We start from the raw sequence: 115,343 nt of genomic DNA on the forward strand, positions 1-115,343 counted from the left end.
GCCGCGCATGACGCGCCGCCTGGCCGGTATCGGCAAACGCGTAGGCGCCCGACGGGTCGTAATCCTCGATGGCCAAGGCGTGGCCGGAAGCCTGCAGCGGCAGCTGTTCGGCAATTGACCGTACGGTTTTGTAGTCGTCCCCCAGCACCGTCATTCGATCCGCGCCAATCCTGCGCTGCAGCCCGATCCCCTGCACGCTGTCGCGCCGCTCGGTGCCGTCGCTGCGGTGATAGCGCAGTCCGCCATCGCTGGCCGAGGTGATGTCTTCCGGTTGGCCGGCACTGTCGGCAAACAGCACCAGCCGATGGCCTGCCGCGGCCTCGGCGTCTTCTTCCAGGCGCCAGCCCAGCCCTTCCTCGGCCAGCAGGCGCTGGATGAACGCGGCATCGGTTTCGCGGTACTGCACGCAATAGCTGCGGATCCGCGACTGGGCCAGGAACGGACCGACATTTTCATCCATCTGCCAGGCCGACAGCGGGGCATAGTCGGCGAACACCGTCTCTGCGATTTTGATCACGCTGCGGTTCTGGAATACCCGGCTATGCAGTCCTTGAGTCATCAACCAGGTCCATGGCACCAGGGTCAGCCGATAGCGCGCCAGACCACCATCAGCGCCCAGGCAGGCAGCCTCGCGCACCAGGCCGCTGCGGCCCGCAGTGCCTCCATCCGCCAGACGGGTATGCAGTGTGGCCGGCTGGCCCAGCCAGTCATCGAGTGGCAGGTCCGCCCGGGTGGACAGCACGTCCACCGTCCACTGGAACTCGCCGGCCAGCTGCTCATGGCCGGCCCAGCGTTCGACAATCAGCGGTGTGTCGGCGTCCGCAAGCTCCAACCGGTACAACCGGTTGGCGTCGTCAACACCGACAAGCGCGGCAAGCTGCGCCGCCGCACCAGATGCTCCATGCATGGTGTGCTCCCTGGCCCGAGGCCATCCTTGCTCAGGATAATGCCACCGGCAGGCACCGCGTCAAGCTGCCGGCGTGCCGGCCGGGCGCTCAGTCGGATTGCCACCACATCAGGAACTCGTGCCACAGGCGCTTGAAGAATCCGGCGCGCTCCACCGTTTCCAGCGCCACCAGCTCCCGCTCGGCGACCACTTCGCCATCCAGCTCCACCCGCACCTTGCCCATTACCTGGCCTTCCTCGACCGGGGCCACGAGGGTCTGCGGCACGTCCATCGACGGCTGCAGCTGGTCGTACTTGCCACGCCCGGTGCTCACCAGCAGCGGCTCCGCCAGGCCAAGGCGCACCTCGTTGGCGCGACCCTTCCACACCTTCTGGGTGGTCAGCGCTTCGCCGGCGTCGTACAGGCGGTGGGTCTCGAAGAAGCGGAAGCCCCAGTTGAGCAGGGCCATCGAATCATTGGCGCGCTGGTTCTCGCTGGTCGAGCCCAGGACAACCGAAATCAGGCGCTGGTCGCCGCGCTGGGCCGAAGCCATCAGGCAGTAGCCGGCGCCGGAATGGTGGCCGGTCTTGATCCCGTCCACGCTGTCATCGCGCCACAGCAACACGTTGCGGTTGCGCTGGGTGATCGGCCCGACGGTGAACTCGCGGATCTTGTTGTGCGCGTAGATTTCGGGATATTCGCCGATGACCGCCCGGCCCAGCACGGCCAGGTCGCGCGCGGTGGAATAGTGGTTTTCCTCGCTCAGGCCGTGGGAGTTGACGAAGTGGCTGCCGGTCATGCCCAGCCGCTGCGCATGTGCATTCATCAGCGAAGCAAAGGCCTCCTCGGTGCCGGCCACGTGCTCGGCCAGGGCGATCGATGCGTCGTTGCCCGACTGCACCGCCATGCCGATCTCCATGTCCAGCAGACGTGCGGTCTGATTGACCTCGAAACCGCTGAAGCTGCCGCCGGTGGCGGCGCCGCCCTTGCGCCAGGCGTTCTCGGTCATCATCACCTGGTCGTCTTCGGAGATGCGTCCTGCCGCCAGCTCCGAGGCGATCACGTAGCTGGTCATCACCTTGGTGATGCTGGCCGGCTCGAGCCGCTCGTCGTAGTTCTCGCCGGCCAGGATCTGCCCGGTCTCATGGTCCATCAGCACCCAGGCGGTCCCGGTGATCGACGGCGGGGGCGGGGTGGCCACCTCCGGCATGGCCGGCGCCGGAGCGGGCTGGGGCTGCGGACTCTGCGCCAGCGCCAGTCCGATTGCGGACACGGACAGGGCCACCATGGCGGTGGCGGCGAGGCGGGCGAATCGGGACTTCATCAACGGGCTGGCTCCTTGGACGCCACACCGGGACGCGGCGGACATTCGGACTGGAAAATCTGGGGAAAGGACAAGCGGACGCTCAGGACAAGTTTAATCCCGAACCACCTGGGGCTGCCCGAACCCAAGACCACTGAAGCGGGCGCTGAGTTCCGGCACCAGGGCCGCGGTGACCGGGCCCACGTGCAACCGCCACATTGCCCGGCCGCCACTGGAACCATCCACCAGTCGGGCTCCGGCAATGCCGGCACCCAGCAGGGTATCCAGCGCGCGCTCGGCATTGGCCCGGGCACCAAAGGCGGCCACCTGGAGGGTCACGCCGTCGTCCATTGCAGGCGGGGCCGGCTCGGGTTGCCCAGCAGCCCCCGCCGTCTGCACAGGTGCGGCCACGGCGGGCGAGGTGTCGGCTGCAGCCACCGCGGCCACTGCGCGCAGATCAATCTGCCGCTCCTCCAGCCAGGCATCGAAATCATCGGCGGTCATCACCCGTCCGCCCTGCATCATGTTGAAGCGGCGCTCGTGGGCGTATGCGGGGTCCGCCCCCTCGGCGATTTCCGGAACCGCCGCAGCGACGGCGGGTGCAGCCACAGCCGGGGCGGCCGACACGGAGGCGGTTGCTGGCTGAAGCACGCTGGCCTCAACCGTGGCCACCGGGAGCGCATCCACCAGTACATCAATTGCGCTGGGTGCTGCCGGCTCCACCGCGGCCGGGGGCTGCGCGGAAGGCGAAGCCGCCGCCACTGCGCCGTGCACATGGCGCGCATCTTCCCCCGGGCTGAGCGCACGCACCTCCACCTGGCCCGTGCCCTGGCGGTGCATGTCCAGCTTGACCGCCGCCGCCCAGCTCAGATCGACCACGCGCCCCTCATGGAAGGGTCCGCGATCATTCACCCGCACCACCACCGAACGACCGTTGTCCAGGTTGGTCACCCGGGCAAAGCTCGGCAGCGGCAGTGATTTGTGCGCGGCGGTAAAGGCGTACATGTCATACACCTCCATGTTGGAGGTCCGGCGGCCGTGGAACTTGTTGCCGTAGTAGGAGGCAATGCCCTGCTCGGCGAACCCGGCCGGCTCATCCTGCACCGTGTAACGCTTGCCCAGCACGGTATAGGGCGAGCGGTTGCCGTAGCGCGAGCGGGGCTCGTCAACGACCTCGGGCTCGGGAATGGCGTCTACATCGGGGATGTAGTCCGGCGCGGTATCGCGGATGTGCGGCGCATACAGACCGCCGGAAACGTAGTCACCGCGCTTGGAAAGATCTTCCTGCGCGGCAGGATATGGCGAGCGACGCGGCGGCTGGCTGCCATCCGTGCTGCCGGCTGCGGGTTCACCCACGCCATCCCCGGCCGGAGGTGGCTGCGGCTTCTTCGGCGCCCCGCTGCAGGCGGCCAGTGCAAGCGCGACAGCGGCAGCCGCAATCCGCCTCATCGCCCGGCGCCACCCGACCCTGCAGCAATTTCCTGCGCCAGCTGATGCACCGCCATGGCGTACATCGGCGAGCGGTTGTAGCGGGTGATCACGAAGAAATTCCTGTAGCCCAGCCAGTATTCCGGCCCGGCACTGCCTTCAAACGACAGCAGCGTGGCGCCCTCGGCCAGCGGCTCGCCCGGGCGCGGTTCATAGCCACGCTCGGCCAGCATCGCCAGCGGGTACACCGGCTCCAAGTTGTCGGGCTTGAATTCATCGGCGCCCGGAGCGCGCGTCGCCCGCGCTACCACCGGCGCGTCGCGCTCCCAGCCGTGGACCACGAAATAGTTCGCGATCGAGGCGAACACGTCGTCGAGGTTGTCGATCAGGTTGCGGTGCCCATCACCATCACCGTCCTTGGCCCACAGCCGATAGCTGGAAGGCATGAACTGCCCCAGGCCCATCGCACCCGCATAGCTGCCGCGCAGCGCCAGGACATCCAGCTGCGGCTCCTCGCGCTCAAGCGCGAACAGATGCCCCAGCTCGGCGGCGAAGAACGGCGCGCGCGGGGCATGGTCGAAGGCCAGGGTGTAGATCGCATCCAGGATGCGGTGGTTGCCAGTGAAACCGCCGTAGCTGGTCTCCACGCCGATGATCGCCACGATGTACTCGGCCGGCACGCCCGACTCGGCAGCCACCCGGTCCAGGGCCGCGCGATGGGTGGCGTAGAAGCTCCGGCCGCCGCGGATGCGCGCATCATTGAGGAAAATCGGCCGGTATTCGGCCCAGGTGCGGGTCCGCTCGGCGGGCCGTGACATCGCATCCAGGATGCTCTGGCGTACCTGCGCCTGGGCCAGCACCGTGCGCACCCGTGCGGCATCCGCGCCGTGGGTGCGCACCGCGTAATCAATGAAGTTGTCCACCCGCTGCTGGCGCGGAATGGAAGGATCGGTCACCCCGGTCGGCGCCTCGGGGCGCTGCTCCGGTGGCGGCGGCACCGGGGCCAGCAGCTGTGGCTCGGCCGGCTCCACGATGGGTTCCGGCAACGGCTCAGGCACCGGTTCCCGGGCCTCTGCGGCAGGCGGTGGAAGAGGGGCAGGCGCATCCGTCGCACAGGCGGCGAATGCGAGCACGATCAGGCACGGGGCCAGGCGGAGAACAGTGCGCGGATTCATCGGTGGCGAGGTTAGCATGCCGGGGCGAGGGTGCACGCCCCTGCGGTCCACCGTTCAGCCCCGGTCAGCCACGCGCCGGCCGGTGCCTGCCGATCGACATCACCACGCCCATGCCGGCCAGCAGCGACACCGCCGCCGTACCGCCGTAGCTGAGCAGCGGCATCGGCACGCCCACCACCGGCAGCAAGCCCGACACCATGCCGCCGTTGACCAGGACATAGACGAACATCGCCAGTCCCAGGGAGCCCGCCAGCAGGCGCGAATAGCCCTCTCGAGCCTCGCTGGCGATCCACAGGCAGCGCCCGATCACGAACAGATAAAGCGACAGGGTCACCACCACCCCGATCCACCCGAACTCCTCGGCGAGCACGGCGAAAATGAAGTCGGTGGTGTGCTCGGGCACGAAATCCAGGTGCGACTGGGTGCCTTCACCCCAGCCCTGCCCGGCCATGCCGCCCGAGCCGATGGCGATCTTTGACTGGATGATGTTCCAACCGGCGCCAAGCGGGTCGCGCTCAGGATCCAGGAACGTGAGCAGACGGTCCTTCTGGTAAGGCTGCAGCAGCCAGAGCCACGCCATCGGGGCAACTGCCGCCACCGCGCCCGCCACCGCCGCGAACCACCACCACGACAGTCCTGCCAGATACAGCACGAACAGTCCGCTCACCGCCACCAGCACGGCCGTACCCAGGTCCGGCTGCAGCATGATCAGCCCGGTCGGCAGGCCGATGATCGCCAGGCACACCAGCACCGCCCACGGCCGCGGCGGCGGACCTACCTGGTTCATGTACCAGGCCGCCATCATCGGCAGGCTCAGCTTCATCAGCTCGGCAGGCTGGAAGTAGAACAGCCCCAGGTTGATCCAGTGCTGGCCGTGACGCCCCGTGCCGATGAACAGCACCAGCACCAGTGGCACCAGCGACAATCCATAGGCCAGCGGTGCGACCGCCCGCAGCCGCAGCGGAGTCAGCCGCGACAACGCCCACATGGCCCCCAGCCCGGCGCCATATCGCAGCGCCTGGGCGGTGACCATCCGTGAATCCTGGCCGCTGGCGCTGTGCAGCACTGCCAGACCGATCACCATCAGGGCGGCCAGCGCGCCCAGCAGCGGCCAGTCGATGGTGCGGGTGAAACGCAGCCACAGGTCCAGCAGCCAGTGCACGATCACCCTCATGGCTGCGCGCCCGCATCGACAGGCGCGCCGTCTTCCGGCACGCTTTCCTCCACCAGCCAGGCGTCGAAGATCTGGCGGGCGATCGGGGCGGCGGTGACCCCGCCGTAACCGCCGTGTTCAACGATCACCGCAACCGCAATGGTCGGATTGTCGGCCGGCGCATAGCCCAGGAAGAGCGCCTGGTGACGCAGGTGATAGGGCAGGCTGCGCGGATCCACGCCGGCATTGCCGCGCCGGCCCACGCGCTGGGCGGTGCCGGTCTTGCCGGCCATCCGATATTCAGCGCCACGGGCCATGGCCGTCGCCGTGCCACGCCCGTGGATGGTGTTTTCCATGCCTTCCTGCACCGCCCGCAGATGCGCGGGCCGATCGGTGATGCCCGGGGCTGGGCGTCGGGCAGGCTCGGACCATGGCCGGTCATAGCCATCGCGGCGCGCGGCCAGCAGGCTCAGCGGATGCAGATCGCCGCCGTTGGCGATGGCCGCAGTGCCACGCGCCAGCTGCAGCGCGGTGGCGATCCAGTAGCCCTGGCCGATACCGGCGATCACGGTCTCGCCCGGATACCAGGGCTCGCTGCTGTGCCCGGCCTTCCACTCCCGGGAAGGCACCACGCCGGCGTTCTCTCCCACCAGCTCGATCCCGGTGGGTTCACCAAAGCCGTAGCGCTGCATGAAGCTGGCGAAGCGGTCGATCCCCATCTCGTAGGCCAGCTGGTAGTAGTAGTAGTTGATCGAGCGCGAGAGCGAATCGCGCAGATCCACCCAGCCCCCACCGCGCCCCGCATCGCGATAGCCACGGCTCTGGCCGGGGATGAAGAACTCGCCGGTGGAAAACACCCGCGTTTCCGGGGTGCGCAACCCGCTGTCCACACCGGCCAAGGCCACGAACGGCTTGATGGTGGAGCCCGGCGGTCCGCCGCCAAGCACGTTGCGGTTGAACAGCGGCCGTGCCGGATCATCCATCAGCTGGCGGTAGTCGGCGTGGGAAATTCCGTTGACGAACAGGTTCGCGTCGAAGCTGGGCAGGCTGACCATGCCCAGCACCTCGCCAGTGGCCGGCTCCACCGCAACCGCCGAGCCATGCAGCTCACCGAAGGCCTCCACCATCGCCCGCTGCAGGTCCACATCCACACTCAGGCGCAGATCGGCACCGGCTTCGGCCGGCAATCGACCCAGAGTGCGCAGCGCGCGCCCTTCCACGTTGGTCTCCACCCGCTCATAGCCCACCTGCCCGCGCAGCGCCTCATCGAACGAGCGCTCGATGCCGGTCCGGCCGGTGTACGGATACAGCAGGTGGGAGCTGCCATAGCGCTCCACATCACTCTCGTCGGTGCGCCCCACGTAGCCGACCACGTGGGCGAACAGCGCGCCGTGCGGGTAGCGGCGATTGAGATAGGGCACCACGTCGACGCCCGGGAACCGCCAGCGATCCACCGCGAACCGGGCCGCCTCTTCCTCGCTCACGCGCATTTTCAGGGTGAGCGGGTGAAACCCCCGGCGCGCCCGGCGCTGGGCGCGAAAGCGCTCCACATCATCCGGCTCCAGCGCGAAGATCTGCGACAGCCCGACGATCAGGTCGTCCGTGCCGGCTGCGTCCTCCGGAGTCACGTCCAGCCGGTACGCAGGCACATTGTCGGCCAGCACCCGGCCCTGGCGGTCGTAGATCAGCCCGCGCCCGGGCACCACCGGCCTGGGGGTGATGCGATTGGCCTCCGACTGGCGGGCGAATTCGCTGTACTGCACCACCTGCAGGCGAAAATACCAGCCGGCCAGCACCGCCAGCACCAGCGCTACGCCGATGAAGCCGATGAGCGCGCGAATCCGGAACTGCGCCGCCTCGGCAGCGGCATTGCGCAATTTTTCCCTGCTCCGGAACACCATGGCCTACCGCGTCCGCGGCCGGAACCGCAGCGCGTCCATCACCAGGCACAGCGGCACCCACAGCAACAGGCCCAGCGCAGGCGCCAGCCAGTACATCCAGGGCAGCTGGGCCACGCCCAGCGCCAGGTGCACGGCCGCGCTCACCACCCGGTCGTTCAGCAACAGGCCGCCGATGGCCAATGCCTGCTGGGCCAACGGGAAGAAGCGCAGCTGGCTGCGAAAGCGCTGCAGGATGAATGCCATCACCGTCAGCCGCAGCGCCTGCTCGCCGAGAATGCTGCCGAAAGCCAGGTCGGCGATCAGCCCCATGGAAAACGCGAAGCCAAGGCCCACGCGCTCGTTGTCTTCAAGCACCCAGTAGGCCACCACCAGGGCCAGCCAGTACGGCCGCAGCGGCTGCAGCCCGTCCGGCAGGGGCACCAGCCCCAGCAGCAGGGCCAGCACCACGCTGACCGGCAATACCCAGGAACTCGGCCTGCGCTTCACCGCGTCGTCTCCGTGTCCGCGGCGCCGGAGGCGTCGCCGGATCCAGTCGTGGTCGCTGGCGTACCGGGCTCTCCGGCGTCGCCGCCGGCCGCATCGGCCGCTTCCATGTCGTCCACGCTCCGGGGATCCGCGGCCGGCGGAAGTTCGACTTCGCGCAGCAGCAGCACGTCGCGACCGCGGTCGATCTGCGCTGCAGGCTGAACTTCGCCGACCAGGAACGCGCGGCTGTCATCAGGAGCCAGCGAGGTGATCGTGCCGACCGGGAAGCCGGCCGGGAAGCGCCCGCCCATGCCCGAGGTGACCAGCTCATCGCCCACTTCAACATCGCTGGACAGCGGCACGTTCGGCAGCCGCAACAGATCACTGCGGCCCTGCCCGTACGCCAGCAGGCGCACGCCGGTGCGCGCCACCAGCACGGGCACGGCATGGTCCACGTCGGTCGCCAGCAGGACCGTCGCGGTGGACGGGGTGGTCTGGATGACCTGCCCCACCACACCGCCAGCGTCGATCACGGTCTGGCCCTCGCGCACGCCGTCGCGGGTTCCGGCCCGCAGCATCAGCCGTTGCCGGGTCGGGTCAAGATCAATGTTCAGGATCGGGGCCAGCTGCACGTCCAGCCCGCCGCTGCCAGCGGCCCCCAGCAGTTCCCGCAGCCGCACGTTCTCCGCAGCCGCCGCCTGGATCCTGGCCAGTCTGGCGTTGACCACCAGCAGCTCGTTGCGCAGGCGGTGGTTGTCCTCACTCAGCAGGGCGCGGGTCACCGCGTCTTCGCGCACGCTGCGGCCCAGCCGCGACGGCAGTCCGGCCAGCCACCACACCGGCTGCATGGCCACGCTGGCGTGGGCGCGGACCTGGTCCAGCCAGCCCCCGCGGTGATCGGCCACGATCAGCGCCACCGACACCGCCAGGAAGGCCAACAGGCGCAGCGTGCCGGAGACATCACCGGGCCGGGGAGCGGCGGAACTGGCGAGAGAAGGCACGCTGAAGCCGTCGGTTCACAAAAAGGGGATCAAGGGGTCAGTGCCGCGGCACTGTGGCCCGCGACAGCGGGCAACTATCTCACGACCGGCGCAACGCCGCGGCCGGCGCCTGCCCTGCCGCCCCCTGACGGCAGGTACGCCCGCACCGGACTCAGTCGGAAGAGAAAAACTCGTTGCCGTGCATGTCCAGCAGTTCCAGCGCGCGTCCGCCACCGCGAGCCACGCAGGTCAGCGGGTCCTCGGCGACCTGCACGTGCAACCCGGTTTCCTGGCTCAGCAGCTTGTCCAGGTCCTTCAGCAGGGCGCCGCCACCGGTGAGCACGATGCCGCGCTCGGCCACGTCGGCGCTCAGCTCCGGCGGGGTCTGCTCCAACGCCTGGCGCACGGCCTCGACGATGCCGGCCAGCGGCTCGCGCAGCGCGTCCAGCACCTCGCTGGCCTTGATGGTGATCACCTTCGGCACGCCCTCGGCCAGGTGGCGGCCGGAGATCTCGGTTTCGAGGTTCTCCTCCTGCGGGCAGGCGCAGCCGATTTCCAGCTTGATCCGCTCCGCGGTGGCATCGCCAATCAGCATGCCGTGGTTGCGGCGCACGTAGTTGATGATCGACTCGTCGAAACGGTCGCCACCCACCCTGGCCGACTGCGAATACACCACGCCGTTAAGTGCGATCACTGCGACCTCGGTGGTGCCGCCGCCAACGTCCACCACCATCGAGCCGCGGGCCTCGGTCACCGGCATCCCGGCGCCGATCGCGGCGGCCATGGGCTCTTCGATCAGCGAAACGTCGCGGGCACCGGCCTCCAGGGCCGAATCCTTGATCGCGCGCTTTTCCACCTGGGTGGAGCCGGCCGGCACGCAGATCAGCACCCGCGGGCTGGGCCGGAGGAAACGGCTCTTGTGCACCTTGCGGATGAAATGCTTGAGCATTTCCTCGGTGTAGGTGAAGTCAGCGATCACCCCGTCCTTCATCGGCCGGTGGGTGGTGATGTTGCCCGGGGTGCGGCCAAGCATCTGCTTGGCTTCCGCGCCGACCGCGGCGACGGTCTTCTGGCCGCCGCTGCCCTGGCGGACTGCGACCACGGACGGCTCGTTGAGCACGATGCCCTGGCCGCGGACGAAAATGAGGGTGTTGGCCGTGCCCAGGTCAATGGACAGGTCGTTGGAGAACATGCCGCGGAACTTCTTGAACATCGGGCGTAGGGTCCGTGCAGGGCGCACGCGCCGGGGCGCGGTACGCGGAAAAACAATAGGGGGATCGGCGGGGGCCGGAGGGGCGGACAAGCGTAACAAAATCGCGACCCCGCGAGGTTATCCGACTATCACGAATCCGGTCTCCAGGCCCCGCCCCGGCGCGATTTCCAGGCGCTTTTGCCAACCGTCCCGGGCCCGGCGGCCGCCTTCCCGACTGGCCTCCGCGCAGCCGGACCGTTAATCTAGCGCCCTTTGTGCACTCAAGAGCCTTTCGCGATGTCGGTCCTGATCTGCGGTTCCCTTGCCTACGACACCATCATGGTGTTCCCGGACCAGTTCAAGAACCACATCCTGCCGGACAAGGTCCATATCCTGAACGTTTCATTCAACGTGCCGCAGATGCGGCGCGAGTTCGGGGGCTGTGCCGGCAACATCGCCTACAACCTGAAGATGCTGGGCGGCGAGCCGGTGCCGATGGCGACCGTGGGCGTGGATTTCGCGCCGTACCGGCAGTGGTTTGACGACAACGCGATCCGCCTGGACCAGGTGAAGGTGCTGGAGGGCATGTTCACGCCCCAGGCCTTCATTACCACCGACCTGGACAACAACCAGATCACCGCCTTCCACCCGGGCGCAATGATGCGCAGCCACGAGAACCATGTGAAGCACGTGCGCGGGGTGGAATTCGGCATCGTCAGCCCGGACGGGCGCGAAGGCATGCTGCAGAACGCGCGCGAATTCGCCGAGGCCGGGATTCCGTTCATCTTCGACCCGGGCCAGGCCATGCCGCTGTTCAACGGCGAAGAGCTGCGCGAGTTCATCGACCTGGCGGACTACATCGCCGTCAATGACTACGAGTCCAACCTGCTGCAGGAACGCACCGGGCTGAACGAAGAGCAGATTGCCAGCCGGGTGAAGGCCTACGTGGCTACCCGCGGCCCCAAGGGTGCCTGCATCCGCGCCGACGGCAAGACCTACGAAGCCCCTCCGGCGCGCGAACGCAAGGTGACCGACCCGACCGGCTGCGGTGACGCCTTCCGCGCCGGCCTGATCCACGGGATCATCCGCGGCCACGACTGGGAAACCATCGGCCGGATGGGCAACCTGATGGGCGCGCTGAAGGTGGAGCACCACGGCACCCAGAACCAGCGCTTCAGCTACGAAGAATTCGCGGCGCAGTTCCGCGAGCAGTTCGGGTACGAACTGGGGTGAGTCCGCCCCGCCCTCCGGTCCGCACTCGCGACCTGACCGAGGGCCCGATTGGCCGCACCCTGCTGCTGTTCGCACTGCCGATTCTCGGCGCCAACGTGCTGCAGTCGTTGAACGGCTCGGTCAACGCATTCTGGATCGGACGGTTCCTTGGCGAGGCGGCGCTGACGGCGATCACCAACGCCAACAACGTGCTGTTTTTCCTGCTGGGCGCGGTGTTTGGCCTCGGCATGGCGGCGACCATCCTGGTAGCGCAGGCCAGCGGGCGGCGCGATACGGCTGAAGCACGCCGGGTAATCGGAACCGCAGCCACGTTCTTCATTGCACTGTCGCTGGTCGTCGCGCTGGCCGGGCTGCCACTCTCGCGCCAGCTGCTGCAGTGGATGGGCACGCCTGCCGAGGCCCTGCCGCACGCGGATGGCTACCTGAAGGTGATCTTCCTGGCGGTGCCATTTTTGTACATGTTCACCTTCCTTTCGGCGGTGCTGCGCGGCGCCGGCGATGCGCGCACGCCGTTCCGGTTCCTGATGCTGGTCGTGGCGCTGGACGTGGTGCTGGTGCCGCTGTTGGTGTTCGGCGTGGGCCCGCTGCCGGCACTGGGCATGACCGGCGCGGCGGTGGCCACGGTGATTGCCAACGCCGTCAGCCTGACCGCGATGCTGCTGTGGCTTCGCCATCGCCGCCATCCGCTGTGGATCAGCCGCCACGAGCGGCACCTGTTCAAACCGGACTGGACCCTGGTGCGCACGCTGGTGTTCAAGGGCGTTCCGATGGGCGCACAGATGGTGGTGATCTCGCTGGCGATGATCGCGATGATGACCATGATCAACCAGCACGGCACCACCGTTACCGGCGCATATGGCGCGGTGCTGCAACTGTGGACCTATGTGCAGATGCCGGCCATGGCCATCGGCGCGGCATGCTCGTCGATGGCGGCGCAGAACGTGGGCGCCGGGCAGTGGGGGCGGGTGGACGCCACCGCGCGCACCGGCCTGGGCTTCAACCTGCTGCTCACCGGCACGCTGATCGCCGCGCTGCTGCTGCTCGACCGCTGGATCCTGGCCGCGTTCCTGCCCGAGGGCAGCGCATCGCTGGAGCTGGGCCGGCAGATCAACCGCATCGGGATCTGGTCGTTCCTGTTCTTCGGTGCCACCTATGTGCTGTTCGGCGTGGTCCGCTCCACCGCCGCGGTGATCCCGCCGCTGCTGATGCTGGGACTGGCGCTGTGGGGCGTGCGCGTGCCGTTCGCCAACTGGCTGCAGCCTTCGCTCGGCGTTGATGCAATCTGGTGGAGCTTTCCGGTCAGCGCGGTGGCCGCGATGCTGTTGGCGCTGGCCTACTACCGCTTCGGCCGCTGGCGCCAGGCCACCATGCTGCCGCCAGAGGAAGAGCTGCCGATCCCGGCGGACATCCCCGCGCAGCCGCCCGCCCCCGTGGCCGCACCCTGCCCGCGCAGCGAGCCGGCATGATCTCGGTCTACCAGGCGGCGCACGGGTTCGACGCGTATCTGGTGCGGGATCTGTTGGAGCAGGCCGGCATCCCGGCCCAGGTGCGCGGCGAGTACCTGCAGGGCGCGCTGGGGGAAGTGCCGGCCAGCGGGATGGTCACGGTGTGGGTGGCCGGGGCACACGCCACCCAGGCACGCGAGCTGGTCCTGGACTGGGAGCAGTCAACGCCAGATGGACCGGTGGAGGTGGAGATCGGCGACCAGGCGCAACCTGTCCTCCGGCCCGCCCGCCGCGGCAGCCGCGCCACCGCCCTGATCGCGGCAGCACTGCTGCTGCCGGTCCTGTGGTGGGCGCTGACCCGCCTGCTCGCCTAGTCCGGCCGCACTCGCCGGCCAGTCAGTCCCAGGGCACCCTTGCGCGGTCGAGGCCCGCCACTTCAAATTCAGCGGTGCGGGCGCCATCCGGCTGCACCGGAAACTCGATCACCAGCTGCTGCGCACCATCGATGGCCCGCCACAGCGCGCGGTTGTCATCGATGAACATCGCAATCGCCTCGTCGGTATCCGGACGGTTGGCGGCCATGCGCCGCGGCTCGCCATCGTCGATGGTCACGGTGACCCGGCAGGCGCGGTAACAGGCGCGGGCAAAGTCGCCGCCCGGCAGCACCAGGTAGCTGCTGCGGCCCCAGTCCGGATGGTCGCGGAAGATCAGCTGCACCTGGCCGCGAGCGCCGCCGATCTCCGCGGGCTCCTTCGAACGGATCTGCGCCGAGCGCTGCTGTCCGCCTTTCACTTCCTGCACGTTGTAGGTCCACAGCCGCGCGGTGCGGTCGGCCTCGCGGATGGCGTCGGCCTTGTCCTTGACCTCATCGAACTGCCCGCCTACGCGCTGTGCGGCTTCGGTGTCCGGCCAGCGCGCCAGCAGCACATCGGCGTGGGCCTTGGCCAGCGCCCAGTTTTCGTCCGACACCGCCGTATTGAAGCCGGCCTCTGCCTCGGTGGCCTCACGCTCGCTCACCGCGGCCTGGGCCTCGGCGCGCGCCTGCGCTTCGGCCTCGGGATCGCCACAGGCGGCCAACGCCACCGCGGCTGCCAGCATCAGGGCAAGACGTGCGCCCGCCCTCATGACGGATCCACCGCCTCGTCAGCCGTATCGCCTTGCACGCCGTCCTGCAAGCCTTCCAGCACCGGCGACACCGGTGCGGGCGCCGCATCGCCTGCCGGCTGCGCGCGGGCGATGACCTGCTCCACCGAAGCCGTGGTGATCGGGTGGTAGCCCGGGCGGGCGCGTTCCAGCACGTCCTTTGCCAGGGCCAGGCCCTCGGGCGTCTGCACCAGCGCCTCGTACACCGGCATCACCAGCTTGCGCCGGCCGATGCGCTCCAGGAACGCCTCCATTTGCGACTGCGCAATCGCGTAGCCACTGCGCACCGCCAGCGGGAACCAGCGCATGGCGATCTCGCCGTTGGGGGTGTCGCTGAACATGTAGGCGGTATCGAGCTGCGCCATCTGCTCCAGGCTCAGCGTGTCCGGCATGCCTTCCAGAAAGTGGATCCATTCCTGGGTGCTCCACTCCAGGGTCAGCTGCGGCGGCGGCAGCTGGTCGCTGCCGCGCCATGCCAAGCGTGCGGAATCCACCAGGCCCAGGCGCGGCGACAGCACCTGCGGCGCCGACATCGGAATGCCCGGCTGGTACAGCCATTCGTTAAGTTCTGTCTCACTGACCGCGGTCGGGTTCTGCGATACCAGCTCCGCCTTGAGGTACTCCACGAACTGGGGGGTGGTCATGCTCTGGAACGCGAAGTGGTCGAAGTACTGGCGCAGGAAGGCGTCCAGGGTCTCGCGGCCGAAGCGCTCCTCCAGGAACTGCAGGAACCACGCGCCCTTGTCATAGGCCACCGAGCTGAAGGTGTCCTCCGGGTCTGCGGCATCGTCCGGCTGCACGGCCAGCACCTGCAGACCGGGGCGCACGCCCTCGATCTCCTGTTCCAGTCCGCGGCGCGAGATCACCCACTCCATGTCGGCGAACTCTTTGCCGTAGATCTCCTCGACGATGCGGTTCTCCACGTACGAGGTGAAACCCTCGTTGAGCCACATGTCCTTCCAGCTGGCGTTGGTCACCAGGTTGCCCGACCAGCTGTGGGCCAGCTCATGCGCAATCAGCGACACCAGCGACTTGTCGCCCACGATCACCGTCGGGGTGATGAACGACAGGCGCGGGTTTTCCATACCTCCGTAAGGGAAGGACGGCGGCAGGATCAGCAGATCGTAGCGGCCCCAGCGGTAGTCGCCGTACAGCGATTCCGCGGTCTGGACCATCTTTTCGGTGTCTTCGAACTCGGCCACCGCCGCGTCCACCGTGGCCGGCTCGGCCCACACGCCGACACGTTCGGAGATCGGCTTGAACACCAGGTCGCCGGCGGCAATCGCCATCAGGTAGGACGGGATCTTCTGCGGCATGGTGAAGTGGTATTCACCGTCGCGCCCGGCGTCCGGATCGTTGTCGGCGCTCATCAGCACCATCACGTCCGGGCGGGTGGTGATGCGCGCGCTGTAGGTGTAACGCACGCTGGGCGTGTCCTGCAGCGGCACCCAGCTGCGGGCGTGGATGGCCTGCGACTGGCTGAACATGAAGGGCAGCTCGCCGCCCTCGGTCATGGACGGCTCCAGCCACTGCAGGCCGGAGGCTTCCGGGGCCGTGCGGTAGGTCACGCGGACCCGTTCCGGGCGCTCCGGGGTCTGCACGATGAGCCGGCTGCCGAACACCGGATCCTCGTCGTCCAGGGTGAATTCGAGCGGCTGCCAGCCGCTGCCCGCCTCGCCTTCCACCTGCTCAATGGTCAGATCGCGGGTGTCGAGCAGCAGCTCGGTCGCCTCACCGTCCTTCCATTCCAAGGTGTAGCTGGCGGTACCGGCGAGGGTGCGGGTGTCGAAATCCAGCGCCAGATCCAGCGCCAGGTCTTCAATCACCACCTTGTGCGGCTCGGCGTAGGAATGCTCGTCGCGGTCGATGGTGGTCACGGCGGCCTCCGGTCGTGGCGCCGGAGTGGCGGTCTCCGGGGTTGGCTCGCGCTGGCAGCCCACGGCGAGCAGGGCGAACAGGGGCAACGCCATCAGGGGGGTCAGGCGGGATCGGATCAGGGGAAAACGCATGGCAGGGCCAGTCCTCGGAGGATCGGAACTCCCAAGTCTACCGCCGCTCAGGAGGTGTCATGCACCCCTGTGCGGAACTCTCGGCGCCATGGATGGCGCCGCGAAGCCTCCATGGATGGATTTACGGCGTGTTCCGCACAGGGGCGCTGCACCGGCCTGCCCGCGTTGCCAACGGTCAGACCTTGTAGCCGTCGTGGATGGCGACGATGCCGGCCGACAGGTTGCGGTAGCCGCAGCGCGCGAAGCCGGCCGCTTCCATCATCGCCTTCAGCTCTTCCTGCGGCGGATGCTGGCGGATCGATTCGGCCAGGTACTGGTAGCTGTCGGCGTCGCTGGCAAACAGCCTGCCCAGCCGCGGCAGCACCTTGAAGGAATGGAAGTCGTAGATCGGCTTGAACCAGTCCACGGTGACCTCGGAAAATTCCAGCACCCGGGCCTGGCCGCCCACTTTCAGCACCCGGTACATCTCGCGCAGGGCAGCGTCCTTGTCGGTCACGTTGCGCAGGCCGAAGGCGATCGTGACGAGGTCAAAGCTTGCATCCGGGAACGGCAGCGCCTGGGCGTTGCACTGCACATGCTTGAAGCCACGCACCTGCCCGCGGTCGGTCATGCGATCGCGGCCCACGCGCAGCATCTCGCCGTTGATATCGCCCAGCACCACCTCGCCGTCCTCGCCCAGGCGCGGACGCAGCAGCGCGGCGATATCGCCCGTGCCGCCCGCCAGGTCCAGCACCCGGTCGCCAGGCTTCACCAGCGCGGTAGCGGTGAAATAGCGCTTCCAGATCCGGTGGATGCCCAGGCTCATCAGGTCGTTCATCAGGTCGTAGCTACCTGCGACCGAGGAAAACACCTGGCCAACGAGTTTCTGCTTCTCGCCCACCGGCACGTCGCGGAAGCCGAAGTGGGTGGTACCGGATTTGTCGGATGCGCTCATGCGGGGAATTATCGCACCCTCCGGGGTGACGGTGCCGCCGTGGCTGCCTATCCTCGGTCATCCTTCATCTGGAACCGGCCATGACCACGCCCAATTACCGGCCCGACTACCGCGCCCTGCTTGAAACCGCCGTTGCCGAGGCCCGCGCGGGCCTGGCCGAGGGCGGCATCCCGATCGGCGCCGCCCTGTTCCACCGCGACGGCACCCTGCTCGGCCGCGGCCGCAACCGCCGGGTGCAGGAGAACGACCCCTCGGTGCACGGCGAGACCGACGCTTTCCGCAAGGCCGGCCGCCAGCGCAGCTACCGCGACACCATCATGGTCACCACCCTCTCGCCGTGCTGGTACTGCAGCGGCCTGGTGCGCCAGTTCGGCATCGGCACCGTGGTGATGGGCGATACGGTCAATTTCCACGGCGGCCATGACTGGCTGCGCGAGCACGGGGTGGAAGTGATCGATCTCGACGACGCCGGCTGCATCCGCATGATGGCCGACTGGATCGCCGCCAATCCCGGTGTGTGGAACGAGGACATCGGCGTCGACTGAGCGGCCGCGCTGGAACGCAACGGACTGCCAGCGCAACGCGGCGTCCACCCGCGACGGTGCATCCTTGGGCGACGCAACCTGAGGAGATCGGCCATGGGCCTGTTGATCGACGGCCGCTGGGTCGACCAGTGGTATGACACCTCCAGCACGGGCGGGCGCTTCGTTCGCACCGATGCCCAGTTCCGCAACTGGATCACCTCCGACGGCAGCGCCGGCCCCAGCGGCGAGGGTGGCTTCAAGGCCGAAGCCGGCCGCTACAGGTTGTACGTGTGCCTGGCCTGTCCCTGGGCCCACCGCACGCTGATCTTCCGTACCCTGAAGGGACTGGAAGAGATGATCCCGGTGTTCGTGGTCAACCCGTACATGGCCGAAAAGGGCTGGACGTTCGAACCCGGAGACGGCGTGGTCCCCGACCCGGACGGCGCGCGCTACATGTACGAGGTTTACCAGCGGGCGCAGTCCGATTACAGCGGCCGGGTCACCGTGCCGGTGTTGTGGGACACGCAGCGCAACACCATCGTCAACAACGAGTCCGGTGAGATCATCCGCATCCTCAACTCGGCCTTCGACGACGTGGGTGCAAAACCGGGCGACTACGCGCCGCAGGAACTGCTCGCCGACATCGACGCGATCAACCAGCGGGTCTATGACGCCATCAACAACGGCGTGTACAAGGCCGGCTTCGCCACCGAACAGGACGTGTACGAGGAGGAAGTGACGAAGCTGTTCGAGGCGCTGGATGAAATGGACGGACGCCTGGCCGAACGCCGCTACCTGCTCGGCCAGCGCATCACCGAGGCCGACTGGAGGCTGTTCACCACCCTGCTGCGTTTCGATCCGGTGTATCACGGCCACTTCAAGTGCAACCTGCGCCGCATTGCCGACTACCCGAACCTGTCCGGCTACCTGCGCGAGCTGTACCAGTGGCCGGGTGTGGCCGCGACGGTCAACTTCGACCACATCAAGCAGCACTACTACCGCAGCCACGACACCATCAACCCGAACGGCATCGTGCCGCTGGGGCCGATCGAGGATCTGGATGCCGCGCACGGCCGCGGGCACCTGCCGGCCGATCCGGCACCGTAACCGGCGTGCCGCTCAGGCCCCTGGCTGCGGCGCTCGCGCGCGCAGCAACCATGAGGCCGCCGCCACGCCCGCCAGGCCGATCAGCGCGCCCGGCACCACGCCCAGTGCCAGCGCCGCACCCAGTCCGCCGAACAGGGCAATGCCGCCAGCAATGATCGCCGCGTCGCCACCGGCCTGCTCCACATCGCGTCGGCGGCGCATCTCGAAGCCCACCACCAGCGCCATCACCGGGGCCACCACCAGCGCGCAGAGGCCGATCCACAGCAGCCGACCCAGCCAGAACCCCGGCTGGCCCGGATCACCCGCATCGATCGGCGCGCCCAGGCGCTCGCCCAGCCACGCCGCCGGCAGCTCGGCCAGCTTGTGCCACAGATACAGCGGCATCCCCAGCGCACCCAGCACCGCCACCACCCGCGCCACCGGGTGCCGGGCCAGGAACCGACGAGCCGGCGCTTCGAACAACAGCACCAGGCCCACCTGTACCCACATCACCCCGATCAGGGCCAGGGTGGGCGGCAGCATGTTGTTGCCGGCCAGCTCCACGCCGACCATTGCCACCGGATAGCCGCTGGCGATCGCCGCAGCGAGCCATGCCACGCCAAGCAGCAGCCAGGCAGCACCGGCACGCGCGCCGGCAAAGCGGCCCTGCTTCCAGGCAACGCCCAGCTGCTGGGGCAGCAGCCACACCGCAAGCATGTTGATCCAGCCGATGCCGGGCGCGCTTTCGCGCACGCGTGCGCCAAGTTCAAGCAGATCGGCAGGTGCGCGTATGCCGGCACGAACCAGGTCCGCCACCGCCGCCAGGGCCACCAGCCCGGCCACCGCACCCAGTCCGAACCTCCGATCGGCCCGCACCGCCAGCGGCAACAGCGCCTGCACAGCCAGCAGCATCAGCAGGAACCACAGGTGGATGGTGAGCGAGGTATTGAATGTTTCCAGCAGCCGCCCGCCGGTGAACAGCGCCATCAGCGCAAGCGCGGCGAGCACGGCGAGATAGGTCACCGTGGGCCGGGCCAGCCCAAGCGCACGCCCTGCCCACCAGCTCCGCTGCGACCCGCCATCGTCCAGTCGCCGCAGCACACCCGGCGTGCTGACCGCGGCCGACACGAAGACGAACAGCGGCACCACCTGCACCAGCCAGGTGATCGCTCCGGCCGCATCCCAGATGCCAAGCAGGTGGTCGGTGCCGGCAAGTCGGCCCTGCTCCATCCGTGGCAGCGTCGCGATCCAGTGGCCGAACACGACCACCAGCAGCGCACCTGCACGCAGGGCATCGGGATACCGGTCGCGTTCGCTCATGCGCGGATCATACCCAAGGCACTTGCGCAGGCCCGGGGCACGCATCTGCAGCGGCCACTGTCGTTTGTTACCCTGACTGAGGACTGCCGCGCCGAGCCGCTCAAGACGGGGTGCGCCCTGGCAGTCCCTTCGCTGGTCGGGGACACCTTCTTTACTTCGCGGCTCTGTCGCGGGCACTCGTTCGCCCGCGCTCCTGCCCACCCGGCCCCAAAAATCGATTTCCAGGCGGCAATTCCGCAGGGCACCCGTGCCCCGCGACTGGCGTCCTCAACTGTGGAGATTTCTATGGAAGCACTTGCGCACGCCTATCAGCCGGGCCAGACCGGGGAAGAAGCAGACACCGCCGCACACTTCTCCCCGCGTCAGTTCAAGGTCTATACCCATCGCCAGCTTGAGAGCATCAAGCAGGTCCAGGCGCTGCCGGAGGCGATGCGGTTCGAGATGAAGGTCGTCAGCCAGGTGCTGCCGTTCCGGGTCAACGACTATGTGCTCGAGGAACTGATCGACTGGAGCAACGTGCCCGATGATCCGATCTTCCGTCTGGTGTTCCCGCAGCGCGGAATGCTGCTGCCGGAGCACTTCGACGAAGTGGCCGCGCTCGTTCGCAATGAGGCCACCAGCGCGGAGATGGCGCCGGTGATCAAGCGGGTGCGCGATGCGCTCAACCCCCATCCGGCCGGCCAGATGGACCTCAACCTGCCCATGCTCGACGGCGAGCCGCTGCCCGGCATGCAGCACAAGTACCGCGAGACGGTGCTGTTCTTCCCCAGCCAGGGGCAGGTGTGCCACAGCTACTGCACCTTCTGCTTCCGCTGGGCGCAGTTCGTGGGTGACAAGGAGCTGCGCTTTGCCTCCAACGAGGCAGACCAGCTGCACGCCTACCTTGCCGCCCACCCGGAGGTCAGCGACCTGCTGATGACCGGCGGCGACCCCATGGTGATGAAGGCCCGGCACCTGCGCAATTACCTCGAAGGCCTGATGAAGCCCGAGCTGGCGCACGTCACCAATATCCGCATCGGCTCGAAGAGCCTGACCTTCTGGCCGTACCGGTTCGTGACCGATCCGGACGCGGACGAGGTGCTGGCGCTGCTGCGCGAGCTGGTGGAAGCCGGCAAGCACGTGGCCTTCATGGCCCACTTCAACCACTGGCGCGAGATGGAAACGCCGATCTGCCGCGAGGCCATCCGCCGCATCCGCGCCACCGGCGCGCAGATCCGCACCCAGGCGCCGCTGCTGCACCACATCAACGACGATGTCGATGTCTGGACGCGGATGTGGAGTACCCAGGTGCAGCTGGGCATGGTGCCGTACTACATGTTCGTGGAGCGCGACACCGGCGCGCGCCATTATTTCGAGGTGCCGCTGGTCAAGGCCTGGGAGATCTACCGCGAGGCCATGCAGCGCGTATCCGGCCTGGCCCGCACTGCGCGCGGCCCGTCGATGTCGGCGGACCCGGGCAAGGTTGAGATCCAGGGCGTGACCGAGATCAACGGTGAGAAGGTGTTCGTGTTGCGCCTGATCCAGGGACGCAACCCGGACTGGGTGCAGCGCCCGTTCTTCGCCAAGTACGACGAAACCGCCACCTGGCTGCCGGACCTGAAGCCCGCGCTGGGCGCGGAGAAGTTCTTCTACGAAGAAGAGTTCTCCGACATGAAGGAAGAAAAGCTGGCCCTGATCTAGCCGGCAATCGATCTGTAGGAGCGCGCCACGCGCGCGAAACCGCGTGAATCGAAGCATCGCCGACCGGCTTCGGTTACCGCGTCGTAAACGAAGCCGCGTTCCGGCGCCAAGTGTCACGCGGCTTCGCGCGCATGGCCGCGCTCCTACGAGGAAATCCGCGGCCTTGACCTTCCCATAGTGGGAAGGTCTATGCTGCCGGCATGACACAAGAAAAGATCAGCTTTCCCGTCCAGGGCATGAACTGCGGGTCCTGCGTGGGCCGGATCGAGGCCGCGCTGGGCAAGGTGGACGGCGTGGCCAGCGTGGCGGCGAACCTCGCCGCCGGGCGCGTCACCGTGCAGGCCGCGGCGGGACGCACGCTGGACCACGGCACCCTGGTGGAAGCACTGGAAAAAGCCGGCTACCCCGTCCCTGCCACGTCCACCACGCTGGTCATCGAGGGCATGCACTGCGGCTCCTGCGTGGGCAACATCGAGCGCGCCCTGCTGGCCGTCCCCGGCGTTGAAGAAGCCAGCGTCAACCTTGCCACCGAGCGGGCCACGGTCCGCGGCACTGCGGCGGGGCAAGCGGTGCTGGCGGCAGTGGCACAGGCCGGCTACGGCGCCCGGGTCGTGGATGCCCTTGCGTCCGCTGACAACGACGAAGCGGCGATCCGCCAGGACGCCGAGCGCACCAGTTTGCGCCGGGACCTGCTGGTGGCCATCGCCCTGGCCCTGCCGGTGTTCATCCTGGAAATGGGCTCGCACCTGTTGCCGCCGATGCACGACTGGGTGGTGCGCAACGTGGGCCTGCAGAACAGCTGGTACTTCCAGTTCGTGCTGACCTCGCTGGTGCTGGCCTGGCCGGGCCGGCGCTTCTATACGGCCGGCATCCCGGCCCTGCTGCGGCTGGCACCGGACATGAACTCGCTGGTCGCGGTCGGGACCCTGGCGGCCTGGGGCTACTCGGTGGTGGCCACCTTCCTGCCGGACGTCCTGCCCGAAGGCACCGTCAACGTGTACTACGAAGCCGCCGCGGTGATCGTGGCGCTGATCCTGCTTGGCCGCTGGCTGGAGGCGCGGGCCAAGGGCCGCACCTCCGAGGCAATCAAGCGTCTGGTCGGGCTGCAGCCGCGGCAGGCGCGAGTCTCGCGCGATGGCCAGATCGTGGAGATCCCGATCGACGAAGTGGCAGACGGTGACCTGGTGCACGTACGCCCCGGCGAGCGCGTACCGGTAGACGGAGAGGTGGTCGAGGGCACCAGCTGGATCGACGAATCCATGGTGACCGGTGAACCGGTCCCGGTGGAGAAATCACCCGGCAGCAGCGTGGTGGGCGGCACCGTCAACCAGAAGGGCGCGCTGGTGCTGCGGGCCACCGCGGTGGGCGGCAAGACCGTGCTGGCGCAGATCATCCGCATGGTCCAGGAAGCGCAGGGCGCCAAGCTGCCGATCCAGGCCGCGGTGGACCGGATCACCCTGTGGTTCGTACCCGCGGTCATGGCCGCGGCCGTGCTGACATTCCTGATCTGGCTGGCGTTTGGGCCCTCTCCGGCGCTGACCTTTGCCGTGGTCAACGCGGTGGCGGTGCTGATCATCGCCTGTCCCTGCGCCATGGGTCTGGCCACCCCGACTTCGATCATGGTCGGCACCGGCCGCGGCGCCGAGCTGGGCGTGCTGTTCCGCAACGGCCAGGCGCTGCAGCTGCTGCGCGAGGCGCGGGTGGTGGCGGTGGACAAGACCGGCACGCTGACCGAGGGGCGCCCGTCGCTGACCGACCTGGAGCTGGCCGAGGGCTTCGCGCGCGAAGAGGTGCTGCGTCTGGTGGCGGCGGTGGAGTCGCGTTCGGAGCATCCGATTGCGCGGGCCATCGTGGACGCTGCCGCGGAGGAAGGGATTCAGATGCCCGACCCGGAGGAGTTCGAGTCAATCACCGGCATGGGCGTGCGCGCCAGCGTCGATGGCCGCTCGGTGGAAGTGGGCGCCGACCGGCACATGCGCTCGCTGGGCCTTGCTGTGGACACCTTCGCCGCGGTCGCCGAGCGCCTGGGCAGCGAAGGAAAGTCGCCGATGTACGCAGCGATCGATGGCCGTCTGGCCGCAATCCTCGCCGTCGCCGATCCGGTCAAGACCGATACCGCCGGCGCCATCGACGCCCTGCACGCGCTCGGCATCAAGGTGGCCATGGTCACTGGCGACAACGCCCGCACCGCGCGCGCGATCGCCGATCGACTCGGGATCGACGAGGTTGTGGCCGAGGTCTTGCCCGACGGCAAGGTGGACGCGGTGCGCAAGCTGCGCGAGCAGCACGGCCGACTGGCCTTTGTCGGCGACGGCATCAACGATGCCCCGGCACTGGCCGAGGCCGACGTGGGCATTGCCATCGGCACCGGCACCGATATCGCCATCGAGGCCGCCGACGTGGTGCTGATGTCCGGCAGCCTGCAGGGCGTGCCCAATGCCATCGCCCTGTCGCAGGCCACGATCCGCAACATCCGCCAGAACCTGTTCTGGGCCTTCGCCTACAACGTGGCCCTGATCCCGGTGGCGGCCGGCGTGCTGTATCCGGCCTTCGGGATCCTGCTTTCGCCCATGTTCGCGGCCGGCGCGATGGCGCTGTCCAGCGTGTTCGTGGTCACCAACGCGCTGCGGCTGCGCGGCTTCCAGCCGGCGGCGCCCGCCACGGCGGCGAGCGCGCGATGAACATCGGCGAAGCGTCCAGCGCCTCCGGCGTCTCGGCCAAGATGATCCGCTACTACGAACAGGCCGGACTGATCCCGGCGGCCAGCCGCAGCGCCTCCGGCTACCGCATCTACGACGATGCCGACGTGCACCGCCTGCGCTTCATCCGCCGCGCCCGCGACCTTGGCTTTTCAGTCGCCGAGATCGGCGAGCTGCTGGACCTGTGGAACGACCGCTCGCGCCGCAGCGCCGACGTCAAACGCCTGGCCAGGACCCACATCGCCGACCTGCAGGAGCGCATCGCCAAACTGCAGCAGATGGCCGACACCCTGCAGACCCTCGCCGACTGCTGTGCCGGCGACGACCGGCCGGACTGTCCGATCCTGGAAGGCCTGCAAGAGAGCGGCGCGGCGCGCGCATAGCGCAGCGGCGAATGCCTGGTCCTACGGCCCCGCCACGCGCAGGGCCAGCACGCTTGTCTCCACTTCTTCCTTGCCACCAAAACGCTTGGTGGCCACGTGCTCCATGTGCTGCACCACGCCGGTGAACGGGTCGATGCGGTAAGTGACCGTGGTACTGAAGCTGGCATCACGGCCCAGCGCCTCCAGCTCCCGGTCAATCAGCTCGTCGGCACCTTCATGGCCGTCCACAACGCCGCCGATCAGGTGCCGCGCCGCAGCGCCGATTACAGACCAGGTGGCTTCCGGATCCGGCACGATGGTCCACACCAGCTCGTAGTGCCCGGGCACCTGCTGGGAAGCGCGCAGCAGCATGGTGTAGTTCATGGGAATGGTCTCACCGCCGAACGGGCTGGCACCTTCGTCCTGGTAGGCATACTCCCGGTCCAGCTGCAGGCCTCCGCCTGCCGGAAAGTTGTACGCCACCAGCAGTTCGGCCAGCTGGCCCTCCAGCACCTGGGGAGCGGTCAATGCGTCAAGCATTGACTCCATCCCCGCCATCCCGGCCGACACTTCATCGACCACGTTGCCTTCCATCAGCGCAGCGCCGAGGTTGGTGAACATCCCGCGCATGGTTTCCCGATACAGCGGCTGGATCTGTTCCAGGTTGGCGATCGCGGTGTAATGGCCCTCGTCATCCAGCTCCACTTCCAGCACGATCCCGTCGAACGCGCGGATCGCATTGGAGAGGACCTCCTCCAACTCCGCCGGGGCCCCCTCCACGTCAACGCTGGTCTGGCTGGACATCCAGCGCTGCAGGTAGCCGTCGGCATCTGCGTCGCCGTCCAGCCAGATACGGGTCAGGCCGCTGGAACGGATCTCCACGCGTCCCGCATCACTGGCGTTGACCGAGGCATGGCTGCTGTCATACAGCAGGGAGCCACCCGGCAGCGGCGCCATCGGCCATGCAATCCGCTCCTCTTCCCAGCTGCCACCATTGCGATGAAAGTCCATCGCCCGGGTGAACGAATCCACCAGTCCCTCCCAGATGCCCAGGTGGGTGCGCAACTGGCTGGCGTGATCGGCGTGGGTCATTTCCACGTCCATCAACAGGAACGGATCGCTTTCCGCGTCCAGAAAGCTGCGCCCATAGCGATAGTCGCGGTTGAAGTCATTGACCATGTCCGCGGTGGCACCGTCCGCAAGGTCCAGCCCAAGGCGGAACTGCAACGCCTCGCAGGCGCCGTCCTCGCAGTCGTAGAAATAGATGCGGTAGCCCAGCTCCCCCACCCCGGTGAGGATCAGCGGATCCCCCACGCCATCCTGGTCCAGCTCCGCGCTGTGCCCCACCTCTTCCAGCAGGGTCATCACCTCTGGGCCGGTGACCGGCCCGCCCCCGGCGACAGCCACCGACAGCGGCGCAAACAGCGCCAACAATGCCGCGTACTTCATCCACTCCCCCTGTGCCCGCCCGCAGGCGGAAGCGACTGGGCCCGTATGCGGGCGGGCCCTGCCCCGGGTCAGGCCGGCCTCCGGCCTACCCGCACTTGCTGTAGCCGCAATTCAGACACGTGGCGCAGCCATCCATGATCACGATGGCCTTGGTGCTGCACTTGTGGCACATGGTGGCCGAGGGCGGGAAGCTGGTGCCGTCGCCGGTGACTGCAATGTCCTCACCGGCGCCGTCCCGGCCCTGCTCGCCCAGCAGGTCGCCTACCGGGCCGGCGTCTTCGGCGCGGCTGGTGGCGTCAGCGTTTTTTTTTGAGCGGTCCTCGTACTGGCGCCGCTTCTCGGCGATCAGCGCGCGCTGCTCGTCGCTCATGTCCGGATCGTGCAGCAGGCCGATGCTCTTCAGGTGCTCTTCAACGATGTAGCCCAGCTCGGCCACCAGCGAGGGCATGTACACGCCGCCGGCCTTGAAGTAGCCGCCACTGGGGTCGAACACAGCCTTCATTTCCTCCACCAGGAAGGTCACGTCGCCGCCCTTGCGGAACACGGCGCTCATGATCCGGGTCAGCGCCACGATCCACTGGAAGTGCTCCATGGACTTGGAGTTGATGAAGATCTCGAACGGGCGGCGCTGCTCGTGCTCGGTGCCGGCGTTGAGCACGATGTCGTTGATGGTCACGTACATGGCGTGCTCCACCAGCGGCGACTTGATCTTGTAGGTGGAGCCGATCAGCACGTCGGGGCGCTCGATGCGCTCGTGCATCTGGATCACTTCGGCAGCCCGCGGCGCCTTGCTTTCGGCTGCCGGCGCGGACACGGGTTCCTTTTTGTCATCCGGGGTGACAACGGAGTATCCGGTGATCTTCTTCTCGATCCTGAGGGTCATTTGCGGGTCTCTCGGTAATGCGTTGCGTCGTTGGGTCCGGCCTGGCTGGCCGCGCTGCGGGAGGCGGCCAGGTCAGAACTTGCCGTAATAGCCTTCCTTCAGGGCGTCGAACAGGTTGGCCGCGGTATGGGTCTCCCCGTCGTAATCGATCTCCTGATTGCCCTTGGCCTCCACTACCTGGCCGTCCTCCAGCTCGAAGCGATAGGTGGTGTTCTCCAGGTCCTTCTCCTTGACCAGCACGCCCTGGAAAGCGGCCGGGTTGAAGCGGAAGGTGGTGCAGCCCTTCAGGCCCTGGCGGTGGGCATAGGTGTAGATGTCCTTGAAGTCCTCAAACGGATAGTCCGTGGGCACGTTGGCGGTCTTGGAGATCGAAGAGTCCACCCACTTCTGCGCCGCGGCCTGCACGTCCACATGCTCCTTGGGCGTGATGTCGTCGGCGGAGATGAAGTAGTCCGGCAGCTGCGCTTCCGGATCCTCGGAGTACGGCATCGCCTTGGGGCTGATCAGCTCGCGATAGGCCAGCAGTTCGAAGGAGAACACGTCCACCTTTTCCTTCGACTTCTTGCCTTCGCGGATCACGTTGCGGCTGTAGTGGTGCGCGAACGAAGGCTCGATGCCGTTGGAGGCGTTGTTGGCCAGGCTCAGCGAGATCGTGCCGGTCGGCGCGATCGAGCTGTGGTGGGTGAAGCGCGCGCCGGCTTCGGCCAGCTCCTCCACCAGCTCAGGGGCCACCGTGGCCACCTTCTGCATGTAGCGCGAGTAGCGGGCATGCAGCACCTTGCCGGAAATCTCCTGGCCGACCTTCCAGCCGTCCTTCTTCATCTCCGGGCGCTTGCGCAGCATTCCGGCGGTCACGGTGAAGCGCTCTTCCATGATCGGCGCGGGGCCTTTTTCCTTTGCCAGCGCCAGGCCGGTTTCCCAGCCGGCAACGGCCATGTCACGGGCCACGCGCTCGGTGAACTCGCAGCTTTCCTTCGAGCCGTACTTCATCCGCAGCATGGTCACCGTGCTGCCCAGGCCGAGGAAGCCCATGCCGTGGCGACGCTTGCGCATGATCTCGGCGCGCTGCTGCTCCAGCGGCAGGCCGTTGATCTCCACCACGTTGTCGAGCATGCGGGTGAACACGTGCACCACTTCGCGGTACTCGTCCCAGTCGAATTCCGCCCGGTCGGTGAACGGATTGCTTACGAACTTGGTGAGGTTGATCGAACCCAGCAGGCAGGCACCGTAAGCCGGCAGCGGCTGCTCGCCGCAGGGGTTGGTGGCGCGGATGTCCTCGCACCACCAGTTGTTGTTCATCTCATTGACGCGGTCGATCAGGATGAAGCCCGGCTCGGCGTAGTCATAGGTGGACGCCATGATCATGTCCCACAGGTGCCGGGCCTTGACCTTGCCGTAGATCTTGCATGCCACCAGGCCGTCATCGCGGACGATGTAGCCCTCGTGCTGCGGCCAGTCACGCCAGACCACCTGCTCCGGATCCTTCAAGTCCAGGTCGTCGACTTCCTTCTTGCTGACCGGGAACACCAGCGGCCAGTCGGCGTCGGTGTCCACCGCCTCCATGAAACCATCGGTGATCAGCAGCGACAGGTTGAACTGGCGCAGGCGCCCGTCCTCGCGCTTGGCGCGGATGAAGTCGCGCACGTCGGGATGCGACACGTCGAAGGTGCCCATCTGCGCACCGCGACGGCCACCGGCCGAGGAGACGGTGAAGCACATCTTGTCGTAGATATCCATGAACGACATCGGACCCGAGGTGTAGGCTCCCGCACCCGCAACAAACGCCCCGCGCGGGCGCAGGGTGCTGAACTCGTAGCCGATGCCGCAGCCGGCCTTCAGGGTCAGGCCCGCTTCGTGGACCTTTTCCAGGATGTCGTCCATCGAGTCGCCGATGGTGCCGGACACGGTGCAGTTGATGGTGCTGGTGGCGGGCTTGTGCTCCAGCGCACCGGCGTTGGAGGTGATGCGACCGGCAGGGATGGCCCCGCGGCGCAGCGCCCACAGAAAGCGCTCGTACCAGTAGCTGCGCTTCTCGGCATCGCCCTCGGCATCGGCCAGGGCGCGGGCCACGCGCTGCCAGGTTCCGTCGATGTCGGCATCCAGGGCTTCACCCTGCTTGGTCATCAGGCGGTATTTCTTGTCCCAGATGTCCAGCGATGCGGGCTGCATCGGGATCTCCAGCGCCTTGCGCTTGGGTACCGCCTCCAGGCGAACCGTGCTCATGCTGTGTTGTCTCCTGTTCTCCGGCCCGGAGCTGTCCGGACACGCGTTGTTCTGTAGGGCCGCCGCCGGCCTGTTGGCGCCGACGGCAATACACGCCGCGCAGCGCGCTACGCAGCGGTCATGGAATAATTTGCGTGGTGCACGTCACAGTAAGCATGTTCCGGCGCCGTCCCCCGCGACGATGGGTCCTGTTCATACGAACCCCCATTGCTTGTGCCATGTCCACTTCGGTAACCCCAAGATGTAGTGGCCAGCGGCACTCAAAACTACGCCCCGGGGAATCGTAAGTCAAACAAAACCGGTCAGCACGGCGAGGGACTGGCACGGTCGCGATTCAGCATTGGCGAGGCGGGATGGAAAGTGCGCCCATCGCCCCGCTCGAGTGGCTTCCGTGGGGCCGGGCGGACTACGCTTGACCCTCGCCGAACGTGCCCCACTTCACGTATCTGCAACCCTCCGTGCGAGATAAACAGGAGCATCATGCGCCCGCTTCCCACCGTTCTGGCCCTGGTTGTTGCCGCCGCGTTCGGCGGCCTGGTGGCCACCGTATTGCGCGACGGCCTGCCGCCGGCCCTGGCCCAGCCAGCGTCCGTCGAACTGGCTGATCCCACAGGGCGGACGCTGCCTGATCTCGCCCGCCCCATGCCTGTCGCGCTGCCGACCGCCGTGGAGGGCCAGCCCCTGCCTTCGCTGGCGCCCATGCTCGAGCGGGTGACGCCCGCAGTGCTGAGCGTGCACACCCGCCAGCGGGTACGCACCCAGAGCCCGTTCGGCGATGACCCGTTTTTCCGGCGTATGTTCCCGGAACTGGCGCAGGAGCGGATCAACGAATCACTGGGCTCGGGGGTGATCGTGGATGCGGAGCGCGGCCTGGTGCTGACCAACCACCATGTGATCGAAGTGGCGCGCGGCGCCGAAGCGGTATCGGTGTCGGTGACCCTCAGCGACGGGCGCACCATGGAAGCAGAGTTCATCGGCTCCGACCCGGAAACCGACATCGCCCTGATGCGCATCCCCGCCGAGGATCTGACCGCGGTGCCGCTGGCCGACAGCGGCACCCTGCAGGTGGGCGACTTCGTGGTCGCCGTGGGCAATCCCTTCGGCTTCAGCCAGACGGTCACCTCGGGGATCGTCTCGGCGGTGGGCCGCAGCAATGTGCCAGGGGTGGGTTATCAGAACTTCATCCAGACCGACGCCTCGATCAACCCGGGCAATTCCGGCGGTGCGCTGGTCAACCTGCGCGGCGAGCTGGTCGGCATCAACACCGCCAGCTTCAACGTGCAGGGCAGCATGGCCGGCAATATCGGCCTGGGCTTTGCGATTCCTTCCAACCTGGCCGGCAGCGTCATGCGCCAGCTCTACGCAACCGGCGAGGTCCGCCGCGGCACGCTGGGCATCGATACCCAGACGGTGGATGCGCAGCTCGCCCGCGGCCTGGAGCTGGAGACACCGCGTGGCGCAGTGGTGACCCGCGTGCATGCGGGGTCGTCCAGCGCGCAGGGTGGTCTGCGCGCCGGCGATGTGATCATCGCCGCCAACGGCCAGCGCATCGACAACAGCGAATCGCTGCGCAACTTCCAGGGCCTGCAGCCGCTGGACACCGAGGTCACCCTGGAAATCATCCGGAATGGGCGCACCATCAACGTCAGTACCCGCCTGATGGAAGTGCCTCGCGACGGCGCCAGCTACGACCCGCGCCTGGCCGGTGCCACCCTGGCCGACCTGCCTGAAGCGCTGCGGCGCAGCGCCGGTGACCGCGTGGGCGGCGTGCGGATTGAAAGCGTGGAGTCCGGCAGCCGCGCCGAGCGCAATGGCCTGCGCGCCGGCGACCTGATCCTGGCTTCGTCCGGCGGACCGTTCCGGGACCTGGCCGGCTTCCGCGCTGCGCTGTCCGAATCGCCGGAGGATCTGGTGCTGATCGTGCAGCGCGGCCGCTCGCGTGGCCAGGTCCGTCTGCAATAGCAGCCGTGCTCGCATGGCGTGCACAAGGCATGCTACAGACTCACAAACTCGCCCCACCACCACCCACAGGAGACATCCGATGAACGACCCCTCCACCGATTCGGTCAAGACCAACCCTTCCGCAGAGTCGGTCAAGGTGAACCCCTCCAGCGACTCGGTCAAGAGCAACCTTGGCGAGGCCAGCAGCCACCTCAAGCAGGCCGCCCGCGATGCCGGCGATGCCGTCCGCAGCGCCGCCAGCGTTGCCGGAGATGAGCTCAAACAGGGCCGCGCCAACGTCAGGAGCGACCTGGCTGATACCGCCCTGTCCGGCAAGGCCGCAATGGAAGACCTGAGCGAAGCCGGCAAGGAACAGCTTGACCAGGTGATGGACAAGGGCCGCGACCTGGTGGACAGCGCTGCCGACCTGATCCGCGAACGCCCGCTGGCTTCGTTCGGCGTGGCATTTGCCGCAGGCTGGATCATCGCCAAACTGGCGCGCAGCCGGTAATCCCTCACGTCTTCACCCAAGCAGCCGGGGCATGCCTTGAACGATGATCATCCCGACAGCGCCGGTGCGCAGGACGCCGCCGGACCCGCTGGGGAAGCACCGCATCTGGACGAAAGCGTCCGCCGCGTCACCGCGGCCGGACGCCAGACCCTTGCCTCCGGGCGCGACGCCGCCCGCGCCCTGCGCCGCCTGTTCCGTGCCGACCTGGCGCTGGCTCGGGCGGCCCTCGGTCGCGCGGCGGTGTGGTTGGCCCTGACCGTCGTGTTCGGCACTTCCGCCTGGCTGTTGACCATCACCTTCCTGGTCATCCTGCTGCATTCCTTCGGGCTGAGCTGGCTGGCTTCGGCCCTGATCGCGGCAGCGCTCAATTTCGTCATCACCGCACTGGCCGCGTGGCGCGTGGTCGTTTACGCCCGGCATACCGGGCTCCAGGCCACCCGTCGCCAGCTCAACCGCCTGGGCCTGCTGCAGGACGATGAGGACGAGGACGAGCACGAGGACAACAGCGGACATCCGGGCGCCGGGGCGCCGGTGCCGCAGGGGCCACCCGCATGAACTTCCAGCAGCTGAAACGTCGGGTCGAACGCGGCGAAACCCTTGTGGAAGGCCGCTTCCTGCAGACCCGGGAAAGCCATGAACGCATGAACCGCGAATGGCGCGAGGCGTGGACCCCGCTGCGGATCGTGGTGGCCGGCCTGGTGGCCGGCTTCGTCATGGGCCGCGCGGAGCCGGAGAAGGCCTTGAAGCAGCTGGGCAAGTTCGGAAGTCCCCGCACCCTGCAGCTGGTCGGCTCCATGGCCGGGCTGGTGGGCTCGATCCAGGCCGCCATCGCGGCAATGACCGCCAAGAGTGCCGCTGAAACCGCTGACGGAGCCGCTGAAACAGCCGAAGAAGCCGCCCAGACCGCGGCGGAAGCGGATGCCGGCACGGCACCCGGAGCCGCCGCGCCTGCCGGTATGCACACCGCCGGGCCCGCAACCGGGCCGCAGCCCCGAACCGACCGTCGCCAACCCGAGCCTCCCTGGGACCACCAGCCGTCGCCCGCCGAGGCGGCGACCGAACTGTCCGAACGCTAGGAGGCCAGCCAATGGGCAGCGCCGACCACCCAGCGCCGTCGCCTGCCGCCCCGACCGCTCCGGAGCCGCGCCCGCGCGCATCAATCCCGGTGGTGATCCTGGCCACCCTGGCCGTGCTGTTCGCCGCCTGGGCCGCGCGCGATCTGCTGCTGCCGGTGCTGCTGGCGATGTTTTTCGCCCTGATCGGCAATCCGGCCATGCGACTGCTCAAGCGGGCGCACATCCCGTCCTTCCCCGGCGCCCTGCTGCTGTTGGGCACGGCTCTGGTGCTGACCGCCCTGCTCGGCCGGCAGCTGGTGGCGCCTGCGGCGGAGTGGATGCAGCAGCTTCCCAGCGAGCTGCAGCTACTGACGCCCAAGCTGCAGCAGATGACCGGGCCGATGCAGCAGGCCAGCGAAGCCGCGGCCACCGTTGCCCGCGCCGCCGACGGCGCCGATGCGCGCCAGCTCGAGGTGGTGGCGGTGCGCGAGCAGGATCCGTGGGAGCGGCTGGTGGCCACGCCGAGGATGGTGATGGCGGTGCTTGCGGTGGTGCTGCTCACGTTCTTTTTCATGGTCTACGGCGAGCGCTTGCAGCGACATGCGATTTCGCTGCTGCCCAACCGCTACCAGCAGAAAGTGAGCGTGGAGATCATGCAGGGGATCGAGCAGGAGGTATCCCGCTACGTGTTCACCATCACCATGATCAACACCGTGCTCGGCGCTGCGATGGCGGTCGCGCTGCACCTCATCGGCCTGAGCCTTCCCAATGCGCTGCTGTGGGGCACGCTGGTGGCGCTGCTCAACTACGCACCCTATGTGGGTGCCTTCATGGCCGCCACGGGGTTGCTGCTGATGGGTCTGATCGTCTGGGACGACCTTGGCCAGGCCCTGCTTCCCCTCGGCGTCTACCTGGTATTGCAGACGCTGGAAGGTCAGATCTTCACCCCGATCGTGGTCGGCCACCGCATGGCGCTTTCACCGCTGCTGCTGGTGCTGGCGCTGATGCTTTTCGGCTTCCTGTGGGGCTTCATCGGCCTGTTGCTGGCGGTTCCGCTGATGGTATGTGCCAAGAAGGTGCTCTCGCGCATTGATGGCATGGAGCCCTGGGCACGACTGCTGGAATGATCCGTTGCAGGCCGGAAGGCCCGCCGGCCGTTGCGTAGAATGGGCACATGCAGTTTTTCCCTGTCCGCGCCATCACCCTCGACCTGGACGACACCGTATGGCCGTTCGCGCCGATCGGGGAGCGGATCGAGCAAGCGCTGGACGGGTGGTTCCGCACCCACAGCCCGCGCACGGCGGAGCGCTTCTCCACCGGGGCCATGCGCGATCTGCGGCTGCGGGTGCACCAGCAGAACCCGCATCTGGCACACGACGTGTCAGCCCTGCGCCGACTGACCATTGAACAGGCGCTGCGCGAGAGCGGCGGTAACCCGGACCTGGTGGATTCGGCCTACGAGGCTTTCTTTGCCGCCCGCAACCAGGTGGAGTGCTATCCCGACAGCGTCCCCGCGCTTGAGCGCATCGCCGCCCGGGTGCCGATCGCGGCGCTGACCAACGGCAATGCCGACCTCGGCCGGATCGGGCTCGATCAGCACTTCGTCTTCCAGCTGGGCGCGGTGGAGCATGGCAAGGCCAAGCCTTCCCCGTGCATCTTCCACGCCGCCTGTGTGCGCCTGGGCTGCGACCGCGGTCAGGTGCTGCACGTGGGCGATCACATCGAGACCGACGTGGCCGGCGCTGCGCGGGCCGGCCTGCGCAGCTGCTGGATCAACCGCGACGGCCGCAGCTGGCAACACCCCACCATCACCCCCGACCTGGAGTTCGACAGCCTGACCGGTCTGGCCGACTGGCTGGACGCAGGACTCCGGGATGCACCTCACAGGAGCGTTTCAGAATGACCCTTCCCCCCGGGCTGACCACCTCCGCAGCGGCAGGATCCCCCCGCCCGTTGCATCTGCTCGACCGCGAGTCCCTGTCCGCATGGCTGGACCAGCAGCCCTCCGCTACCCGACAGTGGCTTGAGGCGCACGGCTTCGACGCTGCGCCTGGCACCTGGCTGAGCCTGCCGACGCAAGATGGCAGCCCCCCCGGCGCCGTGCTGGGGCTGGGCGACCGCCTGGATCCGTTCTCCTATGCCCATGCCCCGTTCGCCCTGCCATCGGGCGACTGGCAGCCGATGCAGGTGCCGGAAGATGAGGCCCGCGACGCACTGATACTGGGCTGGGGCCTGGGCAGTTACCGCTTCGACCGCTACAAGAAAGCCCCGCGCGCACCGGCCCGGCTGGCACTGGAGGCTGATGCGGAAACCCTGGCAGTGATCGCCGCCTGCAGCCGCGTGCGCGACCTGGTCAACACGCCGACCGAAGACATGGGCCCGGAAGAGCTGGAAACCGTGGCACGCGGCATTGCCGATGCACACGGCGGCCGGCTGCAGAGCATCATCGGCGACGAGCTGCTGCAGCAAAACTTCCCCGCTATCCACGCGGTCGGCCGTGCCTCGCACCGCGCACCGCGGCTGCTGCACCTGACCTGGGGCAAGGAGGGCGACCCTCTGTTGTCACTCGTCGGCAAGGGCGTGTGCTTCGACACCGGCGGCCTGGACATCAAGCCTGCCGATGGCATGCGCAACATGAAAAAGGACATGGGCGGCGCCGCCCACGCGCTGGCACTGGCCGAGCTGGTCATGGCCCGCGGCCTGCCGGTGCGCCTGTCCTTGCTGATCCCCGCGGTGGAGAACGCGATTGGCCCGGATGCCTTCCGTCCTGGCGAAGTGGTCGCGACCCGCAAGGGCATCAGCGTCGAGATCGACAACACCGACGCCGAGGGCCGGGTGGTGCTCGGCGATGCGCTGACCTACGCCGGCGAATCCTCACCCGACCTGCTGGTTGACTTCGCCACCCTCACCGGCGCGGCGCGGATCGCGCTGGGGCCGGACCTGCCTGCGCTCTACAGCAACAACGACGCCGTGGCCGACGCCTGGCTCAAGGCCGGCATGGACCAGCGCGACCCGGTGTGGCGCATGCCGCTCTGGCGTCCGTACCTGCGCTACCTGACCAGCCGCGTGGCCGACATCGCCAACGCCGGCTCACGCATGGCCGGTTCCGTCACCGCGGCCCTGTACCTGGAGCGCTTCGTGCCCGAAGACACCCAGTGGGCGCATCTTGATGTGTTCGCCTGGAATGAAAGCGAACGCGCCGGCCGCCCCGTCGGCGGCGAAGCCCAGGGCCTGCGCTCGGTGTGGGCCATGCTCAAGTCGCGCTACGGAGGCTGAGGCAACCTGGATCGGGCGTCCGACTGCCGCCCCATGTAGGAGCGCGCCATGCGCGCGAAACCGCGTGAATCCCGGCGGTGCACGGCTCTGTCGAAACGACCAGAACCACACCGCGTGATCATGTGTCACGCGGCTTCGCGCGCATGGCGCGCTCCTACAAGGCGTTCAAGCTGGAGTCGGCTGGAATCAGGCTGGAAGATCGAACAGAAGGATGTCGGCCAGGCTGCCCTCGCCTGTGCCGGTGATGCGCAGCTCGCCGAACTCGTCGGCGTAGCCGATGGCGTCGCCGGCGGCCAGGCGCTGGTCGTCGACGCGGGCTTCGCCCTGGACGGTCTGCAGCCAATAGCGACGCGCCGGGTCCAGCGTCAGGGCGACTGACTCTCCGCTCCCCAACTGCACGCCAAGAAGGCGCGCGTCCTGGCGGATCGCCAGGCTGCCTTCCGCCCCATCCGGCGAGGCCAGCAGGCCCCATTGACCGCGACGAGTGGCCGGGTCGAAGGCCTTCTGCGCATAGTCGGGCGCGGCGTTGAGCCGGTCCGGCTGGATCCAGGTCTGCAGGAAATGCACCGCTTCGGAGTCGGAGTGGTTGTACTCGCTGTGCTCGACGCCGTGGCCGGCACTCATCCACTGCAGCTCGCCCGGACGCAGCACGCCCTCGCTGCCGGTGCTGTCGCGGTGGGCCAGGCCGCCTGAAATCACGTAACTGATGATCTCCATGTTGGCGTGGCCGTGCGGAGCGAATCCACCCCCCGGCGCGACCCGGTCCTCGTTGATCACCCGCAGCGGTCCCCAGCCCATCCACTGTGGGTCGTGGTAGTGGCCGAAGGAAAAGCTGTGGCGGCTGTCGAGCCAGCCGGTACGGACGTGGCCGCGCTCACCGGCTGGACGGAATATTTTCATGGTGTTGAACCGATCACATTTAGGAGCGCGCCATGCGCGCGAAGCCGCGTGAAGTCTGGCAGCGGGGTGTGGTTTCGGACCGGCAGCGCTGCCTGAAGCCCGCTGCGAAAACGCGCGGGGGCCGGAGCTTCGCGCCGCGACAGAAGTCACGCGGCTTCGCGCGCATGGCGCGCTCCTACGAAAGAAGGCCGGCGGGGGTGCCGCCGGCCTTGGAATCAGGCCTCGTCGCCTTCGGCGGCGGGCGCCTCGGTGGTGATGTGCAGCTCGATTTCATCGGCCACGTTGGGCACGAACATGCCCAGGTCGAACTCGCTGCGCTTGATGGTGGCGCTGGCGTCAAAGCCGGCGGTCTGCTTCTGAGTCGCCGGGTGCGCGGCAATCTGGTTGATGGTGGCGTCAAGTACGACTTCCTTGGTGACGCCCTTGATGGTGAGCTCCCCGGTGATCTTCAGCTTTCCTTCGCCAGCGGCCTGGACCGAGGTGCTGCGGAAAGTGGCCTCCGGGAAGTTCTCCGCATCGAAGAAATCATCGCTGCGCAGGTGATCGTTGAAGGCCGACACATTGGACTCCATGCCCGACAGCGGCAGGGTCACCTGGACGCTGGAGGCGGCCACGTCGTCGGCGTCATAGACGATGGTGCCGTCCACGTCGCCGAACAGGATCACCGGGTTGGAGAAGCCGAAGTGGTTCCACTTCGCCGCCACGGTAGTGTGGTCCGGGTCCATGGTGTAGGTCACCGGCGCGGCGAAGGCGGCGGTGGCGGCGAACGACAGGGCGGCGGCAAGCGCCAGGCGGCGGAAATTGCGATGGTTCATGGTGATGTCTCCAGAAAAAGTGGATGGCAGGGGTTGAAACGTCCTTACTCGATGCGGCAGGCCTCATCGAACCCGAGCCGCGGCGACCGGTCGAAGATGCTGGCCGGATCACCCTTGCCCAGGTTGATCAGGAAATTGGAGCGGATGGAGGTGCCCTTGAAGAACGCCTCATCCACCTTCGCCGCGTCGAATCCGGTCATCGGACCGGTGTCCAGGCCAAGTGCGCGGGCGGCGAGGATCAGGTACGCACCCTGCAGGGAGCCGTTGCGCAATGCATGCTCACGCCGGTTTTCCAGCGGGCCGTCGAACCACGCCCTGGCATCGGTGTGGGGGAACAGGTACGGCAGCTTCTCGTGGAACTCCAGGTCATGGCCGACGATCACCGTCACCGGCGCCTCCATGGTCTTGGCGCGGTTGCCCTCATCCAGTGCCGGCTCCAGCTTTGCCTTGGCCTCGGCCGAGCGCACGAACACAAAGCGCGCAGGCGTAGTGTTCGCGGTGGTGGGCCCCCACTTGATCAGGTCGTAGAGGCGCGCCAGCGTGGCGTCATCAATTTCGCCGCTGAACCGGTTGTAGGTGCGGGCGGTGCGGAACAGCTGGTCAAGCGCTGCGTCGGTCAGGACTTCGCTCATGTGGAAAGTGTCTCCCCCGCGGCGGGTGCCGCATGTGAATTGGTGCCCAGTGTAGAGTTCCACGGATGTTTGGGGAGCCTGCTGACCGGAACATAAGGTCGCAACAACAGAACGATAAATGGATATTTACCCGCACAACAACACTTATGGAACAACCTGGGCGCTTACCGATGGCCACGCGGGCAACCTGCGCCAGGCGCTTTCGCTGGCAGCAGCGATGGGGCACGACTCTGTCCGCAACTGGCACCTGACGCCGCGACGGCCGTGGCGCTGGGCCGCACCGCGCCGTTTTCCCGGCGCGCGGCACGCATTTGGCGACGAATTCACTCGCGCCCTGTCCACACCGCCGGCGCTGGCCATCGGCTGTGGACGCCAGTCGGCCCTGGCCACCCGGCTGCTGCGCGAAGCAGGAGCCCGCGCGGTGCAGATCCTGGATCCGCGCGTGGACCCCGCTCACTGGGACCTGGTGATCGCACCCGAACACGACGGACTCGAAGGCCCCAACGTGCTGACCCTGCTTGGCAGCCTCAACCCGGTGGATGATGCGTGGCTGGCGGCAGGACGCGCCGACTTCCCGCTGCTGGCCGAACTGCCGCGCCCACGCATTGCCGTGCTGCTGGGCGGCAGCAGCCGCCATGCACTCTTTGATCGCGCCGCATTCGAAGCCTTGGCCCAATCCATATCGGCGGTGCTGGACAGCGAGGGGGGCAGCGTCTTGGCCACGGTGTCACGACGCACGCCGGCGGAGGTCATCGCAGCCCTGCGCGAAAGGATGGACAGCGGGGCATGGTCCGGCGTGGCCTGGTCCGGCGAGAATGACGGCACCAACCCCTACCCCGGCCTGCTGGCCTGGGCCGACCGGATCGTATGCACGCCCGACTCGGTGAACATGGTCTCGGAGGCCTGCGCCACCCGCGCGCCGGTGTTCGTGTTCGATCCCGCGCGTACGCAAGGCCGGCCACGCCACTTTCTCGATGCCCTGCTCGCCCACGGGCGCATCCGGCCGGTGGACGGCACGCTGGCCCGCTTCGACTGCGAGCCGCTGCGCGAGACCGCACGCATTGCCACGCAGGTGCGCGAGCGGATCAGCTGACCCGCCCGCCACCTTGTGGTTTACGCCACCACGGGATCAGGACTGGACGTGGACCCGGGCATCAATAGCCGCGAACTCACGGTCACCGAACCCGCCCGTCGTACTGCCATCGGAGATCGAGAACAGCCGCTGGGCCAGCCCGTAGTCGCTGTTGCCCATGTTCCGGCCCAGCGACAGGGCGAAATCCCAGGCCTCCGGCGCCGCGTAGGACCCGTCCGCTTCCATGCCACCAAGCAGGTGCCCAAGATCCATGTGGGCGCCGTTCTCCACTGCGCTGCCGGTCTGCCCGGCCAGCGCCTGCATCTGGCTCTGGTTGAAGCTCAGGGTCACGGTCTGGCCAGCCTCCACCGGGCCGCTGGCGGCCTGTTCCAGGTCACCGGTCAGTGCCGCGTTGAGCAGCTGCTGGTTCTGCTCGTCCACCTGGAAGTCGTAGCTGTAGACGCGATCGGCGGCGATCTCATTGCCGTCCGCGTCCCAGCGCTGGGTGATGTTCATCGGCACGTTGCCCGAGTACTGCAGATCAACCGTGCGCTCCAGCGACCCGTCCGGGAAGGTCGTCACCACCATGTTGCCGGTGTTCTGCGCGCCATCGAGGGTCAGCTTGAGCGGGCCGAGCTTGCCGGTGAGCTGGGTCTGGGAGCTGAAATCCACCTTCTCGATGGTGGCCACGTTGCTCACGCCGTCGCCGTTGTCTTCGGGCAGGGCGCCGGTGGTGATGAAGTCGTTGTAGGCCGCCAGCCCCTCTTCGGTCGACAGGTCGAACTCGGCGGTCTGCAACGTGGCCTCGGACAGGCTGTCATTGCGGCCCAGCATCACGTTGGCCACGCCGATATCCACACCTACGCCGTTGTAGGCCTTGATCGCCTCGGTCGGCCCAGCGGTGACCCGCACGGTGTCCTCACCGGTGCGTTCGATCGCGGTGCTCACTCCGCTCTCGTCGGTGATCTTGGTCTGCACCGCCAGCTTCTGGAAGGTGGCCTTGAACTCGTTGGTGCTGTAGTCCGAGCCGTTCATGGTCACCACGGTGCCTTCGGGCATCGAGTAGGGATCGAACGGATTGATGTCCTTCGGATCGACATCGGCGTCCTCCGGCATGGTCACCTGGTAGGAGGTGCGGATGCCTTCGGTGCGGCCGATCTCCAGCCCGGCCTTCGGCGTATTCACCCCGCCCTTGAGGAACACCGATACGTCGGTGGACAGCTGGTAAGTGGTCACGCCGTCTTCGGTCTTGCCGCCCTCGGTGACCGAGGCATTGCCACCGGCGCTGAAGCTGACCCCGTATCCCTTGGCGTTCTTCAGCGACTCGGAGAAGGAGCCGCCCGCGGAGAGGGTGACGGTGCCTTCTTCAGCATTGGCGCTGATGCCCACGGTGCCCGAAGTGGACGACTGCTGCACGGTGCCGTTTTCCGACGTGGTGGTGGTCCGCTCCGTCGCGGTGTTGCTGGCACCGACGCTGCCATCGCTGGACAGGCTGACGCTGGGATCGTCCGTGACCCGCGCCGGGATGGTCAGCTCCTGGTTCGGGTACACCATGTCCGGGTTCTGGATAGCCGGATTCGACTTCATGATGTCCTGCACAGAGACACCGTGGCGGTTGGCGATGTCGGTGAGGCTCTCGGCCGGCGCCACCGTGTGCTGGGCCTCGTTGCGGGTCGGGGGCGGCGGCGGTGGCTGGTAGCCGCCGTCACGAAGGGCGTGGATGCTCATGGTCCGTCCTGGGTGCAGGTATGGGGAGGCCCCAATGCTAGGCAGTCCCGACCCACCTGCCATCTGGGGTTTTCCCCAGTTTGCGAAGACGCTGGCCGCCGTCCAGCAGGGATCCCACCCTCCGGACTCAGGGTGCGCCGCTGTCCTCCTGCAGCGCAGTGGGGGAAGGATCCTGCGGACCCTTTTCGGCCAGCAGTTCATTGATGGCATCGATCAGCGCCGGCAGGCGCTCCTCCGAATAGCCGGCCCGCGTCAAGGCCAGCTCGCCGTATTTGTCGATCACGAACAGCCGGGGCACGGCATTGACGCCGAAGGCTTCGGAGATCGAGCCATCGTAGTCATGGGTCCAGGTGACCGGCGAAGAGCGCGCCTGGCGCACCGCCCTGCGGAAATCGCGAACCGGCTCCTTGTAGTTCACCACGATCACCTCCAGACGATCGCGATCTACGCTGCGCTGGAATGTATCGAGCATCGGAAACTGCTTGCGGCAATAGCCGCACCAGGACGCCCAGAAACTCACCAGCACCACCTTCCCGCGGCGCTCGCTGATCCGCACCTCCTCCCCGCCCGGCGTCTTGCCCAGGTAGTCCGGCGGCACTGTGCCCACCTCGGGCGCGGCGTACGCGGCAGCCGCGACGACACACAGCAGTACTGCCAGCGCCCACGGCGCCATGCGCTTGATCATGTCCATTGCTCCCCTGTATGCGCGGCCGACGGCCGCGCCCTGAAGAAATTACGCCACGTGTCAAGCGACTCGGGTGAGGAGGTCAGTTGGAGTGTATGAGTAGCCGCCGCGCTTGAGTGCGTATATTCGACCTCCGTGCTCATCTCCTGTGCGCCTCGTTAGTTCGTTTGCGTCGCTTGTGGCAGCAGCGCCGGCTGCGTCGATTGTCACATAACAATCGCCCGGTGCTAGCCCCCATAGATCGAATAAGCTGATCGGATTCCCCCCGACATAGGCATACGTGTTCAACCCACCCGCCAACCCAATCGGATCACTCTCGATATACCGCCCCGTCGACGGGTCATAGCTCCGGAAGTGGTTGTACCAGAGCCCACTCTCCTGGTCCCAGTACTGCCCCGGGAACCCCAGGTTCAGCCCGCCAATGTTGTCCAGTGTCACCGTCCGGTCGAAGGCGTAGTTGCTCGCCCGCCACACCACTGCCTTGGCGCTATTGGTCGCCACTTCAGGGCGGCCCAGGTGATCGGTGTGGATCATCGTCAGCTGCCCGCCGCGCGCCATGGCCACTGGTTGCCCGTTGGGCAGCCGGATGTAGTGGCTCCATTGGTTCGGCCCCCACGCGTACTCCACCTCCACCTGTCCGCTCGGTCCGTACAGGTAGCCGGTGGTCGTGGCCGTCGTCCCCTGGTCCTTGCGCACCCGCTGGCCAAGCGCGTTGATCCGGTAGTTGGTGGTTGCGCCTGACCGCACCACCTTGTTCATCCGGTTGAACGGGTCGTAGCTGTAGGTGTTGCCGCCGCCGGTGAGCGTGTTGCCGCGCACGTCGTAGGTGAAGGTCTTTGGGCGCGTCCCGCCAATCGAGCTCAGCCGGTTGTTGGCCGTGGCGGTCGCGTACAGGTCCGTCGCCCCGCCCCAGGTGTGACTGGTGCGGTTACCGTTGGCGTCGTAGCCGAACGACTGGTTCGCGCCCGTGGCCGTCACCCCGGTCAGCCGGTCCAGCGCGTCGTAGCCGTAGTCCTGGGTCAGGCTGGTGTTGACGCTGTTGGTGATCTTCGTGATCGCATCGGCCGCGTTGTAGCCATAGACCAGCCGCTGCACGTTGGCGCTGCCGTTCTTGACGTTGAGCTCCGTCAGCCGGCCGCTGGTGTGCCAGCTGGTTGCGTACCAGCCCGTTGCCATACGTCCAGCCCGTCATCGCCCCGAACGGCTGGTAGCCGATGCTGGTCGCCACGTTCTGCGTGCTCCCGCCCACAACGGCGCGGATGCCGGTCACGTGGTGGCGGGTGTAGTCGTAGAGCACGCTCACGCTGCCGGGGTGGTTGATCCGGGTCAGCCGGCCCGCGGCGTCGTACACGTAGCCCTGGTTGAACGCGATCCCGCTGCCGGCCATGGTCTGCGCCTGGCTCAGCGGCTCGCCGACACCGTTGTAGGCCAGGGTGCCGGTGGGATCGCTCACCGCGCACAGCCTGCCCTTGCCGATGCTGCAGCTTTCCCTGACGAAGGTCCGGATCTGCCCATCCGCCGTAGCCTTCAGGCGACGACCCGGGGCGTCGCAGTGAAGTTCATGTTTATACGGCCCTAATCGACTACCCATTCCGGTTCGTCGCTTACGTCAATTACCATTACATACATCAGCATGTATAGGCAGCGAAGAAGTGCACCACTCGATCCACTGCCATCGATTCACTTCACGCTCCTGCGGTGTAGCGCCGTTGTATACGATGACAAAGCTCTGTCCAGTAATCTGACTCAGGATTGCGGCCAGAGCGTCGTGTACGGTTTCTGGCGTGTAATGCCTGACCCCCTCAAAAGCATCCCGAGCCTTGTTCTCTAGACTTATTGTTCGCGTTTTCAGCGGTCGCACATCACTAAGGTGACCGATCAGATGTGGAACTACCTGATCGCCAAGTGACTCCAGTTCCAAAAACGCCCTTTGTGCAAACCGCTCTGATTTCGTTGTCTCGTCAACCAGTGTGGACACACGTTTTTCTAAAGGATCGCCTCCCCGGTGGGTGACGCAAGCAGAAGTCGGGCAAATCAAAACAATTAGGGCCAGACCGTACCAAAGGACCTTCATTGGCCACCTCCACACCCACAGTTGCAGCCGAGTGCATCAACGACTCCCTGACGATCACGGGAGGTAGCGGCTCCAAGATGCTCGGCCATGATTGTTCCTTCCCAGCCAGGATGTGGGATGGCTGTACCGCGTACAGGCTCGTCATATCGGTCGCCCTGCTTCATGAGGTGGCCCGCTTCATGTGCTGCCACCCATGGGTTCGACTCCGCATACCATGTGCCACTGTTCCCACGCACGACTGATCGACCGGTGCCGGTAGGGACGTTGATCCTTGACGCGCGAAAGCCTCCAATACTTGTCGTAACCTTGAAGCCAGGCGCAGACCAATGAGTCTCAATTGACGATCTCATTGCCGAAACAACTTCTGATGTCGCTCCTTCGCCACTGAACTTGAAATTGATGTTGATCTCAGCGCCGGAATCGGTGCATGTACATGTTGCCCGCAACCCAACTGGGTCGATCAGAGAGATCGGATTCCCCCCGACATAGGCATACGTATTCAGCCCACCCGCCAACCCAATCGGATCACTCTCGATATACCGTCCCGTTGACGGGTCATAGCTCCGGAAATGGTTGTACCAGAGCCTACTCTCCTGGTCCCAGTACTGCCCCGGAAACCCCAGGTTCAGCCCGCCGATGGTGTCGAGCGTTACCGCCCGGTCGAAGGCATAGTTGCTCGCCCGCCACACCACCGCCTTGGCGGTGTTGGTCGCTACTTCTGGACGGCCCAGGTGGTCGGTGTGGATCATGGTCAGCTGGCTGTTTCGCACCAGCGCCACGGGCTGGCCGTTGGGCAGCCGCACGTAGTGGCTCCACTGGCTCCCGCCCCACGCGTACTCCACCTCCACCTGTCCGCTCGGTCCGTACAGGTAGCCGGTGGTCGTGGCCGTCGTCCCCTGGTCCTTGCGCACCCGCTGGCCAAGCGCGTTGATCCGGTAGTTGGTGGTGATGCCTGAGCGCACCACCTTGTTCATCCGGTTGAACGGGTCGTAGCTGTAGGTGTTGCCGCCGCCGGTGAGCGTGTTGCCGCGCACGTCGTAGATGAAGGTCTTTGGGCGCGTCCCGCCAATCGAGCTCAGCCGGTTGTTGGCCGTGGCGGTCGCGTACAGGTCCGTCGCCCCGCCCCAGGTGTGGCTGGTCCGATTGCCGTTGGCGTCGTAGCCGAACGACTGGTTCGCGCCCGTGGCCGTCACCCCGGTCAGCCGGTCCAGCGCGTCGTAGCCGTAGTCCTGGGTCAGGCTGGTGTTGACGCTGTTGGTGATCTTCGTGATCGCATCGGCCGCGTTGTAGCCATAGACCAGCCGCTGCACGTTGGCGCTGCCGTTCTTCACGTTGAGCTCCGTCAGCCGGCCGCTGGTGTGCCAGAGCTGGTTGCGCACCAGCCCGTTGCCATACGTCCAGCCGGTCATCGCCCCGAACGGCTGGTAGCCGATGCCGGTCGCCACGTTCTGCGTGCTCCCGCCCACGATCGCACGGATGCCGGTGACGTGGTGGCGGGTGTAGTCGTACAGCACGCTCACGCTGCCGGGATGGTTGATCCGGGTCAGCCGGCCCGCCGCGTCGTACACATAGCCCTGGTTGAAGGCGATGCCGCTGCCGGCCATGGTCTGCGCCTGCGTCAGGGGCTCGCCCGCGCTGTTGTAGGTCCAGGCCAGGGTGCCGGTCGGGTCGCTCACCGCGCACAGCCGGCCCTTGCCGTTCGTGCAGCTGTCCCAGGTGAAGGCCTGGGTCTGGCCGCCGGCGGTGGCGGTCAGGCGCCGGCCAAGCGCGTCGTTGGTGAAATTGGTCACCACGCTGCCGGCCCGGGTGATCCGCGTCAGGTGGCTGGCCGCGTTGTACAGGTAGCTGGTGGTACCGGTGTCCGGGCTGGTCTGGCTGGTCTGCTCGCCGAAGCCGTTGTACGCATAAGTCGTGGTCTTGCCGCGCGGGTCGGTCACGCTCGACAGCCGGCCCAGCACGTCGTAGCCGTACACGGTCTGGTTCGACAGCGCGTCCACCACCGTCTTCGGGCGGCCGTGGCTGTCGTAGATCGTCGCCGTGGTCCGCCTCAGGGCGTCGGAAACGCCGGCCAGTCGGCCGTTGCGGTCATAGTCGTACAGGGTCTCGTCACCGGCCCGCCGCCAGCTGCGCGACAGGTAGCCGGCCTGATCATATTCGAAATGTTCGTCGGACGTGTAAGCTGAGTTGTTGTCCGTGAGATAGCCAAGGCGGCGGCGCGTGATGTTGCCCAGGGCATCGTAAGTCAGCACTACCCGGTCACGTGAGTTCGGCCCGTATGATTGCGGACTGGGCTGCTCCAGCTGGGTAAGACGCCCGATCGCGTTGTAGTGGAACGTGCGGGCCATCCCTGCCGGGTCTGTCTCGGACAAAGGTTGATCGTCCGGCCCCCAGACCGTCACCCAGTCACGATTGCCACCCGGACCTGCCACCCTGACCCGCGTCTGGCGGCCCTTGGCATCCCAGGTATAGGTAGTCACCAGACCGTTGGCATCTGTCATCCGGCCCGGTTGACCCAACCCATTGTGATCACTCCAAGTGGTGGACTGGCCCAAGCCATTGGTAACCGAAAGCAGATCGCCAGCTGCACTGTATTCGTAAGTCACCGCATCACCCGCGCCCGCGAGCGGCCCATCCACGATCATTGTCTTCACCATCCGGTTTGGATGGAGTACATAGCTGAAAGTGGTGGTGCGCTTCTGCCCGTTGGCACACGTGGGCGCACATTCCTCCACCTTCTGCAGCAGGCGTGCCTGCAGAATGGGAACATCGGGAAAGTACGCATAGAGTGTTTCCGACTGGATATTCGAGCTGTTTCCGTAACGGGATTCACGGATCAAAAGGTTTCGTGTGACATCCCAGCTATAAGTGGTCCGCTGTTGTTGCGAAGAGCTATTGCCTGGAGCCGGCCCCACTCCCGAACGCCTTTCGAGCAGGTGCCCCCGGTCGCTCCAGCTGAAAAAGGTCTGATCCCCTTCAAAATCGACTTCTTTTGTGCGATATCCGCGCGTATCAATTTCGGTCTGGGCGCTTCCTCCCGCGCACGCGTTGCTGGCAGGCCGGCTTACGCCTGAAATCCACTTCACGCCCTGTCTGGTCACGTTGCTGTATCGGACCGTGTGGCCGGCCGCGTTGGTCACGTCGGTGTAGTTTGCACCGTAACTGAACGTATCGCGCTCGCTGCCGTCAGCTGGGCCCGAATACTGCACGCGCCCGTCGGCGTGATAGGCATAGGTGGTTTTTCGAATACCATTGATGGAGTACCCTGTCAGGGCATTGGGTTGTGACGAATTACCATAGTGGTATGTTTTCACGCCCAAGCCATCAGGATAGGTGACTGACGTCAAACGACCTCCCGTGTACCCATAGGAAAACACCTTGCCGGTGGGCGCGGTGACTGAAGCAATGCGCCCTCCGGACCAGGTCAGTCGCAACACGCGGCCGGAAGTATGCCGCACAGATTGCAGGGTGTTTCCCATGGCATCGTAGCCATAGGTATAGCCCACCCCTCGTCCGTCATTCTTGGAGCGGATGCGACCAATGTGGCTGTAGTACTCCGACCCACCGTCTTCACGCCGCAGAGTATGCCCGCTCATGGATGGATCAAGATTACCTAGGCTGTCATGCCAGAACTCTTCCGTGATCCATGTTGTTGACTCCGGTCGCGAGTCCTCATACCGCTGTGCGGAAGCATTCCAGACATACCGGTACGCCGTGCCATCCGGGCGATAAATCGTGATGGTGGTGAACCGTCCCGGGCGTAGTGGACATGGCTCACCAGGGCCAGACGTGCCCAGTTGACAAATTGGTGCATAGGATGGATTGGCGACGCCAGTGAGCAGATCCCCGAAGCTCCATGTCCAGCCCGGGCCGAAGCCGCTATGGCGGTCACCCTGCCTCGAATAAGTGCGGGAAACAGCTAAAAGACCGTCATCGGTAGAGAAATCGACTTCGTCCAGGACCTTGTTTCCCGACGCGATGACGACGGGGTTACAGGTCTCAGGCTCGTTTTCAACCCGGCTGTTATCTCCAGGCATTGCCGGGCTGTTACGTATGGGGAACAGCCGCGAAAAATTTCGCCCGCCTTCCATTTTCCAGTAACCGGGACTTATGCGCTTGCCATTCACCGGAAGAGTAGGAAGGTCGACGGGATCCTTTTCTTCCGAATAAGCCGCCGGGGATAACATTCCCAGACTGATGGCGATGACACCAAACAGCGCACGGAATGACATCCGCGCGCAGCGCTCCTGCAAGTCGTTCATGCCAACTCCCTTTTGACAACGCCCCTGGACGAACTGCACCGCGATCAGCGGGTAATTCCATATACCTCGAATTCTGGAAAACAACCAGTGCCTTGGGGAGCCAGCTTGATTGACAAAAGGAAAGACTGCGCCGCTGGCCGAATTGCCGATCTCAAACCAGCATACGGTGTTGGGTGAGAGCACTGCGGATCGCCGCCCGCGCGGCCTTCAGCGCTCCGCTCTCAGAGACCAATCTTGGGCGGCGGTCCAGACTGCAGCCCAGTGCCAGGCCAGCCAGTGTGGCGTGGGCGTTGCGCAGCGCCTCGACACTGGCGGGATCGAGCAGCCCGGCCGTCCCTGCAGCTTCCAGCAAGGCCGGGGTCGCCCGCGGCGCAAGCAGGTCCGGGTGCGCATGGGCATCCCGCAGCACCAGGTACTGGAGCAGGAACTCTAGGTCGGTCAGGCCGCCGTCGCCCTGTTTGAGGTCGAAGCGATCCGCGCTGCTGCGGTCGAGCTCTGCGCGCATCTTCGCGCGCATGCCGGCGATGTCCTGTCGCAGCACCTCCGGATCCCGCTGCCGCACAAGCGCGCGTTCGCGAACCCGCTCGAACTCTGCACACAGGCTGTCATCACCCGCCACGCAGCGCGCGCGAACCAGCGCCTGGTGCTCCCAGGTCCAGGCGCGCTGGCGCTGGTATTCGTCGTAGCTGGGCAGCGACGACACCAGCAGGCCGCTGGCGCCGTCCGGGCGTAGCCGCACGTCGACCTCGTACAGGCGCCCGGGACCGGTGACCGTGCCCAGCAGCGACACCAGCTTCTGCGCCAGGCGCGCGAACCAGCGCGGGGCGTCCAGCGGGCGCCCACCACCGGACTGGGCGCCTGCCGATGCGTCGTACAGGAACACCAGGTCCAGGTCGGAACCCACGTTCAATTCCTCTCCGCCCAGGCTGCCGTAACCCAGCACCGCAAAGCGGGCGCCCGGGATATCGCCGCGCGTGGCGCGCAGCTCGCGGCGGGCCAGTTCCAGCACCCCCTCCACTACCGCGTCGGCCAGCCAGGCCAGTTGGCGGGTGGCGTCGCGCGCCTGCTGACGGCCGTCCAGGACCGCAAGGGCAATGCGGAAGCTGAGCGCCTGGCGGGTTTCGTTGAGCACGAACAGGGCCCGCTCCACGTCGTCGTGCTTCAGCGCCGGGGCGCAGGCGCGGGCAAACAGGGCGCGCTCGGGCAGCGGTCCCTCCGCGCGGGCGTCCAGCAATTCATCCAGCAACAGCGGGTGCGCGGCCACGCGTTCGGCCAGAAAGGCGCTGCGGCTGACCAGGTCGATCAGCCGCTGGAGGGCGCTCGGCTGTTCGTCCAGCAGGGCAAGATAGGCGGAGCGCCGCAGGATGTTGTGCAGCAGCGCCAGCAGCCGGCGCACCGCCTGCAGCGGCCGGTCGGCCGGGGCACTGGCCTGCAGCAGCACCGGCATCACCCGGTCCAGGCGGGCGCGGGTGGCATCGGACAGGTCGCGGACGCTGGGCGAGCGGGCGAAGTCGCGCAGCGCCGCGTCGACGTTGCCGGCATCGTCGAACCCGGCCGCTGCCAGCGCACTTGCATCCCCACCTTCCGGCAATGCGCGCCAGTAGCCGGCGATATCGCTGTCCACCGCCGGCAACTCGCTGCGCTGGGCCAGCAGGTCATCAAATTCACTGCCGACCCGGGCGCGGTGTGCCTGCAGCCCGGCGTCCAGCACGGCCCAGTCCGCGTATCCCAGTCCACGGGCGATGCGCAGCCGGTCCAGCGGCGCTGCCGGAATCGCGTGGACCTGGGCATCGCGCAGCATCTGCAGGCGGTTTTCCAGCCGGCGCAGGAAGCGGTAGGCCTGGCACAGGTCATCGGCGCTGTCTTCGGGGATATGCCGGGCGGCGACCAGCGCGCGCAGGGCCGGCTCCAGGCGTGGCTCCCGCAGTGCCGGCTCGCGACCGCCGCGGATCAGCTGCAACACCTGGGCCAGAAACTCGATCTCGCGGATGCCGCCAGGCCCGCGCTTGATGTCATCAGCCAGCTCCTTGCGGGCGACCTCGGCGGCGATCGAGGCCTTCATGGCCCGCAGGCCATCGAGCGCACCGTAATCCAGGTAACGGCGGTAGACGAACGGTCGCAGCTGATCGAGGAATTCCTCACCGGCGACAAGATCCCCCGCCACCGGCCGCGCCTTCTGCCAGGCGTAGCGCTCCCAGTCGCGTCCTTCACTCTGGAAGTACTGCTCCATCGCCGCGAAGCTCAGCACCACCCGGCCAGCGCCACCAAAGGGACGCAGGCGCAGGTCCACCCGATGGCAGAAGCCATCGGCGGTGTTGTCATCCAGCAGCCGGCCCAGCGCCTGCCCGAGCTTGGCGAAGTACTGCTCCGCCGCCAGCGGACGTGCGCCATCGCTTTCGCCGCCCCGCGGGTAGGCATGGACCAGATCCACATCGGAGCTGAAATTCAACTCCTGCCCACCCAGCTTGCCCAGCGCGAACACCACCAGGCGCACGACTTCGCCATCGCTGTCACGGACCCGGCCATGACGGGCGGCGAACTGTTCCTCCAGCGCGTCATGGGCCAACTGCAGGCAGGTATCAGCCAGGCTGGTACTGCCAGCCAGCGTGGCATCCAGATCATCCAGCCCCAGCACATCGCGCCACACCAGCCGGGTGGACTCGGCTGCGCGAAAGCGGCGCAGCAGGCGCGGCCAGCTGTCGCTGTCGTCGGCCTCCAGCGTGGGCGCCGGAACCGGGTCGGGGCCGTCATCCGCCAGCAGGGCAAGGATCAGCCCCGGCTGCCGCTCCAGGGTATCGATGGCGAAGTCACTGGCGATCGCCACCCGCCGCACGCGCTCCGCATTGGCTGCCACGTCCAGCGCCTCCGCATCGCTGCCAAGCGCCCGCCTCAGGCGCTCCAGCGCGCGATCAGCCAGTGGTTCGAGTTGCGCTTCAAGGTCGGCGTCATCCATGCCAGCAATTGTGGCACCGGATGAGCGCGGCGCAGATACAACGCCGGGCCCGCCGGGAAGAGCCACGCGCAGTCCTGCCCGCACCTGCATCCGCAAGCCCAGCCCCGTCGTGGCCCTTCAGCTCACGACGGAATGAATCGAAGAAGCCGTGGCCTGCCCCGGCAACCCCCGAGCGGGTGAAGAGCCGAATAAAAAAAGCCCGCTACCGGAAAACCGGTAGCGGGCTTTTGCTCCCTCCCCCACGTCGGGTGCAGGACGACTGTGAAGGAAAGGTTATGCAACTTGCACGCTGCACTGCAAAACGATACCTGCGAGTACAGTAAGGAAACACGCGGTTTCGCGCGCATGGTGCGCTCCTACACAAGCATGCGCTCGACGGTGTCGGCGAGCAGGGAAGCGGCTTCGGGCTTGCCCAGCGTCGCGGCCGCGCGCGCGGCTTCGGGCAGGACGGTGGGCGAGGCGAACAGTTCGGCCAGCAGCGCGGCCAGTGATTCCGGGGTGAGTTCCGGCTCGGGCATGCACCAGCCCACGCCGGCGTTGGCCAGGGTCTCGGCATTGCGCCGCTGCTCCTCGCGCGAGCCCCCGTGCGGGATCGGCACGAAGATCGCCGGCCGGCCCACCACCAGCAGGTCGGCGGCCGTGGTGGCCCCGGCGCGTGCAATCAGCAGGTGCGCATCGCGCAGACGCTCGCCCATGTCGTTGAAGAACGGCTGCACATCGGCCTGGATGCCGGCCTGCGCGAGCCGGCCCGCAATCGCAACCGCGTCCTCGCCCCGGTACTGCAGTGATACCCGCAGCCGATGGCGGATGCCTTCATCCAGCGCCAGCAGCGCCGGCGGCACTATCTGCCCGAACACGGCCGCGCTCTGGCTGCCGCCCACCACCAGCAGCCGCAGCTCCCGGTCATTGCCGAAAGGCGGATAGCCTGCACGCGCTTCCAGGATCGAGCGCCGCACCGGGTTGCCGGTCTCGAACACCTTGGCGGCATCGAAACCCTCCAGGCCGGCCACCTGCGGGAACGAAGTGGCCACGCCGTCGGCCAGGCGCAGCAGCTGCCGGTTGGCCATGCTCAGCCGCGTGGCCTGTTCGTGCAGCAGCAGCGGCAGGCCCAGCGACTTGGCGGCCAGCGCCGGGGCGAAGCTCGGATAACCACCGAAGCCGACCATCAGCCGCGCCCGCCGCCGCGCCAGATCCCGCCGTGCGCGCACCGCTGCGCGGCCGATGGTGATCGCCGCCTGCAGCTTGCCCGCAACCCCGCCCGCCAGGGATCGCGCCGGCAGCACCAGGTGCTCGATGCCGGCCAACGCTTCGGTGTAGGCGGCACCGCGCTGCTCGGTGTGGATCACCACCTCATGGCCGCGTGCCATCAGCTCCCGGGCCAGGGCCTCGGCGGGAAACAGGTGCCCGCCGGTGCCGCCGGCAGCCAGGGCGATTGCACCGCCCGTGGAACGTGTACTGGAACCGCTCATCACCGCTCGCATGTCAGGGGGACAGCGACTATAACGGCGCCCGCCGCAGGCGTCAGCGCAGCAGATGGGGCCGCGACTGATACCACTCGCGCGCGTTGCGCAGGTGCAGGCTGCGCTCGTCGCCATCCAGTTCGAGGCCCACACCCAGCCGTCCCCAGCGTGCGTAGAGGTCACCGCTGCGGCGAGCTCCACGCATCCGCAAGCGGGCATCCACATGGAAACGCTCGTTGTGGGCGTGGCCGCGATCAAGCACGAACGTGCCGTCCTGCCACTGCACCCGGCCAGTGGCCTCCGCGCGCCCCGAATCCACCAGCCGGCCAATCCAGCGCGGGTAGTCGGCGCGGGTGGCAAACAGCGCCAGCAGGAAGTCCACGTCCTTCAACTGCGCACGCACGTTGCCTTCAATCCGAGGCCGGTCATCGGCCTGGAACCCCATCCGCCCATCGGCCACCGCCACCTCCGCCCACCACCCCGAGCGTGCCCGGCCGTCGCTGCCGGTGAAGGCTGCATTGCGAAGCCGCAGGGTGGAGCCCCCCAGCGCGAACTCGCGGTCCTTCAGGTCGGCCCGCTGCAGGCGCGCATCGATCGCCACGTCACCGCGCACGTCCAGTCCGGCGAAGGCGATCCGCGCGCCGCGTCCATCCACACGCAGCCTGCCATCGCCGGCATGGCCCTTGCTGTCGATCCGCAGCTCGCCCGAGGTCCGGCCCTGGCCACCAAGGAAGCGCAGCTCTCCCGCCGGCAGGTAACGGTTGTAGGCGCGCAGGTCCGGCACCACCGCATCATTGAAACGCAGGCTCGCCACCGCGCTGTCCTGCACCCGGGCCAGTTCGCCATCGGCCTCCACCTGCAGCTGCAGGTCGCGGCCGTTGACGTAGGCCACCGCGCCGTCCTCGTCCGGGGCAATGTCGAACCTGTCCATGACCAGCTCCAGGCGCGAGCGCGGCCCTTCCGCGCCCGCCTCGATCAAACCCATGGCACGGGCCTGGCCGGAGAAGCGCTGCCCGGCCACCGCCACGCTGGCCGCCACCGTCGGCGCTTCCACCCGGCTGCCTGCCTGCAGCCGTCCATCCTCGATCGCCAGGTCGGCCCGGATCGCGCCGTGTCCTTCCAGCTCCAGCAGCCCCTCGGGCGCGAACAGGCGAGCCAGCCAGGCCAGCGACGAAAAGTGCCAGTCGGTGCGCAGCCGGCCCGAAGTGCCGGCCACGCGCTCGCGCCAATCAGCCAGCGGCAGCCGGTTGCCGACCATGCGAAGGTCGGCATCCAGCATCAGCGGCTCTGCGTCTTCGCCGCCGGTGTCGGGTACGTCCACGCGCAGATGGATGTCACGGTCCACGTCCACACGCAGGTCCAGGGTGTTGCGGCGCGACGTGCCCGTGGCATCCACCGCCACCAGCGGGGCCGCTAGGTGCAGCTGCCCGCCCGGCGCCAGCACGCCACGCTCCAGCGCAAGCCGGGCCTGCAGGTGGCCGCTGCCCGGCTGCATGGCGAAACGGTAACTGCCGCCCTCGTCCAGCGCCGCCTGCAGCAGCATCGCCGTCGCGTCCAGGTCCAGCGTGGCGGTGATCACTTCCAGGCGGGCCAGTCCCGGCAACGCGGCGCTGACGTGCTCGTCCATGGCGAAAGTGGCGCCGATACGGGCCTGTCGGGCAAACGGCTCGCCACGATGGATCAGTGCCGCCGCCGGGAATCCGGCTGAAGAAGCAAACAGCTCCATCGGCCCGCCGCGCAGCTGCTTGCGAAAGCCCACCTCGGCGTGGCCGCTGCCCTCGATGGCCCAGTCCTCGAACAGCCTGCCACCGAGCACGCTGTCGCTGGAAATCCGATCGAAACGCAGCGTCCAGCCGCCCGGCCGCGGCTCCGGGCGCGGCCGCTCGCTGCCAGCCCGCCCTACGCTGCCGGACACCCCTTGCGCATGCACATGGGGCACCCGCACCTCGCGCGCCAGCAGCGGCCACAGTGCGATGCGCCCGCGCGCGCGATCAGCGCGCACCGACCAGAGCGTATTGCCCACGTGGCCCTGCATGTCCACGCCCCACGCGGTGACCCGGCCCGGCCACAGGGTGATCCCGCCGCGCCAGTCGATCCGGAATTTTTCCGGCTGGTGATTGGCGATCCGGGGTCCCAACGGCGTATTGAGAAACAGGTTGCCCAGCAGCAGCCAGGCCAGCCAGATCATGGCCAGGGCGGCCAGCAGGCGACCCACCCAGCGGGGCGTGCGGTGCAAACGGGAGCGGAGGAAGGACATCGGCGCAGCATGCCGCAAGCCGCGTGGCAGCGTCACCGTGACGACCCCCGGGGCATGACTTTCGGCTGCGCCATCTGTCATAGGGCCCGCTGTAAAATGCGCACGCCAGCACTCCGCGCAAGCCCACCCCCTTCCGAACGCCTGATCCGCGGCGCCGGCCGATTGCGGCCGCCGCGCCGCCACCCCGCACATCCCGGACCCCTCCATGAAGCAAGCCCCCCGCACCAAGACCCTCCTGATTGCCGTGGCCGTCATTGCCGCATTGCTGCTGCTGTGGCGCGGCTGCGCGGGTGGGGACGAAGCCGCGTCGCCGTCAGGGCCGGGCCGGGGCGGCGGCTTCTTCGGCCCTGGTGGTCCTGCCACCCCGGTGCGGGTGGCCGCAGCCGAGCGGGCACCGCTGCTGGTCCAGCTGCGGGCGCTGGGCACGGTGACCCCGCTGCACCAGGTGACCGTACGCTCGCGCGTGGACGGCGAGCTGCTGCGGGTGGAGTTCGAGGAAGGCCAGCGGGTGGAGGCCGGGCAGCTGCTGGCCAAGATCGACCCTGCCCAGTACCGCATCCGCCTGGCCGAAGCCGAGGGCCAGCAGCGCCAGAACCTGGCGGAACTTGAGAACACCCGGATCCAGCTGCGCCGCTTCCGCGACCTGGCCAAGAGCGACTACGTCGCCGCCCAGGACGTCTCCGACCTGGAAGCGCGGGTGCGCCAGCTGGAAGCCCGCCGCGAGATCGACCAGGCTGCCGTCGACGAAGCGCGCCTGCAGCTGGATTACACCCGCATCACCGCCCCGGTCGCCGGGCGCGTGGGCCTGCGTCAGGTGGACGCCGGCAACCTGGTGCGCAGCGGCGATACCGAGGGCATCGTCACCATTACCCAGACCAGCCCGATCAGCGCCCTGTTTTCGATCCCCGAGACCGCGGTGCCGACGCTGATCGACGCCATGCGCCGCGCCGACGACCTGCCGGTCGAGGCCTGGGACCGCGAAGAGCGGCGCCTGCTGGCCACCGGCACCCTGTCCAGCGTCGACAACCGCATCGACACGCAGACCGGCACCCTGCGCCTGCGCGCCCTGTTCGAGGATGACCGCCTGTTCCCCAACCAATCGGTCAACATCCGCCTGCAGCTGGGCAACGAGGAAACCCTGTCCATTCCCGACGCGGCCGTGCAGTTCGGCAGCCAGGGCACCTATGTGTATGTGATCGACGCCGAAGACACCGCCAGCGTGCGCCCGGTGGTGCTGGGCGCCTCCAGTGACGGCCGGGTGGAAGTGGTCGAAGGGCTGGTCGACGGCGAACGGGTGGTGCTGGAGGGCATCGACCGGCTGCGCGATGGAGCCAAGGTGGAGGTGGTGCAGGTGGATGGCGAGCCCCCCACCGCCACGGAGGACGCCGCCGACGCCGCCGACGCCGCTGAAGGCGACGCCGGCAACGGAGCCGGGCCGGCTGCATGAACCTCTCCCGTCCCTTCATCCTGCGCCCGGTAGCGACCACGCTGCTGATGCTGGCGCTGCTGCTGTCGGGCATCTTCGCCTACCGGCTGCTGCCGGTGGCGGCGCTGCCGCAGGTCGACTACCCCACCATCCAGGTGCTGACCTTCTACCCGGGCGCCAGCCCATCGGTCACCACCAGCGCGGTCACCGCGCCGCTTGAGCGCCACCTGGGCCAGATCCCGGGGCTCAACCAGATGTCGTCCACCAGCTCCGGGGGCGCCTCGGTCATCACCCTGCAGTTCTCGCTGGAGGTGGACCTGGGCGTGGCCGAGCAGGAGGTGCAGGCCGCGCTCAACGGGGCCAGCAACCTGCTCCCCAACGACCTGCCGATGCCGCCGGTGTACCGCAAGGTCAATCCCGCTGACACCCCGATCCTGACCCTGGCGGTGACCTCGCCCACCCTGCCGCTGCCCGAGGTCTACGACCTGGTGGATACGCGGATGGCCCAACGGCTGTCACAGCTGCCCGGCGTGGGCCTGGTGAGCCTGGCAGGCGGCCAGCGTCCGGCAGTGCGGGTGGAGGTGAACCCCAACGCACTGGCGGCGGCAAACCTCGGCATGGACGACATCCGCGCGGCGATTTCAGCCGCCAACGTCAACATGCCCAAAGGCAGCTTCGACGGCCCGAACCGGGCGATCATGCTCGATGCCAACGACCAGATGCGCTCGGCTCAGGAATACCGGGACCTGGTGATCACCTGGCGCGGCGGCGCGCCGCTGCGCCTGGGCGACCTGGCCGAGGTCGAGCAGGGGCCGGAGAACCGCCAGCTGGCCGCCTGGTCCGGCGAGACGCCGGCGATCCTGATCAATATCCAGCGCCAGTCCGGCGCCAACGTGATCGAAGTGGTCGACGCGGTGCACGAACTGCTGCCACGCCTGCGGGCAGCCATGCCCACCGCGGTGGACGTGACCGTGCTCAGCGATCGCACCGAATCGATCCGGGCCTCGATCAAGGGCGTGCAGACCGAGCTGCTGCTGGCGATCGGGCTGGTGGTGCTGGTCACCTTCGCGTTCCTGCGCACCATCCCGGCCACCATCATCCCCAGCCTGGCGGTGCCGCTGTCGCTGGTGGCCACCTTCGGCTTCATGCTGATGGCCGGCTACTCGCTCAACAACCTGACCCTGATGGCGCTGACCATCGCCACCGGCTTCGTGGTCGACGATGCGATCGTGATGCTGGAAAACGTGGCCCGGCATCTTGAGGAGGGCAAGCCGCGGCTGCAGGCCGCACTGGATGGCGCCAAGCAGATCGGCTTCACCCTGATCTCGCTGACCGTGTCGCTGATCGCGGTGCTGATCCCGCTGCTGTTCATGGGCGACGTGGTCGGCCGCCTGTTCCATGAGTTCGCCATGACCCTGGCGGTGGCGATCGCGGTGTCGCTGGTGGTCTCGCTCACGCTGACGCCCATGCTGTGCGCGCGATTCCTCAAGGCCGGGCGCGATCACGGCGTGGCCGAGCCCGGCACGGCTGCTGGTGACGACGAGGCCGGCGCGGAAGGCGACATGTTCGACCGGGTGATCGCGCTCTACGACCGTGCCCTGCACTGGACCCTGGCCCGCCAGCCGCTGATGCTCGGCATCACCGTCGGCACGCTGGCGCTGACCGCGCTGCTGTATGTGGCGGTGCCCAAGGGCTTCTTCCCGTCGCAGGATTCGGGCCTGATCCAGGGCATCAGCGAAGCGCCCGCACAGGTCTCGTTCCAGGCCATGTCCGAGCGCCAGCAGGCGTTGGCAACGGCGATCCTTGAAGACCCCGACGTGGCTTCACTGTCCTCGTTCATCGGCGTGGACGGCACCAATGCCACGCTCAACACCGGACGCCTGCTGATCGAGCTCAAGCCGCACGCGGATCGCGCCGAAGGCGCCCACGCGATCATCGCCCGACTGCAGCAGCGCGCGGCCCAGGTGCCGGGAATCGCGCTATACATGCAGCCGGTGCAGGAACTGTCGATCGAGGACCGGGTCAGCCGCGGCCAGTACCAGTTCGCGCTCACCAGCCCCGACAGCGCCGAACTCGCCCTGTGGGCCGACCGCCTGATCGAACGTCTGCAGGACGCCCCGGCAATGGCGGCCGTGGCCGGCGACCTGCAGGACGGCGGGCTGCAGGCCTGGGTGGACATCGACCGTGATGCCGCCGCGCGCCTGGGGATCCGCGTGTCCGACGTGGCCGATGCGCTCTACGACGCCTTCGGCCAGCGCCAGATCTCGACCATCTTCACCCACGCCAACCAGTACCGCGTGGTGCTTGAGGTCGACGGCCGCTTCCAGCTGGGGCCGGAGGCGATCGGCCGCATCCACGTGGCCACCGGCGACGGCCAGCAAACCCCGCTGGCGGGGATCGCCCGGATCGAGACCCGCGCCGCGCCGCTGATGGTCAGCCATATCGGCCAGTTCCCCGCGGCCACGGTGTCATTCAACCTGGCGCCGGGTGCCTCGCTGGGCGAGGCGGTCGACCAGATTGAAGCCGCTCGCGCCGAACTCGGCCTGCCGGCGGTCGTGGAACTGCGCCTGCAGGGCGCGGCGCAGGCATTCCGCAACTCGCTCTCCAGCACGCTGTGGCTGATCCTGGCCGCGGTGCTGGTGATGTACATCGTGCTGGGCGTGCTCTACGAGAGCTTCATCCACCCGATCACCATCCTCTCCACCCTGCCTTCGGCCACCGTGGGTGCGCTGGCCGCGCTGCTGATAACCGGGCGCAGCCTGGACTTGATCGCGATCATCGGCATCATCCTGCTGATCGGCCTGGTGAAGAAGAACGGGATCATGATGGTCGACTTCGCCCTGGAGGCCGAGCGCGACCAGGGCATGGCACCGCAGCAGGCAATCCACCGCGCGGCGCTGCTGCGCTTCCGCCCGATCCTGATGACCACCCTGGCCGCACTGTTCGCCGCGATCCCGATGATGCTGGCCTCCGGCTCCGGCGCCGAACTGCGCCAGCCGCTGGGCCTGGTGATGGTGGGCGGGCTGATGGTCAGCCAGGTGCTGACCCTGTTCACCACGCCGGTGATCTACCTGTTCTTCGACCGCCTCACCAACCGCCGTCGCGCCGCGGCCCGCGAAACAGGACCGGCGCTCTGATGGAAGCCAAGCGCGCCAACCTGTCGCGCCCGTTCATCGAGCGCCCGGTGGCCACGATGCTGTTGGCCGTGGCGATCGTGCTGGCGGGCATGCTGGCCTACCGGATGCTGCCGGTGGCGCCGCTGCCGCAGGTCGACTACCCGGCCATCCAGGTGACCGCCAGCATGCCCGGCGCCAGTCCGGAATCGATGGCGGCCACGGTGGCCACGCCGCTGGAGCGGGCGCTGGGCACGATCCCGGGCATCACCCGCATCACCTCCTCCAACAGTCAGGGTTCGACCCGGATCAGCCTGCAGTTCTCGCTGGACCGCAACGTGGACGAGGCCGCGCGCGAGGTGCAGGCGGCGATCAACGCCGCGCGTTCGCAGCTGCCCTCGGGCATGCCGGGGATGCCGCAGTACCGCAAGATCAACCCTTCGCAGGCGCCGATCATGTCTCTGGCGCTGAGCTCGGAAACGCTCAGCCCGGGCGAGCTCTATGACGTGGGCTCCACCATCCTGGCGCAGAAGATCGCGCAGATCCCGGGCGTGGGCCAGGTGGAGGCCGGCGGCGCCTCGCTGCCAGCGGTGCGGGTGTCGCTGAACCCTTCGGCGCTGAACCAGTACGGCATTGCCCTGGACGAAGTCGCCGGCGCGATCCGCAACGCCAACGCCCTGCGCCCGCTCGGCCACGTGGCCACCGATGACCGCCAGTGGCAGGTGGAAGCCAACCTGCAGCTGCGCACCGCCGACGAGTACCGCGAGCTGATCGTGGCCTGGCGCAACGACCGTCCGGTGCACCTGCGTGACGTGGCCCAGGTGGCCGAGGGCACCGAGAACCGCTACGCCGCGGGCTTTCACAACAACCGCGATGCGGTGCTGCTGGTGATCAGCCGCCAGCCCAACGCCAACATCATCGAGACCGTGGACGCGATCCACGCGCAGATGGACCAGCTGCGCGCGCTGCTGCCTGCCGGCGTGGACATGGAAGTGGTGATGGACCGCTCGCCGGTGATCCGCGCGACGCTCAGCGAGGCCGAGCACACCCTGCTGCTGGCGGTGGGCCTGGTGGTGCTGGTGGTACTGGCGTTCCTGGGCAGCTGGCGCGCGGCGCTGGTACCCACGCTGGCAATCCCGGTATCGCTGTTCGGCGCGCTGGCGATCATCTGGATGCTCGGTTTTTCGCTCAACACCATGTCGCTGATGGCCCTGATCGTGGCCGCGGTGCTGGTGGTGGACGATGCCATCGTGGTGCTGGAGAACATCTCCCGCCACATTGAAGCCGGACTCTCGCCGTGGAAGGCGGCCATGCGCGGCGCCGGCGAAGTCGGCACCACCCTGCTGTCGATGAACCTGGCGCTGGCGGTGGTGTTCGTCTCGATCCTGTTCCTGGATGATTTCGTCGAACGCCTGTTCCGCGAGTTCTCGCTGACCCTGGTGGCGGCGATGGGCGTCTCGCTGCTGGTGTCGCTGAGCCTCACTCCCACGCTGGCGGCGCGGCTGCTCGGGCGCAAGGATCCGGACAGGGTGGTCACCCCTTGGCAGCGGCTGGGCGGCATGGCGTTCGAAGGGCTGCGCGGTGCGTACCTGCGCTCGCTCGGCGGCGTGGTGCGCAACGTGCCCGTGGTGCTGCTGGTGCTGGCTGGCGCGATCGGCCTGAGCGTATGGCTGTCGGGGCAGGTGCCGCGCGGCACCGTACCGCAGCAGGACACCGGCCAGCTGCGCGGCTTCGCCCGCGGCGACGACGGCCTCTCCTTCCAGGTCATGCAGCCCAAGATCGACGCCTACCGGCAGCTGCTGATGTCCGACCCCGCGATCGAGCACATTTCCGGCTACATCGGCGGCACGAGCGGGGTCAACAACGCCTTCATCATGATCCAGATGAAGCCGCTGCAGGAGCGCGGAGTCTCCAGCCGCGAAGTGATCGACCGCCTGCGCATGCAGATGCCGTCCGTACCCGGCGGACGCATGGGCCTGTGGGTGGACCAGGACATCCGCATCGGCGGCGGCGGCGGTGGTGACGAGGAAACCTACCGGCTGGACCTGCTGTCAGGCGACATCGCCCCGCTGCGCGAATGGACGCCGCGCATCCGTGACGCACTCGAAGCCCTGCCCGAGCTGGTGGACGTGGACTCGCGCGGCGACGAGGGCAGCCGCCAGGTGGTGCTGGACATCGACCGCACCGCGGCCGCGCAGCTGGGCGTGGACATGCGCATGGTGGCGACCGTGCTCAACAACTCCTTCAGCCAGCGCCAGGTCGCCACGCTCTATGACACCCTCAACCAGTACCGGGTGGTGATGGAGCTGGACCCGCGCCACACGCAGACACCCGACACGCTGGATCAGGTGTACGCCATCGGCGAGGGCGGCAAGCGGGTGCCGCTGTCGGCGTTCGCCAACTGGTCGTACGGCATGGCGCCCGACCGCATCCAGCACCGCGAGCAGTTCGTCGCCACCCGCATCAACTTCGCGCTGGCCCCGGGCGTATCGCTGGGCGAGGGCGTGGAGGCGATCGAGCGTGCGATGGCCGGGATCATGCTGCCCAGCGAAGTGCAGGCCAGGCTCAGCGAGGACGCCGGCAGCCTGCAGGACATGGGCCAGCGACAGCTGTGGCTGATCCTGGGCGCGGTGCTGGCGGTGTACCTGGTGCTGGGCGTGCTGTACGAAAGCTTCCTGCTGCCGCTGGCGATCCTGTCGATCCTGCCTTCGGCCGGCGTGGGCGCGCTGCTGGCGCTGCTGCTGTTTGACACCGAACTCGACCTGATCTCCCTGCTCGGCCTGTTCCTGCTGGTGGGGGTGGTGATGAAGAACACCATCCTGATGATCGACTTCGCCCTGGCGGCGCAGCGCGATCACGGCATGACCCCGGAGGCGGCGATCGTGGAAGCGGCCCGCCTGCGCTTCCGCCCGATCCTGATGACCAGCCTGGCAGCCCTGCTTGGCATGCTGCCGCTGATGCTGGCCACCGGTGAGGGCTGGGAAATGCGCCGCCCGCTGGGCATCGCCGTGGTGGGCGGCCTGCTGGTGAGCCAGGTGCTGACCCTGTACACCACCCCGGCGATCTACCTGGCCCTGGCGCGGCTGCGTGCACGCTTCGTGCGCCAGCCGGCGGCGGAGCCGGCCACGCCCTGACCGTCGCCCGGGCCACGGCCCGGACCGTTCAGTTTCCAGGTGTTTGCCCCGATTGCGTGGCCCCCTGCCCCCTGCTAGCGTCAGCGCACAGGGAAGGGGATGGCCAAGGTGGTCGAGACCGATATCACACGCCTGCTCGCGCAGGCCCGCGAAAACGGGCCCGGGCACCTGTCGGCGGTGTTCGAGGCGCTGTACCCCGAACTGGTACGTCTGGCCAACTCCCGCCTGCGTGGCAGTGAGCACACCATCTCACCCACCGTACTGGTCCACGAGCTGTATCTGCGCATCACCCAGGGCAGTGCGCTCCCACTGAACGACCGCAACCACTTCTTCGCGGCGTCGGCCAAGGCAATGCGCTGGATCCTGGTGGAACACGCGCGCGCGCGCGGCGCGGCCAAGCGCGGCGGCGGGCAGCTGATGGTGGAACTGGACGACCGGATCCCCGGCGTCGATCCGGCCATGACCAGCGTGCTCGCCCTGGACAAGGCGCTTGAAGCGCTGGAAGCGATCAGCCCGCAGCGCCGGCAGGTGGTAGAGCTGCGCTGGTTCGGCGGTCTGGAGTTTTCCGAGATCGCCTCGCTGCTGGATGTCTCCGAGCGCACGGTCTACCGCGACTGGGAGCGGGCCCGTGCTTTCATGCAGGCGATGCTGGAGGAAGACGGCAATGGATCCTGACCAGCTCGCGCAGTGGCAGGCTGCCGATGCGCTGTTCGACCACTGGCTGGATCTGCGCCCCGCTGAGCGGGACGCCTGGCTGGCTGGGCAGGATCCAGAACCGCCTGTCCGCCAGCGCCTGGAGCAGCTCATCGCTGCCCACCAGCGCCCGCGCGCCACCATGGATCCCACCGGCAGCAACCTGTCCGGCTGTCAGCTTGGCGACTGGACCCTGGAATCCGAGCTCGGCCGCGGCGGCATGGCGGTGGTCTACCGGGCCTGGCGCGAACAGGGCATGGCCCGGCAGCAGGCGGCGATCAAGATCCTCACCCTCGGCGCGCTGGGCCTGACCGGCCGCGAACGCTTCCATCGCGAAGCCGCGATCCTCGCGCGGCTCAACCACCCCAACGTGACCGCCCTGGTCGACTCCGGGGTTGCCGACGACGGCACCTGCTGGCTGGCAATGCCGCTGGTGGATGGGGACCGCATCGACGCCTGGTGCGACGCGCAGTCGTTGGACGCGCGGGCGATCGTGCGCCTGTACCTGCAGGTCTGCGACGCCGTGGCCTATGCCCACCGCAACCTGGTCATCCATCGCGACCTCAAACCGTCCAACGTGCTGGTGGACCGCGACGGCCATGTGCGCCTGCTGGACTTCGGCATTGGCCAGTTCGCCGATGACGACGGCGAACGGACCCACACCATGTGGCGCGCCCTGACGCCCGGCTACGCCGCTCCGGAGCAGCTGCGCGGCGCACCACCGACCACAGTGATGGACATCTACGGCTTGGGCGCGCTGCTGCATCGCCTGCTCACCGGCCGCACCCCCGGCGGCGGCGAAGCGGGTACCCACAGCACCCGGCCTTCGCTGCTGGTGCGCGATGCCGGCGACGCCTACCACCGCCACTACGTGCCGCTGAAAAGCGACCTGGACCGGGTGCTGCTGAAGGCGCTGGCCGAAGAACCCGGGCAACGCTACGCCACCGCCGAAGCGCTGGCCGACGACCTGCGCCGCTGGCTCGACGGTCGCCCGGTGCTCGCGCAGAAGCCGAAGATCGGCTACCGGGCACGCAAGTTCATCACCCGCAACAAGGTGGGCGTGGCGGCGGGCATGCTGCTGGCAATCACCATGGCCGGCGGCATCGCGACAACGCTGTGGCAGGCCGGGAAGGCCCGCGAGCAAGCCGAGCTGGCCGAGCATCAGGCTGAACTGGCACAGCGCGAGGCCGGTAAAGCGAACGCGCGCGCGGGCCGGGCGGAGGACGTGCGCGACATGATTGGCTACGCGTTCCTCAATGCGCGCGGCAATGACGGCGGGCCAGCGTCCGCCGCCGACCTGCTGCAGACAGCCTCGGACCGGGCCAGGAGCGAAGACTTCGCCGATACGCCGCTTACCGCCGCCGACGTGCTGTTGCTGACCGGCACCGTACGCTTCAATCTCGAGGACCACGAGCACTCGCTGGAAGATCTGGAACAGGCACTCGAACTGCTCGCGCCGCATCGCGATATCGCCGCCGGCGAGCTCGCGCGTGCACACTGGGAGCTGGGACGCCACGCCAGGCGCAACGGTGATTACCGGGCGGTAGCCGCTCACGCACGGGAAGCCATGGAGCTGAACGCGCTTTGGGACGCTCCACCGCTGGAGCGCTTCCGCACCCGGGTCATGCTCGGGGACGCCCTGTTGCAGATCGAGCCCGACGCCGCCGGAGACCACTTCCGCACCCTGCTGGCCGATGTAGAGGGCAGCGAGGTTCGCGAGTCATACATGCACCTGCATGTGATCAATGGCCTGCTGGCGGCTATGTGGGAGGCATCCGCGGAGGAGAAGCTGCCGATCCAGGAAGAGCGGCTGCGGATCGCCCGGGCGTTCTATGGGCCCGGGACCGCGGGACTTTCGTTCAATCTGGGCGAGGCGACCCATACGCTGCGTGCGCTGGGCATGCTTGACCGCGCCGAAGCGCTGGCCAGGGAATCGATTGAAACCGCGGACATTTCCGAACAGAGGCCGATGCTGATGCGCGGGATGGCGCGGTGCTATCTGGGGTTCGTACTGCAACAGCGGGGCGCGCATGCTGAATCGTTGGATGCGTTCCGGGAGGGCGACGGACTCATGAGTCAGCAGAGCGACAGCAAGGGGGCATTCGGTCGCTGCCTTTCCGCCCAGGCATACGCGGAGGTGGCCAGCGGCAACCCGGCGGAGGCAATCGAAGTCCTTGCCCGCAGCGATGAACTGCTGCGCGCTTCGGTCGGTCCGGCGCACTTCGGGATCTTCACCAACTGCGGCTTCCGGGCGAGCGCCGAACTGCGACGCGACAGGCTGGTCGAGGCCAGCCGCGTGCTTGACGCGTGTCTCCCGGAAGACGAGGACGCCATGCAGCTGGGCTGGCACCAGGCGCGTGCCGAACGGCTGTTGGTGACGGGAGAAGTGAATGCGGCCAGCGAAGCGCTTGCGGATCTGCGGGAGAAGTATCCGCCGCAGGAAAACCACCGCGAATGGATGCGGCCGTGGATGGCCTCGCTTCTGTTGGCGCACCAGACGGACGATGCCACCGCCATGGCCGCACTTGCCGGCCAGCTGACTGCTCACGCAGGAGTGGCCCCGCTGTCGCAATGCCTGGCCGCCCCAGGCGAACACACCTGCCTGGCCCTGCCCTAGGGTCAGCGCCCGCCGGTCCGGCGGCACGAACATCGTTGCACCCCGCTGTCAGTTTCTGCCACCCGATCTCGTGGATGAGATGCCCGGACGAACCGGGCGCGGCTGGGCCGCCGTTCGGTCCGCACCTCACCGGGTGGTTTCCAACATGCATCGCTCCCACTCCCTCGTTCCCGCAGCGCTGGCCCTGGCGCTGGCCGCCGCATCCACGCCAGCAGGCGCGCAGGACACGCAGGCCGATCTCTACATCGACGTCGCCACCCACACCATGCCCGGCATGGGCGCCATGGGTGCGCTCGGCCGCTTCGCCGGAGCAGTGTCCGGCGGCAATACCCATTACGGAATGGCGCGGCATCCGGCAATGCCCGGCCGATACATGGACGTGGCCCTGTACAACCGCAGCCAGCCCGGAACGCCGGCCATGCAGGCCGTGCCCCGCGGCCTGCGCGTTGGCGACGAGATCGCACTGCTGCCGCCAGCTTCCCGACAGGCATCCAACGACGGCGGTGCCGGCGGCCCGGCCAGCCACCAGGCCCTCGCCGACGGCGGCCCCTACACCATCCGCTATTACTGGGGCTGCGGCGACCAGGTGTCTGCAGGCCAGCCGGCCACGTTCACCATGAGCGTCCGCGACGGCCAGCCGGTCAACAGTGGTCGCGCCATGACCCCGCGCAGCGTGCCGCAGACCGGCATCAATCCGGGCCCGCACTACGCGCTGTGGCCCAACCCTTCCACCCGCAGGCCGGTGTCCGCGAAGGCGTCTCTGGTGGGCGCGCACCAGGTCACCGGCGATGGCCTGCCGGCTTCGATCGGGTTCGACCTCCGCTCCGAGCACGACTTCCTGCCTGCCCTCGAGCTTGAGCGCGAAACCAATGACCACGGCACTCTGCTGAGCTGGAACAGCGTCGACGGCGCCCGCGCCTACTTCATCCACGCAACCGCAATGGACGGTGACACGATCGTGATGTGGAGCAGCTCCGCGGACGGCTATGCGGGCCCGGAGCTGGTCGACTTCCTGCCCGAACACCTGGTCTCGCAGTGGACACAGCAGGGCACGCTGCTGGGCAGCGGCAGCCGCAGCTGTCAGATCCCTGATGCGGTCTTCGCTGGCGACGCACCCATGGTGCAGATGATCGCCTACGGCAACGAGCGCACGATCAACGAGCCCGTCGCCAACCCAGGCTGGAGCGTACGCGTGCGCAGCAAGTCCACAGCGATGCTGATGCCATCCGGCATTGCCGCGCCGACGGCGCGTGAGGCCGGCAGCGAAGCAGCCCGGGAAAGCGGCAAGGGCCTGCTGCGCGGGCTGCTCCGCCGCTGAGCGGGCACCCGGCACCATCCGCTGTCAGTTACCGCCAGCCGTTGTCGTGGCTGGAGGGTCCGGCGCCTTGTCCTGCCGCCGGCAGGACCAAGGCGTAGCTGGATCACATCCAACCATGACGGAGAACACCATGCAGCACCCTGCGATCCCCCACACCCTCAAGCTCTTTCCGCTCGCACTTGCGCTCGGGCTGGCCGTCACCTCACCTGCGAAGGCCGACCCCGCCGGAGCCGCCTGCTGGGTGTTCAACACCGCCACCCAGGCATGGGAGCAGGCGGCCACCGCCGACCGTACCCTGGGCAGCGAACACGGCAACGCCAACAGCACCTGCCACGCCAACGCCAGCGCCTACGGGCGCGGCAACAACGCCAGCAGCTTCAACTCCAGCGCGATCGGAAGCGAAAACATCGCACGCGGCGACTACAGCTCGGCCATGGGCCACGGCAATACCGCAAGCTCGGTACGCACCAGCGCGTTCGGCTATGCAAACAGCGCCACCGGGACCGACGCCAGCGCAGTCGGACGGGGGAATACCGCCAGCGACGTGCGAGCCAGTGCGTACGGCTACGACAACACCGCAAGTGGTGCCGACGCCACGGCCGTGGGCCGAAGCAACCTGGCCGCCGGAACCGCGAGCGTCGCGGCAGGTGAGCGCAACACCGCGGGTGGCGACAGTTCCCTCGCAATTGGCAGGACCAACGCTGCCTCGGCAAGCGGTGCGAACGCGTTCGGAAGCGGCAACCGCAGCGAGGCAACCTCCTCCAGTGCGTTTGGTGGCGGCAATGTGGCCAGCGGGTCATCCAGCAGCGCGTTCGGCGCCTCCAACACCGCCGCCGGCGAGCACGCCAACAGCTTCGGCTTCAGCAACACCGCAGACGGGGCGCACGCCAACGCGTTCGGGCGCCTGAACAGCGCCCAGGGAACGTCCAGCACCGCATTCGGTTACAGGAACGAGGCCGAAGGAGCGAGCGGCAACGCGTTCGGTGAAGGAAACACAGCGTCGGGTGACTATGCGAATGCGTTTGGCTCTTCGAACACCGCCACCGCGCGCAACAGCATCGCTTTTGGCACGGGGAACACTTCGAGCGCGGTGTACGGCGTCGCCGTCGGCTACTCGAACGTCGCCAGCGGGCAGCAGTCCAGCGCAGTGGGGAACGGGAACACGGCCGAGGGAGAGTATGCCTCGGCTTTCGGGCGCGGAAACTCCGTCACCGGCGACCGGGCCAATGCGTTTGGCTACGGCAACACTGCGGCGGGCGCACGCAGCACCGCGCTGGGGTACGCGTCTGCCGCGACCGGAGACAACAGCATTGCCCTGGGCATGGAAGCCAATGCCGAGGCCACCAACGCGGTGGCACTGGGTGCCGGTTCGGTCGCGGACACCGCCAATACGGTGTCGGTGGGCAGCGCCGACAACCTGCGCCGCATCACCAACGTGGGCGATGCAACCGGCGGCACGGACGCGGTCAACCTGCGCCAGCTGCAGGCCGCGCTGGACGGCGTGGTGGGCGGCGGTGGCGTGTCCGAGGCGCGGGTGCGCGAGATTGCCGACGCCGGCGATGCCACCACCCTGACCGCCGCCAACAATTACACCGACGCGCAGATCTCCGACCTCGACCTGGTCAGCGAGACCCGCGTGCAGGAAATCGCCGCCGCCGGCGACGCCACCACCCTCACCGCCGCCAACGGCTATACCGACACCCGCGAAACCGCCATCCGCGCGGACATGCAGGCGGGCGACGAGGCGACCTTGGCCGAGGCCAACCAGTACACCGACACCCGCAGCACGGCGACCCTGTCGTCCGCCAACAGCTACACCGACCAGGCGATCCATGCGCTTGTGGGCTTCGACACCGGTGGCATCAACGACCGGCTCAACGTGCTTGAGGACCGCTTCGACGACTTCGACCACCGCCTGCACCACCAGGACCGCCGCATCGACCGCATGGGCGCGATGAGCTCGGCGATGCTGAACATGGCGATCAACGCGGCGGGCACCCAGAGCCCGCGCGGCCGCGTCGCGGTCGGCGCCGGCTTCCAGGGCGGCGAGCAGGGGCTGTCGGTCGGCTACGGCAAGCGCATCGGTCGCACCGCCTCGTTCTCCATTGGTGGCGCCTTCAGCAGCGGTGAGAAGTCGGCCGGCATCGGCTTCGGCGTGGATCTGTAGTACCCGTTCATACCACCGGGTCCGGCACAGCGGCGCCGGGCCCGGCGTGCGCAAACATGCGATGGAAACACGTCGTCCCCGCCCCGGGACACCGCTCGGCGGCTCCCGGGGCGACAATAGGGGCCCCCCACTGCCCACCGCCATCCATGCCGACAGACCGCATCCAGAGTCCGCTCCTGCGCCAGCGCATCGTTGACGCAGCCACCGCCGCCAGCCACATCCAGCCGGGCAACACCGTTGCCATGAGCGGCTTCACCGGCTCCGGCTATCCCAAGGCAGTCCCGGGGGCGCTGGCCGAGCGCATCCGCCAGCACAATGGCGGCGGCAAGTTCCAGATCAACCTGCTCACTGGCGCGTCCACCGCGCCGGAACTGGACGGTGCACTGGCCGAGGTGGACGGCATCGCCCTGCGCCTTCCGTACCAGAGCGACCCGCAGACCCGGGATCGGATCAACGACGGCTCGCTGGCCTACATCGACGCCCACCTCAGCCACGTGGCCCCGCACGCCTGGTTCGGCTTCTACGGCGATATCGACGTGGCGGTGATCGAGGCCGTCGCGATCCGCGAGGACGGCGGCATCGTGCCCTCCACCTCGGTCGGCAACAGCAAGACCTGGCTGGACCTGGCCAAGAAGGTCATCGTGGAGGTCAACGAGTGGCAGCCCGCCGGGCTGGAGGGCATGCACGACATCTACTACGGCACCGCCCGGCCACCGCAGCGCAAGCCCATTCCACTTGAACACGTGGATGACCGCATCGGCGACACCGCGCTGCAGGTGGATCCGGAGCGGATCGTAGCGGTGGTGCGTACCAATGCGCCGGACCGCAACAGCCCGTTCAACCCGGTCGACGCCACCAGCGAACGCATCGCCGGGCACCTGATCGAGTTCCTGCAGCACCAGATCGCCAACAAGCGCATGCCCGCCGATCTGCTGCCACTGCAGTCGGGCGTGGGCAACATTCCCAACGCGGTGCTGGCTGGCCTGGCCAGCAGCGGCTTCCGCGATCTGACCGCGTTCACCGAGGTCATCCAGGACGGCATGCTCGAGCTGCTGCGCAGCGGCGTGCTGCGTGTGGCCTCGTGTACCGGCTTCGCCCTGAGCCCGGACGCACATGCGGCCTTCAGCCGCGATATCGACTTCTTCCGCGAGCGCATCATCATGCGCCCACAGGAGATCTCCAACCATCCGGAGCTGGTGCGCCGGCTGGGCTGCATCGGCATGAACGGCATGGTCGAGGTGGACCTGTACGGCAACGTCAACTCGACCCACATCATGGGCAGCCGGATCATGAACGGCATCGGCGGCTCGGGCGATTTCACCCGCAACGCGTTCCTGTCGATCTTCCTCTCGCCCAGCACCGTCAAGGGCGGCACCATCTCTTCCATCGTGCCGATGGCCAGCCATGTCGATCACACCGAGCACGATGTGTCGATCATCGTCACCGAGCAGGGCGTGGCCGACCTGCGCGGGCTGTCGCCCAAGCAGCGCGCGCAGACCCTGATCGACAACTGCGCGCACCCGGACTTCCGCGATGAGCTGCAGGACTATTTCGACCGCGCCTGCCGGGAGAGCTATGGCAAGCACACCCCGCACCTGCTTGGCGAGGCCCTGAGCTGGCACCAGCGCTGGCTGGACACCGGCTCGATGCTTCCCGGTTGATCAGCCGGGCCCTGCCAGCGGCTATCCACCGGCAGGTGTCCCGCGGGATTCAGGGGCAGAGTCCGCCGGGCGGTGCGAAGCCGCCGCCACGGCCACACTCGGATGCACTGGCGCGAAATGTTGCCGGCTCCTGGCCGGTCCCGAAAGCCGCCAACCGCTGCCAGATCGCCGTCACGGAGTCGTCCATCAGCCCGCCCCAGCGATAGGCGGCGTCCAAGCCCTCATCCTGCCCAAGGTTCACTTCGACCACCGCTTCGATGGCCCACCCCGGGATGCCCGGCGTGCCCGCCTCCGCGTCCGCCTCAATGCTGTCCACTTTGCCCAGCAGCAGGTCAACCGCCCCCGCCGCCGTCATTGCATCACCGGCGATACCGGCCGGTCCGGCACTGCCTGGTTCCATGTCGCCCCAAGCCGCGGCGCCTTCAATCAGCGGCGCGGCGTCCAGACAGGGCGCACCCAGGCAAGCTTCTTCGCGGGCATCAGGCTCATCGACCTGCATGCGCCCCGCTGCCACCACGATTGCACGGTTGCCCATCACCGGCCGGGTCACGATCCGCCAGCCGACGTGTGGGCCGATGCCGAACTCTTCCGCATCGGCCACTGCGTCGTTGCCGAGGGAGTCGATCAGGTCCTGGCGGATGGCCGGCCCCAGGTTGAACCGGACTACTTCCACGTAGCTCAACGGCTGCGGCGCACCGCCCGGCGATGCGTGCACCCAATCGGTGCCATAGCGCAGCCGGTAGCGCACCCGCTCCAGCGCCGGTTCGGACGCCTCCAGCGCCAGCAGCGCGACCGGGATCGGTCCAAGTCCGGCTGCCGGCAGGAATATCGCCTCCGGATCACCCGGCAGGGCACCGTTGATCCTTTCCCACACCTCGTCTGCATCAAGCGGCGCGTAGCCGCCTTCGCTGACAAAGCGCGTGGCTGGCTCGGCTTGCGCGATCGCCGGAACGGCGGCGGCAGCGGTGGCAACGAAAGCGGCGATGAACATCGCGACGGTCAGTTTTTTCATGGATGGCAACGCTGACGGGGTGAACCCTGACCTACGGCACCTGCCGCCCGATGCGGACAAAAAAGGGCCCCGCATCGCTGCGGGGCCCCTTGTTTTGCAGTGGAACGCTGGATGGACGGGATCAGAAACCCATGCCGCCCATGCCACCCATTCCGCCCATGTCACCACCGCCCGGCATCGCCGGCTCGTCCTTCTGCGGCAGGTCAGCCACCATCGCTTCGGTCGTGATCATCAGACCGGCAATGGAAGCGGCGTTCTGCAGCGCCGAACGGGTCACCTTGGTCGGGTCCAGGATGCCGAATTCGATCATGTCGCCGAATTCGCCATTGGCGGCGTTGTAGCCGTAGTTGCCCTTGCCTTCCTTGACCTGGTTGACGATGACCGACGGCTCTTCGCCCGCGTTGGCGACGATCTCGCGCAGCGGGGCTTCCATCGCACGCAGGGCGATGACGATGCCGTGGTTCTGGTCTTCGTTGGCGCCCTTGAGCTCACCGATGGCCTGCAGCGCGCGGATCAGCGCAACGCCGCCGCCCGGGACCACGCCTTCTTCCACCGCAGCACGCGTGGCGTGCAGGGCGTCTTCGACGCGGGCCTTCTTTTCCTTCATTTCGATCTCGGTCGAAGCACCGACCTTGATCACCGCCACGCCACCGGCCAGCTTGGCCACGCGCTCCTGCAGCTTCTCGCGGTCGTAGTCCGAGGAGGTGTCCTCGATCTGCGCCTTGATCTGCTTGATGCGCGACTCGATGGCCGGGGAATCGCCCGCGCCGTCGATGATGGTGGTGTTCTCCTTGGTCACCTGCACCTTCTTGGCGCGGCCCAGGTCCTGGATGGTGGCCTTTTCGAGCTGCAGGCCCACTTCCTCGGAGATCACGGTGCCGCCGGTCAGCACGGCCATGTCTTCCAGCATCGCCTTGCGACGGTCGCCGAAGCCCGGGGCCTTCACTGCCACGACCTTGACGATGCCGCGGATGGTGTTGACCACCAGGGTCGCCAGGGCTTCGCCCTCGACTTCCTCGGCCACGATCAGCAGCGGCTTGCCGGCCTTGGCCACGCCTTCCAGCACGGGCAGCAGGTCACGCACGTTGGAGATCTTCTTGTCGTGCAGCAGGATGAACGGATCATCCAGGTCGGCCGACATCGACTGCTGGTTGTTGATGAAGTACGGCGACAGGTAGCCGCGGTCGAACTGCATGCCCTCGACCACGTCCAGCTCGTTGTCGAGCCCTGAGCCTTCTTCAACGGTGATCACGCCTTCCTTGCCGACCTTCTTCATCGCGTCGGCGATGATGGTGCCGATCGACTCGTCGGAGTTGGCGGAGATGGTGCCGACCTGGGCGATCGCCTTGTCGTCGGCGGTGGGCTTGCTGATGTTCTTCAGCTCTTCCACTGCGGCGCGGACGGCCTGGTCAATGCCGCGCTTGAGGTCCATCGGGTTCATGCCCGCGGCGACGGCCTTGGAGCCCTCGCGGATGAAGGCCTGGGCCAGCACGGTGGCGGTGGTGGTGCCGTCACCGGCATTGTCGGAGGTCTTGGAAGCAACTTCCTTGACCATCTGCGCGCCCATGTTCTCGAACTTGTCCTGCAGCTCGATTTCCTTCGCTACGGACACGCCATCCTTGGTGATGGTCGGGGCGCCGAAGCTCTTGTCGAGCACGACGTTGCGGCCCTTCGGGCCGAGGGTTGCCTTGACGGCATTGGCGAGAGTGTTGACGCCGCGCACCATCTTCGAGCGCGCGTCTTCACCGAAACGGATTTCCTTGGCAGCCATTTGCTAACTCCGGAATAAATTCTGTGATTGGGGGATGTCGGAATCGCCGGGCTGGATCAGCCCAGGATCGCCAGGATGTCGTCTTCGCGGACCACCAGGTATTCGGTGCCCTCGAGCTTCACTTCGGTGCCGCTGTACTTGCCGAACAGCACCTGGTCGCCGATCTTGACCTTGGGGGCGCGCACGTCGCCGTTGTCCAGGGCCTTGCCGTCGCCGACGGCGACAACTTCACCCCTGATCGGCTTTTCGGTCGCGGAATCGGGGATCACGATCCCGCCGGCCGACATCTTTTCTTCTTCGGTACGCTTGATGACCACACGGTCGTAAAGCGGCTTGATATTGCTCATGTCGATCCTCGTCAAGTGATTGATCGGGTTGGGATTTGGGCGGCGATATTAGCACTCTGCCCGGCAGAGTGCCAAAGCCGTGGACAGCACAGACCCGGTGAGCCGGGCGTGGTCAGGAGATGGGACCTGGTTTTTTCTTTTCAAGGGCCACGACCGGAAATTTTCCGGTCCTTCGTCTGACATCGGGGGGGACACGAGGAACAGCGGTTTCTTCGCTTGGGCGTGCGGTGACCTGATCGGCCCCGCCGCGGCCGGGAGGCCTTCGCTGCTCATGTCCCCCGGCCTCCGCCTGCGGCGGATGCCTCCTCCTTTACTTCGCTGCGAAGGCCCCCCGGCCACGACGGGGCTCGCTTGCGGAGACATCTGAAGCCACACGACGTCGGCTTTGCTTGCCCCGGCGCCCCGCGTGGTCTCAGCCCCGCTCTCCCGGAATGGGATGAAGAAAGCGCAATCAATCCTCCAACGGCAGTTCCAGCGTCTCCTTCACCTCCTCCATCACGATATAGCTGCGTGACTCGCGCACATACGGCAGGGTCAGCAGGGTGCTGCCCAGCAGCTTGCGGTAGGAAGCCATCTCCGAGATCCGCGCCTTGATCAGGTAGTCGAAGTCACCCGACACCAGGTGGCACTCGAGCACGTGCGGCAGCTTCAGCGCCGCGCGGCGGAATTCCTCGAAGATATCGCCCGACTTGTAGGCCAGGCTGATCTGCACGAACACCAGCAGCGCCGCTTCCGCCGCCTGTGGCGCCACGCGGGCGTGGTAGCCGGTGATCACCCCGTCGCGCTCCAGGCGCCGGACCCGCTCCGCGCAGGGAGTGGTAGACAGCCCGACCCGCTCGCCCAGCTCGGTGAAAGGGATGCGCCCTTCGCGCTGCAGGATGCGCAGGATCCTGCGGTCGATACGGTCCAGACCGCGCTTGGCCATACAAGCCTCCTCCAAAAGACGTGTTCCCGGGATTATTCACCACAGAACCCAGAACAAATGGGGAATATCACTGCCCCGTCGCAAATATACTGGATGGTCCAACTGCATAGTCACCATTACACGAGAGTAGATGAGCATGCGCATCCTGGTTCTGGGTTCTGGAGTAGTCGGCGTTACCAGCGCCTGGTACCTGCGTCAGGCCGGGCACGAGGTGGTCGTGGTCGACCGCCAGCCCGGGCCGGCGCTGGAAACCAGCTTCGCCAACGCCGGCCAGGTTTCACCTGGCTACGCTTCCCCTTGGCCCGCGCCGGGCATCCCCGCCAAGGCCATCGGCTGGCTGCTGTCGCGCCACGCCCCGCTGGCCATCCGCCCTACCGCCGATCTGGCCCAGTACCGCTGGCTGTGGCAGATGCTGCGCAACTGCACCAGCGCGCGCTACGCGGTCAGCAAGGCGCGCATGGTGCGCCTGGCCGAGTACAGCCGCGAGAGCCTTGACGAGCTGCGCCGCGAAGTGGGCCTGGAATACGAGCAGCGCACCCTGGGCACCACCCAGCTGTTCCGCACCCGCGAGCAGCTTGATGCCGCCGCCCGCGACATCACCGTGCTGGAGCAGTACGGCGTGCGCTACGAGCTGCTCGATGCGGACGGCATCATCCGCGTGGAACCCGCTCTGGCGAAGGTGCGCGACAGCCTGGTCGGCGCCCTGCGCCTGCCGGGGGATGAAACCGGCGACTGCCACCTGTTCACCACCCGCCTGGCCGAAATGGCCCAGCAGCAGGGCGTGGAGTTCCGTCATGGCCAGCAGATCGAAGCGCTGCAGGCCGGCGGCAACCGCATCACCGGCGTGCGCATCGACGGGAAGCTTGAAACCGCCGACCGCTATGTACTGGCCCTGGGCAGCTGGTCGCCGCAGCTGCTGGCACCGCTGGGCATCCGCCTGCCGGTGTACCCGCTCAAGGGCTACTCGCTGACCATCCCGATCAGCAACCCGGACATGGCGCCGGTCTCCACGGTGCTGGACGAGAGCTACAAGGTGGCCATCACCCGTTTCGACGACCGCATTCGCGTCGGCGGCATGGCCGAGGTGTCCGGCTACGACCTGTCGCTGCCGGCGCGCCGCCGCCAGACCCTGGAGATGGTGGTGCGCAGCCTGTACCCGGACGGCGGCAATCTGGAGCAGGCCGAGTTCTGGGCCGGCCTGCGCGCCTCCACCCCGGACGGCCCGCCGGTGATCGGCCCGACCCGCTATTCCAACCTGCTGCTCAACACCGGCCACGGCACGCTGGGCTGGACCATGGCCTGCGGCTCGGCGCGCTACCTGGCCGACCTCGTCGACGGGCGCACCCCGGCCATCGATCCGGAAGGCCTGGACATCTCCCGCTACGAGCGCCCCTGGCCGGCCATCCCGGCCGGCGGGCGCTGAGCCGCCGGAGGAATCCGGATATGCGCCCAGCCCGTGCCCTGGTTGATCTCGATGCCGTCGCCCACAACTACCGGCACGCCCGGCAGCTGGCCGGCGGCCGCGCGCTGGCCGTGGTCAAGGCCGACGCCTATGGCCACGGCGCAGTCCAGTGTGCGCAGGCCCTCGATAGCGAGGCCGACGGCTTCGGCGTGGCCTGCATCGAAGAGGCGCTGGAGCTGCGCGAGGCCGGCATCCGCGCGCCGATCCTGCTGCTGGAAGGCTTCTTCACCGCCGACGAGCTGCCGCTGATCGAACGCCATCGCCTGTGGACCGTGGTGGCCTCACCCTGGCAGGTGGAGGCGCTGGAGCGCCACGGGGGCCAACAGCCGGAGCAGGTGTGGGTGAAGCTCGACAGCGGCATGCACCGGCTTGGGCTTGCCCCCGGGGAGTTCGCCGACGCATGGCAGCGCGTGCGTGCGCTGGACGGAGTCGAAGGCATGGTGGCGATGACCCATTTCGCCCGCGCCGACGAGCTGGGCCAGGACCGCACCGCGGAACAGCTGCACAGCTTCGACCAGGCGCTGGCTGCCCTGCCCGCCGACACCATGGTGAGCGTGGCCAATTCCGCCGGCCTGATGGCCTGGCCAAACGCGCGCCGCGGCTGGGGCCGACCGGGGCTGATGCTCTACGGCACCCACATGCTCGACGCCCCGTGCGCGCCGGCCGAGGCGCTGCAGTCGGCGATGACGCTGGAATCGGCAATCATTTCCGTGCGCGAGCTGCCCGCTGGCGAACCGATCGGCTACGGCGGCGGCTTCGTCACCGACCGCCCCACCCGGGTAGGCGTGGTGGCCATGGGCTATGCCGACGGCTACGCCCAGTACGCCCCGGCCGGCACGCCGGTGCTGGTGGACGGGCGTCGCAGCCGGCTGATCGGCCGGGTTTCAATGGACATGCTCACCATCGACCTCAGCGATCATCCGCAGGCGCAGGTGGGCACGAAGGTGGAGCTTTGGGGCAGCCGCCTGCCGGTGGCCGAAGTGGCCGCGCACGCCGGCACCAGCCCCTACCGGCTGCTGTCAGGACTCAAGCGGGTGCGGCGGGTATACCGGTCCGGCGGTTAGAACCGCCAGGTCGCCATCAGCATCGTCTCGCCGTCGTTGGGCTGCTTGATGCTGGCGTTGGAAATATGCCGGGCCAGCAGGGCGAAGCGGTCCCACCGCCAGCCCACGGTGCTGACAAACTGCGGATTGCCCGACAGGGCGTCGGTGCGGCCGACCTGCAGGCCGGCGCCGAACCCGGCGGTGAAACCGCTCTGGTGCTCCCAGCGCAGTCCGCCATGGGCCACCACCACGTTCTCATCCAGGTCCAGGTGGGTGTCCTTGCGCCCATGCACGTACATGGCGCCGATATCCCAGCGCAGCTGGCCATTCCAGGCATCGCGCCAATATGGCTGCCAGGCCACCGCGCCGATGGCAGTGGTTTCGGAGTCACGGGTGATCGAAACCGCAGCACCCACCTCCACCTGGGCCAGGGCGAGGGGGGCACTGGCCAGCAGCATCAGTGCAAAAGCGGGGCGGATCAGTCTGTGCATGGGGACGGTACTTGTGGCTGGGAGGGCGGCGGCGGCGCGCGGACGCCCTGTTCATCGGGGTGCACAAGCTTATAACGTCGCCGCTGTAACACCATGTATACGCGGGGTTCCCGCTCCGGGACATACCGTTCCATACAGGTCAGCGCCACTCTCTCGCGCTACCCTAATGGGATCAACCGCAACGTGCGAGCACAACCTGTCCGTGGCATCCGCCCTGCTCTGCCTTTCCAACTGTCCCGACCGCGCCAGCGCCGACCGTATTGCACGCGACCTGGTCGAACGCCGGCTGGCGGCGTGCGTCAACCTGCTGCCGGGAATCGAATCCGTATACCGCTGGCAGGGCGCGGTGGAAACCGGCAGCGAGGTGATGCTGCTGATCAAGACCATGCCGCGGCACCTGGACGCTGTGACCGCACGCATCGTGGAGTTGCACCCCTATGAGCTGCCCGAAGTGATCGCCCTGGAATCCAGCGGCGGGCTTGCCGGCTACCTGGACTGGATCGCCAGCGAAACCGGCGGGGACCGGCAGGCTTGAGCCCGCTCATGCGCCGCTTGCGGGCCCTGCTGCTGGGCGCCACCCTGCTGGGCGGCGCGGCCCAGGCCGCCGGCGTTGACCCGGATGAGCTGCTGCCGATCGAAGATGCGTTCCGCCTCAGCGCGGTGGCACCCGCGCGCGATCGGATCGAGATCCGCTTCGACGTGGCCGAGGGCTATTACCTCTACCGGCACCGCATGGGCGCCAGCGCCGAAGGCTTTGACAGCGGCGAAGCGATCTGGCCCGCCGGCATTCCCCACGTGGACGAATTCTTCGGCGAGGTCGAGACCTACCGCCAGCAGGTGACCGGCGTGCTGGAGGGCCAGGCCGGGCCCGGCACCCAACGTCTCCAATTGAAGGTCCGCTACCAGGGCTGCGCCGACATTGGCGTGTGCTATCCACCCGATACGCGCACGGTGACCGTGGACCTGCCCGCGGCCTCCGCATCGACTTCCACGCCGACATCCGCGCCAGCCTTGGGCGGCGACGGCCTGGCCGCGCTTGGCCGTTCGCTTCAGGGGAGCGCTGCGGGCGGAGCCGGGGTTGGCACCGGACTGGATGGATCGACCCAGCCGCTGCCGCTGCCCGAAGAGCAGGCATTCGGTTTTGAAGCCATCGTCGGCGATGGCGACACCATCCTGATGCGCTTCACCCCTGCCCGCGGCTACTACCTCTACCAGGACCGCAGCAGCTTCAACATCGAAGGCGCGCAGGGCATCGCGGCCGGCCAGCCGCGCTGGCCCGAGGGCGTCGACCACAACGATCCCTACTTCGGCGACACGGTGGTGTACTTCGACCAGATCGACGTGCCACTGCCGCTGCGGCGCAGCCATGGCGAGGCCGCGGAAGTCACCCTGACCGCGACCTTCCAGGGCTGCCAGGACGAGGGCATCTGCTACCCGCCGATGACCCGCAGCGTGCAGGTTGCTCTGCCGGCCAGTACCGCGACACCGCCGGCGACCGCTGCCGATACCGCGCCGCCAGCGGCTACGCCGGACCCGGACCCGGCCGCGGCACCCGGAAATCCCGTTCCCGATGCCGGCCCGGAAGCCGCTGGACCCGCGCAACCCGCATCTACCACCACGCCCATCGCCGCAGGCGACGCCTCTGCCGACAACGCCGTGCGCAGCACCGCGCCCCCGCTGCCGCGCGGCGGCCTGCTGAGCGCCCTGGTGCTGGGCCTGCTGGGCGGATTGATCCTGAATCTGATGCCCTGCGTGCTGCCGATCCTCTCGCTGAAGGTGGTGGGACTGGCCCGGAGCGGCGGCAGCCGGGCGACGGCGCGCAGCCACGCGCTCTGGTACACGCTGGGCGTGCTGAGCGCGTTCGCGGCGATCGGCGCGCTGGTGCTTGCCCTGCGCTCGGCCGGCACCGCGCTGGGCTGGGGGTTCCAGCTGCAGCAGCCGTGGTTTGTTGCCCTGCTGGTGTACCTGATGTTCGCGGTGGGCCTGAGCCTGTCCGGCGTCTTCAGCATCGGCGGCGGACTGGGCAGTGCCGGGCAGCAGCTGGCCTCCAGGGGCGGCCGCACCGGCAACTTCTTCACCGGGGTGCTGGCCTGCGTGGTGGCCAGTCCCTGCATCGCACCGTTCATGGGCGGCGCGCTGGCCTTCGCGTTCACCGCATCGGCTCCGGTGGCGATGGCCGTCTTCCTGGCGCTGGGCCTCGGCCTGGCGCTGCCGTTCCTGCTGATCGGCTTCGTGCCCGCGCTGGCCTCGCGCCTGCCGAAGCCCGGGCCGTGGATGGAAACGCTGCAGCGCTTCATGGCCTTCCCCATGTACCTGACCGCGATCTGGCTGGCCTGGGTGCTTGGCCGCCAGCACGGGGTGGACGCCATGGCGCTGGTGGCCGTGGGCCTGGTGCTACTGGCACTGGGGCTGTGGTGGTACGAACGCAAGCGCTGGACGGGCTCGCTGGCCGGGCGGGTCTTCGCCATGGCGGTGCTGCTGGTGGCGCTGGTGCCGGTGATCGCGGTGGCGCGGATGGATCCTTCGGCGACGGGCACCGAACAGGCCCAGGTGCACGGCACCCCCTGGTCGGCCGAAGGGTTGGCAGCGCTGCGCGCCGAAGGCCGGTCGGTGTTCGTCAACATGACCGCCGACTGGTGCGTGACCTGCAAGGCCAATGAGCAGCGGGTGCTGGCGCGCGAGCCGTTCCGCAGCGCGCTGGCCGACACCGGCACCGCCTACCTGGTCGGCGACTGGACCAACGTGGATCCCGACATCAGCGCATTCCTGCAGGAACACAACGCCGTGGGCGTGCCGCTGTACGTGGTCTATTCCGCTGGCGGCGGGCCCGGCGAGGTGCTGCCCGCCCTGCTGACCGAGGACATCGCCATCGGCGCATTGCACAGGGCTGCCCAATGAAACTGACCACTCCCAGGATCCTGCTGGTGGCGCTGGCGGCCGGCACGTTCGGCATCGTGGCCAGCCTGTTGATGAGCGGACCGGGCCCTCTGCTGCGCACCGAACCGGGCCAGCGCCTGGCCCAGCAGGTGCTGCAGGCCAACGCACCGCCGGTGCCCGAGGGCGTGGAAGTGGCCGAGCGCGGCGGTCCAGTGCCGCGATTTGCGGTTCCGCAGCTGGATGAAGGCAACTGGACCCTGCCCGACGACTTCTCCGGCCGGCCGCTGCTGGTCAACATCTGGGCCAGCTGGTGCCCGCCGTGCATCGAGGAAATGCCGGAGCTGGACCGCTTCGCCCGCTCCCAGGGGAGCGACGGCGTGCAGGTGCTGGGCATCGCCCTGGACGATGTCGGGGCCGTGCGCGAATTCCTTGCACAGGTGCCGGTGGACTATCCGCAGGGCATCGACAGCCCCGGCAACGCCGACGCTGGCGTCCGCCTCGGCAACCCGCGCGGTGTGCTGCCCTATTCGGTGCTGATCTCCGCCGACGGGCGGGTGCTCAAGCAGCGGATCGGGCCGTTCGAGGACGGCGAAATCGATGGATGGGCGCGGCACTGAGTCCCGGGTGGCCACGCCCCATGCCGGCGGCCGGAAACCCGCCAAACTCAAACAACCGCTTAAAATCCCGCAACATCGTCGAACTGGACAGGAATATCAGGTTTGCCGCAGACTGCGCGACTGTTTTGACGAAGGCACCGCACCCGTCCCCTGATGGCGAACCTCCTGCTCCTGCACGGCCCCAATCTCAATCTGCTCGGCAGCCGCGAGCCGGAGATCTATGGCCGCGCCACCCTGGCGCAGATTGATGCCACTCTGCAGGAACAGGCCATCGCAGCCGGCCACCGCTTGCAGGCGTTCCAGTCCAACGCCGAACACGCGCTGGTCGAACGGATCCAGGCCGCTGCCGCCGACGGCACCGGTTTCATCCTGATCAACCCCGCCGCCTTCACCCACACCTCGGTGGCGATCCGCGACGCGCTGGCCGCCGTCGCCATCCCGTTCATCGAGGTGCACCTGTCCAATCCACATGCGCGCGAGCCGTTCCGCCGCACCAGTTACTTCAGCGACCTGGCCGTGGGCGTGGTCTGTGGCTTCGGCCCGACCAGCTACACCCTGGCGCTGACCGCCGCGATCGACCGGCTTGAAGCCGGCAACGACCGCTGACCCCTGATTCCGAATCAGCATCCCAATCAACCACAGATATTCACGAGGCCGACATGGATCTTCGCAAGATCAAGAAGCTCATCGACCTGCTCGAAGCGAGCAACCTTTCCGAGATTGAAATCAAGGAGGGTGAGGAATCCGTGCGCCTGTCGCGCGCGCCGGCCGCTCCGGCCTACGCCGCACCGGCAATGATCGCGGTCCCGCGCAATGAGCCGGTGATGCCGATGCAATCGCCGGTGCAGGCTGCCACCGGCGGCCGCGCCACTGCGGCTGAAGAAGCCGCCGACGCCGGACCGGTGTTGCCCGACGGGCACGTGGTCACCTCGCCCATGGTGGGCACCTATTACACCGCCCCGTCGCCGGACAAGCCGCCGTTCGTCACCGTCGGCCAGGCCGTGGCCGTGGGCGATACGCTGGGCATCGTCGAAGCAATGAAGATGTTCAACCCGATCGAAGCCGATGCCGCCGGCACCGTGGTTGCGATCCTGTGCGAGAACGGCCAGCCGGTGGAGTTTGACCAGCCGCTGTTCGTGATCGGCTGAGGCCTGCCATGCTCGACAAAGTAGTTATCGCCAACCGCGGCGAAATCGCCCTGCGGATCCTGCGCGCCTGCCATGCCCTGGGCATCCGCACGGTCGCGCTGCATTCAACCGTGGACCGCAACCTCAAACACGTGGCCATGGCCGACGAGTCGGTGTGCATCGGCCCCGCCCCTTCGGCCCGCAGTTACCTGGATATGCCGGCCATCATCGCCGCGGCCGAGGTCACCGACGCCCAGGCCATCCATCCCGGCTACGGCTTCCTGGCCGAGAACGCGGACTTTGCCGAGCGGGTCGAGCAGTCCGGATTCATCTTCATCGGCCCCAGGGCCGAGACCATCCGCCTGATGGGCGACAAGGTCGCCGCAATCAAGGCGATGAAGGAAGCCGGCGTGCCGTGCGTGCCCGGCTCCGACGGTCCGCTGGGCGACGACGCCGCGGTCAACATCAAGCTGGCCCGGGAGATCGGCTATCCGGTCATCGTCAAGGCCTCCGGCGGCGGTGGCGGGCGCGGCATGCGCGTGGTGAACACCGAGGCGGCCCTGGCCAACGCGATTTCCACCACCAAGTCGGAAGCCAAGGCGGCGTTCGGCAACGACGTGGTGTACATGGAGAAGTTCCTCGAGGATCCGCGCCACATCGAGATCCAGGTGCTGGCCGACGGCCAGGGCAATGCCATCCACCTGGGCGAACGCGACTGCTCGATGCAGCGCCGCCACCAGAAGGTGGTGGAAGAAGCGCCGGCACCGGGCATCACCGATGAGCAGCGCGCCGAGATCGGCCAGGTGTGCGTGGAGGCGTGCCTGCGCATCGGCTACCGCGGCGCAGGCACCTTCGAGTTCCTGTACGAGAACGGCCGCTTCTACTTCATCGAAATGAACACCCGGATCCAGGTCGAGCATCCCGTGACCGAGATGGTCACCGGCATCGACCTGATCCGCGAACAGCTGATGATCGCCTCGGGGCGCCCGCTGTCGATCCGCCAGGAAGACGTGGTGCTGCGCGGCCACGCGATCGAGTGCCGCATCAACGCCGAGGATCCGGACAGCTTCCTGCCCTCGCCGGGCATGATCGAGCACTACCACGCCGCCGGCGGCGCGGGCGTGCGGGTGGACTCGCATATCTACGCCGGCTACCGCGTACCGCCGGACTATGACTCGATGATCGGCAAGCTGATCGTGCACGGCTCGGACCGCGAGCAGGCGATCTGCCGCATGCGCGTGGCGCTGAGTGAGATGGTCATCGACGGCATCAAGACCAACATCCCGCTGCACCAGCGGATCATGCGCGACGTGGGCTTCCAGCAGGGCGGGCAGAACATCCACTACCTGGAAAAGCGCCTGGCCGAGCGCCGCGACAAGTCACTGTCGATCAGCTGACGGTCCGCTGTTTTCAATGACCACCGGCGCGGCCTGCAGCTCGCCCGCCGGGGTCATCATCTCCCCGGTCCGCAGCTGGGTATCGGGCAGCAGCTGCACGCCCGCCCTGGACGACTGGCTGACCACGGTGACGTATTCGCTGGAACCGTCCGGCCAGATGACCTTGAACGTGCTGCCCGGTGGCAGCGCGGAGAACGGCGTGCCGCTCTGCGCCCGGTACACCGCCGCGAGCTGGGCCGCGCCTCCGATGCGCGCCTCGGCCGCGGAATCCACGCTGGTCACGGCCACCTGCGACAGGCTGTCGTGCTCCTCCCCTACCAGGGCATGGACCATCACCCCGAGGGCGGTCACCGAATAGGCCCCGAACAGGGCCACCCACAGCCAGAACCTCAGACGCGGCAGATAGTTCTTCTTCATCGCGTAGTTTTTTTTCATCGCGGTACTCCCTCGCCCAACAGCGAGCCAACCATTTCATCAAGTGCATTCCGACCACGCCGCGGGACCGCGGTGTCGTGGACGAATGCGGGAAAATCCTGGCGCGCATCGCGGGAACAGATGCCCCCGTTCGCGCAGTAGGAAGTCATCAGTGCGCCTTCCTGGGCGCAGTCCAGTCCGAGCGCGCAGGCGCCCAGCTGCCAGGCCAGCTCGGCCATCGGCGTGCCGGCCATCTGGCCGGCATAGGCGGGATCCCCACTGGCGGCCAGGCCCATGGCCGGTGCCAGCGCGGAGAATGCTTCCGGATCGCCCGAGGCCTGGACCCGATCCACCAGGTCGCGCCGGTAATCCGCCTCTTCATCCAGCGGCTCGCCCATTGCCAGCAGCGCAGCCTCGGCCGCCAGGCTGCCGGCTTCGGCCGCCTCCACCCGGTACCAGAGCACCAGCTCACGGTCGATACCGTCGATGGGCGCAAACTGCCGGCAGCGATGCGCCACCCGCTCGCGCGCCGCCACCATCGATGCAGACGTCGTGAGCCCCATGCGACCCAACTGGGCGGTATCGCGGGCGAAGCCGGCCGGATCCGTGGCGTGCGCGGCGCAATAGTCGTAGACCCTGCTGACCATCCACGCAGCCCCGGCATCTCCGGCCATCGCCGCGGGCAGCAGCCGGTGCACGAAGGCATGCAGGTCGTCGGCGGCTTCAAACGCCTCGCCAAGGCCCTGCGGCCGGGCATGAACCGGGGCTGCGGGAAAGGCCGTCGAGCTGGATACGGAAGCCTGCATGCGCCGTGCGCTACCGGCTCCCTGCAGCGACAGCCCGCCGGAACGCCCGGCGATCGCTGCGGCCGGATCGCCGACCGGATCGACACCCGGCACGGCGCCGCCGCCATCGCCCCACAGGGCATACAGCAGCGCCAGCAGCAACGATGCCAGCAGTGCAAACAGCACCGCGGGCCGGTTAAGGACCATGTCCATCGGGTATCGCAATCGCGGCGACCGTTCCGGTCGCGTTTCCGGAACACCGGATGGTAAAACAAACCCGCCGGTCAGCCTTGACGGCCGTCGGTGACCGCGCCGCCACGGCCCCCGGCTTTACCCCGTGCGCCGCGCACCGCACCATGCCCGCCTCTCCCCCCTTTCGCGGAAAAGCTCCATGCCCTATCTGGAACTGGCCCTGCGCTGCAGCGAATCCGAGCAACCGCGCTACGAGCGCGCGCTGGAAGACGTTGGTGCCCTGGCCGTGACCCTGCTCGACGCTGATGCCGACACCACCAACGAGTCGGCGATCCTGGAGCCGGGCGTGGGCGAAACGCCGCTGTGGCGCTCGCTGTCGCTGAGCGCGCTGTTTCCCCACGACGCCAACGGGCTGCTGCTGCTGGCAGCGCTGGAAGCCTTTGACCCGGAGCTGGACTGGTCCCGGGTGCAGTTCCAGATCATTGAGGACCAGGACTGGGAGCGGGTCTGGATGGACACCTACGCACCGCTGCAGTTCGGCCGGCGCACCTGGATCGTGCCGTGGAACCACGAACTGCCCGAAGCGGCAGGGGACGCGGACGCGGCCGTGATCCGGCTCGATCCCGGCCTGGCCTTCGGCTCCGGCACCCATCCCACCACCTCACTGTGCCTGCAGTGGCTGGACACGCTGGCCGATGAGGGCGCGCTGGACGGTGCCGAGGTGCTCGACTACGGCTGCGGCAGCGGCATCCTTGCCCTGGCCGCGCTGCGGCTGGGCGCCGCCGGCGCGGTGGGTGTGGACAACGACCCCCAGGCGCTCGCCGCCAGTCGGGACAATGCCGAACGCAACGGCCTGTCCGCAACGCTGGACCTGTATCCACCGCAGGAAACGCCCGGCCGCGCCTTCCCGGTGGTGGTCGCCAACATCCTTGCCTCGGCCCTGGACGGCCTGGCTGACACCCTGGCCGAGCGCACCGCGCCCGGCGGCCGCATTGCCCTGTCGGGCATCCTCGACGGCCAGGAGGAAGCGCTGCTGCGCCGTTACCGGCCCTGGTTCGAAAACCTGGCTTTGGCCCGGGAAGGAGACTGGGTTCGCATCGATGCGGTGCGCCGGCGTGATTGAATAGGCGCCATGTTCATCAACTGCCCGAACTGTGGCGCGCTGGTGGCCACCAACCTCGCCACCGACCTGCCGCCCGAGCGCTGCCCGAGCTGCGGGGCCGGGCTGCGGGCCGAACCTGACAGTCCAGCTGGCGAAGCCGCGCCGGCGCCGCCCACCCCTGCGGCTCCCACATTCGTCGCACCCCCGCTGGCAGCGGCCACGCCCATTCCGGCCACTGGGCGGGCGGCGCCTGCCGTTTTCGTGCCGCTCCGTCCCTCGCGTCCGGCGTCCGAACCGGACGGAGATGTGGAACCGGGGCAGCCCCATCCCCCACCCGACGCCGCGGCGGAACAACCCTCGACACCTCCTGGTGACGGGGTCGTCGGCGCGGCCACCCCGGTGGACCCTGCGCCCACCGCACCACAACCGCCCCCCATCAGCCCGGACACACTGACCGACGCCCAACCGCATCCGGACCCTCCCGGATCCCCCGCGGCGGCTGAAGCCCCTGATGCTCTGCAACTCCCTGAAGGATCCGGAGCCCCGGAAGCACCTGAAGAAGCCCCCGACTCTTCGGCTGCCGACTCCGTCCCCACAGCCACCGTGCCGGCCGCTCGCTCGGCGCCGCGCTTCGCGCTGTCGCGCCCGGACAGCAAAGTCACGTCCAGCTGGCGACTCATCGCGGCCGCCGGCGGACTGGCACTGCTGCTCGTAATCCAGCTGCTGCTGGCCGAGCGCGCGCACATGGCCAGTCACGCCGCATGGCGGCCGGTGGTCGCCGCGCTGTGCACCGTGGTGCGCTGCCAGCTGCCCGCCTGGCGCGAGCCGGCGGCCATCACCGTGCAGCAGCGCGACGTGCGCCCGGTGGACGGCCGCCCCGGCGTGCTCCGGGTCAGCGCCACCATCCGCAACGAAGCGGGCCGGGCCCAGGCCTGGCCGCGCATCACCCTGACCCTGTCCGACATCGATGGTCGAGCTCTGGGCATGCGCACCTTCGAGCCGGCCGAATACCTGCTCCAGCCGCCGGCCAACATCACCCTGGCCAGTGGCGAGGCCGCTGCGATCGGCCTGGAGATCGTGGAGCCGTCACCACACGCCGTCGCCTTCAACTTCCGCTTCCACTGAGGCTCGACGTATTGGCGCCTGCCGCCCCGGCGGGATAGACTGGCCGGCCCCTTGCCGCACCCCCGGCCGCCTCGCGGCCGCCGTCGCTGGCGGCAAGCGCTGCAACGCATCACCGGGAAGAACCATTGGACTCCTCCGAACGCTCCCAAGCCGCCAACCTCTCCGGCCCGCGGACGCCCCTGCGCGACCATGTGGCCCGATCGGTGCGGCGTCTTTTGCGCGACCTCAACGGCAGTGGCGCTGACGACCTGTATCAGATCGCGCTGCGTGAGCTTGAGATCCCGCTGTTCGTAGAGGTGCTCAATCACTGCGATGGCAACCAGAGCCGTGCCGCCGGCATGCTCGGCATCCACCGCGCCACCCTGCGCAGGAAGCTGCGCGAATACGGCCTGAGCTGACCCATGACCACCCTTGACCGCCTGCCCGTCCGCCGGGCGCTGCTGTCTGTGTCCGACAAGACCGGATTGATTGAACTGGCCCGCGCGCTTGCTGCGCGCAACGTGGAGCTGCTGTCCACCGGCGGCACCGCGAAGGCGATCCGCGAGGCGGGTCTTGCGGTGCGTGACGTGTCCGAAGTGACCGGCTTCCCCGAAATGATGGATGGCCGGGTCAAGACCCTGCATCCGGTGGTCCACGGCGGCCTGCTCGGGCGCGCCGGCATCGATGACGCGGTGATGGCCGAGCACGGCATCGGCGCGATCGACCTGCTGGTGCTGAACCTGTACCCGTTCGAGCAGGTCACCGCAAAGGCCGACTGCACACTTGCCGACGCGGTGGAGAACATCGACATTGGCGGCCCGGCGATGCTGCGCAGCGCGGCCAAGAACTTCGCCCGCGTGGCCGTGGCCACCTCGCCGGACCAGTACGCCGGCCTGCTGGCCGAGCTGGAAGCCAACCACGGTGAGCTCTCTGCTGCCACCCGCTTCGCCCTGTCGGTGGCCGCGTTCAACCGCGTGGCCCAGTACGACGCGGCAATCAGCAGCTACCTGTCCGCAGTCACCGACACCAGCGCCGCGGTGCCGGCGCGCAGCGCCTTCCCGGCCCAGGCCAACGGCAGCTTCGTCAAGGTGATGGACCTGCGCTACGGCGAGAACCCGCACCAGCAGGCCGCGTTCTACCGCGACCTGCATCCGGCGCCCGGCTCGCTGGCCACCTTCGAGCAGCTGCAGGGCAAGGAGCTGAGCTACAACAACATCGCCGACGCCGACGCCGCCTGGGAGTGCGTGCGCCAGTTCGACGCCGCGGCCTGCGTGATCGTCAAGCATGCCAATCCCTGCGGCGTGGCCGTGGGCAGCGGCTGCGGCGAGGCCTACGAGGCGGCCTACGGTACCGATCCGACCAGCGCCTTCGGCGGCATCATCGCGTTCAACCGCACCCTGGACGCGGCCACCGCCAAGGCCATCCTCGACCGCCAGTTCGTCGAGGTGCTGATCGCGCCGGACTACGAGGACGGCGCGCTGGCATACGCCACGAAGAAAGCCAACGTGCGCGTGCTGCGCATCCCGATGGCCGCGGCCGCGCCCGGCTTCATGGACACCAAGCGCATCGGCTCGGGCCTGCTGATGCAGACCGCCGACGACCGCGTGGTCACCCGCGACGAGTTGCAGGTGGTGACGAAGCTGGCGCCGACAGACGCCCAGTTTGCCGACCTGCTGTTCGCGTGGAAGGTGGCCAAGTTCGTCAAGTCCAACGCGATCGTCTATGCAAAGGACAGCCGCACGATTGGCGTGGGTGCCGGTCAGATGAGCCGCGTGTATTCGGCGCGCATTGCCGGCATCAAGGCCACGGACGCGGGGCTGGTGGTGGAGGGCTCGGTGATGGCTTCCGACGCGTTCTTCCCGTTCCGCGACGGTATCGATGCGGCGGCGGAGGCCGGCATCAAGGCGGTGATCCAGCCGGGCGGTTCCATGCGCGACGCCGAGGTGATTGCGGCAGCGGACGAGCACGGCGTCGCCATGGTGTTCACCGGGGTGCGCCACTTCAGGCACTGAGTCCCGCCCTCGCGGAAGTCGCCGCGCTTGAACGTGCGCGGCGCACGTTTGATGTGCGGAGGCGACGGTAGAATGCACGCGAGTCCATCGGGAGCGGCACCGTGAAAATTCTTGTCATCGGCGGCGGCGGCCGCGAGCATGCATTGGCCTGGAAGCTGGCGCAGTCGCCGCGGGTGTCCGAAGTGCTGGTCGCACCTGGCAATGCCGGCACGGCCACCGAGGACAGGTGCCGCAACGTGGACGTGTCTGCGACCGACCTGGACGGCCTGCAAGCACTGGCGCGCGATGAAGCCGTGGCCTTCACCGTGGTCGGTCCCGAAGCGCCGCTGGTGGCGGGCATCGTGGACCGGTTCCGCGAAGCAGGCCTGGCTGTCTTCGGACCCACCGCAGCGGCCGCCCGGCTGGAAGGCAGCAAGGCCTTCGCCAAGGAGTTCCTCGACCGCCACGGCATTCCCACCGCCCGCCACGAGGTGTTCACCGACGCCGTGGCGGCGCTGGAGTACCTGAAGGCCCACGCCGCCCGCAATGGCGAGGACGCGCCCATCGTGATCAAGGCCGACGGTCTGGCCGCGGGCAAGGGCGTGATCGTTGCCGCCGATCTGGTCGAGGCCGAAGCGGCAGTGACCGACATGCTGTCGGACAACGCCTTCGGCGAGGCCGGTTCGCGCGTGGTGATCGAGGAATTCCTGGAAGGCGAGGAGGCCAGTTTCATTGCCATGGTTGATGGCAGCACCGCGCTGCCGATGGCCACCAGCCAGGACCACAAGCGCGTGGGCGATGGCGATACCGGCCCCAACACCGGCGGCATGGGCGCCTATTCTCCGGCGCCGGTGGTCACCCCGGAACTGCACGCGCGCATCATGCGCGAGGTGATCGAGCCGACCGTGCGCGGCATGGCCGCCGACGGCGCGCCGTTCACCGGCGTCCTCTACGCCGGCCTGATGATCACCAGTGACGGTATGCCGAAGGTGATCGAGTTCAACGTGCGCTTCGGCGATCCGGAAACCCAGCCCATCATGATGCGGCTGCAGTCCGACTTCGCCGAGCTTGTACAGGCCGGGATCGATGCCCGCCTGGAGTCAGTCCAACCGCAGTGGGATCCGCGCCCGGCGGTGGGCGTGGTGATGGCCGCCGAAGGCTATCCCGGCACCCCACGCACCGGCGACACCCTCAACGCCTGGGACGTGCCCGAGCCGGAAGACAGCAAGATCTTCCATGCCGGCACCCGCCTGGAAGGCGAGCACGCGGTCACCGCCGGCGGCCGCGTGCTGTGCGTCTGTGCACTGGGTGACACGGTTGAAGCGGCGCAGCAGCGCGCCTATTCGGCCGTGGCCGGGATCTCCTGGCACGGCGAATTCCACCGCCATGACATCGGCTGGCGGGCGATCGAACGCGAGCGCGGCTGAAGCCGCCTGCTATCCGCGCAGCAGGCAGGGAATCTCGACCAGGATCACGGCGGCAGCCATGCCCACCGCAAACCACTGCAGGGCGCCGAGCAGCTTCGGCTCCTTGCCCTGGCGCGCGGCGCCCACACCACCGATCACCAGCACCGCCATCAGCGGCACCCCCAGCAATACCCAGGCCCAGGCCGCGAAAGCGAGGGTGTCGCCCAAGGTGTGATCGGGTCCACGGGCCCACAGCAAAGGGATTGCCAGCGCCATCGCCCCGGCCACCGCGCAGGCAGCCGGTCCCATCCACCCCCCCGGTTTGCCATCCACCAGCGGCTTTGCGCGCGGTACTGATGCTTCGGACATCCAGCCTTCTCCCGTCAGCTGTTGCGGCGCCGGCTGCATTGCCGGCGCAACTCCCGTCTAACACGGCCTCGCCCCGGCCTGCAATCGTGCACTGCACCACATTGCGTCCGGAACCGGGCCCTCCAGCAGTGACCGCAACCGCGCTCTGGTAGTCTCCGCCGGTTCGCCAAGGAGCCCTGCATGGCCGGTCAAAGCCAGTTTTCCCTGCTGACCCAGCGCCGCTTCCTGCCGTATTTCACGGTGCAGGCGCTGGGTGCATTCAACGACAACGTCTACCGCCAGGCGATCATCGGCCTGCTGTTTTTCCTCGGCGTGAGCAGCGAAGAACGCACGCTCTACACCAACCTCGCGCCGGCGCTGTTCATCCTGCCCTACTTCCTGTTTTCCGGGATCGCCGGGCAGGTCGCCGAGCGGATGGAGAAGCAGAAGCTCATCGTGGTCACCACCACGATGGAGATCTTCGTCATGGCGACCGCCGCGATCGGGTTCCTGACGTCGAACATGGTCGTGCTGCTGGTGGCGCTGTTCGGCACCGGCCTGCAGTCGGCGCTGTTCGGACCGGTGAAGTATTCGATCCTGCCCTCGGTGCTCAAGCCCGAGGAGCTGACCGGCGGCAACGGCCTGGTCGAGATGGGCACCTCGATCTCGATCCTGTGCGGGATGATCTACGGCGGGCTGGTGTTCCAGGTGGCCGGAAGCTGGGGGCCGGAGGCCGCGGCCGCGTCGGTCATCGCCTTGGCGGTGTTCGGCAACCTGGTGGCGCGCACCATTCCCAAAGTCGATGCCGGCGATCCGTCGCTGAAGGTCAACTGGAACCCGATCCCGGAGAACATCGCGGTTTGGAAGCTCACCCGTCGCGTGCCGGCGGTGCGCAACGCGGTGCTGGGGGTGTCCTGGTTCTGGTTCATCGGCACCATGCTGACCGCCCAGCTGCCCACCTATGCCGAGGTCAACCTGGGCGGCGCACAGGGCCTCTACATCTTCGCCCTGGCGCTGTTCTCGGTGGGCGTGGGGGTGGGCTCGCTGCTGTGCGAGAAGCTGTCGGCGCGCACGGTGGAGATCGGGCTGGTGCCGCTGGGTGCGCTGGGCATCAGCGCCTTCATGATCGACCTGTACTTCGCCCGGCCCGGCGAAGCGCTGGTCGCCGGACTGGGCGTGGGCGGGTTTCTGGCCGCGCCGGGCAGCTGGCGGATCGTGATGGACCTGACCGGTATCGGTCTGTTCGTGGGCTTCTACGTGGTGCCGCTGTTCGCGCTGATCCAAAGCCGCTCGCCGCGCAACGAGCTGTCGCGGGTGATCGCCGGCATGAACATCCAGAACGCGGCCTTCATCGTCTCGGCCGCCATCGTGGGCATCGCCCTGCAGCGCTACCTGGACTGGAGCATCCCGCAGATGTTCCTGGCCCTGGCCATCGCCAACCTGATGGTGGCGACGTACATCATCACCATCGTGCCCGAGTTCCTGATGCGCTTTCTGAGCTGGCTGCTGGTACGCACGCTGTACCGGCTGCGGATCGAAGGCATCGAGGAGCACGTGCCGGACGAAGGCCCCGCCCTGCTGGTATGCAACCACGTCAGCTATATGGACGCGCTGATCCTGGCGGCCAGCACGCCGCGACCGGTGCGCTTCGTGATGTATCACCGGATCTTCGACATCCCGCTGCTGCGCTGGATCTTCCGCACCGCGCGCGCGATCCCGATCGCGCCGGAGAAGGAAGACCCGGCCCTGATGCAGCTCGCGCTGGATGAGATCGACCGCACCCTGGCCGAGGGCGAGCTGGTACTGATCTTCCCCGAGGGCCGGCTGACCGCGGACGGCGGGATCGCTCCGTTCCGGCGCGGGATCGAGCGCATCGTCGAACGCGCCGCCGCGCGCGGGCAGCAGGTGCCGGTGGTGCCGATGGCCCTGCGCAACATGTGGTCGAGCATGTGGAGCCGGCGCAGCGTGTCAGCCGAGGCCGGCCGTCTGGGAAGAATGCGGATGCCACGCCGGCTGCGGGCCCGGATCGGCGTCGCCGCCGGCCCGCCGATCGCGGGCGCCGACGCCAACGCGGCGGGTTTGGAAACGCTGGTCAAAAAGCTGCGCGGCGACCTCCCGTAGGAGCGCGCCATGCGCGCGAAGCCGCGTGAATCCTGGCCTGGGACAAGGCGTCGGAACCTGCTATCCGGCCGAAACCACGCCGCGTGGCCATGCGTCACGCGGTTTCGCGCGCATGGCGCGCTCCTACAGTGGGATGGGTCAGCTGCCCTGGTACCAGCGCTCGATGAGCCAGCGGGAGATCGAGACCGACGGTGAAAGCAGGATGCCCTCGTTCTGGGTCTCGCCGCGCAGGGCGGCGCCGATTTCCTCGCGCCCGAACCAGCGCACGTCTTCCAGCTCATCGGTGTTGGGAACCGGCTCGTCCGGCTCTGCGTCGGCTTCAAAACCAAGCATGAGCGAGGACGGGAACGGCCACGGCTGGGAGCCCAGGTAGCGGCTCGCACGCACCCGCACCTGCGACTCCTCGAACACCTCCCGCTCCACGGTCTGCTCCAGGGTCTCGCCGGGCTCCACGAAGCCGGCCAGCACCGACCAGCGCCGCGCGGGCCAGGTGGCTTCGCGTCCCATCAGCAGACGCTCGCCATCGGAGACCGAGACGATCACCGCCGGATCGGTGCGCGGGTAGTGTTCGATCGCACAGCGCGCGCAGTGGCCGAGCCAACCCGCCCGGGCAAAGGCCAGCGGTCCGCCGCAGGCGCCGCAGAAGCGGTGCCGGGAGCGCCAGTGCAGCACCGCTCGCGCCTGGGCAAAGGCAGTGGCCTCGCGCAGCGGCCACAGCGCTGCCGCGGCGCGCAGGTTGATCCGCCCTTCGGCCTCGATCCCAGCCTGCTCCGCCGGCAGCGCAAACCAGCCGCGCTCACCGTGCAGGCCCAGGAACACCGCATCCTCCGGCAGGGCAACGGCCACGGCCGCGCATTCCACCGTGAACAGTGCATCGTCGGCGGCGGTAAGCGCATTGCCGTCCGCATCAAGCAGCAGCAATCGCGCCTGCGGCCACAGGGCTGCAAGCGCGGAGGGTTCGTTGCGCAGGTGTTCGGCGCGGTCGAGCGGCGCCCCGACGAAGGCGAATGACATGCCGCCATCATCGCACGGCCGGCGCCGCCGGCAAGGGGCTACATGGTGAAGCTTGAGCCGCAGCCGCAGGTGGTCTTGGCGTTGGGGTTGCGGATGGTGAACTGGGCGCCGTGCAGGCTCTCCACGTAGTCCACCGCCGAGCCCATCAGGTACTGCAGGCTGAGCGGATCGACCACCATCACCACGCCGTCGGTGTCCACGGCCAGGTCGTCCTCGGCCTGCTCTTCGTCAAATTCGAAGCCGTACTGGAATCCGGAGCAGCCGCCGCCCTGGATGTAGACCCGCAGTTTGAGTTCAGGGTTGCCTTCGCTTTCGACCAGTTCCTTCACCTTGGCCGCGGCTGCGGGGGTGAAGTCGATCGGGCGCTGCAGGGACTGGTAGCCGGGGGCGGCTTCGGGGAGACCTACGATATCCATGGTGCTCAGGATGGGGGGCCGGAGGCCCCGGTTCAAGGTGTGGGGGTGGAACGGCCCGTCGCATCGGCCCAGGGGAACGACTGTTCCGCCGCTTCACCGCGAGCCGGCGCGGCGCGAACCGTGATGCGTACCGGGGTGAAACCATCCGGCAGCACGATATCGCCCTCCACCTGCTGGAAGTATTTGAACGAGTACTCCACCGCTGGCGCTTCATCGTGCTGGCGCAGATCAGACCACTCCAGCTGCTCCAGCCGGCCGTTGCGGCTGCCTTCGATCGCCAGGGTCAGGCCGCCTTCGCTGGCCTGGCCGCGATCCAGGTTCTGGGTCAGGGTGGCGGCGAAGTGCCACACCCGGCCCTCACCGGGACGGATCTGCAGCTCGTGCACGGTCAGGCCGCGGCGCTGGGCAGTCGAGCCAACGAAACGTTCGTAGAAGGCCACCTCGGCCCTGAGCCCGGCCACCTGCTCTTCCCGCTCGGCCAGCGCACCCTGCAGTTCGCGGTTGGCCTCGCGGCTGATCTGGTCGGAGCGGGCCAGGGTGGTCACGCGCTGCTCCAGCGCCTCCACCTGCTCCTGCAGCGCCCGCGGGTCTTCACCCCCGCCCCCGAACACAGTCAGGACGCCCCAGATGCCAAAGCCCAGCAACAGCAGGACCAGGGCAAGCAGCCCATAGACCCAGTTGACGTGGAGATCTCGCCGCTCTCCCTCGGAATGCTGGCCATTGTCCATCCAGCCATGATATCGCCCGTGGGGCGTGCCGGCACACCTGACCCTGGCCAGCCGGGTTCGACGGCATTCAGCCGCCTTGGCCCGGTACCGGCCCATGTGCGGTTGCCTATACTTTGCCGGGAAGGCGGTCCGCTCCGCTGCCACCGAGACGCACATGTCCGAGGCACACCTGTTCGCAATCGGCATCCTACTGGCCTGGCTGGCTGGGATCCGCGCCTACCTGACCGTCTTCGGCGTGGGCCTGGCGGGCGCCCTTGGCTGGCTGGATCTGCCCGAGGCGCTGCAGGCCACCACCTCGCCCTGGGTATTGGGCGTATCCGGCGCGCTGGCGGCCACCGAATTCCTGGCCGACAAGATTCCAGGCGTGGACTCGGTCTGGGACCTGCTGCAGACCCTGGCCCGGGTGCCGGCGGGCGCCTTCCTGGCCGCAGCGGCGCTGTCTCCGGATGGCGAACTGGGGGCCGGCATGCTGGTCGCTGGCGGCGGCGTGGCGCTGGTCAGCCACGTGCTCAAGTCCGGCTCGCGCGCCATGCTCAACACCTCACCAGAGCCGGTCAGCAACTGGGCCGCATCGATCTCCGAGGATGTCGTGGTGGTCGGCGCGCTTGCCCTGGCCCTTGCCTATCCGTGGCTCGCCCTGGCACTGGTACTGGCCATCGGCATCTCCAGCGCGTTGCTGGTGTGGTGGATCTGGCGCTGGATTTTCAGGCGTCGCCCGCGGCAGGCCGTCACTCCGTCCTGAGTTTTCCGGCACAGCCCGAATGCGGACCGGCGCACGGAACTTCCGACCGGAACTGCACATAATCCGCGTTGCACTCGGGGAGCAGGCAGCTCAGCTGAGCGGTTTGCAGGCCGCTGCTCCAGACAGTTGCCTGCACCGGTCAATCACGGCACAGTCGAACAATGGGGACTTCCAACGACATTCCCCGCGCCGAATTTCCACCGGCGCGGTACTGGCGACGCTGGGGCGCGGATGCTGGCCCGCCCACGTCGCCTGCACTGGATAGCGATGCCGGCAACGGCCACGTCGCGGGCGCCACTGGTTCCGGTCCGGCTGCGGCAGCGGCGGAGAGCGGTGAGCCGCCGTATCGCGTGCTGGTGGTGGAAGACGATCGCAGCCAGGCGCTGTTCGCCGAGTCGGTGCTGGCCGGTGCCGGCATCCAGGCCCGGGCGATCTCGGATCCGGCCCAGGTCATGCAGACGCTCGAGTCGATGCGCCCGGACCTGGTGCTGATGGATCTGCACATGCCGGCCATCGATGGCGCCGAGCTGACCGACATGATCCGCGCCCACCCCACCCTGGCCCACACGCCAATCGTGTTCCTGACCGGAGACCCGGACCCCGAACGCCAGTTCGAGGTATTGGAGATCGGCGCCGATGACTTCCTGTCCAAGCCGGTGCGTCCGCGCCACCTGATCGCCGCGGTGGAAAATCGCATCATGCGCACGCGCCAGCAGCAGGCGCAGCGTGCCGCCGCGAACGGCAACCTGGATACCGGCCTGCTTACCCGGTCGCGCATGTTCCAGCGCCTGGCCGCGGCCATCCCCAACGACTCCGGCAGCCTGTACCTGGTGGAGATCGAAGGCATGGCTGCGCTACGCGAACGGCTCGGCTACAGCGCGCTGGAAGAATTGCTGGACGCGGCCGCCCGCCGGATTGCCGGTCTGGCCGGCGAACATGCTGCGGCGCGGATCAACGACAACAGCTTCCTGGTCCACGCCGGCCAGGCGCTGGATATCGACGAATTCGCCCGCGAGCTGCGTGACGGGCTGGCACGGCAGGAAGAAGGTGACGAGCATGGGCCTCGCCTTCGCGCCTGCGTGGGCTGCACAGAGATCACCCGGGCGTTCGCCAATGCAGGCGATGCCCTCACCGCGGCCGAGCAGGCTCTTCGCAGTGCCCGCACCCAGTCGCATGGCATCGGTGTGTACGCGCCATCCGCCGCCCCGGAGCAGGAGGCCAGCGGCCTGGCCGGGCAGGTGGCCAGCGCCGTGGCGGAACGGCGGATCGAGCTGGCATTCCAGCCGATCGTAGCCGTGGCCGGCGGCGACGAAGCCCAGTACCAGGTATTGATGCGGCTGCGCGACGCCGACGACAACCAGCTCACCGCGGCGCAGGTGCTGCCGATCGCCGAGGCCGCTGGGCTGGTACACGAGATCGACCGCCAGGTGCTCGAGCAGGCGATCGCCGTGCTGCAGCGCCAACAGCGTTCCGGCGCCGGTGTGCGGCTGTTCGTGTCCCAGTCCGCTGCCAGCCTCGCACGCATCAGCTATGCCGAATGGCTGCTGGAGGCGCTGGCCGCAGCCGGGGTGGAAACAGGCTCGCTGGTGATCGATGTGCAGCAGGATGACGCACTGATCCAGGCCATCGCGCTGCAGGAATTCAGCGCCAAGATGGTGCCTGCCGGCGTACAGCTGTGCCTGGGCCGTTACGAACCGGGCGGCGAGATCGACACCCTGCTGCCACAGCTTCCGCTGAGCTTCGTACGCCTGACCCCGGGCTTTTCCAGCAGGCTGGGTGAGCCGGAAGTACGCGACCGCATGCGGGAAGCAGTAGAACGCGCGCATCGCCTGGGCCTGCTGGTGATCGGCCAGCAGGTGGAGGACCCGCAGGCGGCGGCCACGCTGTGGATGAGCGGCATTGATTTCATCCAGGGCAACCTGGTGCAACAGGCAGCAGGTGACCTGGACTTCGACTTTCACGACTCGGTGCTCTGATCATGCAAACGTTGGCAAGGACCCGCCCGTCTGCCCTCATGCTCCGCTGGCTCGCCCTGGGTGCAGCCTGCGGCGCGGCCATCATGCTGCTGCTGGATTTCTTCGGCCTGGCCGGCCCGTGGCAAGGCATCGCGCTGGTGCTGACGCTGCTGGCGGCGTTCGCCCTCTGCGCAACGACCTATTTCATGCAGCATTACGATCGGGAGATCGAAGAGGCGCAGGAACAGATGCGCCACAGCGAGGCCGAGCGCGCCGAGCTGGAACAGCAGCTTGCCCGGCACGCCGAGCTGGAACAGCAGCTGCGCCACGCCAAGCGCACCGCAGAGGCCGCTGTGATGGCCAAGGGCGAGTTCCTGGCCACCATGAGCCACGAGATCCGCACGCCCCTCAACGGCATCGTGCCGATGCTGGACCTGCTGATGCATGCACGGTTGGCCGCGGACCACGCCGAACTGGTGCGCACCGCACACACGTCATCCCAGCATCTGCTGCGGATCGTTGACGACATCCTCGATTACTCCAAGCTCGAGGCCGACAAGCTCGAGCTGGAAAGCACCGCCTTCAACGTGCGTGAGCTGCTGGAGGAAGTGATCCAGATGATGGAGCGTCCGGCGCAGAGCAAGGGCCTGCGCATGCACCTGCAGATCGATTCCAGCGTTCGCCTGCCGGTACGCGGCGACCCGGTCCGCCTGCGCCAGGTACTGGGCAACCTGCTCAGCAACGCGGTCAAGTTCACCGAACGCGGCTCGATCACGGTCAACGTGCACCGCATCGGGGAAAGCACGGCCCAGCACCAGCTGCGGTTCGAGGTGCGTGATACCGGCGTAGGCATTTCCAGGGCGGCGCAGCCGCGCCTGTTCCAGGCGTTCAACCAGGCCGATGCCTCCACCACCCGCCTGTACGGCGGGACCGGCCTGGGCCTGGCCATTTCCAAGCGCATCGTGGAGCTGATGGACGGGCAGATCGGGGTGGACTCGGAGGCCGGCCAGGGCGCCACTTTCTGGTTTGAAGTGCCCATGCTCAAGGTCCAGGGCGACATGCCCACCAATGAGCGGCTTGCCGATGGCGGCCGCCTGCTGCTGCTGAGCGCCGATCCGCGCCTGCGCCTGCGCCTGTCCATGCTGTTGCCCAACTGGGGATTGCGGGTCAGCACGGTGGAAACCACCCAGGAAGCCCTCAACCGCTTACGTACCGCTGCAAGCCAGGGCGCACCGTGGGCCTATTCGATCGTGCTGGCGGACCTGGCCGGCATGCGCCACACGGCCCTGGCCCTGCACCGCAACCTCGGCCGCCAGGCCATCTACGGCGATCTCCAGCTGGTCTGCCTGTATGGAGACGATGAAGTGCCCGAAGAGCTGCGCCGCAGCGCCACCGTGCTCAGCCGTCAGGCGCCCGACGCCGACCTGCGCGCTGCCCTGGTAGGCGAGCCGGAGAGCCGCCCGTTGATGGCCGTGGACGTGGATTACCTGGAGCCGACAGAGAGCCAGACTGCACCTGCCGCGGAAACGGCTGCCGCAGCCGACGCGCCCGCCCGCCCTGCCCGTACCCCCCGGGTGCTGCTGGTGGAAGACAACCCCGTCAATCTCATGGTCGGCCAGCGCCTGCTGTCCATGCTCGGCATCACCTGCGACACCGCCGGCAACGGCGAGGCCGCGCTGCTGCGCATGTCCGCATCGCGCTACGACCTGGTGCTGATGGACTGCCAGATGCCGGTGATGGACGGTTACACCGCCAGCCGCCAGTGGCGCGAGAGCGAAGCCGGCTCGGGGCGCCACCTGCCAATCATCGCCATGACCGCCAACGCCATGGCCGGCGACCGCCAGAAATGCCTGGATGCCGGCATGGACGACTACCTGCCCAAGCCGGTCACCCGCAGCGAGCTGGAGCGCTGCATCTATCACTGGTGGAACCCGGATATGCCCCCTGTCGATGAGGTGGACACGGACGGGGAAGATCTTGCTGAAGATGACGCCCAGGAGACGCAGGCGACACCAGCAGTTGTGGCACCCACACCGGTTGTCCCCCCGACTTCAACCACCAGGCCGCCGCCCCCACCGGTGATCGATGAAGAAGTGCTGGATGAACTTCGCAGCATGCTCGGAGACGAGGTCGAACACCTGATTGACCTGTTCCTGGAAGATACGCCCAAGCTGCTCGCGCGGCTGGAGATCGCCGCCTCCAAACCGGACTACGCTGCCCTGCGCGACGCTGCCCATTCGCTCAAATCGTCCAGCGCCAACCTGGGAGCCATGCTGCTCTCGGCCGCGGCCAGGCGGGTTGAGCAGGGCGCGCGCGAAGGCAAGCTGGAGCGCCCGGCGGTAGCGGTGGCGGTGGTGGTCAACGAGTTCGGCAGGGCCCGGCGCCAGCTGCGCTCGCGCAGCGACGCCGCCATCTGACCGGAATCAGTCCGCCATCTGCCCCTGCAGGTAATTCTCCATCCCGACCCGCTCAATCAGGTCAAGCTGGGTTTCAAGCCAGTCCACGTGCTCTTCCTCATCCTCGAGGATATCGACAAACAGCTCACGGCTGACGTAATCACTCACTCCTTCACAGTAGGCGATGGCATCGCGCAGCAGCGGGATCCCCTCCAGCTCCAAGGCCAGGTCGCAGTCCAGGATCTCGCGCGGGCCCTCGCCGATCTTCAGCTTGCCCAGGGCCTGGAAGTTGGGCAGCCCCTCCAGGAACAGGATGCGCTCCGCCAACTTGTCGGCGTGCTTCATTTCATCGATCGACTCTTCGTACTCGTGCTTCGCCCAGCGCTCCAGACCCCAGTGCTTGAGCATCTTGGCGTGCAGGAAGTACTGGTTGATCGCGGTCAGTTCGTTGTAGAGCACCTTGTTGAGGAACTCGATGACCTTCTTGTCGCCTTTCATGGGGGCACCTCCGTCAGCGGTTGCGGCCACCACTGTACCGCCCCGGAGAATCCCGTGGCGGAACGCGAATCGTGCTCATTCCGACCCGGGAGCGGGCCGGGGCTGACAGCCGCTCAGGCGGCTTCGGCGATGACCGGCAGCGCGAGCGGCGCCGCCTCCGGTGCGTCTTCCGCGTCGCGACCGTGGACCTCGTCCAGCAGCCCGCTCGCGGTTTCGATGCAGGAGCCGCAGCTCGAACCGCACCCGGTACGCATCATCAATTCCGACATCTCCCCGCAACCGGCCGTGGCCGCATCGCGGATTTCGCTGTCGGTAACCCCGTGGCAAAGGCAAACGTACACAGTGCAAAGACCGGTCTGGGAAACGGCCTCCATTTCACCGCAGTCGAGAATGATTGTCAATTACGGTCGCAAACGGTTCTCAGTTCGTGCCGGGTTTGCGACCTCGGGCGCGCTCACCCGCCGGAGCCCTGTCCTGCGGGCGCTTGCGACGCAGCCCGTGGCGACGCGGCGGATCGAACGTCCTGGGCGGGACGGCCGCGGTTCCCGCCACCTGCCGCGCAAACGGCGCCAGGTGACGCAGGGCGCTGGCGTACACTCCGCGCTTGAAGGTGACCACGTTCTCCATCGGGTACCAGAAATCCACCCAGCGCCAGTGGTCGAACTCGGGCTTGTCGGTCAGGTCCAGGCGCAGATCGCCCTCCTGCCCGGTGAACTGCAGCAGGAACCACACCTGCTTCTGGCCGATGCACACCAGCTTGTCGTTACGGCGGATGGCCCGCGGCGGCAGCCGGTAGCGCAGCCAGCCAGGCGTAGCTCCAAGCACGGCCACGTGGCCGGGCAGCAGCCCGGTTTCCTCGCGCAGCTCGCGATACATTGCCTCAAGCGGCGTCTCGTCGGTGTTCATCCCGCCCTGCGGGAACTGCCAACCGTCACGACGCACGCGTCGGGCCCAGAACACCCGACCGTCGGCATGCATGAGCACAATGCCGACGTTGGGCCGGTAGCCGTCCGGATCGATCACGACACGGACTCCAAAAATATACTGTCATCGACTCTGCCACGCCCCAGCCCCGTCGACAAGCGGCGCCTGCGCGGATTGACTACGGCACCACAAGCATGGAAAATTGAGGGTTCGCCGCGCCCTTGCGCGCAGGCCCGATGGCTATGTAGCTCAGCCGGTTAGAGCACAGCACTCATAATGCTGGGGTCGGTGGTTCGAGTCCACCCATAGCCACCATCCGGATTTCGCATCAAACCCCATGAATTTCATGGGGTTTTTTGTTGCCGGATCCAGCGCCGACTTTCCCGTGTCGCGGCAGCTTTTCACCGCGCCAGCAACCTCCGCGTCCAGTCCAGCAGCACCAGCGGCAGCCGCTCCGGGGCCGAGAGCACCGCGTAGCTGTCCGGTCCGAACACCTTCGGCAGGTAGCCTGGCGCCTGCAGGTCCACGGTCAGGCAGAACGGAAAGATGCCCTGCAGGCGCGCTTCGGTGACCGATTGGCGCATGTCTTCGACGCCGAACCGACCGTCGTAGCGGTCCGCGTCGTTGGGCTTGCCGTCCGACAGCATCAGCAGCAGCCGGTGTTCGGCGGGCTGGCGCATCAGCATCGCGCTGGCGTGGCGGATGGCGGCGCCGGCGCGGGTGTAGTGCTCCGGCTCCAGGCCGGCGATGCGCAGCGCGACCTCCTGCCCGTACGGCTCATCGAACGCCTTGAGCATGCGCATTGACACGCCGTGCGGGCCTTCGCCGGAGAAGGCGTTGACCGAGAACGGTTCCCCCAGCCCCTGCAGGGCCACGCAGACCAGCAGCAGCGCCTCGCGCTCGACGTCGATCACCCGGCGGCCGTCGCCGATGAAGCCGTCGGTGGAGCCGCTGGCGTCGACCAGCAGCGAGACGGCGATGCTTCGCCGGCCGGGGCGACGCGCCTCGTACAGGCCCTCGCGCAGGAAACCGCCGGCGCGCAGGTCGGCGCGGCCCTCCACGCAGGCATCGATGTCGATGTCCTCGCCTTCGGCCTGCCGGCGCAGGCGGACGCGTTCGGGCCGCAGGGCCTCGAACTGGCGGCGGATCCCGTCCAGGTGGGAGCTGTGACGGGCCAGGGTGGCGTCGACCCAGCCCGGATCGCCTTCTGCCGGCGACAGCATCCGCACCGTGGTGGCGTCTTCGATGTAGGACGCGTCGGCGTGGTTCCACTCCGGATAGAGAAATCGGGTGCCCGCTTCGTCCCGGTCCTTGAACTCGAACACCGAGCGGCTGTCGGGCGGATCGTCCGACAGGAGCACTTCACGCGGCGGGTCGGGCGCGGCGACCATCCGGGTGGATGCCAGCTCGGAGAGCATGTCGCCGTACTCGTCGGGGCTGGTTTCATCGTCGCGGTCGACCGGACGCTGCAGGCCGAACGGATCCTCGGCGATCTCATGCGGCGCGTCCTGCTGGATCATCCACGCGCCGGGATCGCCCGGCTTGTCCTCGTCTTGCGTCGCTTCCCGCTGCTCGGGCCGCCGCTCCATCCGGGCGCTGCGCACGTCCTCCGGCGCCTGCCCGTGATCGAACGGCTTGCCGTCCACGACGCTCGCCTTGCCCGCGCTGGCCTCACGCAGTTCACCGGTCCACCAGTCGCGATACAGCGGCATCGGTCCGAGCCGGCGGCATTGGGCCAGGTCAATGGTCCACTCCTGCAGCAGCTCCCTGGCCCGGGCGATCGACGCTTCAACCGGGCCGGGGAGATCACGGGCCGGCTGCAGCTCGGCCTCCAGGATGCCGCGCACCAACCGCTCCAGCGGCTGTCTTGCGGGCGCCAGTTCATCCAGCGCCGGCCGCGCCGCCAGGGCCAGCCGCCGCAGCCGCCGCAGCGGGGTCAACAGGCCCGGGAACCGGTGCACCACCTCTGCTTCCACGGCCTGCGCCTCCAGCACCAGCGCAGTGTCGCGGAGCAGCGGCCGGGGCTGGGCAAGGATCGCCTGCGAGCTTCCGCGCAGCGTCCTGAAGGCCTGCTGCAATGCCATGGCGCGGTACAGCTCGGACGCCTCGACCGCATCGCACGTATCCAGGTGCGTCGGCAACCAGATCGTGTCGGCGCTGGCAGCCGGGATCGTCTGCCGGTGGCGCGGATAGGCGGCGGGATGGAACAGCCGGTGCAGCATGGTTGGGCGTGCCGGCGGCAGCGCCACCCGCATCGGCAGGCTGGACCCGCAGGCGGCCGAAAGCAGCAGGTCCAGGCGCCGGGCCAGCGAAGCGAGCGCTATGGGTTGGTCGGGATCGTGCGGGTAATGACGACGCCAGGTGTCGCGGATGAAGACCGTCGCGCTGCGCGCCACATCAACAACGAAGTCTTCGGGTTCAGACACGTCGGCATCCGCCTACGGGAACATCGCGTCGACCAGTTCGCGCATCGCGCCGAGCAGGGTCGGGTCGTCGCTCAGCGGCGAGACCACCGCTGCGTTGCATGCTTCGCGAACCCCGATGCCGCTGGCCACCAGGCGACCGGCGGCGATCAGCAGCCGCGTACTCGGCACCTCGGCCAGACCGCGGTCGCGCAGTGAGCGCAGCCGTCCGGCCAGCTCGACCAGCGCCACCGCGGTGCCGTTGTCCACGCTGCTTTCGGCAGCGACGATCGCCGCTTCCGCCGGCGGCTCCGGGAAGTCGAGGTCGATGGCGACGAAGCGCTGGCGCGTGCTCGGCTTGAGGTCCTTGAGCATGCGCTGGTAGCCGGGGTTGTAGGAAATGATCAGCTGGAAGCCCGGCGCGGCCTCCAGGGTCTCGCCGGTGCGGTCGATCGGCAGGATGCGCCGGTAGTCCGTCAGCGGATGCAGCACCACGATGGTGTCCTGGCGCGCTTCGACCACTTCATCCAGATAGCAGATCGCGCCTTCGCGCACGGCCCGGGTCAGCGGTCCGTCCTGCCAAACCGTCTCGTCGTGGCGGATCAGGAACCGCCCGATCAGGTCGCTGGCGGTCAGGTCGTCATGGCACGCAACGGTGATCAGCGGCCGCCCCAGCCGCCACGCCATGTGCTCCACCAACCGGGTCTTGCCGCAGCCCGTGGGGCCCTTGAGCATCACCGCCAGGCCACCGGCGTGGCACTGCTGCACGATCTCGACCTCGTTGCCGGTGGGCAGGTAGTACGGTTCGGCCGTCTCCGGCCTCATGCGCTCATCCACCGATCAGCCATCCCCCAGCACAACAGGCCGGTCTTCGACAGCATCGTCGATCACCACGAAATGCGGCCGGTACCTGAAGAAGTCGAAGATGAACATGCCAACGCCTGTGGCGAACACCGTCGCGGTCAGGATCAGCATCAGGAAGTGCACCTGGATCTTGAGCTGGGCATCGAGGTAACCCATGCCCATGATCCGCTCCAGGTACACCTGGGCGATGCCCGCGGTCCCGAACGACAGCGTCATCCCGAACATGCCCGCCACCTGCAGCCAGAACGCCCAGTAGCCCAGCGGCGAATACCTGTCCTGCGGCCGGTTGGTCAGGCCCGGCAGCGCGTAGGTGATCATCGCCATGATGATCATCGCGTAGGCACCGTAGAACGCCGAGTGCGCGTGCATCGCGGTGATCAGCGTGCCATGGGTCCACTTGTTTACCGAAGGCCAGGTATGAGCCAGGCCGAGCAGCCCGGCGCCGAACAGCGCGAAGATAGCGCTGCCGATGGTCCAATGCAGGGCCAGCGTGTTGGGATGCTTTACCCCGCCGCGCCGCATCGCCGCGTAGGCGTAGATCGCCATGGCCGCCAAGGCCAGCGGCTCCAGCGCGCTGAAGAAGCCGCCGACCGGCAGCCAGATCTGCGGTACGCCCACCCAGTAGTAGTGGTGCGCGGTGCCGAGGATGCCGGCGATGAACACCAGGCCCACGATCACGTACAGCCACTTCTCCATCACCTCGCGGTCGATGCCCGACAGGCGGATGAGCAGGTAGGCAAGGAAGCCGGCCATGATCATCATCCACACGCCCTCGACCCACAGGTGGATGGTCCACCAGCGGTAGAAGATCGAGACGGTGTAGTTCTCGTAGTACAGCAGCGCCGGGATGTAGAGCACCGCCGAAAGCCCCAGGCCCAGCAGCAGCACCCCCTCCGTCGTGGTCAGCCGCCGCGCCTTCTTGATCGTCATGCCGATGTTGTAGAGGAACATCACCATGCAGATGACGATCACGATCTTGTGCGGCAGCGGTTGCTCGAGCAGCTTGTTGCCGGTGCCGTAGCGGAACAGGTAGCCGATGACCGCGGTCACGCCCATCAGCGTCCACAGGGCGAGCTGCCAGTAGGCAAGCTTCACGCTGTACAGCTCGGTGCGCGATTCATCCGGCACCAGCCAGTAGGTGGCGCCCATGAAACCGGTGAGCACCCAGACGATCAACAGATTGGTGTGGATAGTCTTGGTGACGTCGAACGGGAGGATGTAGAGCAGCGGGTCCGGCCCCAGGTACTTGGTTGCAGACAGCAGGCCGAACACGATCTGCAGCCCGAACAGCACCATGGCCACGGCGAAGTACCAGTAAGCCACCGATTGGGACTTGTAACGCATGGAAGATCTCCCGGTGCCGGCGCAGGACGCCCGCCAGTCTTATTTCATCGATCCAAGGAAGGCCACGAGCTGCTCGATCTGTTCTTCGGTCAGGGTGTCCGGATAGGTGTTGGGCATGAAGGACGTGCCTTCCGCCGAGAACATCGCGCCGGGCACCAGGTGCGCGCTGGGCGCCACGATCGATTCGCGAATGTAGCCCTCGACGTCGGTCGCGCTGCCGCTGTAGTCCGGCGATGCCAGCGTCTGCGCCGCGCGCTCCGCCATGCCGGCCATCGACGGACCGGCGAGCTGGACGCCCGGCTGCAGCGAATGGCAGGCCGTGCAGACCGGCACCGCGGTGCCGAACAGGTTTTCGCCGATCGCGCGCGGGTCGCTGTCCGCGCGCACGGGCCTGACTTCCTGCGCCTCGGCCGCGCCCTCGGCCGTGCCCTGCGCGGCCACGACGACCGAGCCTCCGGACACCAGGATCGGACGCGGTGGCCAGCCCTGGTTGTCGACCTTCGACACCCAGTCCAGGAACTTGACCAGGTTCGCGATCTCGACCTCGCTGAGGTCCTGCGTCGGCATCAGGCGCCGATGGCGCTGCTCGTCGTAGAACTGGGACGGATCACGCATGTAGGCCTTGAGGTAGGCCTCGCCGCGGTGCTGCGCGATCTTGGTCAGGTCGGGGGCGTAGTAGGCGCCTTCACCAAACAGGGTGTGACAGTTGATGCAGTTGTACTTGTGCCAGACGTCCTTGCCGTGGGTGACCTCCGGCGTGATGTCCTGCGCATTGGTGAGCTCGCCAAAGCGCATGTGGCTGTGAATGGTCAGGCCAACGAAGGCAAGGGCGGCCAGGGCCGTCCCCACGATGGCGAAGATTCGGGACTGCCGCTTGTTCATGGGTCCTTCCTCAGACGCGGATCTCGGGCCAGTAGGAAATTGCCGTATAGCCGGCGTACACCGCAGCCACCACCATCAGCAGCAGTACAACCCTTCCCACCCAGCTGACGATTGACACCAGGTTTGTCGCGTTCATTCGACTGCTCCCCGACCTGTGCGGGGTCCACTGTGACACTGGTTGGCCCGATGTGCATTGTGCGATGCAACGTTTTCGTGCGCGTGGCGCGATCCTACTGGGCGTGGATTTCGTCGGAGACGATGTTCCCGTCGACCAGGGTGAACGTGCGGTCACAGGTGTCCGAAAGGCGCGGATCGTGGGTGACCACCAGCACCGCGCAGCCGAACTGCTGGTTGAATCGGCGCAGCAGCTCGAACACGTCGGCCGCGGTCTTCGTGTCCAGGTTGCCGGTGGGCTCGTCGGCCAGCAGCAGCGAGGGCCTGGTGACCAGTGCGCGGGCGATGGCCACGCGCTGCTGCTGGCCGCCGGACAGCTGGTCCGGCTTGCGGTCGAGATATTTCTCCAAGCCTACGTCGGCCAGCAGTCCGCGGGCGATGTCGGTCACCTCTCGATCGGGACGGCCGTTGGCCACCATCCACGGCATCAGCACGTTTTCCAGCGCGGTGAATGCACTGATCAGATGATGGAACTGGAACACGAAGCCGATATGCCGCCCACGCAGGGCGGTGCGCGCCTCGTCATCCATCTGGCGGGTGGGCTGGCCCTGCAGATAAAGTTCGCCATCGGTCGGGGAGTCGAGCAGGCCGATCAGGTTGAGCAACGTGCTTTTGCCCGATCCCGAGGGACCGACCAGCGCGGCGAAGTCGGCGCTGTCCAGGCGCATGTCGATGCCATGCAGCACCTCGACCTCGTTGGGCCGGCCGATGTTGTAGGACTTGCGCAGCCCCTCCAGGCGCAGCACTTCGGCGGCTTCAGCCACGGATCGCCTCCACCGGATCAAGTCGCGATGCGCGCGACGCAGGCACCATCGCGGCCGCTACGCCTGCGACGGTGGCCAGCGCCATCGCCGCAGGCACCAGCATCGGCGGCAGGGGCACATCGAACAGCCCCGGGCCGAGGTTGTTGAAAGCCCAGACGAGGCCAAATCCGGACAGCGCACCGATGGCCGAACCCGCCATGCCCAGCACCGCACCCTGCACCAGGAACACGCGCAGCATCTGCGCCCGCCGGGTGCCCATGGCGCGCAGGATGCCGATCTCGCGGGTTCGCTGGGCCACGCTCACCGCCAGCACGCTGGCGATGCCCAGCGCCACCGAGATCGCTACAAAGAAGCTGATCATGCGCGTGGACATGCTTTGCGAGCGAAGCGCGTTCATCAGCTGGGCGTTGGTTTCCATCCAGCTCTCGGCCTGCAGTCCGGTGAGCCCGTCCACCCGGCCAGCCATGCTGTCGGCGGCGAAGAGGTTCTGGACGGTCATGTCGATCACGGTCACGCCGCCAGGCAGGCCCAGCAGCGACTGCGCCTGTTTCAGGTCCACGTACACGTAGCGCGCATCCAGTTCGCGCACGCCCAGTTCGAAGATGCCGGCCACGTTGACCACCACATCGCCACCGTCCCCTGCCTGGAGGCGCAGTTTTCCGCCCAGGCGCAGGCCAAGATCCTCGGCCAGTTTCTTGCCGATCACGGCATTGCCAGAACCGACCTCAAGCCGCCCTTCCACCATGCTTTCATGCAGCGGGATCACCTGCAGGTAGCGGTCCAGGTCAACGCCGACCAGGGCCACGGATTCCAGTGCCTCACCGCGGCGGCCGAACGCGGGCCCGGACACCACCGGGGACACCGCAGTCACGCCCGGCAGGCGATCCAGCACCTCAACCACCTGCAGCCAGTTGTCGATGGGCCGCAGCGCCTGCGGGCGCGGATCCTCCAGCACCAGCTGCAGCGTGCCAGCCGCGGCCGGGGCAACCCGGTTCACTTCCCGTGGTGCTTCCACCCGTATGTGCGACTGGGTGCCCAGGGTGCGCTCGATGATGTTGTCCTGCAGCCCCGCGATCAGCGCGGTGACAAACACGATCACCGCCACGCCAACCGCGATGCCGAACAGGATCAGCAGCGTCTGCGCCCGGCCCTGGCGCAGGAAACGCATGGCGATGGTGGTCTCGATCCACATGGCTCAGTCGAACCGGACGGGCAGTTCACCGCGGGTGGCGCTGCTGCCCGGCTCCGGCAGGGGTTCGATGCTGATACGGGCGCGGCTGCCATCCTCCGGCAGCGCCGCCTGGCCGATGGCGCTGGCGGCCACTACGCGATCGCCTTCCTGCAGACCTTCCACCACCTCGCTCATCGCCAGCCCGCGCAGGCCCAGCTGCACTTGCGTGCGCTGCAGGCGACCGCCGCGCAGCACCAGCACCGATGCACGGTCGGAGCCGGGGTCGGCGCCGATCAGCGCGTCGTTTGGCACTGCCAGCGCCTGGTCGCGGCTGCCGGTGAGGATGGTGGCGGTGACCGTCATGTCCTGGCGTACGAAGTCGGCCGCCGGATCCAGCCGCAGGCGTACATCCACCGTGCCGCGTGCGGGATCGATACCCGGCGCGATGTGATGCACGGTGGCCCGGAACGGGCGGCCCGGAAACGCGTCGGCAATACAGATGGCGGGCTGGCCCACGGCCAGCATCGACAGGTTTTTCTCGTCCAGCGGCAGCAGGATTTCACCCGGTGCATCGACGGCGATCTCCAGCAGCACGTCGCCCGGCACCACGGTGTCGCCCGGCTCCACCAGCCGGGTCAGCACCACGCCAGGGGCAGTGGCGCGGATTTCAGCGCGCGAAAGCTCGGCTTCGGCCGCCTGCAGGCGTTCGCGCAGCTGTGCTTCGCGGGCCCCTCCGGCCAGTGATTGAAGGGCAAGGCGCGCCTGTTCGGCGGCAGCGCGGGCGGCCACTTCCACCTGCGCTGCCTCCTCCACGCTCTCGCGGGCTACCAGCTGACGTTCGGCCAGCTCGCGCCGGCGCGCATGGGCACGCTCGGCCTGGGCCAGGTCGGCGCTGGCCTGGCGCAGACGCGCTTCGGCGTCGGGCCGGTCATCCTCGCGCAGCGCGGCCAGCGCCGCGCGCGCCTCATCGCGGCGCGCTTCAAGATCACGGGCGCGCAGGGTCACCAGCACATCGCCCGGCGCCACGCGGTCGCCGTCCATCACCCTGCGCTCAAGCACCAGCCCGGCGATCTCGGCGCCTACCTCGACGCGCGAGGGCGAGGCCACCCGGCCGGTGGCCACCACGTTCTGGACCATCGGTCCCGCCTGCACTTCGTAGCCGGGCAGCACCGGGCCGCGCAACGCCACAATGCCCCAGGCAACCAGCACCAGCGCCAGCACTGCGACCACTGCAATGGTCCACTTTTTCGGCGCGCGCATCAGCTTCCCATGGCCACTTGGAGAAGCGGCATATTGGCTGGAACCGCAGCTCCGCGCCAACGACGCGGCCAACCCGGCCACCCGCGCATCGTCGGGAGGACCCTCATTGCTCCGCGACAGGCCCAGGGTGAGCTTGCCGATCGACTCCATTTTTGTGATGCGTGGAGCAGCCGCGAATCGAAAGGATGGATGCTTCATGGGCATTTTCGTGCCCACGGCTCGCGTTCAGCATCTTTTCGCGCCGGCTCCACGCGTCCGGCCCAATGATCAACCACCCCCAACCCCCGGAGCCCCACCATGCCCATCAAGACAATGGAAGAACTTTTCATCCACGACCTGTCCGACACCTACAGCGCCGAGAAGCAGATGTCCAAGGCGCTTCCGAAGCTGGCAAAAGCGGTCGAGAACGAGCAGCTCGCAGCCGCTTTCGAGGCCCACCTGGAGGAAACCCTGGTGCAGATCGAGCGCATCGAGGAAGTGGCGCAGACGCTGGGGTTCAAGCTGAAGCGCATCAAGTGCGAGGCGATGGAGGGCCTGGTGGAAGAAAGCAAGGACACCATCGAGAAGATCGAAGAAGGCCCGGTGCGTGACGCCGCGCTGATCGGCGGCGCGCAGAAGGTCGAGCATTACGAGATTGCCGCCTACGGCACCCTGTGCGCGATGGCCAAGCAGCTCGGCTACAAGGATGCCCTGCCCCTGCTGAAAGCCTCACTGGATGAAGAAAAGGCGACCGACGAAAAGCTCACCATGCTGGCCGAAGGTGGCGGCAATCAGCGCGCCGCCAAGGCCGCATGATCAGCACTTCACGACGCTGATGTCACCCGATGTCTCCAGCATTGCCAGATCCACTTCCGATATGTCCTGGCAGCCGGCTTCACGCATTGCGATCTCCAGATCACTCAGGGTCAGCGACTGACGGCGAAGCTCGTCATCAAAAACCTTGCCGTGCCGTACGAGCACCACTGGTTGCCCCTCCACCACACTGTCGAACAGCTTCCATCGCGCGCTGATGAAGCCCACCAGCCAGTTCAGGCCCAGCAGCGTGGCCGCCAGAATCAGGCCGCCCACGAGCGACGTATCGTCGCTGATGAGCGAGTTCTGCACGGCGGTGCCGAGCAGGACCACCACGACCAGGTCGAACGGGGTGTACTGGCCCACCGTGCGCTTGCCCACGATGCGCACCAACACCAGCACCGCCACATAGACGGCAATGGCCCGGACAAGAAATTCGTACCAGGGCACGCTCATCGAGAACAGGCTTTCCAGCAGGTCTTCCATGTTTCCTCCTAACAGCCCGCGCCACCGCAGCGGTCGGCGACTCGGTGACTTCCGGCACCACTTCCTCCTCCAGCACCCGCGGCATCGGCGGGGCCGCTGTTGCTGCGCGCGGCGTTTTTTGATTTGGGGCGCGGGAGGGACTGCCCTTTCTCTGTAGCCATCGGAAAACACCTGGGAAGTGAAAGCCAAGCTCCGCCATCCCCAGTGAAACCCCGGTGATATTTCCACCGATCGGCAGGAGCGCGCGTGGCGCGCTCCTACGAGGGATGGGGTGCTATTGGATCAGTGGAAATCGCGGCTGCGCACATCGAGCTTGCCGAGCAGCGGCGTGAGGTCATACAGGCGATGGGCCACCAGGTGCCGCACGCCGTTTTCGGCCTCCAGCTTCCCCTCCACCATCAGCAGCTGCGCCTCCAGGAACGGACGCCGCTGGCGCTCGGCCAGCTGTCGCCAGACCACCACGTTGATCATGCCGTGCTCGTCTTCCAGGGTGACGAAGGTGACCCCGCTCGCGGTTTGCGGGCGCTGTCGTCCCACCACAATGCCGGCAGCGCGGATGTTGCGCCCATGGGGAATGTCCGCCAGCTCACGCGAACTGCGGCACCACCGCTCACGAAGCTGCGCCCGCAGCAGCGCCATCGGATGCCGGCCCAGGGTGGTGCCGACGGTGGCGTAGTCGGCAAACAGGTCCTGGCCGGCGGTGGGCAGCGGCAGCGCCACCTGCTGTTCGCGCGGCTGCGTGGCGGCATCCAGCAGCGGGCGGCGCTCTTCCACCCCGGCCACCGCCCAGCGCGCGCGATGCCGGTGGCCGGCCAGTCCGCGCAAGGCGCCGGAATCGGCCAGCAGCTCGCGTGCACGCGCTGCCAGCGCCGCCCGCTCGCACAGGTCTTCCACATCGTCGAACGGCCGGGACACGCGCACCTGTTCAATCCTGTGCGCGTCCTCTTGCCGGAATCCGCGCACCATCCGCAGCCCCATGCGCAGGGCAAACCCATTCTTGCCATCCGGCTCCAGCGTTGAGTCCCAATCGCTCCAGCGCACGTCCACCGGCCGCACCTGCCCGCCGTGCCGGCGCAGGTCCTGCAGGATCTGGTCGGCGCTGTAGAAGCCCATGGGCTGGCTGTTGACCAGGGCGCAGGCGAAGGCGACCGGATACTTCCGCTTGAGCCAGCAGCTGGCCCAGGTGAGCAGGGCAAAACTGGCAGCGTGCGATTCGGGGAATCCGTAACTGCCAAAGCCCTTGATCTGTTCGAAGATGCGGGCGGCGAACTCGGCGGAGTAGCCGCGCTCCAGCATGCCCGCGGTCAGCTTGTCGCGATGATGCTCCAGCCCGCCGTGGCGCTTCCATGCGGCCATCGAGCGGCGCAGGTCGTCGGCCTGGCCCGGCGAGTAGCCGGCGGCCACCACCGCCAACTCCATCACCTGTTCCTGGAACAGGGGCACGCCGAGGGTGCGTTTGAACACCTTTTCCAGCTCCGGCGAGGGATAGGTCACCGGCTCCTCGCCGCTGCGCCGGCGCAGGTAAGGGTGGACCATGTCGCCCTGGATCGGTCCCGGCCGCACGATCGCCACCTGGATCACCAGGTCGTAGAACCGCCTCGGCCGCAGCCGCGGCAGCATCGCCATCTGCGCCCGCGATTCGATCTGGAAGGTGCCGATGGTGTCGGCGCGGCCGATCATCTCCCAGGTGTCGTCGTCGCTGCCGGGGATGCCCGCAAGGTCCCATGCGTGGCTGTAGTGCTCTTTCACCAAGTCAAAGCAGCGGCGCAGCGCGGTGAGCATGCCCAGCGCCAGGATGTCGACCTTGAGCAGGCCGAGCGCATCCAGGTCGTCCTTGTCCCACTGCACCACGGTGCGCCCCTCCATGCTGGCGTTTTCCACCGGCACCAGCTCATGCAACGGCTGTTCGCTGATCACGAAACCGCCCGGATGCTGGGACAGGTGGCGGGGGAAACCGATCAGCTCGCCGGCCAGCACCAGGATCCGGTGCAGCAGCGGACTGTCCGGATCAAAACCGTGTTCGCGCAGACGCTCGGGCGCGGGCAGCGCATCGCTCCAGTGGCCAATGCAGCCCGCCAGCGCATCGATCTGGTCGGGCGGCATGCCCAGCACCCGCGCCACGTCGCGCACCGCACCCGCGCCGCGGTAGCTGCTGGCCACCGCGGTGAGCGCGGCGCGGTGGCGGCCATAGCGCCCGAACACGTACTGGATGACTTCCTCGCGCCGCTCGTGCTCGAAATCGACGTCGATATCCGGCGGCTCGTTGCGTTCGCGCGAGATGAAGCGCTCGAACAGCATGCCGATCCGGTCCGGGTCGATCGCGGTGATGCCCAGCGCGTAGCAGACCACCGAATTGGCAGCCGAACCGCGCCCCTGGCAGAGGATGTCGCGGCTGCGGGCAAAGCGAACGATGTCGTGCACGGTGAGGAAGTAACTTTCGTAGCCGAGCTCGGTGATCAGCGCCAGCTCCTTTTCCACCAGCGCCCGCGCCTTGCCCGGCACGTCGTCCGGCCAGCGCCAGCGCGCGCCTTCCTCCGTCAGCGCACGCAGCCACGAAGCCGGGGTATGGCCCTGCGGCACCAGCTCATGCGGATACCGGTAGCGCAGCTCGCCCAGGTCGAAGCGGCAGCGGCGGGCGATGTGCACGCTTTCTTCCAGCAGCTCCGGTGGATACAGCTCCCTCAACGCCGGCAGCGGTCGCAGGTGGCGCTCGCCATTGGGAAACAGCCTCCAGCCGGCTTCGGCCACGGTGGTGCGGTGACGGATCGCGGTCATCACG

General features: G+C 67.7%; 92 protein-coding genes, 1 tRNA gene and 1 pseudogene (2 of these 94 cut by a window edge). 43 read left to right on the top strand and 51 right to left on the bottom strand.

The genetic code is table 11. The annotated features are described in order from the left end of the window. The 9 genes and pseudogenes from ACW7G3_RS11100 to ACW7G3_RS11140 all read right to left on the bottom strand — a co-directional run. Positions 1 to 907, bottom strand: the beginning of a protein-coding gene (locus ACW7G3_RS11100) for a type VI secretion system Vgr family protein (RefSeq protein ID WP_456982796.1). 2,078 nt of this gene lie to the left of the window's left edge; 907 of the gene's 2,985 nt are visible here — the first part of the coding sequence; its start codon is at positions 905 to 907; the stop codon falls past the left edge of the window. 88 nt (positions 908 to 995) lie between these two features. Further along, complete coding sequence (locus ACW7G3_RS11105; RefSeq protein ID WP_456973118.1) at positions 996 to 2,210, bottom strand: D-alanyl-D-alanine carboxypeptidase family protein; 1,215 nt, start codon at positions 2,208 to 2,210, stop codon at positions 996 to 998. 93 nt (positions 2,211 to 2,303) lie between these two features. Beyond that, positions 2,304 to 3,638 (bottom strand): septal ring lytic transglycosylase RlpA family protein, encoded by a 1,335-nt coding sequence (locus ACW7G3_RS11110; RefSeq protein ID WP_456982797.1) that lies wholly within the window; start codon positions 3,636 to 3,638, stop codon positions 2,304 to 2,306. Continuing rightward, positions 3,635 to 4,792, bottom strand: a complete 1,158-nt coding sequence (mltB, locus tag ACW7G3_RS11115; protein WP_456982798.1) for a lytic murein transglycosylase B — start codon at positions 4,790 to 4,792, stop codon at positions 3,635 to 3,637. Before mltB ends, ACW7G3_RS11110 begins: the two co-directional genes overlap by 4 nt. 64 nt (positions 4,793 to 4,856) lie before the next feature. Beyond that, entirely contained in the window at positions 4,857 to 5,966 is a 1,110-nt protein-coding gene (gene rodA, locus ACW7G3_RS11120; protein ID WP_456982799.1) for a rod shape-determining protein RodA, read from the bottom strand. Beyond that, positions 5,966 to 7,846: pseudogene (gene mrdA / locus ACW7G3_RS11125) on the bottom strand (penicillin-binding protein 2); the annotation flags it as partial. The gene rodA and the pseudogene mrdA, both read right to left, overlap by 1 nt. Before the next feature lie 3 nt (positions 7,847 to 7,849). Beyond that, positions 7,850 to 8,332 (bottom strand): rod shape-determining protein MreD, encoded by a 483-nt coding sequence (gene mreD / locus ACW7G3_RS11130; RefSeq protein WP_456973108.1) that lies wholly within the window; start codon positions 8,330 to 8,332, stop codon positions 7,850 to 7,852. Then, the gene (gene mreC, locus ACW7G3_RS11135; RefSeq protein WP_456973106.1) at positions 8,329 to 9,312 is read right to left on the bottom strand and encodes a rod shape-determining protein MreC; all 984 of its coding nucleotides are present in this window, start codon (positions 9,310 to 9,312) and stop codon (positions 8,329 to 8,331) included. The genes mreD and mreC overlap by 4 nt, the downstream gene beginning before the upstream one ends. Before the next feature lie 151 nt (positions 9,313 to 9,463). Next, positions 9,464 to 10,504: a rod shape-determining protein gene (locus ACW7G3_RS11140; protein ID WP_456973105.1), complete on the bottom strand. Its 1,041-nt coding sequence runs from the start codon at positions 10,502 to 10,504 to the stop codon at positions 9,464 to 9,466. 276 nt (positions 10,505 to 10,780) lie between these two features. Between ACW7G3_RS11140 and ACW7G3_RS11145 the strand changes: the two genes are divergently transcribed. From ACW7G3_RS11145 to ACW7G3_RS11155, 3 genes are read left to right on the top strand one after another with little or no spacing between them, the layout of a single operon-like run. Beyond that, positions 10,781 to 11,716 (top strand): carbohydrate kinase family protein, encoded by a 936-nt coding sequence (locus ACW7G3_RS11145; protein ID WP_456982800.1) that lies wholly within the window; start codon positions 10,781 to 10,783, stop codon positions 11,714 to 11,716. Further along, positions 11,713 to 13,182 carry an MATE family efflux transporter gene (locus ACW7G3_RS11150; protein ID WP_456982801.1) on the top strand — a complete coding sequence of 490 codons (1,470 nt, stop codon included), beginning with the start codon at positions 11,713 to 11,715 and terminating at the stop codon, positions 13,180 to 13,182. The genes ACW7G3_RS11145 and ACW7G3_RS11150 overlap by 4 nt, the downstream gene beginning before the upstream one ends. Beyond that, the gene (locus ACW7G3_RS11155; protein ID WP_456982802.1) at positions 13,179 to 13,535 is read left to right on the top strand and encodes a putative signal transducing protein; all 357 of its coding nucleotides are present in this window, start codon (positions 13,179 to 13,181) and stop codon (positions 13,533 to 13,535) included. Before ACW7G3_RS11150 ends, ACW7G3_RS11155 begins: the two co-directional genes overlap by 4 nt. A 22-nt stretch (positions 13,536 to 13,557) precedes the next feature. On the opposite strand, the gene ACW7G3_RS11160 is transcribed toward ACW7G3_RS11155, so the two are convergent. From ACW7G3_RS11160 to ubiE, 3 genes are all read right to left on the bottom strand, one after another. Further along, positions 13,558 to 14,286 (bottom strand): hypothetical protein, encoded by a 729-nt coding sequence (locus ACW7G3_RS11160; RefSeq protein ID WP_456982803.1) that lies wholly within the window; start codon positions 14,284 to 14,286, stop codon positions 13,558 to 13,560. Beyond that, complete coding sequence (locus ACW7G3_RS11165) at positions 14,283 to 16,313, bottom strand: M1 family metallopeptidase (protein WP_456982804.1); 2,031 nt, start codon at positions 16,311 to 16,313, stop codon at positions 14,283 to 14,285. Before ACW7G3_RS11165 ends, ACW7G3_RS11160 begins: the two co-directional genes overlap by 4 nt. A 175-nt stretch (positions 16,314 to 16,488) precedes the next feature. Then, complete coding sequence (gene ubiE / locus ACW7G3_RS11170; RefSeq protein ID WP_456973093.1) at positions 16,489 to 17,247, bottom strand: bifunctional demethylmenaquinone methyltransferase/2-methoxy-6-polyprenyl-1,4-benzoquinol methylase UbiE; 759 nt, start codon at positions 17,245 to 17,247, stop codon at positions 16,489 to 16,491. Between the two features lie 80 nt (positions 17,248 to 17,327). Here ubiE and ACW7G3_RS11175 point away from each other — a divergent pair, with 80 nt between their 5' ends. Both ACW7G3_RS11175 and ACW7G3_RS11180 read left to right on the top strand, forming a co-directional pair. Then, positions 17,328 to 17,792 (top strand): nucleoside deaminase, encoded by a 465-nt coding sequence (locus ACW7G3_RS11175; protein ID WP_456982805.1) that lies wholly within the window; start codon positions 17,328 to 17,330, stop codon positions 17,790 to 17,792. 93 nt (positions 17,793 to 17,885) lie between these two features. After that, positions 17,886 to 18,878, top strand: a complete 993-nt coding sequence (locus tag ACW7G3_RS11180) for a glutathione S-transferase family protein (RefSeq protein ID WP_456982806.1) — start codon at positions 17,886 to 17,888, stop codon at positions 18,876 to 18,878. Positions 18,879 to 18,890: 12 nt separating this feature from the next. On the opposite strand, the gene ACW7G3_RS11185 is transcribed toward ACW7G3_RS11180, so the two are convergent. After that, entirely contained in the window at positions 18,891 to 20,177 is a 1,287-nt protein-coding gene (locus tag ACW7G3_RS11185; RefSeq protein ID WP_456982807.1) for an acyltransferase family protein, read from the bottom strand. A gap of 285 nt (positions 20,178 to 20,462) precedes the next feature. Between ACW7G3_RS11185 and ACW7G3_RS11190 the strand changes: the two genes are divergently transcribed. From ACW7G3_RS11190 to cueR, 3 genes are all read left to right on the top strand, one after another. Beyond that, positions 20,463 to 21,857, top strand: a complete 1,395-nt coding sequence (locus ACW7G3_RS11190; protein WP_456982808.1) for a KamA family radical SAM protein — start codon at positions 20,463 to 20,465, stop codon at positions 21,855 to 21,857. A 200-nt stretch (positions 21,858 to 22,057) separates the two neighbouring features. Next, on the top strand, positions 22,058 to 24,538 hold the full coding sequence (locus tag ACW7G3_RS11195; protein WP_456982809.1) for a heavy metal translocating P-type ATPase: 2,481 nt from the start codon (positions 22,058 to 22,060) through the stop codon (positions 24,536 to 24,538). Next, a complete protein-coding gene (gene cueR, locus ACW7G3_RS11200) occupies positions 24,535 to 24,939 on the top strand; it encodes a Cu(I)-responsive transcriptional regulator (protein WP_456973082.1) in 405 nt (134 codons plus the stop codon). Before ACW7G3_RS11195 ends, cueR begins: the two co-directional genes overlap by 4 nt. A 21-nt stretch (positions 24,940 to 24,960) precedes the next feature. Here cueR and ACW7G3_RS11205 read toward each other — a convergent pair whose 3' ends face one another. The 3 genes from ACW7G3_RS11205 to ACW7G3_RS11215 all read right to left on the bottom strand — a co-directional run bounded on the left by ACW7G3_RS11205 (position 24,961) and on the right by ACW7G3_RS11215 (position 29,473). After that, positions 24,961 to 26,367 (bottom strand): YbjN domain-containing protein, encoded by a 1,407-nt coding sequence (locus ACW7G3_RS11205; RefSeq protein ID WP_456982810.1) that lies wholly within the window; start codon positions 26,365 to 26,367, stop codon positions 24,961 to 24,963. An 85-nt stretch (positions 26,368 to 26,452) separates the two neighbouring features. Then, positions 26,453 to 27,250, bottom strand: a complete 798-nt coding sequence (locus ACW7G3_RS11210) for a TSCPD domain-containing protein (RefSeq protein WP_456973078.1) — start codon at positions 27,248 to 27,250, stop codon at positions 26,453 to 26,455. A 72-nt stretch (positions 27,251 to 27,322) separates the two neighbouring features. Continuing rightward, on the bottom strand, positions 27,323 to 29,473 hold the full coding sequence (locus ACW7G3_RS11215; RefSeq protein WP_456982811.1) for an adenosylcobalamin-dependent ribonucleoside-diphosphate reductase: 2,151 nt from the start codon (positions 29,471 to 29,473) through the stop codon (positions 27,323 to 27,325). 480 nt (positions 29,474 to 29,953) lie between these two features. Here ACW7G3_RS11215 and ACW7G3_RS11220 point away from each other — a divergent pair, with 480 nt between their 5' ends. From ACW7G3_RS11220 to ACW7G3_RS11250, 7 genes are all read left to right on the top strand, one after another. Further along, a complete protein-coding gene (locus ACW7G3_RS11220; RefSeq protein WP_456973074.1) occupies positions 29,954 to 31,435 on the top strand; it encodes a trypsin-like peptidase domain-containing protein in 1,482 nt (493 codons plus the stop codon). A 79-nt stretch (positions 31,436 to 31,514) separates the two neighbouring features. Then, positions 31,515 to 31,925 carry a DUF883 family protein gene (locus ACW7G3_RS11225; RefSeq protein ID WP_456973072.1) on the top strand — a complete coding sequence of 137 codons (411 nt, stop codon included), beginning with the start codon at positions 31,515 to 31,517 and terminating at the stop codon, positions 31,923 to 31,925. A 36-nt stretch (positions 31,926 to 31,961) separates the two neighbouring features. Continuing rightward, on the top strand, positions 31,962 to 32,480 hold the full coding sequence (locus tag ACW7G3_RS11230) for a phage holin family protein (protein ID WP_456982812.1): 519 nt from the start codon (positions 31,962 to 31,964) through the stop codon (positions 32,478 to 32,480). Further along, positions 32,477 to 33,001: a protein sip-5 gene (locus ACW7G3_RS11235; RefSeq protein WP_456982813.1), complete on the top strand. Its 525-nt coding sequence runs from the start codon at positions 32,477 to 32,479 to the stop codon at positions 32,999 to 33,001. The genes ACW7G3_RS11230 and ACW7G3_RS11235 overlap by 4 nt, the downstream gene beginning before the upstream one ends. 11 nt (positions 33,002 to 33,012) lie before the next feature. Further along, complete coding sequence (locus ACW7G3_RS11240; RefSeq protein ID WP_456982814.1) at positions 33,013 to 34,107, top strand: AI-2E family transporter; 1,095 nt, start codon at positions 33,013 to 33,015, stop codon at positions 34,105 to 34,107. Between the two features lie 47 nt (positions 34,108 to 34,154). Then, entirely contained in the window at positions 34,155 to 34,883 is a 729-nt protein-coding gene (locus tag ACW7G3_RS11245) for an HAD family hydrolase (RefSeq protein WP_456982815.1), read from the top strand. After that, positions 34,880 to 36,256, top strand: a complete 1,377-nt coding sequence (locus ACW7G3_RS11250; RefSeq protein ID WP_456982816.1) for a leucyl aminopeptidase family protein — start codon at positions 34,880 to 34,882, stop codon at positions 36,254 to 36,256. Before ACW7G3_RS11245 ends, ACW7G3_RS11250 begins: the two co-directional genes overlap by 4 nt. A 186-nt stretch (positions 36,257 to 36,442) precedes the next feature. On the opposite strand, the gene ACW7G3_RS11255 is transcribed toward ACW7G3_RS11250, so the two are convergent. The 3 genes from ACW7G3_RS11255 to ACW7G3_RS11265 all read right to left on the bottom strand — a co-directional run bounded on the left by ACW7G3_RS11255 (position 36,443) and on the right by ACW7G3_RS11265 (position 38,603). After that, positions 36,443 to 37,156, bottom strand: a complete 714-nt coding sequence (locus tag ACW7G3_RS11255; RefSeq protein ID WP_456973058.1) for a pirin family protein — start codon at positions 37,154 to 37,156, stop codon at positions 36,443 to 36,445. Between the two features lie 215 nt (positions 37,157 to 37,371). Further along, entirely contained in the window at positions 37,372 to 37,971 is a 600-nt protein-coding gene (locus ACW7G3_RS11260) for a YceI family protein (protein WP_456982817.1), read from the bottom strand. A 44-nt stretch (positions 37,972 to 38,015) separates the two neighbouring features. Continuing rightward, on the bottom strand, positions 38,016 to 38,603 hold the full coding sequence (locus tag ACW7G3_RS11265; protein ID WP_456982818.1) for a malonic semialdehyde reductase: 588 nt from the start codon (positions 38,601 to 38,603) through the stop codon (positions 38,016 to 38,018). Between the two features lie 118 nt (positions 38,604 to 38,721). On the opposite strand from ACW7G3_RS11265, the gene ACW7G3_RS11270 reads away from it, so the two are divergent. After that, complete coding sequence (locus tag ACW7G3_RS11270; protein ID WP_456982819.1) at positions 38,722 to 39,696, top strand: mitochondrial fission ELM1 family protein; 975 nt, start codon at positions 38,722 to 38,724, stop codon at positions 39,694 to 39,696. Between the two features lie 36 nt (positions 39,697 to 39,732). Here ACW7G3_RS11270 and ACW7G3_RS11275 read toward each other — a convergent pair whose 3' ends face one another. The 8 genes from ACW7G3_RS11275 to ACW7G3_RS11310 form a co-directional block, all read right to left on the bottom strand. Then, complete coding sequence (locus tag ACW7G3_RS11275) at positions 39,733 to 41,403, bottom strand: LysM peptidoglycan-binding domain-containing protein (protein WP_456982820.1); 1,671 nt, start codon at positions 41,401 to 41,403, stop codon at positions 39,733 to 39,735. Between the two features lie 127 nt (positions 41,404 to 41,530). After that, a complete protein-coding gene (locus ACW7G3_RS11280; protein WP_456982821.1) occupies positions 41,531 to 42,088 on the bottom strand; it encodes a TlpA family protein disulfide reductase in 558 nt (185 codons plus the stop codon). A 60-nt stretch (positions 42,089 to 42,148) separates the two neighbouring features. Beyond that, positions 42,149 to 43,264, bottom strand: coding sequence for an RHS repeat-associated core domain-containing protein (locus ACW7G3_RS11285; protein WP_456982822.1), 1,116 nt, complete (start codon positions 43,262 to 43,264; stop codon positions 42,149 to 42,151). Positions 43,265 to 43,697: 433 nt separating this feature from the next. Next, complete coding sequence (locus ACW7G3_RS11290) at positions 43,698 to 44,162, bottom strand: hypothetical protein (RefSeq protein WP_456982823.1); 465 nt, start codon at positions 44,160 to 44,162, stop codon at positions 43,698 to 43,700. Beyond that, positions 44,159 to 48,421: an RHS repeat-associated core domain-containing protein gene (locus ACW7G3_RS11295; RefSeq protein ID WP_456982824.1), complete on the bottom strand. Its 4,263-nt coding sequence runs from the start codon at positions 48,419 to 48,421 to the stop codon at positions 44,159 to 44,161. Before ACW7G3_RS11295 ends, ACW7G3_RS11290 begins: the two co-directional genes overlap by 4 nt. Before the next feature lie 151 nt (positions 48,422 to 48,572). Further along, on the bottom strand, positions 48,573 to 51,374 hold the full coding sequence (gene glnE, locus ACW7G3_RS11300; protein ID WP_456982825.1) for a bifunctional [glutamate--ammonia ligase]-adenylyl-L-tyrosine phosphorylase/[glutamate--ammonia-ligase] adenylyltransferase: 2,802 nt from the start codon (positions 51,372 to 51,374) through the stop codon (positions 48,573 to 48,575). 356 nt (positions 51,375 to 51,730) lie between these two features. Next, on the bottom strand, positions 51,731 to 52,843 hold the full coding sequence (locus ACW7G3_RS11305; RefSeq protein ID WP_456982826.1) for a glycosyltransferase: 1,113 nt from the start codon (positions 52,841 to 52,843) through the stop codon (positions 51,731 to 51,733). Positions 52,844 to 52,895: 52 nt separating this feature from the next. After that, positions 52,896 to 55,091, bottom strand: a complete 2,196-nt coding sequence (locus ACW7G3_RS11310; RefSeq protein ID WP_456982827.1) for a hypothetical protein — start codon at positions 55,089 to 55,091, stop codon at positions 52,896 to 52,898. 205 nt (positions 55,092 to 55,296) lie between these two features. Here ACW7G3_RS11310 and ACW7G3_RS11315 point away from each other — a divergent pair, with 205 nt between their 5' ends. The 8 genes from ACW7G3_RS11315 (at position 55,297) to ACW7G3_RS11350 (ending at position 71,220) form a co-directional block, all read left to right on the top strand. Then, positions 55,297 to 56,538, top strand: a complete 1,242-nt coding sequence (locus ACW7G3_RS11315) for an efflux RND transporter periplasmic adaptor subunit (protein ID WP_456982828.1) — start codon at positions 55,297 to 55,299, stop codon at positions 56,536 to 56,538. Beyond that, on the top strand, positions 56,535 to 59,654 hold the full coding sequence (locus ACW7G3_RS11320) for a multidrug efflux RND transporter permease subunit (protein ID WP_456982829.1): 3,120 nt from the start codon (positions 56,535 to 56,537) through the stop codon (positions 59,652 to 59,654). Before ACW7G3_RS11315 ends, ACW7G3_RS11320 begins: the two co-directional genes overlap by 4 nt. Next, positions 59,654 to 62,764 carry an efflux RND transporter permease subunit gene (locus tag ACW7G3_RS11325; protein WP_456982831.1) on the top strand — a complete coding sequence of 1,037 codons (3,111 nt, stop codon included), beginning with the start codon at positions 59,654 to 59,656 and terminating at the stop codon, positions 62,762 to 62,764. Before ACW7G3_RS11320 ends, ACW7G3_RS11325 begins: the two co-directional genes overlap by 1 nt. A gap of 99 nt (positions 62,765 to 62,863) precedes the next feature. Further along, positions 62,864 to 63,439 carry an ECF-type sigma factor gene (locus ACW7G3_RS11330; RefSeq protein ID WP_456973038.1) on the top strand — a complete coding sequence of 192 codons (576 nt, stop codon included), beginning with the start codon at positions 62,864 to 62,866 and terminating at the stop codon, positions 63,437 to 63,439. Then, positions 63,429 to 66,074, top strand: coding sequence for a protein kinase domain-containing protein (locus ACW7G3_RS11335; RefSeq protein WP_456982832.1), 2,646 nt, complete (start codon positions 63,429 to 63,431; stop codon positions 66,072 to 66,074). The genes ACW7G3_RS11330 and ACW7G3_RS11335 overlap by 11 nt, the downstream gene beginning before the upstream one ends. Positions 66,075 to 66,219: 145 nt before the next feature. Next, complete coding sequence (locus ACW7G3_RS11340) at positions 66,220 to 67,392, top strand: hypothetical protein (protein ID WP_456982834.1); 1,173 nt, start codon at positions 66,220 to 66,222, stop codon at positions 67,390 to 67,392. A 115-nt stretch (positions 67,393 to 67,507) separates the two neighbouring features. Next, positions 67,508 to 69,559 (top strand): hypothetical protein, encoded by a 2,052-nt coding sequence (locus ACW7G3_RS11345; protein ID WP_456982836.1) that lies wholly within the window; start codon positions 67,508 to 67,510, stop codon positions 69,557 to 69,559. Positions 69,560 to 69,705: 146 nt separating this feature from the next. Beyond that, a complete protein-coding gene (locus ACW7G3_RS11350) occupies positions 69,706 to 71,220 on the top strand; it encodes an acetyl-CoA hydrolase/transferase family protein (RefSeq protein WP_456982837.1) in 1,515 nt (504 codons plus the stop codon). 49 nt (positions 71,221 to 71,269) lie between these two features. Here ACW7G3_RS11350 and ACW7G3_RS11355 read toward each other — a convergent pair whose 3' ends face one another. From ACW7G3_RS11355 to ACW7G3_RS11370, 4 genes are all read right to left on the bottom strand, one after another. Beyond that, positions 71,270 to 72,232: a hypothetical protein gene (locus ACW7G3_RS11355; RefSeq protein ID WP_456982839.1), complete on the bottom strand. Its 963-nt coding sequence runs from the start codon at positions 72,230 to 72,232 to the stop codon at positions 71,270 to 71,272. A gap of 121 nt (positions 72,233 to 72,353) precedes the next feature. Further along, positions 72,354 to 74,003 carry a chaperonin GroEL gene (gene groL / locus ACW7G3_RS11360; protein ID WP_456982841.1) on the bottom strand — a complete coding sequence of 550 codons (1,650 nt, stop codon included), beginning with the start codon at positions 74,001 to 74,003 and terminating at the stop codon, positions 72,354 to 72,356. A 56-nt stretch (positions 74,004 to 74,059) separates the two neighbouring features. Next, a complete protein-coding gene (groES, locus tag ACW7G3_RS11365; protein WP_456973025.1) occupies positions 74,060 to 74,350 on the bottom strand; it encodes a co-chaperone GroES in 291 nt (96 codons plus the stop codon). Positions 74,351 to 74,801: 451 nt separating this feature from the next. Next, positions 74,802 to 75,275, bottom strand: coding sequence for an AsnC family transcriptional regulator (locus ACW7G3_RS11370; protein WP_456973023.1), 474 nt, complete (start codon positions 75,273 to 75,275; stop codon positions 74,802 to 74,804). Between the two features lie 136 nt (positions 75,276 to 75,411). Between ACW7G3_RS11370 and ACW7G3_RS11375 the strand changes: the two genes are divergently transcribed. Both ACW7G3_RS11375 and alr read left to right on the top strand, forming a co-directional pair. Then, positions 75,412 to 76,698: a D-amino acid dehydrogenase gene (locus ACW7G3_RS11375; RefSeq protein WP_456973328.1), complete on the top strand. Its 1,287-nt coding sequence runs from the start codon at positions 75,412 to 75,414 to the stop codon at positions 76,696 to 76,698. Positions 76,699 to 76,718: 20 nt separating this feature from the next. After that, entirely contained in the window at positions 76,719 to 77,801 is a 1,083-nt protein-coding gene (alr, locus tag ACW7G3_RS11380) for an alanine racemase (protein ID WP_456982842.1), read from the top strand. Here the strand turns inward: alr and ACW7G3_RS11385 are convergent. Then, entirely contained in the window at positions 77,798 to 78,271 is a 474-nt protein-coding gene (locus ACW7G3_RS11385; protein WP_456982843.1) for an acyloxyacyl hydrolase, read from the bottom strand. The two genes, alr and ACW7G3_RS11385, sit on opposite strands and share 4 nt — an antisense overlap. A 196-nt stretch (positions 78,272 to 78,467) precedes the next feature. Here ACW7G3_RS11385 and cutA point away from each other — a divergent pair, with 196 nt between their 5' ends. From cutA to accC, 6 genes are all read left to right on the top strand, one after another. Further along, the gene (cutA, locus tag ACW7G3_RS11390) at positions 78,468 to 78,806 is read left to right on the top strand and encodes a divalent-cation tolerance protein CutA (RefSeq protein ID WP_456982934.1); all 339 of its coding nucleotides are present in this window, start codon (positions 78,468 to 78,470) and stop codon (positions 78,804 to 78,806) included. A gap of 8 nt (positions 78,807 to 78,814) precedes the next feature. Continuing rightward, positions 78,815 to 81,169, top strand: coding sequence for a protein-disulfide reductase DsbD domain-containing protein (locus tag ACW7G3_RS11395; RefSeq protein ID WP_456982845.1), 2,355 nt, complete (start codon positions 78,815 to 78,817; stop codon positions 81,167 to 81,169). Continuing rightward, positions 81,166 to 81,765: a TlpA disulfide reductase family protein gene (locus tag ACW7G3_RS11400; protein ID WP_456982847.1), complete on the top strand. Its 600-nt coding sequence runs from the start codon at positions 81,166 to 81,168 to the stop codon at positions 81,763 to 81,765. The genes ACW7G3_RS11395 and ACW7G3_RS11400 overlap by 4 nt, the downstream gene beginning before the upstream one ends. Before the next feature lie 153 nt (positions 81,766 to 81,918). Further along, positions 81,919 to 82,371 (top strand): type II 3-dehydroquinate dehydratase, encoded by a 453-nt coding sequence (aroQ, locus tag ACW7G3_RS11405; protein ID WP_456973013.1) that lies wholly within the window; start codon positions 81,919 to 81,921, stop codon positions 82,369 to 82,371. 53 nt (positions 82,372 to 82,424) lie between these two features. Beyond that, the gene (gene accB / locus ACW7G3_RS11410) at positions 82,425 to 82,913 is read left to right on the top strand and encodes an acetyl-CoA carboxylase biotin carboxyl carrier protein (RefSeq protein WP_456973011.1); all 489 of its coding nucleotides are present in this window, start codon (positions 82,425 to 82,427) and stop codon (positions 82,911 to 82,913) included. Between the two features lie 8 nt (positions 82,914 to 82,921). Next, the gene (gene accC, locus ACW7G3_RS11415; RefSeq protein WP_456982849.1) at positions 82,922 to 84,289 is read left to right on the top strand and encodes an acetyl-CoA carboxylase biotin carboxylase subunit; all 1,368 of its coding nucleotides are present in this window, start codon (positions 82,922 to 82,924) and stop codon (positions 84,287 to 84,289) included. On the opposite strand, the gene ACW7G3_RS11420 is transcribed toward accC, so the two are convergent. Together ACW7G3_RS11420 and ACW7G3_RS11425 are read right to left on the bottom strand one after the other, a co-directional pair. Next, positions 84,272 to 84,724, bottom strand: a complete 453-nt coding sequence (locus ACW7G3_RS11420; RefSeq protein WP_456982851.1) for a hypothetical protein — start codon at positions 84,722 to 84,724, stop codon at positions 84,272 to 84,274. The genes accC and ACW7G3_RS11420 overlap by 18 nt on opposite strands. Further along, complete coding sequence (locus ACW7G3_RS11425; RefSeq protein WP_456982852.1) at positions 84,721 to 85,701, bottom strand: hypothetical protein; 981 nt, start codon at positions 85,699 to 85,701, stop codon at positions 84,721 to 84,723. The genes ACW7G3_RS11420 and ACW7G3_RS11425 overlap by 4 nt, the downstream gene beginning before the upstream one ends. Positions 85,702 to 85,879: 178 nt before the next feature. On the opposite strand from ACW7G3_RS11425, the gene prmA reads away from it, so the two are divergent. From prmA to purD, 5 genes are all read left to right on the top strand, one after another. After that, positions 85,880 to 86,803, top strand: coding sequence for a 50S ribosomal protein L11 methyltransferase (prmA, locus tag ACW7G3_RS11430; RefSeq protein ID WP_456982854.1), 924 nt, complete (start codon positions 85,880 to 85,882; stop codon positions 86,801 to 86,803). Positions 86,804 to 87,385: 582 nt separating this feature from the next. Beyond that, complete coding sequence (locus tag ACW7G3_RS11435) at positions 87,386 to 87,907, top strand: DUF3426 domain-containing protein (RefSeq protein ID WP_456982856.1); 522 nt, start codon at positions 87,386 to 87,388, stop codon at positions 87,905 to 87,907. A 125-nt stretch (positions 87,908 to 88,032) separates the two neighbouring features. Next, positions 88,033 to 88,305: a DNA-binding transcriptional regulator Fis gene (gene fis, locus ACW7G3_RS11440; RefSeq protein ID WP_456973000.1), complete on the top strand. Its 273-nt coding sequence runs from the start codon at positions 88,033 to 88,035 to the stop codon at positions 88,303 to 88,305. A gap of 3 nt (positions 88,306 to 88,308) precedes the next feature. Beyond that, positions 88,309 to 89,898, top strand: coding sequence for a bifunctional phosphoribosylaminoimidazolecarboxamide formyltransferase/IMP cyclohydrolase (purH, locus tag ACW7G3_RS11445; RefSeq protein ID WP_456982857.1), 1,590 nt, complete (start codon positions 88,309 to 88,311; stop codon positions 89,896 to 89,898). 101 nt (positions 89,899 to 89,999) lie between these two features. Then, positions 90,000 to 91,304, top strand: a complete 1,305-nt coding sequence (purD, locus tag ACW7G3_RS11450; protein ID WP_456982858.1) for a phosphoribosylamine--glycine ligase — start codon at positions 90,000 to 90,002, stop codon at positions 91,302 to 91,304. Positions 91,305 to 91,313: 9 nt separating this feature from the next. Here the strand turns inward: purD and ACW7G3_RS11455 are convergent, their stop codons facing one another. Continuing rightward, a complete protein-coding gene (locus ACW7G3_RS11455) occupies positions 91,314 to 91,652 on the bottom strand; it encodes a hypothetical protein (RefSeq protein WP_456972994.1) in 339 nt (112 codons plus the stop codon). Positions 91,653 to 91,832: 180 nt separating this feature from the next. Here ACW7G3_RS11455 and ACW7G3_RS11460 point away from each other — a divergent pair, with 180 nt between their 5' ends. Then, the gene (locus ACW7G3_RS11460) at positions 91,833 to 93,752 is read left to right on the top strand and encodes an MFS transporter (RefSeq protein ID WP_456982860.1); all 1,920 of its coding nucleotides are present in this window, start codon (positions 91,833 to 91,835) and stop codon (positions 93,750 to 93,752) included. A 138-nt stretch (positions 93,753 to 93,890) separates the two neighbouring features. Here the strand turns inward: ACW7G3_RS11460 and nudC are convergent, their stop codons facing one another. The 3 genes from nudC to ACW7G3_RS11475 are packed head-to-tail and all read right to left on the bottom strand — an operon-like array spanning position 93,891 to position 95,910. Continuing rightward, the gene (nudC, locus tag ACW7G3_RS11465) at positions 93,891 to 94,766 is read right to left on the bottom strand and encodes an NAD(+) diphosphatase (RefSeq protein WP_456982861.1); all 876 of its coding nucleotides are present in this window, start codon (positions 94,764 to 94,766) and stop codon (positions 93,891 to 93,893) included. Positions 94,767 to 94,804: 38 nt separating this feature from the next. Then, the gene (gene erpA / locus ACW7G3_RS11470; RefSeq protein WP_456972988.1) at positions 94,805 to 95,182 is read right to left on the bottom strand and encodes an iron-sulfur cluster insertion protein ErpA; all 378 of its coding nucleotides are present in this window, start codon (positions 95,180 to 95,182) and stop codon (positions 94,805 to 94,807) included. Between the two features lie 32 nt (positions 95,183 to 95,214). Continuing rightward, positions 95,215 to 95,910: a DUF6776 family protein gene (locus ACW7G3_RS11475; RefSeq protein WP_456982862.1), complete on the bottom strand. Its 696-nt coding sequence runs from the start codon at positions 95,908 to 95,910 to the stop codon at positions 95,215 to 95,217. A gap of 154 nt (positions 95,911 to 96,064) precedes the next feature. Between ACW7G3_RS11475 and ACW7G3_RS11480 the strand changes: the two genes are divergently transcribed. The 3 genes from ACW7G3_RS11480 to ACW7G3_RS11490 all read left to right on the top strand — a co-directional run bounded on the left by ACW7G3_RS11480 (position 96,065) and on the right by ACW7G3_RS11490 (position 101,024). After that, positions 96,065 to 96,652: a DUF4126 domain-containing protein gene (locus ACW7G3_RS11480; protein WP_456982864.1), complete on the top strand. Its 588-nt coding sequence runs from the start codon at positions 96,065 to 96,067 to the stop codon at positions 96,650 to 96,652. 161 nt (positions 96,653 to 96,813) lie between these two features. Further along, the gene (locus tag ACW7G3_RS11485) at positions 96,814 to 98,628 is read left to right on the top strand and encodes an EAL domain-containing protein (RefSeq protein ID WP_456982866.1); all 1,815 of its coding nucleotides are present in this window, start codon (positions 96,814 to 96,816) and stop codon (positions 98,626 to 98,628) included. 38 nt (positions 98,629 to 98,666) lie between these two features. Then, on the top strand, positions 98,667 to 101,024 hold the full coding sequence (locus ACW7G3_RS11490; RefSeq protein WP_456982867.1) for an ATP-binding protein: 2,358 nt from the start codon (positions 98,667 to 98,669) through the stop codon (positions 101,022 to 101,024). Between the two features lie 6 nt (positions 101,025 to 101,030). Here ACW7G3_RS11490 and bfr read toward each other — a convergent pair whose 3' ends face one another. The 3 genes from bfr to ACW7G3_RS11505 form a co-directional block, all read right to left on the bottom strand. Continuing rightward, entirely contained in the window at positions 101,031 to 101,501 is a 471-nt protein-coding gene (gene bfr / locus ACW7G3_RS11495) for a bacterioferritin (RefSeq protein ID WP_456982868.1), read from the bottom strand. A gap of 113 nt (positions 101,502 to 101,614) precedes the next feature. Then, complete coding sequence (locus ACW7G3_RS11500) at positions 101,615 to 101,902, bottom strand: (2Fe-2S)-binding protein (protein WP_456982870.1); 288 nt, start codon at positions 101,900 to 101,902, stop codon at positions 101,615 to 101,617. Between the two features lie 19 nt (positions 101,903 to 101,921). Further along, the gene (locus tag ACW7G3_RS11505; protein ID WP_456982872.1) at positions 101,922 to 102,524 is read right to left on the bottom strand and encodes an RNA pyrophosphohydrolase; all 603 of its coding nucleotides are present in this window, start codon (positions 102,522 to 102,524) and stop codon (positions 101,922 to 101,924) included. Between the two features lie 139 nt (positions 102,525 to 102,663). Here ACW7G3_RS11505 and ACW7G3_RS11510 point away from each other — a divergent pair. Beyond that, positions 102,664 to 102,740, top strand: a tRNA-Met gene (locus ACW7G3_RS11510). Between the two features lie 86 nt (positions 102,741 to 102,826). Here the strand turns inward: ACW7G3_RS11510 and ACW7G3_RS11515 are convergent. The 8 genes from ACW7G3_RS11515 to ACW7G3_RS11550 all read right to left on the bottom strand — a co-directional run bounded on the left by ACW7G3_RS11515 (position 102,827) and on the right by ACW7G3_RS11550 (position 111,484). Next, complete coding sequence (locus ACW7G3_RS11515) at positions 102,827 to 104,851, bottom strand: nitric oxide reductase activation protein NorD (RefSeq protein ID WP_456982873.1); 2,025 nt, start codon at positions 104,849 to 104,851, stop codon at positions 102,827 to 102,829. Between the two features lie 12 nt (positions 104,852 to 104,863). Then, complete coding sequence (locus tag ACW7G3_RS11520) at positions 104,864 to 105,652, bottom strand: AAA family ATPase (RefSeq protein ID WP_456982875.1); 789 nt, start codon at positions 105,650 to 105,652, stop codon at positions 104,864 to 104,866. A gap of 15 nt (positions 105,653 to 105,667) precedes the next feature. Beyond that, on the bottom strand, positions 105,668 to 107,035 hold the full coding sequence (locus ACW7G3_RS11525; protein ID WP_456972952.1) for a cbb3-type cytochrome c oxidase subunit I: 1,368 nt from the start codon (positions 107,033 to 107,035) through the stop codon (positions 105,668 to 105,670). Between the two features lie 39 nt (positions 107,036 to 107,074). Beyond that, complete coding sequence (locus ACW7G3_RS11530) at positions 107,075 to 107,917, bottom strand: c-type cytochrome (protein ID WP_456972950.1); 843 nt, start codon at positions 107,915 to 107,917, stop codon at positions 107,075 to 107,077. A gap of 10 nt (positions 107,918 to 107,927) precedes the next feature. Further along, positions 107,928 to 108,053, bottom strand: coding sequence for a hypothetical protein (locus ACW7G3_RS11535; protein WP_456982877.1), 126 nt, complete (start codon positions 108,051 to 108,053; stop codon positions 107,928 to 107,930). A gap of 94 nt (positions 108,054 to 108,147) precedes the next feature. After that, a complete protein-coding gene (locus tag ACW7G3_RS11540; protein ID WP_456982879.1) occupies positions 108,148 to 108,855 on the bottom strand; it encodes an ABC transporter ATP-binding protein in 708 nt (235 codons plus the stop codon). Next, entirely contained in the window at positions 108,848 to 110,047 is a 1,200-nt protein-coding gene (locus ACW7G3_RS11545; RefSeq protein ID WP_456982880.1) for an ABC transporter permease, read from the bottom strand. The genes ACW7G3_RS11540 and ACW7G3_RS11545 overlap by 8 nt, the downstream gene beginning before the upstream one ends. 3 nt (positions 110,048 to 110,050) lie before the next feature. Then, complete coding sequence (locus tag ACW7G3_RS11550; protein WP_456982881.1) at positions 110,051 to 111,484, bottom strand: efflux RND transporter periplasmic adaptor subunit; 1,434 nt, start codon at positions 111,482 to 111,484, stop codon at positions 110,051 to 110,053. A gap of 99 nt (positions 111,485 to 111,583) precedes the next feature. Between ACW7G3_RS11550 and ACW7G3_RS11555 the strand changes: the two genes are divergently transcribed. Then, on the top strand, positions 111,584 to 112,081 hold the full coding sequence (locus ACW7G3_RS11555) for a YciE/YciF ferroxidase family protein (RefSeq protein ID WP_456972940.1): 498 nt from the start codon (positions 111,584 to 111,586) through the stop codon (positions 112,079 to 112,081). Here the strand turns inward: ACW7G3_RS11555 and ACW7G3_RS11560 are convergent, their stop codons facing one another. Both ACW7G3_RS11560 and ACW7G3_RS11565 read right to left on the bottom strand, forming a co-directional pair. Next, positions 112,082 to 112,552, bottom strand: a complete 471-nt coding sequence (locus ACW7G3_RS11560; RefSeq protein ID WP_456982935.1) for a DUF421 domain-containing protein — start codon at positions 112,550 to 112,552, stop codon at positions 112,082 to 112,084. It lies immediately after the preceding gene. A gap of 294 nt (positions 112,553 to 112,846) precedes the next feature. Further along, positions 112,847 to 115,343, bottom strand: partial view of an error-prone DNA polymerase gene (locus tag ACW7G3_RS11565; protein WP_456982883.1) — the 3' portion only. 632 nt of this gene lie beyond the right edge of the window; only the last 2,497 of its 3,129 coding nucleotides appear in the window; the start codon falls outside the window, past its right edge; the stop codon is at positions 112,847 to 112,849.

This window comes from Luteimonas sp. A478 (assembly GCF_054052025.1).

Excerpts from the sequence above, each read along its gene's own strand:
- ACW7G3_RS11105 (WP_456973118.1), bottom strand. The coding sequence starts at position 2,210 with ATGAAGTCCCGATTCGCCCGCCTCGCCGCCACCGCCATGGTGGCCCTG.
- ACW7G3_RS11110 (WP_456982797.1), bottom strand. The coding sequence starts at position 3,638 with ATGAGGCGGATTGCGGCTGCCGCTGTCGCGCTTGCACTGGCCGCCTGC.
- mltB (WP_456982798.1), bottom strand. The coding sequence starts at position 4,792 with ATGAATCCGCGCACTGTTCTCCGCCTGGCCCCGTGCCTGATCGTGCTC.
- rodA (WP_456982799.1), bottom strand. The coding sequence starts at position 5,966 with ATGAGGGTGATCGTGCACTGGCTGCTGGACCTGTGGCTGCGTTTCACC.
- ACW7G3_RS11140 (WP_456973105.1), bottom strand. The coding sequence starts at position 10,504 with ATGTTCAAGAAGTTCCGCGGCATGTTCTCCAACGACCTGTCCATTGAC.
- ACW7G3_RS11145 (WP_456982800.1), top strand. The coding sequence starts at position 10,781 with ATGTCGGTCCTGATCTGCGGTTCCCTTGCCTACGACACCATCATGGTG.
- ACW7G3_RS11155 (WP_456982802.1), top strand. The coding sequence starts at position 13,179 with ATGATCTCGGTCTACCAGGCGGCGCACGGGTTCGACGCGTATCTGGTG.
- ACW7G3_RS11160 (WP_456982803.1), bottom strand. The coding sequence starts at position 14,286 with ATGAGGGCGGGCGCACGTCTTGCCCTGATGCTGGCAGCCGCGGTGGCG.
- ACW7G3_RS11165 (WP_456982804.1), bottom strand. The coding sequence starts at position 16,313 with ATGCGTTTTCCCCTGATCCGATCCCGCCTGACCCCCCTGATGGCGTTG.
- ubiE (WP_456973093.1), bottom strand. The coding sequence starts at position 17,247 with ATGAGCGCATCCGACAAATCCGGTACCACCCACTTCGGCTTCCGCGAC.
- ACW7G3_RS11175 (WP_456982805.1), top strand. The coding sequence starts at position 17,328 with ATGACCACGCCCAATTACCGGCCCGACTACCGCGCCCTGCTTGAAACC.
- ACW7G3_RS11180 (WP_456982806.1), top strand. The coding sequence starts at position 17,886 with ATGGGCCTGTTGATCGACGGCCGCTGGGTCGACCAGTGGTATGACACC.
- ACW7G3_RS11185 (WP_456982807.1), bottom strand. The coding sequence starts at position 20,177 with ATGAGCGAACGCGACCGGTATCCCGATGCCCTGCGTGCAGGTGCGCTG.
- ACW7G3_RS11190 (WP_456982808.1), top strand. The coding sequence starts at position 20,463 with ATGGAAGCACTTGCGCACGCCTATCAGCCGGGCCAGACCGGGGAAGAA.
- ACW7G3_RS11195 (WP_456982809.1), top strand. The coding sequence starts at position 22,058 with ATGACACAAGAAAAGATCAGCTTTCCCGTCCAGGGCATGAACTGCGGG.
- cueR (WP_456973082.1), top strand. The coding sequence starts at position 24,535 with ATGAACATCGGCGAAGCGTCCAGCGCCTCCGGCGTCTCGGCCAAGATG.
- ACW7G3_RS11205 (WP_456982810.1), bottom strand. The coding sequence starts at position 26,367 with ATGAAGTACGCGGCATTGTTGGCGCTGTTTGCGCCGCTGTCGGTGGCT.
- ACW7G3_RS11210 (WP_456973078.1), bottom strand. The coding sequence starts at position 27,250 with ATGACCCTCAGGATCGAGAAGAAGATCACCGGATACTCCGTTGTCACC.
- ACW7G3_RS11215 (WP_456982811.1), bottom strand. The coding sequence starts at position 29,473 with ATGAGCACGGTTCGCCTGGAGGCGGTACCCAAGCGCAAGGCGCTGGAG.
- ACW7G3_RS11220 (WP_456973074.1), top strand. The coding sequence starts at position 29,954 with ATGCGCCCGCTTCCCACCGTTCTGGCCCTGGTTGTTGCCGCCGCGTTC.
- ACW7G3_RS11225 (WP_456973072.1), top strand. The coding sequence starts at position 31,515 with ATGAACGACCCCTCCACCGATTCGGTCAAGACCAACCCTTCCGCAGAG.
- ACW7G3_RS11235 (WP_456982813.1), top strand. The coding sequence starts at position 32,477 with ATGAACTTCCAGCAGCTGAAACGTCGGGTCGAACGCGGCGAAACCCTT.
- ACW7G3_RS11240 (WP_456982814.1), top strand. The coding sequence starts at position 33,013 with ATGGGCAGCGCCGACCACCCAGCGCCGTCGCCTGCCGCCCCGACCGCT.
- ACW7G3_RS11245 (WP_456982815.1), top strand. The coding sequence starts at position 34,155 with ATGCAGTTTTTCCCTGTCCGCGCCATCACCCTCGACCTGGACGACACC.
- ACW7G3_RS11250 (WP_456982816.1), top strand. The coding sequence starts at position 34,880 with ATGACCCTTCCCCCCGGGCTGACCACCTCCGCAGCGGCAGGATCCCCC.
- ACW7G3_RS11255 (WP_456973058.1), bottom strand. The coding sequence starts at position 37,156 with ATGAAAATATTCCGTCCAGCCGGTGAGCGCGGCCACGTCCGTACCGGC.
- ACW7G3_RS11260 (WP_456982817.1), bottom strand. The coding sequence starts at position 37,971 with ATGAACCATCGCAATTTCCGCCGCCTGGCGCTTGCCGCCGCCCTGTCG.
- ACW7G3_RS11265 (WP_456982818.1), bottom strand. The coding sequence starts at position 38,603 with ATGAGCGAAGTCCTGACCGACGCAGCGCTTGACCAGCTGTTCCGCACC.
- ACW7G3_RS11270 (WP_456982819.1), top strand. The coding sequence starts at position 38,722 with ATGGATATTTACCCGCACAACAACACTTATGGAACAACCTGGGCGCTT.
- ACW7G3_RS11275 (WP_456982820.1), bottom strand. The coding sequence starts at position 41,403 with ATGAGCATCCACGCCCTTCGTGACGGCGGCTACCAGCCACCGCCGCCG.
- ACW7G3_RS11280 (WP_456982821.1), bottom strand. The coding sequence starts at position 42,088 with ATGATCAAGCGCATGGCGCCGTGGGCGCTGGCAGTACTGCTGTGTGTC.
- ACW7G3_RS11285 (WP_456982822.1), bottom strand. The coding sequence starts at position 43,264 with ATGGCAACGGGCTGGTACGCAACCAGCTGGCACACCAGCGGCCGGCTG.
- ACW7G3_RS11290 (WP_456982823.1), bottom strand. The coding sequence starts at position 44,162 with ATGAAGGTCCTTTGGTACGGTCTGGCCCTAATTGTTTTGATTTGCCCG.
- ACW7G3_RS11295 (WP_456982824.1), bottom strand. The coding sequence starts at position 48,421 with ATGAACGACTTGCAGGAGCGCTGCGCGCGGATGTCATTCCGTGCGCTG.
- glnE (WP_456982825.1), bottom strand. The coding sequence starts at position 51,374 with ATGGATGACGCCGACCTTGAAGCGCAACTCGAACCACTGGCTGATCGC.
- ACW7G3_RS11305 (WP_456982826.1), bottom strand. The coding sequence starts at position 52,843 with ATGAGCGGTTCCAGTACACGTTCCACGGGCGGTGCAATCGCCCTGGCT.
- ACW7G3_RS11310 (WP_456982827.1), bottom strand. The coding sequence starts at position 55,091 with ATGTCCTTCCTCCGCTCCCGTTTGCACCGCACGCCCCGCTGGGTGGGT.
- ACW7G3_RS11315 (WP_456982828.1), top strand. The coding sequence starts at position 55,297 with ATGAAGCAAGCCCCCCGCACCAAGACCCTCCTGATTGCCGTGGCCGTC.
- ACW7G3_RS11320 (WP_456982829.1), top strand. The coding sequence starts at position 56,535 with ATGAACCTCTCCCGTCCCTTCATCCTGCGCCCGGTAGCGACCACGCTG.
- ACW7G3_RS11325 (WP_456982831.1), top strand. The coding sequence starts at position 59,654 with ATGGAAGCCAAGCGCGCCAACCTGTCGCGCCCGTTCATCGAGCGCCCG.
- ACW7G3_RS11330 (WP_456973038.1), top strand. The coding sequence starts at position 62,864 with ATGGCCAAGGTGGTCGAGACCGATATCACACGCCTGCTCGCGCAGGCC.
- ACW7G3_RS11335 (WP_456982832.1), top strand. The coding sequence starts at position 63,429 with ATGGATCCTGACCAGCTCGCGCAGTGGCAGGCTGCCGATGCGCTGTTC.
- ACW7G3_RS11340 (WP_456982834.1), top strand. The coding sequence starts at position 66,220 with ATGCATCGCTCCCACTCCCTCGTTCCCGCAGCGCTGGCCCTGGCGCTG.
- ACW7G3_RS11345 (WP_456982836.1), top strand. The coding sequence starts at position 67,508 with ATGACGGAGAACACCATGCAGCACCCTGCGATCCCCCACACCCTCAAG.
- ACW7G3_RS11350 (WP_456982837.1), top strand. The coding sequence starts at position 69,706 with ATGCCGACAGACCGCATCCAGAGTCCGCTCCTGCGCCAGCGCATCGTT.
- ACW7G3_RS11355 (WP_456982839.1), bottom strand. The coding sequence starts at position 72,232 with ATGAAAAAACTGACCGTCGCGATGTTCATCGCCGCTTTCGTTGCCACC.
- groL (WP_456982841.1), bottom strand. The coding sequence starts at position 74,003 with ATGGCTGCCAAGGAAATCCGTTTCGGTGAAGACGCGCGCTCGAAGATG.
- groES (WP_456973025.1), bottom strand. The coding sequence starts at position 74,350 with ATGAGCAATATCAAGCCGCTTTACGACCGTGTGGTCATCAAGCGTACC.
- ACW7G3_RS11370 (WP_456973023.1), bottom strand. The coding sequence starts at position 75,275 with ATGGCCAAGCGCGGTCTGGACCGTATCGACCGCAGGATCCTGCGCATC.
- ACW7G3_RS11375 (WP_456973328.1), top strand. The coding sequence starts at position 75,412 with ATGCGCATCCTGGTTCTGGGTTCTGGAGTAGTCGGCGTTACCAGCGCC.
- alr (WP_456982842.1), top strand. The coding sequence starts at position 76,719 with ATGCGCCCAGCCCGTGCCCTGGTTGATCTCGATGCCGTCGCCCACAAC.
- ACW7G3_RS11385 (WP_456982843.1), bottom strand. The coding sequence starts at position 78,271 with ATGCACAGACTGATCCGCCCCGCTTTTGCACTGATGCTGCTGGCCAGT.
- ACW7G3_RS11395 (WP_456982845.1), top strand. The coding sequence starts at position 78,815 with ATGCGCCGCTTGCGGGCCCTGCTGCTGGGCGCCACCCTGCTGGGCGGC.
- ACW7G3_RS11400 (WP_456982847.1), top strand. The coding sequence starts at position 81,166 with ATGAAACTGACCACTCCCAGGATCCTGCTGGTGGCGCTGGCGGCCGGC.
- aroQ (WP_456973013.1), top strand. The coding sequence starts at position 81,919 with ATGGCGAACCTCCTGCTCCTGCACGGCCCCAATCTCAATCTGCTCGGC.
- accB (WP_456973011.1), top strand. The coding sequence starts at position 82,425 with ATGGATCTTCGCAAGATCAAGAAGCTCATCGACCTGCTCGAAGCGAGC.
- accC (WP_456982849.1), top strand. The coding sequence starts at position 82,922 with ATGCTCGACAAAGTAGTTATCGCCAACCGCGGCGAAATCGCCCTGCGG.
- ACW7G3_RS11420 (WP_456982851.1), bottom strand. The coding sequence starts at position 84,724 with ATGAAAAAAAACTACGCGATGAAGAAGAACTATCTGCCGCGTCTGAGG.
- ACW7G3_RS11425 (WP_456982852.1), bottom strand. The coding sequence starts at position 85,701 with ATGGACATGGTCCTTAACCGGCCCGCGGTGCTGTTTGCACTGCTGGCA.
- prmA (WP_456982854.1), top strand. The coding sequence starts at position 85,880 with ATGCCCTATCTGGAACTGGCCCTGCGCTGCAGCGAATCCGAGCAACCG.
- purH (WP_456982857.1), top strand. The coding sequence starts at position 88,309 with ATGACCACCCTTGACCGCCTGCCCGTCCGCCGGGCGCTGCTGTCTGTG.
- ACW7G3_RS11455 (WP_456972994.1), bottom strand. The coding sequence starts at position 91,652 with ATGTCCGAAGCATCAGTACCGCGCGCAAAGCCGCTGGTGGATGGCAAA.
- ACW7G3_RS11460 (WP_456982860.1), top strand. The coding sequence starts at position 91,833 with ATGGCCGGTCAAAGCCAGTTTTCCCTGCTGACCCAGCGCCGCTTCCTG.
- nudC (WP_456982861.1), bottom strand. The coding sequence starts at position 94,766 with ATGTCATTCGCCTTCGTCGGGGCGCCGCTCGACCGCGCCGAACACCTG.
- erpA (WP_456972988.1), bottom strand. The coding sequence starts at position 95,182 with ATGGATATCGTAGGTCTCCCCGAAGCCGCCCCCGGCTACCAGTCCCTG.
- ACW7G3_RS11475 (WP_456982862.1), bottom strand. The coding sequence starts at position 95,910 with ATGGACAATGGCCAGCATTCCGAGGGAGAGCGGCGAGATCTCCACGTC.
- ACW7G3_RS11480 (WP_456982864.1), top strand. The coding sequence starts at position 96,065 with ATGTCCGAGGCACACCTGTTCGCAATCGGCATCCTACTGGCCTGGCTG.
- ACW7G3_RS11485 (WP_456982866.1), top strand. The coding sequence starts at position 96,814 with ATGGGGACTTCCAACGACATTCCCCGCGCCGAATTTCCACCGGCGCGG.
- ACW7G3_RS11490 (WP_456982867.1), top strand. The coding sequence starts at position 98,667 with ATGCTCCGCTGGCTCGCCCTGGGTGCAGCCTGCGGCGCGGCCATCATG.
- bfr (WP_456982868.1), bottom strand. The coding sequence starts at position 101,501 with ATGAAAGGCGACAAGAAGGTCATCGAGTTCCTCAACAAGGTGCTCTAC.
- ACW7G3_RS11520 (WP_456982875.1), bottom strand. The coding sequence starts at position 105,652 with ATGAGGCCGGAGACGGCCGAACCGTACTACCTGCCCACCGGCAACGAG.
- ACW7G3_RS11525 (WP_456972952.1), bottom strand. The coding sequence starts at position 107,035 with ATGCGTTACAAGTCCCAATCGGTGGCTTACTGGTACTTCGCCGTGGCC.
- ACW7G3_RS11530 (WP_456972950.1), bottom strand. The coding sequence starts at position 107,917 with ATGAACAAGCGGCAGTCCCGAATCTTCGCCATCGTGGGGACGGCCCTG.
- ACW7G3_RS11535 (WP_456982877.1), bottom strand. The coding sequence starts at position 108,053 with ATGAACGCGACAAACCTGGTGTCAATCGTCAGCTGGGTGGGAAGGGTT.
- ACW7G3_RS11545 (WP_456982880.1), bottom strand. The coding sequence starts at position 110,047 with ATGTGGATCGAGACCACCATCGCCATGCGTTTCCTGCGCCAGGGCCGG.
- ACW7G3_RS11550 (WP_456982881.1), bottom strand. The coding sequence starts at position 111,484 with ATGAAGCATCCATCCTTTCGATTCGCGGCTGCTCCACGCATCACAAAA.
- ACW7G3_RS11555 (WP_456972940.1), top strand. The coding sequence starts at position 111,584 with ATGCCCATCAAGACAATGGAAGAACTTTTCATCCACGACCTGTCCGAC.